The following is a 112,957-nucleotide window of genomic DNA, read 5'->3' as shown; positions in this document are numbered from 1 at the left end:
CGGTGCAGAGCCCGTCAGGGGGTTATCCACTTTGTTGGTCGAGGCCAGTGCGAAGTAGGAGGTGCTGTTGATAGTAGTAAGGGAAGCGGCTGAAATAGTGTAGCCACGCGGCGCATCTGGAGAATATACGCCAGCCCCGCCAGCCGTGCTCCACGGGCCGCTTGGGCCATTAGAACGGGCCACGCGTAGGTTACCAGGCACAGTCACGGCCTCGTCCACCACATCAGTGTTGAAGCTCAACTGTACGGTGGGCTGGGTGATGGTGCCCGACAGCAGATGAATACGGTAGTAGCGGTTGGCTGAGAGGTTCGACAAAGTGCCATCGACCGTGCCAGCTGGCGCACCGTTGATGATTTCGACCAGCACCACTGGGCTCAATGAAGCGCCCTGCGGCTTAATCGTGACAGGGCGGTAGCGGCCACCTGCACCCACTGGGAATACCCGGATGCTGGCGGCTTCGTTGGGCAGCGTCATGGCCAGGCGGCCCGATACGTAAGAACTCAGGGTATTGCCGATAATGGGCTGAGTAGCCGTGTTGGTCAGGCTGATAATATTGGTCGAACCAGCCGGACCCGTGTAGAGGAAGCCATTCTTCAAAGTCAGCAGGTCGACTACCGTAATGTTGGTATTCGTGCCCAATGTGAGAGTATTACTCCCGAACTTCTGCAAATCCCAGAAGGTAGTATTACCGGTGACGGAATGATTAACATCCGTGAGAAACTGCGTCAGGCTGTTGCCTTGGTCGAAGTTGCCAGTATTGGTAAAGTTACCGCGAAACACCATCGTAGAAAAGCCCGCCAAAAAATTCCCGCCTGTGGGAATGGTGAAGTCCGCGTTGGCATGAAGCAGATTGGTCGCGTTGGCAATGTAATAGCCCGCGTTGGTGAAGGTTCCGTTAGCATTCACCTCACCGGTGGCGGCCGAAAAGTTGCCGCCTGCCAAATTGGTGAAGGTGGTGCCCGCGTTTAGGTTACCGGTACCGGCTAGGTAGGTGCCGCTGTTGCTGAAACTGGTGCCTAGCGTGATGGTACCCGCGCCAGTTGAGGCATCGTACGTGCCTCCATTGGTGAGCGAAGTACCCGTAGTGAAGTTGCCACTGCCCAGCGTAAGCGAGCCGTTGTTGGTCAGGGATGTGCCCAGGCTTACCGCGCCGGCCCCCAGCGTCACAATGCCAGTGCTGCTCGTCGTGAGCGAAGCCCCTGTCGTCAGCTGGCCATCGTTCAGGTTGAAGGTGCCGGCCACCGTAGCCCCGCTCGTGGCTGAGGTCAGGGTGATGTTCTGGCTGGTGGGGTTGTTAACGGTCGTGTTGGCAGCCACACTCAGGGTGCCGTTGATGGTCAGGTCGAGGTTGGTCAGCTGCTTGGTATTAGCACCTGAGAACGTCAGATTATTGTACGTGTCGCGGGCCGGCAGTTGCACGGCACCCGTGAAATCCACATTACCTGTGTTGGGCGCTACGAAGTTGCTGTAGTTGCCGGCGGGGAACAGGGCCGAGCCAATGCGCAACGTGCCGGTACCGGTCACGGCGTTGAAATTATTGGCCGCGTTGGCGGCCAGGTCCAGCGTACCCAGCAGCTGCAGGGTCGCTGCTCCACGGCCGGGGCCGTTCGAGTTGATGAGGTGACCAGCGCGAATCACCGCCGGGTTGGCCACGGTGGGGAAGGTGGTAGGCAGCGGGCTGGAGTCCGTACCGTTTGAGTTAAACGTCCAGGACGAAGCCAGATTCCAGGCCGCGCCGGCGGCCAGGCCGGCCGTAGCGTTCCGGCTGTAGTAAGTATCAACTGCGTTGAACTCCGAAACCTCCGCGCCCGTGTAGTCGCCACTGATGTAGTTGACGCCAGTATTGGTGAGGGTATTGGCTGTAGCATCTACCGAACTGCCGCTAATGCCGCCGACGGGCACCCAGGCCCCGTTCAGGAAACGGCCCAGCTTGTAGCTGGCTTTGGTGCCGTTCACGTCGTTGCCCACGCCGTTGTCGATGAAAGTGAACTGCTGCGTAACCGTAGGTGTGGCGCTTAAGCCCGTGCTGCCTACTTGCCAGTAGTAATTCAGCTCCTTGGCAGCAACATCAGTGGTGGAGGGGTGAGCCAGGTCAATGGGCTGCACCGTGATGGTGCCGGCCACCGAGTTGGTGGTCAGGTTCATTTGCACAGGGGTGTATTTGGCCGCCGCACCTATAGGGAAAGTGAAGTTCAGTGCGCTGGCGGGGTAGTTCTTGCGCAGGCCCTGGTCGGCCACGATGCCGTTGGTACGGATGAAGCGCGTGGCATCAAAGCCAGTCACCGCTCCGGCGGCTGTGTTGCTCAGCCACAGCAGGTTCGAGCCGATGGTGAGTACGCCGTTGGTGAGCTTGAGCACTTGGGTGATTTCCTGGTTGGTCGTGCTCGTGGCACCAAGAGCATTGTTCAGTGTCAGGTTGCCGAAGCGGCCCGTGCCGTTGCCGCCAATGGTTTGATTGGTAGTGCCGGCCAGGATGATGCTGCCCGTGCCCGTGCTGGTGTGGGTGGCCGAGTTCAGCACGTCGCCTAGCGCCGTCAGGGTTTTGCCGTTGTCGTCGAGCGTGCCCTTGGTCAGGGTCAGGGTGCCGGCCGTCAGTGCGTTGCCGCCGAGCTGCAGCTTGCCGTTGGTCTGGGGCGTGTTCAGCACCAGGCCGCCAAACACGGTCAGGTTACTGGCCGTGCCCGTGAGCAGCTGCGTGGCAATGCCACCCAGGAAGCTGGTGGTCTGCGTAGTCAAAATCGGCTGGAAACCGCCCGCGTTCAGGGCTGTACTGGCCGAGGTGTTGTTGTTGGTGAGGCTCTGGTAGATGTTCAGATCCAAGCCGTTGGCATTGAAGAACGAGTTGTCGTTGCCGATGGTCAGCGAACCTTTCAGCGCCAGCGCAAGCACGCCCGTGAGTAGGCCGGTGTTGGTGTTCGTGTTGTTGGCACCGGTTGCTACGCGCAGGTCGTAGAGCGGTACCGTCGCGCTCACGCTGATGCTCACGTTGCCCACGCCGGCAGCGGTGTTGCCCAGCACTACTGTCCCGCCCGTCACTACCGTCGAGTCGGGTGCCAGGTACAGGTCGGCCGCGATGGTGGGTCGGCCGTTGGAGCGGTGCAGGTTCAGGGTGCCGCCGCTCATGCGGAAGATACTGCCCTTGCCCTGTACCTCAAACAAACCCCGCTCGTTGTTCTGAGCAGTTGTGGCGCCCTGACCGTCGATGTCGATGGTGCCGCCGCTCTGGTCGAAGCGTAAGGCTCCGTCGAGGTTGGTCACCGTGCGGCGAATCTGGCCGTTTACGTACAGGGTGCCCCCGGTGGCAACTTTCAGCGTCGGGGTTCCGGCGCTGGCATATTCCAGGTCATTGCCGGTGCCGGTGGCGCTGCCCACGCTTAGCGTCCCTTGCAGTACCTGTACCTGGCCGGCCATTTTCAGGTCCGAGGCCGCGCTGGTGTTTGTGGCTACAGTTACTCCTGCATTCGGCGCGTCCACGGTCAGGCCCGCGTTATCGGTGATGAGATAGGGGCTGGCCGCGTTGTGAATGGTCAGGGGCTGCGTGCCCGAATTCTTGGCGTAGCGCAGCGTGCCGTTGGTCAGGGTCAGCCAGTTGCTGGTGGGCGTAGTTAGGGGGGCCCGCCACGTCCAGGTTCAGTGTGGCCGTGCGGCCAGTACCCTTGTTCACGGTGAGCGAGTACAGGGTGGTTGCGCTGGCCGTAGGACCCGTGATGTTAGCCGTCTGGTCGCCAGTGAAAGTAAGGGCGGCCGTCTTGCCGCCGGTATTGAAATTTAGCGTGCCATTGTTGGTGATGGAGCCGTTCACGATAATATTGTTCGTGACGGCTGCGCCCGCGCTATTGGTGTCGAAAGTGGCCCCGCTGTTAACCTGCACATCGGTGTCGACCGTAAGATTACAAACGGTGCCATTGTTAAAGTGCAGGCCGCCGGCTTGCACGAGCATCGAGCCGGTGCGCAAATCTCCGGTTGCGGCTCCACTCAGGTAAGCATCACCCACGAAGCTGGAAGCTGTGCCCGACTTAAACTGCGAGTAAACCTGCAAGTTCAGGCCAGGAAGCGTGATGGTGGTGTTTACAATGGCATTCAGCCACAGGCTGTTGTAAGAATTGAGCGATAGGCCCGTAGAAGAGGTCGTGGGCAGCGTCACATCTTGGTTATAAGCAGGCGTGTCGCTAACGTAGGGAGTCGTCGTCGTGTAGTACTCAACGGTACCGCCGCCAGCCTGTAGGAAAGACCCAAAATCACCGCCTGGGAATACAGTAGTAGTGGTGTACACGTAGGAATTATTGCCATTATTTTTCCCCGAACGGACGGTAGCCGATGCAATACGCAGCACCCCCGACCCGCCCGGCTTCGAGTCCGGCAGGGCCCCAAAATTTAGCCCCGTGAAGGCCTGCGCATCCAGTGTCGAGCCGTTGTCAATCACCAGCGAGCCGGCTTTGGCATTGTCGGCCGTCACGGTCACCGTGTGGTTGGCCCCGTCAGCAGCTGAGCCGATAAACACCGGGTTGCCGGCACCGGGCACCGCAGTTGCCGCCGTGCCGTTGTAGCCGGTGGTGCTCCAGGTAGTGGGTACTTCCCAGTTGCCACTGGTGCGGCTGTAGAAAGCCGTGATGGGGCCAAACGCGGTCGGTTCGCCGGCCGTGAATTCTCCAGCGAAATCATCGATGGCGTTGAAGTTGATAAAGGAAAGGCTAGCGCCAACGCTCATGCCATTGGCAGGGTATTTCATCCAGGTAATGGGCAAGTAGCGGGCAGGTACGTAATTGGCCACCGTGCCGGTACCAACCGCGTTGGTCATGGTGAACTGTTCGTACACCGAAGAAGCCGGAATAGACCCAAAATCAGCACTGCGAACCTTCCAGTAGTAAGCCAGCGAATTGGTAGTACCCGTCACAAAAGGATTGCGGGAACTCACCGGGCTCACGCTTACCCGCCCAAACTTGTCGAGCGGGTCGGAAGAGGCTAGGCGCAACTCAATTTTGGCTGGTGCATAGCGTGCCGTGCCGCCTTGGCCCGTCCCAACCGGGAAAGTGAAGGAGTCGCCCTTGCCATATGTTTTCTGCAGGCCCAAATCGCTCTGATTGCCAGATGTCTGGATAAAGCACGACGTAGAGAAGGTATTACCCGTACCCAAAGCATCTGTTTGCACATTCGTCAAGGCTAAGCGGTTTGAGCCAATGGCGAGAATGTTGTTGCTAAGCAACATGAGTGTGCTGGCGACGCTCATGTTGGCCGTTAGCGTAACCGCCACGGTGCCTGTGGCCCTCGAATTATTGATTGTAAGGTTGCCAAATACCCCGGTGCCATCGCCGCTCACCGTTTGGTTGGCGGTGCCAGCCAGCACAATGCTGCCCGCGCCGCCCGCGCTGGTGTGCGCGGCCGAATTCACCAGATTGCCCAGCACGTTGATGGTCTTCGTACCATCGTTCAGCACGCCCTTGAGTAGCGCCAGCGTGGCTGTGGCCGGCACCCGGTAAGTCGTTACCGTGCCGCCCAACGTAAGCGTACCGGCCGATTTATCCATGGTCCAGTTGTTGAACGTGCCGACGCCCGCTGTGGTCCCGATGGTGCCGTTGTTTGTCAGCAGCTGGTTTTGTGGGCCGCTGAAGATGGTTGTATTATTGCCGGGTAGGTAGGAGCAGTTCGCGCCGATAACGAGCGTGCCCTGGATGTTTACATCCAGTGACTTGGCATCAAACGTGGTAGGGTTAGTGGCGTCGAGCGTGAAATTGTTCAGCACCGTGATGGGCTGGGCATTATTAGTGGCACCCGTGGTGTATTCCGATGTGATGTTGGCCAGCACCGCCTTGCTGGTTGAACCACCCGAGAGCGTTGGCTTTTTGATAAGTAGATTCCACAGGGGAGCCGTCGTGAGAATACTAGCGTCTGTATTAGTGTTTGGCAGCTGTAATTCAATGATACCTCCCGTTACAATGGCATTATTGCTGTTTACTCCGATGTGAAACAGGCCCGTACAGTTTGCCGGGTTCGCGACGCGAATAGTTCCACCCGTCATCCGGAACGCCTGAGATTGGTAAGGAATGGCAAAGCGGGCAAAATTCGTAGTTGCGCCAGTTCCTGCAAAGGTGCCAATTGCTTCAAAAGTGCCTCCTGTAATAATAAAAGAGCCCCGGTGGTCGGAAGAGGTACTAGAAGGACGGAATTTGTCGACGGTTACTCTGCCGCCTTCAATAAGAATCTGACCATCTTCCCGAACAACCATGGCATCGGAGGTAACTGATGTGAGCAGGCCCGCAGAAACACGTAAAGTGCCATAAATAACAAACGCTAGCGCATTCGTATTTACTACGGTACCACCAGCCACCCACAAAGTGGGGCTAGTAGTAGTAGACCCCAGCTCATAATAGCCTGTATTAGCGCCAGTACCAGCAAAGGTGCCATTATGAATTTTGGCCAGATAAACGCCGCTGTTGATTTTAGTGACTCCATTAGCCAGTTCCAGCAGCCGGGCACTACCAAAGTGATTGAGGCGCAAGTTGCCTTGGGCGTTGCCGTATAAGCCAGCGGCAGATGTGATGTTAAGCAGTACCTGGCTGTCGGTGCCCTTATCAACTTTCAGAATATCGAGGTCGGTGTCGCCATTGCAGGCAAAAATGGCGTTGCTAGCGCCCGAAAATACAAGCGTGGCTACTTGATTGTCGTTAGCGGTTCCATTGTGCAGGTTTACCGTTCCGTTATTGATGAAACTACCGTACGCCGTCAGTATATGCGTACTACTGTTGGTGGTGCCAACGCCCAAAAACGTGCCTGCTCCAATCGTAATGTCACCATAAATGCTTAATGCACGGCTGGCCGCCGCGTTTCCGATTCTAAATAAAATGCCGGCGTTGGCGGTAGCTGCTGTCGCGTTGGCATTGGAGTTGCCGGAGGGAAAAGCAGTAGTGTTGGAGCGCGATAGTACCATGTTGCCATTGACCTTCAGGTCCCCATCTAGATAGGCAGTATAAGCGGTACCCGTGGTATTGAGCAGGCGCAGGCTATTGTACATGCCCGAGGCAGGCAGGGGCAAAGCCGAAGTAGTAGTGGTCCAGTCGTAAAACTCGACCGTACCTGTATTAGGGTCATCAAAATCGTTGTTCGTCACGGCTGGGAAGTAAGGGGCCGCAATGCGAAGGGTGCCCTGGCCAGCCAGGCGACCTAGCGTCCCCGTGAAGGCAGGGGCCGCTGGGGTAAAAGTCTTGCTGGTCAGGTCCAGCACCCCACCCCGCTGGATGGTAATGCTGGCGGGGGTTGCACCTGCCAGCAGTTTGCTGCTGAGCGTGACAACAAAGCTGTTAGTCACTACCACGTTATCACTGCTGGTTGGCAGGCGGGGGCTTATGCTCGTTGAGCCCGTAGGGTCAGTCGTCCAGATGCCCGCGTCAGTCCACAGGCCAGTAGTGCCGCCGCCATTGAACGTATACAAGGTCTGACCCATTGCAAGCGTACTCCAGAATATGGATAATAATCCAAGTAAGAATGATTTCATGAAAAGAAGGAATGGTGAATGATTTGGTAAAAGCGCAAATTAGTGGATGAGGAAATGTGGTTATAGTTTTACACTATACGAATTTTGCATAATTAATCCGTTAGAAAAAGCAACTTTGGCTCTCATCAAGTCAAAAGCACAATTATCTTTAATAGACTTGTTGCGAAGTGAGTGAAGTGCGGAATTTTCGACAAACTGTACTTAAATTTAGAACATGAACTTTTCCGTAAAAAACCTCACTACTTCGCGTAAATGGCGTGCTGCCACGGGACTCACGGCGGAGCGTTTTGCGCAGCTTTTGGCGCATTTTAAGCAGGCGTATTTTCGGTTAAATGGAACAGATATGATTGAACGTGGGGCTTTTGCGCCGTATGAAGTAGCCCTTAAAACAGAAGAAGAATTACTGCTTTTCACCCTATTCAGCTTCAAAGCAAACTTGACGTATGATTTGTTGGGATTGGTCAGTGGGATGGACGGTTCCAACGCGAAACGCAACCAGGAATTAGGCATTACGGTGCTCCAAGAAGCGCTGGAGCAAACCGGGCATGCGCCAAAGCGGGAATTTGCGACAGTGGCCGAATTTGAAGCCTATTTTCAGGAACACGAGACGTTATTGGTCGATGGAACAGAGCAACGCAAGCAACGACCAGGAAATAAAGAGATGCAAAAAGACTACTATAGCGGTAAAAAAAAATACACGCCGTAAAAGAGATAGTTATTTCAACGACCATTCGCTGGATTGGTTTTATCAGCCGTTGTTACGGCGGAAGACACCACGACTACAGTGTGCTAAAAAGCATTTTACCAGTTGATAAAGAGTGGTTTAAAAAGTTCAAGGTGCGGTTGGACCTGGGGTTTTTGGGCTTCGCGAAAGACTACGTTTGCCGGAAAGTTTTTATTCCTATCAAAAAGCCGAAAGGGAAAGAACTCACCGATGAACAACGAGAAATAAATACAAAACAAGCAAGTGAACGAATTACCGTAGAGCATAGCATTGGCGGATTGAAACGTTATCGAATTTTGGAAGACCGATTACGTTTGCATAATTTGAACCTGTACAATGACGTGCTGGGAGTGTGTGCGGGCTTGTGGAATTTCAGCTTAAATCTGTGATTAATAGCTCGCAACAAGTCTAATAGAGGTATCTGGAAAAAGGCTAAGTACAATTTCTGGAGTTTTGTCTCCGGAAACTGGAATTGTATTATTTTGATTATGTTTTTAATGCGATTTATCTTGAATATGGTTATTATTGATAATTAATGATTGTTTAGTTGAGCGCTTTTCACCGGTATTAATTGCCGCACAGATTATGTGCAGTATTCGTTTTAGACGTTGGTAAATAGGAGATGCATTCGCAGGGCACACCACGGCGATGGTCATTTATTATGATTTTTTGACTGGTGGTTTTTCGGGTACCTTTGCCGGCCGGCCGGCTGCACGTTGCCCATTTGCCGGCTCTTCCTGTATGGACCCAACTGTTTCCCAAACCATCCCCGAAGTCATTCGGACCGTTCCGCTCCAGTACTACGTCTTTTTCGCCTCGGCCCTGTTTGCCATCGGTGTCACGGGCGTGCTGGTGCGGCGCAATGCCATCATCATCTTCATGTGTGTGGAGCTGATGCTCAATGCCGTGAACATCCTGCTGACGGCCTTTTCGGCCTACCGCTCCGACCCCAACGGCCAGATTTTCGTGTTCTTTATCATGGCCGTGGCTGCTGCCGAAGTCTCGGTCGGCCTGGGCATCATCGTCATGATTTACCGCAACTTCCAGACCACCGACGTCAACCTGCTGAGTAGGCTAAAATGGTAAATGAGCAAGTGAGTAAATGAGTAACGGCTACCGGCCGCTACCTCGATTTGCTCATGTCCGCACTCGTTTACTTACTTACTCAGTTACTTACTTATCAATGGAAACCGTTCTTCCCGGCGCCAACGCCCCTTACCCCACGCTGCTCTACGTTCTCATTCCGCTGTTGCCCTTCCTGGGCTTTCTGCTGAACGGGCTGCTGAACCGGAAGCTGTCCGGCACCGTGGCCGGCCTCATTGGCAGCGCCACGGTGCTGGGCTCGTTCCTGATTTCGCTGGTGCTGTTCCTGAATTTTCAGTACCAGTACACCGTGCAGCTATTCGAATGGATTTCGGTGGGCTCGCTGCAGATTCCGTTTCAGTACCAGATTGACCAGCTCAGCCTGATAATGCTGCTATTGGTGACGGGCGTGGGCTTCCTGATTCACGTCTACAGCATCGGCTACATGCACCACGACGAGAACGTGGGCAAGTTCTTTAGCTTCCTGAACCTGTTCATTTTCAGTATGCTGCTGCTGGTGATGGGGGCTAACTTCGTCATCCTTTTTATCGGCTGGGAAGGCGTGGGCTTGTGCTCTTACCTGCTCATCGGCTTCTGGAACAAGAACACCGCTTACAACAACGCCGCTAAAAAAGCCTTCATCATCAACCGTATTGGTGACCTGGGTTTTCTGCTTGGTATCTTTCTCATTTACCTCACCTTCAACTCGGTGCAATACGCCGAGGTGTTCCAGAAGGCCAGCCTTGGCCAGTTTGGTACGTATGGCGTGGGCATTTGTACGGCCATTACGCTGCTGCTGTTTGTGGGCGCAATGGGCAAATCGGCGCAGCTGCCGCTCTATACCTGGCTGCCCGATGCTATGGCCGGCCCCACGCCGGTTTCGGCCCTTATCCACGCCGCTACCATGGTTACGGCTGGCATCTACATGGTGCTGCGGGCCAATGTGCTGTTCACGCTCTCGCCCGATACGCTGCAGGTAGTGGCCATTGTAGGCGCGGCCACGGCGCTGTTTGCCGCCACCATTGGCCTGGCCCAGAACGATATCAAGAAAGTGCTGGCTTACTCCACCGTTTCGCAGCTGGGCTATATGTTCCTGGCGCTGGGCGTGATGGGCTACTCCACGGCCCTGTTTCATGTGCTCACCCATGCCTTCTTCAAGGCGCTGATGTTCCTCGGGGCCGGCTCGGTTATTCATGCCATGAGCAACGAGCAGGACCTGCGCCGCATGGGCGGCCTGCGCAAGGCATTGCCCATCACCTTCCTCACGTTTCTGATTGGCTGCCTGGCTATTTCGGGCATCCCGCCGTTTTCGGGCTTCTTCTCCAAAGACGAAATCCTGGCGCACGCCTTTGAGCACAACAAAGTGCTGTGGGCCATGGGCTTGCTCACGGCATTCCTCACGGCTTTTTACATGTTCCGCCTGCTGTTTCTGGCTTTCTTCGGCGAGTTCCGGGGTACTGCGGAGCAGAAGCATCACCTGCACGAATCGCCCGCTTCGATGACTTTTCCGCTCATTGTGCTGGCCATTCTGGCGGCTGTGGGTGGTTTCATGGGCGCGCCCATGTTCACGGGCGGTCACCACTATCTGGCCGAGTATCTGGCTCCGATTTTCACCTACTCGCAACGGCTGATGCCCGAGGTTTTCTCGGCCGAGCTGGACAAGGGGACTGAATACATGCTGATGGGCCTCTCGGTAGGGGCAGGTTTGTTGGGCATCATTCTGGCTTATGTGATGTATGTGGCCCGCGCCCAGCGCCCCGCCGAAGACGAGGCCCAGCGTTCGGCCCCCGAGAGCCTGGTGTACCACAAATACTACATCGACGAACTGTATAACAACCTGTTCACGCGGCCCGTTATGGCACTGTCGATGGGGTTGTACAAGTTTGTGGAAAACGGCGTTATTAACCCTGTGGTGGGTGTTTTTGGCCGCGCTGTGAATGGCGGCGGCCAGCTGCTGCGCTACGTGCAGACCGGGGCCGTTGAAACCTATCTGATACTGATGGTTGTGGGTATTGTGCTGATTCTGGGGCTGAATTTTGGCCGGTTCTAAAGCTGGAATTCGCTTGGTATTTTTTGGGAAAGCCGCCTGTGAAAACAGGTGGCTTTTTCTGTAATAACCGGTCGGCTGGCCGGCTAAAAAATGGCCCTATTTAAGTGAATGAAACTTTTGATGGCTGGAGAAAGCCAAATATTTAGTTTGGCAAGTGCCTGATTTATAAAATATTTATGTTTTAATAATTAGGACTTGCAGGGTTAGGATAGCAACTTTTTTAGCTAAAAGTGGTATAGGACAACATCTGAAGCAACGTGGGCCGACTGGCTCGCGGCGAATGATACATCTATCTCCAAACCTAAAACTTATGGCCTCAAAACCTAATCTCCTACGTGGCCTCGCCTTGGGAGCAGTCATGCTCGGCATGGCAGCTCCGGGTGCTCAAGCCCAAACCGCCGACCGCAAAACGGCGCTGAGTGCAAACATCGGTTTGCTGCAGTACAGCGGCAACATGGGTTCCGACTTCTGGAACCGCTCCGGCAACGACCTGTCGGTGGGCGGCGGCGGCACCATCACGCGTTACCTGTCGCCATCGTTCGACGTGGCTGTGCTAGGCTACTACGAAACTTACAAGTACAGCAGTGAGCTGTACACAGGCTCCAACTTTGAGGCCCGTATCGGCATGGTGGACCTGGGTCTGAAGCTCAAGCTCAACAACGGTAAGATTCTGAAAGAAGACGCCTTCATTCAGCCTTACCTGATGGGCGGCGCCGGCATGTTCCTGGCCAACAGCTCGGGCCAGGTTTCCGGTAAAGGCTTTGGGGTTACGCAGATTCGTCGGCCCGAGGTATTTGGCTTGGCCGGCCTGCGCTTTCGTCTGAGCGCTGCTGTGTATCTGGACCTGACTACCAGCCAGCACTACCCCTTCACCGAGCGCGTAGACAACTTGAGTAGCCCCAGCGATAAGCTGTATGACCGGTTCCTGTTGCATCAGGCCGGTATTACGGTGGCACTGGGCAAGATGCAGGACGAGGACAAAGACGGCGTTTCGGACAAGAAGGATAAGTGTCCCGGCACCCCGGCCGGCGTAGCCGTTGACCCCAATGGCTGCCCGCTCGACAAAGACGGCGACGGCATTCCCGACTACCAGGATAAGTGCCCCGACGTGAAAGGCGTGGCCGCCCTGCAGGGCTGCCCCGACCGTGACGGCGACGGCGTGACCGATGCTGACGACGCTTGCCCCGATACCCCCGGCAAAGCTGAGCTGAAAGGCTGCCCCGATTCCGACAACGACGGCGTAATCGACCAGAACGATAAGTGCCCCAACACGCCAGCTGGTGTGAGCGTGGATGCCAATGGCTGCCCGCTTGACCGTGACGGCGACGGTGTACCCGACTACCAGGACCGTTGCCCCGACCGTGCCGGCCCCGCCAGCAACAAAGGCTGCCCCGAGATTAAGGCTGAAGCCAAGAAAATCCTGAACGAAGCCACCAAGTATATCAACTTCGATTTCAACAAGGCTACTCTTAAGGCCTCGTCGTATCCGAAGCTGGAGCAGATGGTGCAGATTATGAACGACTACCCGGACTACAGCCTCAGCATTGCCGGCCATACCGACAGCAAAGGCGCTGATAACTTCAACCTGGGCCTGAGCTACGAGCGTGCCAACGCTGCCCGTGCCTATATGCTGAGCAAAGGCATCCCGGCCGACCGTATTGAGGCTCGTGGCTACGGCGAAACCAAGCCGATTGCCGACAACGCTACGGCTGCTGGCCAGGCGCTGAACCGTCGGGTTGACTTCGACCCCTACCTCACCGGCGAAACCAATGCCGCCGAAGTGAAGTATGGCGCGGCGCCCACCATCACGGAAATTAAGGCTGCCGGCAAGCCCGTACCGACCCGTGCTAACAAAGTAGTGCCCAAGAAAGCACCTGCTAAGAAGGCTCCGATGAAGCGCAAGTAGATTGCCCTCGTGGCAAGCGCTAACTAGAAAGGCCCGCTCGATGAGAGCGGGCCTTTTTTGTGTTTATATCGAATGTTTATATCGAATACGTTGCGGATAGATAATATAATCCGCCCACGCTTGGGCCGCCGAGGTAAGACACATAATACCGGTTGAGCAGGTTGCTGGCACCCAGCTTGAAGCGTAGGTTGGGCGCGGGCACGGAATAGCTGAGCTGAGCGTCGAGGGTGTGGTAGGCCGGCACGGTACCGTTCACCAGAAAAGTCTGGGAGTAGTAGTCCTGCTGCCAGCGGTAGTTGAGGCCGAAACCGAAGTTCTTGTAGGCGTTTTCGTTGCCCAGGCTCAGGTTGCAGGCCCAGCGCGGGGTGTTGAAGCCATCTTCGAGGCCGTCGCCGTTTTCGGTGCGGTCGAGGCGGGTATAGGTGGTGTTGGCCCCCACGAGGTAGCCACCGGGCAACTCGTAGCGCAGGCCCAGCGAGCCGCCATAGTTATACACCTGGCTCTGCGAGTTGGTCCAGAGGCGGTAGCGGGCCTGGGTAGGTGCCGGGCCGGTGAGGTTCGTGTTATTGAGCGCCGTGGCGATGGCGTTAAGGTCAGCATTGGCCGGCAGGGGTGCGCCGCCGCCGGAAGCTACCGGCACGTAGGCCTCTACCTGCGCAATAAAATCGCGGTAGGAATTATAGTAAAAATCGACATCGGCCAGCAGCCGGCCGCCCGGCCCGAAAGTAGCCTTGTAGCCGGCCTCCAGCGAGCGTATGTGCTCGGGTTTGATGTAGGTGTAAGGGTTTTTCACCAGCAAGCCCTGGCTGGCGGCAATGGCCTGGGCGCGCGTCTGGCCCGGCGTGCCGTTGATGCCCGCCGTCACGGCCGCGTTGAAGCGGTCGATACTGCTGCGCAGGTAGCTGTTCTCAAACACGCCATCCGACATCACCCGCAGCCCGCCAATGCGCTTCACCTGCCCGCTGTTCACATTCGAGAAGCCCTCGAACAGGCTCGGGAATCGGTAGCCGCTCTGATAGCTGAGGCGGAAGTTCTGGCGCGGCGTGGGCGAGAGTACGGCCGTGAAGCGCGGGTTGATTTTCAGATTGAAATAGTCGTTTTTATCGGCCCGCAGCGTGGCCGTGAGGCGCAGCTTCTCGGCGAAGAACCGGCCGCCGGCCTGCACAAAACTGCCCGTTTTGGAGTAGGTCAGGTTGTCATTGAGTGGGTCTTTGCCGGGGTTGGGGTTGATGAAATAGTTGCCGTCGGGCACCACGATGTAGGTGCGGTGGTCGGCCCCGGCCAGCAGGTCGAGGGTGGCGGGCAGGTGCGCGCCGCCGCGCCGCAGGGCTTCGGCCAGGTTGGCTTGGGCCTCGGCGTGCAACAGGCTGGCCCGCACGCGCAGGGCCGCGCCCACGTCCCAGTTGTTCACGTCCTGCAGCTGGCTGAGGCGCTGGTTGAATGCCGTAGTACCGGGTTGGAGGCGGCCGGCATCGGCGGCGGCTCGGGCACTGGCCAGGGCCTGGGGCACGGGCTGGCCGCCGGCCGTGGCCGCGTTCCAGGCCGTGGCAAAGTCGCCGTACCAGGCATTGTCCGGCTTGTAGCTGCGGTCGATGTTCTCGCCCATCGAGCGCAGGTTGTAGCTGCGGCCGGTATTTTCCCGGGTGAAGTAGGCGCGGGCCTGCACCACGGGCGTGATCAGGCTCAGAGCGTGCTGCTGCAAGCGGTAGTCCTGCAGCCGGAAGCGGTTGGAGCGCTGGTATACATTGTCGAAACCGGCTACGCGGTAGGTGTAGGCCAGCTCCGTGCCGGGCCGGAAGCGGTAGTGCAGCGCCGCGTCGGCCTTCAGGGTCTGCAGGTTGTAATCGACCAAATCCCGCTCGTCGTAGCCGGTGCGGGCCACCGAGTAGCTCTTGCCCCCCAGTGTGAGGTTGCGGCGGTCCGACGACTCGTTGCCGTAGCGGTTCACTTGGTCCTGGGCCGGGTTGCTGGCCCCAAACAGGCCGGTGGTGGCGTTGCCGTTGGGGTTGATGTCGGTCTGGTCGTGGGCCACCCAGTCGTAGCCGCGCAGAAAAGTGCCGTTCATCTTGAGCGCCAGCTTATCGGCCACCAGCACCCTGGCGTAACGCAGGCTGGTTTCGGAGAAGATTTTGGCCCCGCTATACGGGTCGCCAACGTGGTTGACGCCGGTTTTCTGCTGCACGCTCAGGCCCTCGGAGCTGAAGGGGTTTTTCGTCCGGAAGTTGGCTAGCCCGTTGATAGCGTTCAGCCCATAGAGAGCGGCGGCCGTGCCGGGTACAATCTCCACCGCCATGATATCCAAATCGCTCGGCCCCAGGATATTCCCAATTGGCCCGCCGATGTGCGGGGCCTGGTTGTCCACGCCATCCACGAGCTGGGCAAAGCGCACATTGGTGGTGTTGGTGAAGCCCCGAGCATTTATCACCTTGAAAGCCAGGCTGGGCGTAATCACCTGCACGCCTTTGAGGTGCTCAATGGCATCGAAAAACGACGGTGCGGGCGTGAGCCGCAGCGCCCGCGCGTTGAGCTTTTCCACCGTCACCGGCGACTGCAAAAAGCCCTCCTCGACTTTGGAAGCGGATACCACTATTTCCTCCAAATCAACTTTCTGGTGGGTCGTATCGGCCGGAGCTATCTGCTGGCCCTGCGCGGCAAAAACGGGTAGCCAGGCCGCCGCAAACAGCACCGGGTGGGGGCCAAAGAGTAAACAGGAACGCATAAAAACAAACGTTATATCCGTAAATATATAACGGATTGCTGCCTGCCAACTACTCGTGCAGTCGGTTTGTTTCGCGCGCCATGAATTCCTGAAAACGGGCTTGCAGGGCCTGGAACTCCACAATGGCGGCCTGGCCGGCGGCCGTCACCACTGCCCCGCCGCCTTTGGAGCCGCCGGTTTGGGTGCTCACCAGCGGGGTGGTAGCCTGCGCGTTCATGGAGCTCACCAAATCCCAGGCGCGCTTGTAGGACATGCCCATGGCCTGCGCGGCCTTCGAGATGGAGCCCAGCGCGGCAATGTGCTCCAGCAATTCCAGCCGGCCGATGCCGAGGAACCGGCCGTCGTCGGTTTCGAGCCAGAGGCGGCCGTTGAGGCGATAGGAGTGGGTGGGCCGCAGCAGGGATTTCATCCGGCAATGATACACGCAACGGCCCCTTGCCGGAGCCATGCTACAGCAGTTGCTGCATCTGCCGGGTATTTTCCACCCCCACGGCCCCCGATGCCGTTGCTATCTTTCGGCTATACCCGTTAGCCCCGGCTTATTGCGTATTGTTACCGCCTATGAAAAAAAGCGGCACAATCTGGTTACAGGCCGCTGTGCTGATGGCGTTGGCCCGAACAAGGCAGCATTTTTCGGCTTAATGGTTTCAGATTAACCTTCCTTCTCCCAATGTCAGTAATTGATAAAATAGCCTGGCTGCACCTGCGCGATGGTGCGGTGCTGAGCACCCGCAGCCACGGTAAAGACCGGTATTACTTCCCCGGCGGCAAGCGGGAGCCCGGCGAAACCGATGCCCAAACGCTGCTGCGCGAAATTGAAGAGGAGTTGACCGTGGCCCTCGACCCGGCCAGCCTGGTGCACGCCGGCACGTTTGAGGCCCCCGCCCACGGGCACCCGGCGGGCGTGCTGGTGCGCATGGCCTGCTACTACGCCGGCTACAGCGGTACGCTGCAGCCGGCCGCCGAAATTGCGGAAGTAACGTGGCTGACTTACCGGCACCGCGCCCAGGTATCGGCCGTAGACCAGTTGATTTTTGACTGGCTGCAAGCGCAGGGGTTACTGGCCGAGTGAGGCAGCAGCAAGCTGAGGCGTAACCAATTCGGCATCCGGGAGTAAAAATAGAAGCCCTGCTGCGCCCCCATCCGGCCGCACGGGCTCACTTATTTCTCCGCTATGATGTCAAAAAATGCGCCGCTATTGCTGGCCGGCCTAGGCCTGCTGGCCGCCTGCGCTGGCCCCAGCAAACAGGAAAAGCAGGAAGCTGCCGCCAACACGCCGGCCCAAACCGTGACCACGCCCATGGCCGACTCCGTGTATCTGCCCGCGCCATACGCCACCAAATCCGTTTCCAACCGGGTGAATATTCAGCCCTGGCCGGCCGGTAAAACCCCCGTGGCCCCCGCCGGCTTTACGGTGGCGGAGTATGCCGGCCAGCTGGATGGCCCGCGCTGGCTGTACGTGGCCCCCAACGGCGACGTGCTGGTGGCTGAAGCCAGTACCATTGCCATGAGCGTGCCCCTCAAAATAGTGGCCGCGCTGAAGCTCGACAAGTCCCGCTCACTGCGCGACCACAGCGCCAACCGCATCACCCTGCTGCGCGATACCAACCACGACGGCATTCCCGACTTGCGCACCACCTTCCTGGCCAACCTGAACCAGCCGTTTGGGATGCTGATTATGGGTAACTATTTCTACGTGGCCAACACCGATGGCGTGCTGCGCTTCCCGTACCAGCCGGGCGCTACCAAAATTACGGGCACGGGCCAGCGCATTCTGGGCCTGCCCCAAGGCGGCTACAATAACCACTGGACCCGTAACCTGCTGGCCGCGCCCGACGGCTCCAAAATCTACGTAACGGTGGGTTCGGCCAGTAACGTGCAGGAGCACGGAGCCGAGGAAGAAGTGCGCCGCGCCAACATTCTCCAGATAAATCCCGACGGCACGGGCGAAAAAGTATTTGCCAGCGGCCTGCGCAACCCCATTGGCCTGCAATGGCAGCCCGGCACCGGCAAGCTCTGGGCCGTGGTGAACGAGCGCGACGAGCTGGGCGATGAGCTGGTGCCCGACTACTTCACCAGCATACAGGAGGGCGGCTTCTACGGCTGGCCCTACTCGTATTTCGGCCAGAATGAAGAGCCCCGCCGCAAAAACGAGCGGCCCGACCTGGTGAAAAAAGCCCTGGTGCCCGATGTAGCGCTGGGGGCGCATGTGGCGGCCCTCGGCCTCGCATTCTATGAAAAGGACGCTTTCCCCGCCCGGTACCACAACGGGGCGTTCATTGGCGAGCACGGCTCTTGGAACCGCAAGCAGTATTCGGGCTATAAGGTTGTGTTCGTGCCCTTCGCCAATGGTCGGCCCGGCCAGCCGGAGGATTTTCTGACCGGTTTCCTGGCCGGTGGCGATTCGGGGGATGCCTACGGCCGGCCGGTGGGCGTGGCCACGCTACCCGACGGCTCGTTGCTGGTGGCCGACGACGCCGGGGATAAAATCTGGCGCGTGCGTGTGGCCAAGTAGCCCATTCAAATAGGCGCTAAAAAGCACGTCATGCAGAGCGGAGCAGCTTTACTGCAATAGCATGGTTACTGTTGCAGTAAAGCTGCTTCGTTCCGCTCTGCATGACGTGCTATTCGGATAGGTGCCAAGTAAGCCTCAGTTCGCGGCGGGAAAGGGCTTTTGGTAATACAGCCGGGGCGTTTTGATAATGCCCCAATGGTACATTATTGCGGTGTTTATATCCGAGCTGCGATAGTCGGTAAGCGGTTCCCAGCTCATGAGGGGGCAGTCGGAGGGCAGCAGCACTACCGGCGCGGCCGACTGGGCCAGCGTGGCGAATTGCTGCCGCTCGCAGGTGTTGAAATCGCGGGCCCGGGGCTTGTCGGCCACCGTGAATATGGCTGCGAAAACGGCCATGGCCGCCGCGTAGCGCCGCCGGGCCACGGCTGGCAGGTGCGTAAGCAGGTAGTAGCCCGACAAGGCAAAGCAGCCAATCATGCCCAGAATAATGGGTAGAATGCTGTCGCGCCGGATAACGTTTTCCCGGTAGGCGCGGTAGCCACCCAATGGCAGCAGTAGGATGTATACCAGCGCAAACACGCCCAGCCATTGCAGCGCCCGCTGGGCTTTGGCTCCCAGTGGCGTGCGTACGGAGCGGGCTATCAGCCAGGCATTAACCAGTAGCATGATGAGCAGCAGAGGCAATCCCAGCTTGCCCGTGAGCTCATCGTAGACCCCAAAGGGCAACCGGGCGTAGCGCTCGGGCAGGGGAATAACGGCCCACTCGTTTTCGGAATTATTCCGACCAATGTAGAGCGAATACAGGCTCAGGGCGCTGAACAGGACAAACAAGCTGACCTTGCGCCAGGGCAGCGCCCCCACGGCCACCGTGGCCCGCCGAAACCAGCCCAGGCCACTAGCCAGCGTGGCAAAGTGCCCGCGCCAGGCCAGCAGCAGCGCCGTGGGGCACACCAGCAGCACCACGGCCGGAATAATCGGCCCGTTCAGGGCCAGTACCACCACCAGCCCCAGCAGCCCCGCATATTCCAGCGCCGACAAGCGCAACGGCGTGCCATGCAGCGCCGCCCGCAAAAACGGCAGAAAAAACAGCAACAGCAGGCTCATGGGCAGCGCGTAGAAGGCCGCGTACGTCACCGACCAGTCGATGACGCCCATCTGGCCGCCGTAGCCCTCGGCCTGCAAAAGCGGGGTAATGAGGACTGCCGCCAGTAGAAACCTGCGGCACAGCACGTTGCGGGAATTGCTGATGACCACGGCCAGCACGTACACCAGCAGCGTGTGCACGGCCAGCTTCAGCAGGGCGCCCGCCGCGTACACGCTGTCGAGGGGGCTGAGCGCGCCTTGCAGCAGTAGGGGTACGCGCCGGAAATACTCATGCAGGAGCAGGTGCGCGAAAAACCGGTTGGGGGCCGGGTAGCGCTCATGCCCCAGCAGCGCCCGCAGCCCAAACGGGTCGTGCAGCACCGTGCTGTAGGCCTTGCCCGGTAGCACAATGGCCGCGAGGTCGCCATCGAGGGGAAACTGAAAATATTGCCAGCCGGAGTACGCTAAATCGCCAATCAGAAAAAGGAGCAGGAGATAATGCCAGTTTCGCTTCAGCATACGGCGCAATTGGGGTAGAACGAGCCCGGCCATTGCGGCCGGGCCGGCCAAAATTACACTAAGCCGGGCCGGCAAACCCTGGAATCTAGGCCAGGCTGCGACTGATGCCCATTTCCAGCCCGCGCAGCTCGGCCAGCCCGCGCAGGTGGCCGATGGCCGAGTAGCCGGGATTGGTGTGCTTGTGCAGGTCGTCGAGCATCTGGTGGCCGTAGTCGGGGCGCATGGGCAGGCTCATGTTGCGTCGGCGCATGGCCTGGATGAGCTCGCGCATCACGGCGTACATAATCCACGTCGCCTTCGAGGTGGTTGGCTTCGTAGAAGTTGCCATCGGCATCGCGCTGGGTGCTGCGCAGATGGATGAAGTGGATACGGTCAGCAAACCGGCGTATCATGGCGGGCAGGTCGTTATCGGCCCGCACGCCAAACGAGCCGGTGCAGAAGCACAGGCCGTTGGCCAGCGAAGACGTGGCCGCCAGGGCGGCCACGTCTTCGCCGGTGCTCACCACGCGGGGCAGGTCCAGAATGGGGTAGGGCGGGTCGTCGGGGTGAATGGCGAGGTTGATGCCGGCCCGCTCAGCCACCGGCACAATTTCCTGCAGAAACAGAATCAGATGCTCGCGCAGCCGGGCCGCGTCGACGCCGTCATAAGCATCCAGCGCCTGCTGGAATTGCTCCAGCGTGAAGCTCTCCTCACTGCCCGGCAGGCCGGCGCTTCAGCAGCAGCGTATCGAAGGCCACAAAGGCCGCTTTATCGAAGCGCAGGGTGCGGGAGCCGTCCTCGACTTCGTAGGCCAAATCGGTGCGCGTCCAGTCCAGGACGGGCATGAAATTATACGTCACCGTGTAGATGCCGCAGGCCGCCAGGTTGCGCAGTGACTCTTGGTAATTGATGATATAGTGCTGAAAATGGCCGGTGCGGGTTTTGATGCTTTCGTGCACGGGCACGCTTTCCACCACGCTCCACGTCAGGCCGGCGGCGCGGATAATTGCCTGGCGCTGCTGGATTTCAGCCCGCGTCCATACCTCCCCGTTCGGGATGTGGTGCAGGGCCGAAACAACGTCGGTCGCGCCGGTCTGGCGGATGTTGGCGAGGCTTACGGGGTCGTTCGGGCCGTACCAGCGCCAGCTTTGGATAATGGGCATTGTAGGGGAGGGGTTGGGTTTTTACCAAAACGTCATGCCGAGCGCAGCCGAGGCATCTCGCGTGCCATCACTAATCAATGACGTTGAAACGATTGGATTACTATTGCACGCGAGATGCCTCGGCTACGCTCGGCATGATGTTCTTTTTTCGTTCAAAATAAACGGACTAGACGCCGCTGTAGGCATTAAAGCCGCCATCCACTACTACCGTCTCACCGTTCACAAACCGCGAGGCGTTGCTGAGCAGGTAAATCAGCGTGCCGGTCAGCTCCTCCGGCTCGCCGAAGCGCTGGAAGGGCGTGTGGCTGATAAACTTGGTGGCCCGCTCGGTGTGCGAGCCGTTGGCGGCGATGAGCAGGTCGCGGTTTTGCTCGGTGAGGAACACGCCCGGTGCGATGGCATTCATGCGGCTGCCGCCGCCGTAGCGCAGGCCCAGCTCGGTGGCCATCCAGGGTGTGTAGCCCAGCACGCGGGTGAGGGGCCGCTGTGCGGTGATGGAGGAAATATTAACGATGGAGCCCGTGCCCTGGTCGGCCATCACGTGGCCGAAAACGGTGGTCGGAATCACGGTGCCGAACAGGTTCAAATCAACGGCCCGGCGCGTGTCCTCGATGCCCACGTCGAACAGGTCCTGGCCGGGGCCGACGGTGGCGCCGGGCATATTGCCGCCGGCCGCATTCACCAGCCCATCAATGCGGCCCCAGGTGCTCCTAATGGTGTTGCAGGCGGCGTTCATCTGGCCGGTATCCAGCACGTCGCCGAGGATAACCAGCGCCTCGCCGTCCACGGCCCGGATGGCGGCGGCGCGCGCCTCGGTCCGCTCGGCGTTGCGGCCCAAAATGGCCACTTTAGCACCGGCCTCTGCCACGGCCAGCGACATCGACGCGCCCAGTACGCCGGTGGCCCCGGTGATAACGACGACTTTATCGGCGAGCAAGAATTGGGATAGGAAAGGCATAAGGTGTTGATATGTAGAAGTTGATGCTGGTCTGGTCTGACCGCCCTAGGCGGTCCGACCGGGGCGGCGGCAGTTATGGCAGCAGCTCCAGCGCGCCCTCCAGCCGGATATCATCCGAGGCGCTGCCCACCATGAGGTTGAATTTGCCGGGCTCGGCCTGCCACTCCAGCTTGGCGTTGTAGAAGGCCAGCTTGGCTTTGTCGATGGTGAAGGTCACGGTTTTGCTTTCGCCGGGTTTAAGGCTGATTTTGCGGAAATCCTTCAGCTCCTTGAGCGGGCGTACTACGGAGGCCACGGGGTCGCGGAGGTATAATTGGGCCACTTCTTCGCCAGCTGTTTTTTCGGTGTTGGTGAGGGTGAAGCTGACCCACCCTCGCTCGCCGCGTAGCGCAGCTGATGGCCCGCCGCCACGCGGCAAGCGAGGGCCACTGAAACCGTGTGGTTTGGCCGTAGCTTGCGGCCGGCGTACTGGCAACGCTCCGCCTCCCGCCGGGAAGTTCCATCCAGTAAATTCCCTGCTTCGCTTTGGCACAACATCAATCAAATCCCCCGCTCCGCCCTGGGGCCGTGCCGGCCCCCATCGTGCTGGCCGGGGCCACCGGCGACCTTGGCTTCCGCATTGCCCAAGAGCTGCTGAAGCGTGGTGCATCCGTGCGGGCGCTGGTGCGGGTGGGCAATATCAAGCCGGAAGTCACGGCCCTGCAGGACCTGGGGGCCGATATTGTACCGGTTGATTTCAACAGCGTCACGGCCCTCACCAAGGCCTGCGCGGGCGCGGCCTGCGTGGTGTCAGCCCTGTCGGGGCTGCGCGAGGTGATTGTGGGTACCCAAAAGCGCCTGCTCGACGCGGCCGTGGCGGCCGGCGTGCCCCGCTTCATCCCGTCGGATTACTGCATCGATTACACCAAGCTGCCCGCCGGCTCCAACCGCAACCTCGACCTGCGCCGCGAGTTCAATCAGCGGCTCGACCAGGCCCCCATCCACGCCACGTCCATCCTCAACGGCATGTTCACCGACCTGCTCACCGGGCAGGCCCCCGTGGTGCTCTTCGGTCTGAAGCGGGTGCTTTACTACGGCGATGCCGACCAGCCGCTCGACTTCACCACCACGGCCAATACCGCCGAGTTCACGGCCGCCGCCGCCCTCGACCCCACCACGCCCCGCTACCTGCGCGTGGCCGGCGAGGTAGCCAGCATCCGGGGCCTGCAAAAAGCCGCCACTGCCGCCACCGGCACTCCCTTCAAACTGTTGCGGGTGGGCGGCCTGTGGGTGCTGGGCACGATGATAAAAGTGACCAAAACCCTCATGCCGACCTCCGACGACGTGTTTCCGCCCTGGCAGGGCATGCAGTACCTGCACAACATGTTCACGGGCAGGCCCAAGCTCACCCCGCTCGACAATGCCCGCTACCCCGAAATTCGCTGGACGCCGGTGCGCGAAGTACTGGCTGCCCGCAAATAAAAACCGCCCCCGCTCCATCCGTTTCCGGGCGGGGCGGGGGCGGCCAAAAACCCCGGGCTTCATCAGCCCCGGGCGGCAAACACTATTCTACCACCAGGCGGGTGGTCTGGGTCAGGGTGCCGGTCTCCAGCTTCACCAGGTAGATACCCGAGGCGAGGTTCTGCAGGGGCAGGCTCTGGCTTTGCAGGCCGGCGTTCTGGCGTACGGCCGAGAACTGACGTACCGACTGGCCCATCAGGTTCTGCACCGTGATGGCGGCCGTAGCCGTAGCGGGCAGCTCGTACGATACGCTGGCCGTTCCCGAAGCGGGGTTCGGCGAAACGGCCATTTTCAGGATAGCTGCGCTGGCCGACTGGGTAGCCGTAGCAGTTGCCAGCACAATCGAATAAACACCGGTCGCATCATTAATCCGAGCAGTGTAGTTACCCGAGTTAGTTATTACAATGTCGGCACCACCTTGCGTGCCAGTTCCGGAAAGGCCAGTGCCGCCCCAGTTTACTGCCCAGTCGTCATTCGTCCGGAATTTCACTGCGCCGCTCCCTGTCAGAGGTAGCGTAATTGACCAGTCGTGGCCGTTGCTTGTGGTAAGGTGAGTCATGGACGTCGAGGCGGTCCAGCCGTTGGCCGTGGCCGAACCGATGATGCCCAGGGTCGTAATTGTTTGTGCCATCGAAACGGTGGCCGAGAACAGGAAAGCCAGCAAAAAGCCGAACTTAAGCGTAGATTTTTTCATATGGGTAATGGTTGAAAATGTTGGTTGGGAATTGTGCATCAAAAGTAAGTCGGAATTGTGTTTTATTGTACCTGGCGTGATACAAAAAATTTGGCCTGAATGAGTAATGCTATGCTAAGATATATTCCGTCAAGCTACCTCACGGCCCGAAAGTAGTTGGCTTACATACCTTCTCAGGGCCGTTTGGAGGAGGTACAAACGTTTGCACTTTGGAGGGGCTTTTGCCAATAAAATATTGCTATCCGGCAAAATAAAAAGGCCGTTTTCTGAATTTTTGCTCGAATTGTGTGCGCTGTCAAGCGAAATTGCCTCACGGTGCTGCCGCAAAGAGCCCTCTCCGCCGCCTGCCGCCAGCCTGCCCGGTGGCTGCTGGTAGAAAAAACCAGCAGCTTCACCTGCATTGGCGTAAGCTCACAAACGTGTGCCGGGAATGCCGGGGCAGTGCCTCCCGGTCCCGCGCGCTGCTTGCCAATGCCTTGTGTCCGGGACGCTTGCTGCTGTGCGCCAATGGTGGCACTACTCCGCTATAGTGTCGGGCACGCGCTACAAGCGTGCGTCATTGTGGAGAGGCGTGCGGCCAGCCGGCAACTTCTGCCCCCGCAACGCAGTATCTCTGTGTAAACCGCAAACCAGGCTTTATTGCCTGCCTATTCTCCCGCTTATGAGCAACGTGCACATTTTTTCCGCCGATACGGAAGCCACCCTCTGGCAGGAGGTAGCCGCTAATATTACCCAGGAAGGCAACTTGTTCGACTACACCGCCGAGTTGATTCAGGACGGCTACCACATGCAGCTGGATATCGAGATTGACCTGGGCGGCGGCTTCGAGGGCGGTTTTCAGAGCACCCGAATGGCCGCCCTGGTGCCCAACCATACCCCCCTGCACTTTGCCCTGCACGAGCAGGACTGGCTGCACGAGCTGGGCAAGCTGCTGGGCATGACCGATGTGGAATTGGGCGACCCGGAGCTGGACGCCGCCTTCATCATCACCACCAACGATGTGGCCGCCCTGCGCGAGTTGCTACTGCCCGATGCGGCCCTGCGCCAGACCCTGCTGCGCCACCAGCAATGCCGCCTCACGCTGGCGCCCGCCTCCCACGAGGCCGGTGCCAACGTGTACCTCACCTTCACCAAGGAAACAGCCCTCACCGACCCTGCCGAGCTACGGGAGGTTTACCACGCGCTCTATACCCTGCTGCGGAAAATAGCCCCACTGCCGCATGCTACGACGTAAGGGCTCATCAGAGTAGAATGTGGGAAGCAATAGTGCCGGCCATCCCCGCCGCGCCCGCCGCCTACACCTCCGCCCTACAAGGGCTGTTCCCGCCCCATCCTGCCGCCCCACCCGCCGCCCTCGCCGCTGAGGAAACGGCAGCTTCTGCGTAATTTAGCTTTGGAAGCAGCATCGTTTCTTTTCGTCGTTCAGCATCTGCCACATATGACACCTACACTTGTTTTAGAGCCAACGAATGACGCTGACCTGCACTTGCTACTAAGTCTGGCGCAACGGCTGGGCGTGAAAGCTACTACCACACCTCCGGCTGCTACTATTTCCGAGGATGAGCGGCGGCGGCGCTTTCTGGCGTTTGCGGGTTCCTGGCAGTCCGACGAGAGCGGGGATGAAATCAATAAGATGTTAATGGAATCGCGGCACTTCCGCGACCGCGACGTAGAGCTATGAGCTTCTATTTGCTGGATACTAATATCTGCATTCATTTCACCAAAAACGAATACGGCATTGTCGAAAAGCTGGACAGCATTGGTTTCGACAATTGCTTTATCAGTGAGCTGACCATCGCCGAAATGCTGTACGGCGTGGCCAACAGTGCCCCAACTAAGCAGGCCGCCAACCGACTGGCGCTAAATGGGCTACGCACTGCCTTTGAAGGCCATATTTTACCCATTGCGGACTGCTTTGAGCATTACGCCGCTGAGAAAACCCGCTTGCGCCGCGCTGGCCGTCCCGTCGATGACTTCGACCTGATGATAGGTTGCACGGCCCTCCGCCACGGCCTCATGCTGGTTACGCGCAACACCCGCCACTTCGCCGGCCTCGCTAATCTGCCGCTGGAAAACTGGATTGACAATCCGTAATACCCCGCTGCGCCCGCCGCTGCAGAAACTAGCGCTTCGGCCCCCGCCGCTCCGCCCGCCGCCCGCGCCGCTGAAGAAACAGGAGCTTCTGAGTAGCTTGCTAACCACCATCGTCCCGCGCGCTCGCTGCGGGAGAAACCGAAGCTTATGAAGTAGCTTGCCACGGAAAATTTAACATTTGCTGCCAATATTTATGCCTCTTGACGTTGTACTTGTTCAGTTTTGGTTAGGAATTGTTTTGTTTTTTATCATCAACTGGATAGGGAAACACTCTTATTCGGTTGGTTATATATCAATATCGATGTTTGCGAAGGCAGAAGAAGCTCCTGCTTTCAATTTTGTTTTAAGGGTATTAACCCCATTAGTTTATTCAATTATTGTTGCTACAATACTGTATGCAATTGAATTAGATAAATATGTTGACAAATTTTATTTAGTAAGCCTATACTATATATTGTTCAGGCTTGGATTCAATATCGCAACAGGAAGAGGGCTTTTGCTTAACTGGGGAAGGCAGATTTTGTATTGGGCGAGTATAATAGACTTGTTGCGAGCTATTAATCAAAGATTTAAGCTGAAATTCCACAAGCCCGCACACACTCCCAGCACGTCATTGTACAGGTTCAAATTATGCAAACGTAATCGGTCTTCCAAAATTCGATAACGTTTCAATCCGCCAATGCTATGCTCTACGGTAATTCGTTCACTTGCTTGTTTTGTATTTATTTCTCGTTGCTCATCGGTGAGTTCTTTCCCTTTCGGCTTTTTGATAGGAATAAAAACTTTCCGGCAAACGTAGTCTTTCGCGAAGCCCAAAAACCCCAGGTCCAACCGCACCTTGAACTTTTTAAACCACTCTTTATCAACTGGTAAAATGCTTTTTAGCACACTGTAGTCGTGGTGTCTTCCGCCGTAACAACGGCTGATAAAACCAATCCAGCGAATGGTCGTTGAAATAACTATCTCTTTTACGGCGTGCATTTTTTTTTACCGCTATAGTAGTCTTTTTGCATCTCTTTATTTCCTGGTCGTTGCTTGCGTTGCTCCGTTCCATCGACCAATAACGTCTCGTGTTCCTGAAAATAGGCTTCAAATTCGGCCACTGTCGTAAATTCCCGCTTTGGCGCATGCCCGGTTTGCTCCAGCGCTTCTTGGAGCACCGTAATGCCTAATTCCTGGTTGCGTTTCGCGTTGGAACCGTCCATCCCACTGACCAATCCCAACAAATCATACGTCAAGTTTGCTTTGAAGCTGAATAGGGTGAAAAGCAGTAATTCTTCTTCTGTTTTAAGGACTACTTCATACGGCGCAAAAGCCCCACGTTCAATCATATCTGTTCCATTCAACCGAAAATACGCCTGCTTAAAATGCGCCAAAAGCTGCGCAAAACGCTCCGCCGTGAGTCCCGTGGCAGCACGCCATTTACGCGAAGTAGTGAGGTTTTTTACGGAAAAGTTCATGTTCTAAATTTAAGTACAGTTTGTCGAAAATTCCGCACTTCACTCACTTCGCAACAAGTCTAATGTTATTGACTTACTTCTTTTATGATAAAGTCATAAAAAACAAGCAAAATATTTTGCCTGATTTTACGACTGTAGCAAATGAAATTTGGATAATAATTCTGGTTTTCTTATATCAAGTTGCTAATAAAATCGAATTGCCACAAGATGGTACGATAAAAAGAAAAGAGGGCTATTTGACAAGCAAGTATTTGGGGTTTAAGCAAGAATATGGAAAAGTAATTGATAAAAAATTTGTTCATCCTCACCTAAGAGCTTTGGTTTATGCAATCATAATTTATGAAAATTTCAATCGGCCTTGGCTTGCAAGGATTGTTGAAAATTTACGTTTTAAGCTAACGAAAAAGCCTCATACTCTAGGTGTAATGCAGGTTTACACTCGTGAATATATTAGCGACATTGAGAGCGTCGAAAAAGGAACCGATAAAATACTTAATCTATTTCGGAAGTCTGAAGACCAATATTATAATAGACTTGTTGCGAAGTGAGTGAAGTGCGGAATTTTCGACAAACTGTACTTAAATTTAGAACATGAACTTTTCCGTAAAAAACCTCACTACTTCGCGTAAATGGCGTGCTGCCACGGGACTCACGGCGGAGCGTTTTGCGCAGCTTTTGGCGCATTTTAAGCAGGCGTATTTTCGGTTGAATGGAACAGATATGATTGAACGTGGGGCTTTTGCGCCGTATGAAGTAGTCCTTAAAACAGAAGAAGAATTACTGCTTTTCACCCTATTCAGCTTCAAAGCAAACTTGACGTATGATTTGTTGGGATTGGTCAGTGGGATGGACGGTTCCAACGCGAAACGCAACCAGGAATTAGGCATTACGGTGCTCCAAGAAGCGCTGGAGCAAACCGGGCATGCGCCAAAGCGGGAATTTACGACAGTGGCCGAATTTGAAGCCTATTTTCAGGAACACGAGACGTTATTGGTCGATGGAACGGAGCAACGCAAGCAACGACCAGGAAATAAAGAGATGCAAAAAGACTACTATAGCGGTAAAAAAAAATGCACGCCGTAAAAGAGATAGTTATTTCAACGACCATTCGCTGGATTGGTTTTATCAGCCGTTGTTACGGCGGAAGACACCACGACTACAGTGTGCTAAAAAGCATTTTACCAGTTGATAAAGAGTGGTTTAAAAAGTTCAAGGTGCGGTTGGACCTGGGGTTTTTGGGCTTCGCGAAAGACTACGTTTGCCGGAAAGTTTTTATTCCTATCAAAAAGCCGAAAGGGAAAGAACTCACCGATGAACAACGAGAAATAAATACAAAACAAGCAAGTGAACGAATTACCGTAGAGCATAGCATTGGCGGATTGAAACGTTATCGAATTTTGGAAGACCGATTACGTTTGCATAATTTGAACCTGTACAATGACGTGCTGGGAGTGTGTGCGGGCTTGTGGAATTTCAGCTTAAATCTTTGATTAATAGCTCGCAACAAGTCTAATAATCAGAAAGAGCCATATTATTCTGACCATTGGCTGTTTCTGGAAATTGTTTCAGACTACAACTCAGGTCAGGATTATAGCCAAGGCGTTTTAGAGCTTTTCGACATCATCAAAGACAAATTTTATAAAAATCATAAAGATGATGTCGTGCTTCAGAATTTAGAAAACGATAGCAGTGACACTCAATTAGAGTAGGGTGTAATTTAAAACTACGCGCTGCCCTTTTCATGAGTCATCGGCTCTTGCCTCTGGGCTCCACTAAGGGCACCAGACACCGGTCCGAACTTCTGCTTAGCGGTGGCAGCGCGTAGTTTTGAATTACACCCTTAGAGTAGTTGTAATCAAGATTCAATCTGGCTGCGCTTTATATATTTTGTTATTACATCTACTATCCAAATCTGTGTAATTTTGGCTGAATTATTAGTGCGGCAATAAAATAAAACTGTCAAAAAGTCCGAAAAACCAGCATCACACCCCATTTGCTAGTCCCTTCGTAGCTACTTCCTCACCCGAAGCACCCACCTAGCGACTAACGAAAATGGACTTTAAAAACTTCACTATCAAGGCACAGGAGGCCGTGCAGAAGGCCACCGAAATAGCCGGGGGCAACCAGCAGCAGGCCGTCGAAACGGGCCACTTGCTGAACCTTTTGTAGCATATTCGCGGTATTGGTAAGGTCACCCCCACTTTTAAACCTGCCGAATTATGGGCACTGCTGATAAGAAGAATAGCCGCAACCATCGCACCGAAATCGTCGCTAAGCCAGTGAGCGCAGAGCGACTGGCCAAGGCACGAGCGTATGCCGAACAGTTTAAGTTTGATACGCTGAGCGAAGAGGATTTGAAGAAGATGCGCCGTAATGCTTATGCCTACCTCATTTGAGCCACGGCAGCCCGGCACGGGCTATCCGTTTATGTACCGCAAAGGGCCGTCTCACAAGGACGGTTTTTTAGTTTGTACTCATTACTACACGTTTCGCACCCGCAAAAACCGACGCTATGTGATAGAGGCGGAGCAGTATCAGCATCATGTGTATGTGCTGAAATTCTGTCCGCTGGCTTACAAAAACTCCGCAAACCGCTTCAAATTATTGTTCAACGATGGCGACGCTTTCCGCATCCTAAGCACCTGTATGTGAGTGTTTGCCGATGTTTTTGAGCGCGACCCGTTATCTTCGGCTGGGTTTGTAGGCGAGGCATCGTTGGGCGAAAACCAGGCTTTTACCAAACGGTTTCGGATTTACTTTCAGGCCGTTATCACATTCGTTGAGCCAACGCGCTTTATTCACCATCCCATGTCAGGTATCAGCGCCTATTTTCTGGAACGTCGCGCCAATCCTGACCCCGACTTGAAAGCCAAAGCAGAGCGCATGTTCCGGGATTTATACATCGTTCCGCAAGTGCTTGACGAGGGCAAGCCTAATCCATTAAACAGTGGCAACGGCGGCTGAAATTTTGGCGCAACTAAATCAGCTAAAATTGCAATTCCCCGCCAAAAAGTCCGAAAACTCACTCTCGCACCCCGTTTGCTAGTCCCTTCGTAGCGACTTCCTAACCCGAAGCACCCACCTAGAGACTACGCACCATGGACTTTAAAAACTTCACCATCAAGGCACAGGAGGCCGTGCAGAAGGCCACCGAAATAGCCGGGGGCAACCAGCAGCAGGCCGTCGAAACGGGCCATTTGCTGAAGGGCCTCTTCCAGAGCGACGAAAGCGTCTTCTCGTTTCTGGCCAACAAGCTGGGCGCCAACCTCAACATTCTCACGCCCCGCCTCGATGCCATTGTGGCCGCCTACCCCAAGGTGAGCGGCGGCTCGCCCTACTTCGCCAACGAGGCCGCCGCCGCCGTGCAGCGCGCCAACACGGCCATGAAGGGCATGGGCGACGAGTTCGTGTCCGTCGAGCACCTGCTGCTGGGCATCCTTAGCGGCAAGGATGCCGTGGCCACCCTGCTCAAAGACACCGGCTTCAACGACAAGGACCTCAAGGCCGCTATCCAGGAGCTGCGCGGCGGGCGCAAAGTCACCAGCCAGAGCGCCGAAGACCAGTACCAGAGCCTGAACCGCTACGCCACTAACCTCAACGAACAGGTGCGGCGCGGCAAGATGGACCCCGTGATTGGCCGCGACGAGGAAATCCGCCGCGTGCTGCAAATCCTCTCGCGCCGCACCAAAAACAACCCCGTGCTGCTCGGTGAGCCCGGCGTGGGCAAAACTGCCATCGTGGAGGGCCTGGCCCAGCGCATCGTGGCCGGCGACGTGCCCGAAAACCTGCGCGACAAAGTCATTATGAGCCTCGACATGGGCCTGCTAGTCGCAGGGGCCAAGTACAAGGGCGAGTTTGAGGAGCGCCTCAAGGCCGTCATCAAGGAAGTGACCGATTCCGATGGCCAGATTGTGCTCTTTATCGACGAGATGCACACCCTCATTGGGGCCGGCGGCGGGGGCGAGGGTGCCATGGACGCCGCCAACCTGCTCAAGCCCGCCCTGGCGCGCGGCGAGCTGCACGCCATCGGGGCCACCACGCTCAAGGAATACCAGAAGTATATCGAGAAGGACAAGGCCCTGGAGCGCCGTTTCCAGGCCGTGACCGTGGACGAGCCCAACCAAGAAGACGCCATCAGCATCCTGCGCGGCATCAAGGAGAAGTACGAGCTGCACCATGGCGTGCGCATCACCGACGACGCTGTGATTGCCTGCGTAGAGCTAAGCTCGCGCTACATCACCGACCGTTTCCTGCCCGACAAGGCCATCGACCTCATGGACGAGGCCGCCGCCAAGCTCCGCATCGAGTTGAATTCCATGCCCGTGGAGCTCGACGAAATCCAGCGCCGCATCATGCAGCTCGAAATTGAGCGCGAAGCCATCCGCCGCGAAGACAACCGTGACCGCGAAGCCATTCTCAGTAAGGAATTGGCCGACCTGAACGACAAGCGCGACACCCTAAAGGCCCGCTGGGAAAGCGAAAAAGGTATTCTGACGGGCATTCAAACCCAGAAAGAAGCCATTGAGCAGTTCAAATTAGAGGCTGAACAAGCTGAGCGTCAGGGTGATTATGCTCGGGTAGCGGAGCTGCGCTACGGCAAGATTCAGGAAGCCGAAGCCAAGCTGAAAACCCTGCAGGAAGAAGCCGCCGCCAACAAGGATGGCGGCACCATGCTCCAGGAGGTCGTCACGAGCGAGAGCATCGCCGAAGTGGTGGCCAAGTGGACGGGCATTCCGGTGAGCAAAATGCTGCAATCGGACCGCGAGAAGCTGCTGCAGCTCGAAGCCGAGTTGGGCAAGCGCGTGGCCGGCCAGGCCGAGGCCATTGCGGCTATTTCCGATGCCGTGCGCCGCTCCCGCGCCGGCCTGCAGGACCCCAAGCGGCCGATAGGCTCGTTCATTTTCCTGGGCTCGACGGGCGTGGGCAAAACCGAGCTGGCCAAGGCTCTGGCCGAGTACCTGTTCAACGACGAGAATTCGATGGTGCGCATCGACATGAGCGAGTTTCAGGAGCGCCACGCCGTGTCGCGCCTCATTGGGGCGCCTCCCGGCTACGTGGGCTACGACGAGGGCGGCCAGCTCACGGAGGCCGTGCGCCGCAAGCCCTACTCGGTGGTGCTGCTCGATGAAATCGAAAAAGCGCACCCCGACGTGTTCAACATCCTGCTGCAAGTGCTGGATGATGGCCGCCTCACCGACAACAAAGGCCGGGTGGCCAACTTCAAGAACACCATCATCATCATGACCTCGAACACCGGGGCCGACATCATCCAGAAGAACTTCAAGGAGCTCAACGAGTTCAACCACGACGAAGTAGTCGACCGCACCCGCGACGAAGTCATGGAGCGCCTCAAGCAGCACATGCGCCCCGAGTTCCTGAACCGCATCGACGAAATCGTGATGTTCCAGCCCCTCAAGCGCAAGGAAATCCGCAAGATTGTCGATATCCAGTTCCGCCAAATCCAGCAGCGCCTGGTCGAGGCCGGTATCCAGCTCGAAGCCACCCCCGAAGTGCTCGACTACCTGGGTGAAGCCGGCTTCGACCCGCAGTTCGGCGCGCGCCCCCTCAAGCGCGTACTCCAGCGTGTGATTCTGAACGAGCTGTCGAAAGACATCCTCTCCGGCCGCGTCTCGAAAGATTCGGTGGTAGAAGCCGTGCTGGAAGACGGCGCGGTGAAGTTCGAGAACGTGGAGATGCCGGCGGTGTAATTGCCGGTTGGTTGGTTTAGAATGGGAAAGCCCCGTCAGCGTCTTGCTGGTGGGGCTTTTTATTGTTTATAGGACTTACGCACTTCAAAAGCTATGTAACCTGAAAATCAATGACTTGCATTAAAGACATATATTTATTATATTGCTGTTTTTCAGTTGGTTAGTGCTTCAACTGCGTAAGTCCTAGTTTAGTGATTCTAAGTAATCGCGCAAAAGTAACCGTAGCAAAAAAGGCGGTCATGCTGAGCTTGTCGAAGCATCTCTACCGCTTCGTTGAACGGCCCTTGTGAAGCGGTAGAGATGCTTCGACAAGCTCAGCATGACGTTCTAGAATCAATACGCTTACTTCTGCACGACTACTTAATTGTTGAAATACTCTCGCTTGAGTCTGCGACGAATTGCATTTGGTAATGTCTTGTTCTTTTCAAAATTACTTACAATTTTAGCTTCTTTGCTTACACTAAATCGCACAATCTTTCCAAAACCAATTACGGCCGGTATTCCACCAAAAATAACTACAAAAACACCTGCTGGTACGGTGCCAACCTTGCTAATAGCAATGCGCGTGAAAATCACGGCGCCTCCAGTCAAAATAAAGCCGCCGGTGCGATGGCTTTTAAACAACTGATGAATGGCTTGTACCGTGTCGGATGAGACAGCAGGCGAAGTTGTTACAATTAGACATCTTTCATGCATATATTTATAAAACAAACAAGTTATAACATGTAAATCACTGGTTATGAATGATAAATACAAACTACTTCAGGCTAACCCAACCATTTGCAAACGGCTTTTTGGGGTTGATTTTGTTCAACTGCAACAAGTGCTGGTGAAAGTGCAAAACCGGATTGACCAGTATTTGCGGGAAAATCCGCTCTCCAAACGTGGAATTGAGGCAGAATTGAGCGTTGCGAATCAACTGCTGCTGACATTCGAATACCTGCGGCAATACCCCACTTTTTTGAGCCTGGGGTTTTCGTACGGAATCTCGGAAAGCTATTGCCACAAGATTTTTCACAAGATGCGACCCATTCTAGCCGACGTAATCGGGCTCAAAAATCCGGAGAAATTAAAATATACCCACGTAAAAACAGTTGTCGTTGATGTTACCGTGCAGCCCATCGAACGACCGAAAAAGAATCAGGAAGTCTACTATAATGGCTCTAAAAAAAACATATCATTAAGTCACAATTAATTATTAGTCAAAAGGATAAAACGATTGAGCATTGCCGGGTAGAACTGGAAGGCCGCAAGTCAGATATTCGCATTTTTCAGGAGACGCCCCTGGAAATTCATCGGAAAATCAAGGTGAAAGGCGATTTAGGATACGTTGGCATTCAAAAAGTGCATGCCCGCAGCCAAATCCCGCACAAAAAACCGAAAAACGGGGAATTGACCATCAAGCAAAAGAGGCAAAACAAGGCTTTTAGGAGCAAACGAGTCAAAATTGAACACGTTAACCGGCTGTGCAAGTGCTTTCGAATGGTTAAAGAAACCTACCGGAACCGATTGAATCACGTTGCGCAAATTTGGCTCATCGTATGCGGACTCATAAATCTTAATATTGAAAAAGTTATACGTATTTAGGAAAGAGGTCTATTGGTGTAGAAGTAAGCGGCTGCGTATTCTGAGCCTGCGCAAAAGCGGAAGTAGAAATGCCAAAAATTAGTGCCGAAACGAGTAGGTGTTTATGCATTTCAAGTTTTAATAAAAGGAAGACTAATTCCTGCAAGCTACAGATTGGTAAGGTAGTGCGGCCTAGCCGACTACGCTGCCCGCCGCAGTGCGCACCGCTCCACGCGCTCGCGGTAGCGCCGGGTGCGGTACATTTGGTGCAACACCGCAACGCCAATCTGGCGCGAGTTTAGGCGCAGCCGTAACTCGTGAACAGCCATGATATGGAGGCTGTGCCTCCACTGCCGCAACGCGGCAATGGCCAGCCGCGCCGCCAGGTAGTTTCAGGGCAAGCCGTTCTGTTGCGAGGCACAGCCTCGCCCGGTGTTCAGGCACGAGTTACGCTGCGCTAAACTCGCGCCAGTTGCAGAATAGCTAAGCGGTATAGTGCTGCCACGTTATGTAGCAGATGTAGCCGTTGAGCAGCATGAACAGGAAGGATGGTAGCGATAGCCAAAAACCGTCGCCGATTTTCATTCGCACACCGAAGCCCAGCAGCATGAGTAGCGCTAGCCCTCCCGAAGCGAGCAGCAGAATGAGCGGGGAAACCAGGCCCACGAGCAACCCAATGGCTCCCAGCAACTCCAGTATAGCCGTCAGTGGCCCAAACTTCTGCAGCCCGTAGCGCACAAACTCCTGCTGCAGGTGCGCCGATTTGAAATAACTGATGCCGTAAAAAAGAAAGGAGATACTGGAAATCCAGATGAGAATAGTAATCATTAGGTTCATACAGAAATCACACCTGCGTAAGCCGCGGCCACAAACAACGACAAAACCAGCAGCAGGAGGGAGGGTACATATTTGTACCAGGGGTTGCGCACTTTAATGTGGGCCAATTGCGCGCATAACATCAAAAAAGCCATTATCAGGGCCGGCACCAGCACCAGCTGCGGAAACCAGATGCCGGCCACCAACAGCGTAGCCAACGAGATTTTGGTTGCGCCCACCATGTTGCGTACCAAATCCGGCAGCCCATACTGCTTGAATTCCTTAACGATGTTATCGAAACGGAATACCCACACCACAACAATGGAAATGGCGATGATGATTTGGGCGAGTACAATTATTACACTCATATTCGATATTATTTAAAAAGTACGCATCGTCGCAGGCCATCACGGCAGCCCCCTTCTGGCAGACGCTTCCCGTCTCGCGGTAGAAGTTACACTGAGCTTACATCCTGGTATACACTCTACGGGCTCGGTTTATATTTGGTTGATTGTCAATATTACTTCCTTCTCAATATAGGGCCATTGTACCAAATGCACAGTTAGCGTTGCTATAGTTGAGCTAATATTCATAACGCATTGACCAATAACACGATTTGAACAAGGCGAGTTGTGAGGAGGCTGTTGTAACTATTTGAGCAGCCAGTAAATCATTTCACCGAATCCTGGCGCTGGAAAGGGCCATCCGATTCGGCAATCGACACATGTTTTTTTTAAGCTCACCCAGAAAACGCTAACTACGCATTTGGTGCAATGACCCTGTTTGGTGCGATGGCCCTACCTGGAGAAGGACTACCACTACCTGTCGCACCTGTTCTCTGCGTCCGAAGGCCTCACGATTGAGAAGTTCATCATTCGCCAGAAGGTGGAGCGGGCCAAGGAGTTGATTGGGTACGGCGAGCTGCCCATGGCCGAAGTAGCGCAGCAGCTGGGCTACAGCAGCCCGGCGCACCTCTCGCGGCAGTTCCGGCAACTGACCGGCCTTACCCCCACCGAGTTTCAGCGCCTGGGCCCCGCCAGCCCCGCCCGCCGGAGTCTGGATTCGTTGATTTAGGGCTGGAAATCAGGCTGGAAATCAGGCTGGAAAATAGTAGAAAACCATCGAATCAAAATACCCGGCTTGGGTGTTGTGGGCGTTCACCAGAACTTCATCTTGACTATGTCTTGCTTTCGTTTACCCCTGCTTGCCTTTGCCCTGCTGGGGCTGTTTTTTTCGTCCTGCATGAAAGGTCATGACATGGACCCGGCCCACCAAAGCGTGTACATGACTATTATGATGGACATGATGACGAAAATGGATGCCCAGGCCAAAACCCAGGACCCCGACCACGACTACGCCTCCCAGATGGTGCTGCACCACGAGGCGGCCATCAAAATGGCGCAGGAAGAGCTGAAAAGCGGCTCGAACCAGGAGATGAAAACGACGGCTCAAACCATCGTCAACAAGCAGCAGGCCGAGATTGCCCAGTTTAACGCCTTCCTCGGCGGCCACCAGCCGCAGCAGCCACTGGTGCCGCAGTTCAGCCAGATTCAAAAAGCCAATATGGACAAGATGATGGCCAGCAGCGACAAGCGCACCATTACGGGCCGGGCCGACTACGACTTTGCCCAGCTGATGGTGGACCACCACCAGGCGGCCATCGACAACTCCGAGGCCCTGCTGGTGCACGGCCGCCAGACCACGACCCGCAACCTGGCCCAGGCCATCATTGCCGACCAGCGCCAGGAAATCAAGGAATTGCAGGACTGGCTCGCGCGCAACAAGTAACGCCCCGCCACCGCGTCCGCGTGTCTCGTTCGGCTATATGTTGACAGGAATAAGGCAAGGGCCCTGCTCGGATTTTCCGGCGGGGCTTTTTCCTTGCTGATGGACTTGATTTGGGGTTAAGTAGTTCAGGGACAGGTATGGGCGTTCCTCGTTGTAGAGGTGCACGGCTTGGTCGACGAGCAAACGGACCTGGGCCAGGTCGTCGGGGAGCACGAAGAGGAATTCGTCTTTTAAAATGCCGTTGACCCGCTCGGCTAGCGCATTCTGGTAACAGTCGTAGCCGTCGGTCATCGAGCAGCGCAGTTTCGCCTTCTTCAGCGCCGCCTGGTAGGCGTCGGAGGCGTACTGGCTGCCGCGGTCGGAGTGGTGGATGCAGCCGGTGGCGGCCCGGCCGGCTTCGCGTACGGCCCGGTCCAGGGCGGCCAGGCAGCCGGTGGTCTTGGTGTAGCTGCGTTTTTTTGGCACGAGCAAGCCGCGTTGGCGCAGCAGGGTGAACAAGGCATTGCGCCCGCAGGCCACGCCTTGGACCCGCAACAGGGGCGTGATTTTGTGGAGCACTTTTCGCGTGCCCAGGCGCGGGAGCTTGATGCGTACGGTGTGCACCTGCTCGAGTACCTGCTCGGCGCGCACCGCCTGCCGGGCCTGGCGCTGGCGGCGCTGGTAGAGGCCTTGCCGGCTCACGCCGTAGAGCTGGCAACTGCGCTGGGTGCTCAAGGCTTTGTCGGCCCCCAGGCGGCGAACGGCCGCCGGAAAGACTTTTTTGGCAGGGGGATGCCGTGGTCCTCCTCCACCACCTGCAGCATCGTGCGCAGCAACAAATTCAGGTCCTTGCTATCTTTTAACTGCTTCTCGTACTGCTTTTTATGTTCACGCAAAGCGGTTTCCAACTGCTTGCCGCGCTGTTCCGGAGTCGGGTCCACGGCGGGGACGCCGCCGGGGGAAGTGGGTCCGGCGGCCTTAAAAGTTGCGAAATGGCTGGCATACCGCCGGCACCAGGTCAGCACCGTGCTGCGGCCCTGGATGCCGTAGCGCCGCTGGGCTTGGTTGTAGCTCAGCTCGCCGCGGCCGACTTCGCCCACCACGGCCAATTTAAAGGGCAAACTGTAGTCGCGTTGACTACGCCGCACACGCGGCTCAGAAGGGTTTTCCATGACATCTTCGGAAAAGGTGTCAACAAATACCCGGACGGGACAGCCCACAACTGCGGGTCGCAGAAATGCGTCGAAATACTCATCCCGCAAGCTACTGCCCACCCCCCACAAGACCCCACAAAAAACGCCGGCCTACTGGCCGGCGCTTTTTGGAAGATGTGGGTAAGGACAAGACCAGCATTGGTCAGGGCTTTTTTTGTGGATAAACGGGCGCGGAAGTCGGCGTATTACCGATGGCCCCGGCGCTCCATTTTTTCGCGGTAGGTGCGGCCGGCCTCAATGTGCTTGGGCTTAAGCTGGGCGCGCAGGGCGGGCGGGAGCGGATGGCCGGCCAGGTACTCGTCGTGCAGCAGCTTAAACTTGGCGTCGGAGTAGGGGGCATTGTGCACGAACATGTACGTGACGCCGCCCGTCATCAGCAGCAGGCCTAGGGCTATCTGGCCCGCCGGCGGGGCGGAGCTTCGGCCGCTGGAGTACCAGAAACCGGGGCCGGAACAGCGCCGTCGGCCGCCGGCGCACCAGTAGGGGCAGTACTGTAGGCAAGCAGCGGATTTGGCGCGGAGGCCGTGCCGTGCAGGGGTGCAAAGCTGCCGTGCAGCCGGCGCTGAACGTCGATGGGTAAGTGGCCGGTGGCGGCCAGCTTCCGCAACACCCGGCGCTCACGTCCCCACCCGAACTGGATTAGCTTCTTGGTGCCCAGCACTGCCAGGGCCGAGCCGATGACGACACCGGGTACCCAGACGCCGGCACTGGTGGCCTGCTGGGCGGGAATGATGGAGGCCGCCGTGCCCGCCCCGCCAAACGCCAGCCACCCAAACCCGCCGCCGCGCCGGCTCTGAAACAGCTCGTGCACGGCCCGGGCCGAGTCCTGGCGCGTGAGGTAGAAAGTGCCCGGGGCCGGGTTGGCCGGGGCCTGGGCCCGGGCCGCGCCGAGGGGAAGCAGCAGTAAAAGCAGTTGGTAGCGTTTCAGCATAATATAGAAAAGGAAGTGGAAAAACGGTACAATTTAGGAAGGCGTCCCCCAAATCTGAAGCCGCTAGCTTTGCCGCATGGCTTCCGTTTTCCAGACCTACCTGCAACTCGGCTTTTTGCATATCTGCACGCCGCGCGCGGCCGACCACCTCACGTTTTTGCTGGCCCTGTGCGCGCCCTACGTGCTGGCCGACTGGCGGCGCGTGCTGGCGCTGGTTACCAGCTTCACGGTGGGGCATTCGCTCACGTTGGCGCTGGCCACGCTGGGGCTGGTTGCGTTCAGGCCAGCTCTCATCGAGGCGCTGATTCCGGTCACTATCATGGTTACGGCGCTGTGGAACCTGCGCGGGGCGGGTCAGCTCATCACCCGGCGCACGTCGGTGCTGGCGGTGGCTCCCAATGCGCTGGCGCTGGGGTTTGGGCTGATTCACGGGCTGGGATTTTCCAACTATCTGCGGGCGCTGCTCGGGGCCAACAGCCGCCCGCTGGAGGAGCTGCTGGCCTTCAACGTAGGCGTGGAGCTGGGGCAGGTGCTCATCGTGGCGACCATTCTGCTGGTTGGGGCGGTGCTGCTCGGCAGCCTGCGCGTGGCACGCCGCGACTGGCTGCTGACCACCAGCGGCGCGGCCCTGGGCATTGCTACGGTGCTGCTGCTGCAGCTGCTGTGGCCGTAGGGGCGGGGGCAGGGATTAAAGCGACGAAAAAGAACGTCATGCCGAGCGCAGCCGAGGCATCTTGCGTGCCACTACTAATCAAATACGTCTTCACGATTGGATTACTACCCCACGCGAGATGCCTCGGCTGCGCTCGGCATGACGTTTCGATGGCTCTTCCATTTTCCCTTATTGCCCACTCGCCGCGCCCTTCCGCAACCTTGCCGTAACTTTAAGCGACCTTATTGGTCGCCAGTTTTCAATCTGATTTCTTCACTTCACGCTTTTTCTATGCGTCGTCTTTTATTCGCCGGCTTGGTGCTGGCCGTGGCAGGGCAGGCACCCGCCATTGCCCAAACTACCAACTCCGGCACCGACAAATTTGCGCAGCTCGAAACGATGCTGCCCACGCCCAACAGCTACCGCACCGCCAGCGGTGCGCCCGGCACCGACTACTGGCAGCAGCGGGCCGACTACGACATCAAAGTCACCCTCGATGATGCCAAGCAGGCCCTCACCGGCCGCGAAACCATCACCTACACCAACCTCTCGCCCGACGCGCTGCCCTACCTCTGGGTGCAGCTCGACCAGAATATCTACGAGAAAAACTCGATTGCCAACGCCACGCAAGTCGGCCAGCTGCAGGAAAAGATGACGTTCCAGGCGGTTGATGGCATGATGTCGGGCTTCGATGGCGGCTTCAAGATTGAGAGCGTGACCGGCAAAGACGGTCGCGCCCTGCACACCGTGACGAACAACACGATGATGCGCATCGACCTGCCCAGCCCGCTGCTGCCGCGCCAGGCCGTATCGTTCCAGGTGAAGTGGCACTATAACATCACCGACCAGTACAAGCAGGGCGGGCGCAGCGGTTTCGAGTACTTCGAGGCCGACAAGAACTACCTCTACGAGATGGCTCAGTTCTACCCCCGCATGGCCGTGTACTCCGATAACCAGGGCTGGCAGCACAAGCAGTTTCTGGGCAATGGCGAGTTCACGCTGCCCTTCGGCGACTACAAGGTGAGCATCACCGCGCCGGCCGACCACATCGTGGGCGCTACCGGCACGCTGCAAAATGCCGCCCAGGTCCTCACCGCCACCCAGCAGAAGCGCTGGGAGCAGGCCAAATCGGCCACCAAGCCCGTGCTCATCGTGAGCCAGGACGAGGCCGTGAAGAACGAAAGCAGCCGCGCCACCGGCACCAAAACCTGGACGTTTGCCGCCAAAAACGTGCGCGACTTCGCCTGGGCCAGCTCGCGCAAGTTCATCTGGGATGCCATGCAGATTAAGCAGGATGGCAAGCCCGTGATGTGCATGAGCTACTACCCCAAGGAGGGCAACCCCCTGTGGGGCCAATACTCGACGCAGGTGGTGGCCCACACCATCAAAACCTACTCGAAATACACCATTCCCTACGCGTATCCGGTGGCCATTTCGGTGCACGGTCCGGTGGGCGGTATGGAGTATCCGATGCTGTGCTTCAACGGCGGCCGGCCCGAGAAAGACGGTACCTACTCGCAGCAGGTAAAATACGGAATGATTTCAGTGATTATCCACGAAGTGGGCCACAACTTCTTCCCCATGATTATCAACTCCGACGAGCGGCAGTGGACGTGGATGGACGAGGGCCTGAACTCGTTCGTGCAGTTCCTTACCGAGCAGGAGTGGGAGCGCAACTACCCCAGCCGCCGCGGCGAGCCCCGCAACATCGCGGCCTACATGGCCACCGCCGACAACCTGCAATCGCCGATTATGATTAACTCGGAGTCGGCCCTGCAATTTGGCAACAACGCTTACGGCAAGCCCGCCACGGCCCTCAACATCCTGCGTGAGACTGTGATGGGCCGCGAGCTGTTCGACTACGCCTTCAAAACCTACGCCCAGCGCTGGGCCTACAAGCACCCCACGCCCGCCGACCTGTTCCGCACCATGGAAGACGCTTCGGCCGTGGACCTCGACTGGTTCTGGCGCGGCTGGTTCTACACCACCGAGCACACCGATATTGCCCTGGAATCGGTGAAATCCTACAACGCCAGCACCCGCAACCCGCAGGTCGAAAACGCCCGTTTGCAGCAGCAGAAGGCCGCCGCGGCGCAGTCCATCACAGCCCAGCGCAACGCCACCGACATCCCCAAAACCCTGGTCGATGACAAGCCCGAGCTGAAGGACTTCTACAACAACTACGACCCGCTGGCCGTAACGCCCGCCGACCAGCAGCGCTACACCGCCATGCTCGGCACCCTCACGCCCGAGCAGCAGCAGCGCCTCAACGACTCGCAGAGTAACTTCTACGAGCTGAGCCTGCGCAACGTGGGCGGCCTGGTAATGCCCGTCATCGTGCAGATGACCTTTGCCGACAACACCCAGGAAATCCAGACCATCCCGGCCGAAATCTGGCGCAAAAACAACGCTCAGGTTACCAAGGTCATCGTGACCAAGAAGCCCGTCATTAGCTTCGTTATCGACCCCTTTCAGCAAACGGCCGATACCGATTTGAGCAACAACGCCTTCCCCCGTCAGCCTGCCGCCTCGCGCTTCGAGCTGTTTGAGCAGCCGCTGCCGCAGGTCCAGCCCAACCCCATGCAGCAGCCCAAAGCCGCCGCCAGCCCCATGCAGAAGCTGGAGCAGAAGCCGGTGGGCAGCGGCCAGTAATCACCTCACCCGGTTCCCTCTTCGCAGGAAACGGGGCAAGCTGGAACTACATTGACAAACAAGAAGCCCATTGCTGTTCAGCAATGGGCTTCTTGTTTGTCAGGCTCTCCCTCTCCGCAGGCTTCGCGCATCAAGCTAACGGGTGGGGAGTTACGCCTTGCTGTTCGGAGCCTCGCCGCCCACCATGCGCGAAACCAGGCCGTGGTCCTCCTTGGTTTCGGCCCACACCACGCCCACCACGTGCAGCGCAATGAAGCCCATAATGAGGTACATCGTCACGTTGTGGATTTCTCCGGCGGTGTGGTGCATGGGGCCGAAGAAGGCCGTGTCCTCGTATATCATGATGAGGCCGGTGGCCACCATGATGGTGAGGAAGATATAAAACAGCGCGTAGGTAGTTTTGGCAAATAGAATTTTACCGGCCTTGCTCTTATCGGCGGGCGGGGCGAGGCGGTAGCGGCGCAGAATCTCCATCAGCCGGGCCGAGAAGCGCAGCTCCGACGGCCCCGTGAGCTGCAGGCCCAGCCGCAGCACCCACAGGGCCACCAGCGTCCAGCCAAAATAGATGTGCCAGGTCCAGATGCGCTCGCTGATGATGTGCGCAAAAGCCCCGCCCTGCTTCGCGGTTATCGTGACGTTGGCCTTACTCATGGCCTGCTGAAACTCGGGCACCGCCGATTTGGATTTGACTATCACCTTCTGAAATAGAATGGTAATCAATTGCAGGCTAATCAGTAAGGTATTGGCCCAGTGCCAAAACCGCAACGGGGCGCGGTAGTCTTTAATGGGGGCTTCGACGGCGGGGGCAACGGCTTGGTACATAGCTGCGGTGGAGAATAAATGATTAAGCAGGGAGAGCAATGGCAGCTTCTACGGCCGCGGCGGGCACGGGTTCGATGCGGCCGGGGTAGGCCAGCAGCGCGTGCGCCAGGCAGTTGAGCGCCGCTGCCAAATCGGTCTGGTTGATGACGTAGGCCAGGCGCACTTCCTGCCGGCCCAGGCCCGGGGTGTGGTAGAAACCGTTGGCCGGCGACAGCATCAGCGTCTTATTGTCGAGGGTGAAAGCTTCGAGCAGCCACTGGCCAAACCTCTCGGCATCGTCCACGGGCAGGCGCGCCACCACGTAGAAGGCCCCGCCCGGCACCGGGCACACCACGCCCGGCATGGTACGCAGGGCATTCACGGTGAGGTCGCGCCGGGCCTGGTATTCGGCCCGGGTTTCGTCGAAATAGGTGGCGGGCAGGTCGCAGGCGGCTTCGGCGGCAATCATTTCCAGTACCGGCGGGCAGACGCGCATTTGCCCGAAGTGAAACGCCGCCTGCCAGATGTTGGGGTTGCGCGTGACGAGCGCGCCTACGCGGGCCCCGCAGGCGCTGTAGCGTTTCGAAATCGTGTCGACCATCACTACGTGCTGCTCGCTGCCGGCCAGGCTCAGGGCGCTGGTGGCGTGGGCGCCGTCGTAGCAGTACTCGCGGTAGGCCTCGTCCGAAAGCAGGTACAAGTCGTGCTGCTTGCACAGGCCCAGCAGGGCTTCCAGCTCATCGCGGCGGTACACGTAGCCGGTGGGGTTGCTGGGGTTGCAGATGAGGATGGCCCGGGTTTTGGGAGTAATAACGGCCTCAAAATCAGCCATCGGGGGTAGCGCAAAGCCGTCCTCGATGTGCGCCGTCACGGCCACGATGCTCACGCCGGCCGCGATGGCAAAGGCCGTGTAAGCACCATAAAAGGGCTCGGCCACAATCACCTCATCGCCCGGGTTCAGGCAGCTGAGCATGGCGAAGAGAATGGCTTCGCTGCCCGCCGTGGTCACCATAATATCCTCGAAACGCGCCGGAATGCCGGCGCGCTGGTAGTAGGTTTCCAGCTTGCGGCGGTAGCTGTCGGTGCCCGCGCCGGGGGCGTAGCCCAGCACCGCGATGTCGGCATTGCGCACGGCAGCCAGCATTTCGGGCGGCGTCAGCACATCGGGCTGGCCAATGTTGAGGGGATAAACGATTTTGCCCAGTTGGCGGGCGGCGTCAGCATAAGGCAGCAGCTTGCGAAACGGCGAAACGGGCATGGCCTGCCCGCGCTTGGATATTTCTGGCATAAAATCAAATTAAATCTCCGGCCGGCGCGGCATCGGCCACCAGCTTACTTGGTTGGCTAAATATACGGCTTGCAGTCTCTCACAAGCACTTCTTATACAGATTATACAGAATCCGGTTGTCGGCATCGCTGAGCGGCATACCTACGTTTTGCTGAATAAAATGCAGTTTGAACGCCCGGATGGCCGCTGGCAAATCCCGCGTGTCGTACCCGATAATGCGCAGCGCCTCGCGGGGGCTGAATACCGTAATCGGCCCGTTCAGCCGCGCCAGTTGGGCATCCACTTTGCTGGTGTCCACGGGCAGAATGGTGGCCATCGGCACGTCGTCCGGGGCCGGCAGGGGCGGGGTAAGCAGGCGGCCGGCCAGGGCGGCGGCGCTGTCGGCCACGAAGGGGCTGGGCAGCGGTCCGGCATCGTACCACAGGCCGAAGCCGTTGGCAGACAGTCGCTTCCAGGGAAACAGGGCGCTGGGGTCATTCTTGCGGCTGGGCGCAATATCGGCATGGCCGATGAAGTTGGCCGTGGGAATACCGTAGGCTTTTTTCAGGCCGCCCAGAATGTGCATCAGGCTGGTAACCTGGGCTTCGGCAAATGGCTCAATGCCGTTGTTATCCAACTCAATTCCGATGGACGCGGAGTTGATGTCCGTAGTGTTGCCCCAGCGGGCCACGCCGCCGTGCCAGGCCCGCAGGTAGTCGTTGAGCATGTGGTACACCCGGCCGTCGCGCCCAATCACGTAGTGGGCGCTTACCTGCGTGCTGGGCAGGGTGAACGTCTTGAGTGTCTGGGCGGTGGAGTCCTGCGCCGTGTGGTGAATGACGACGTAGTTGGGCTTGCGCAGGTTGAAATTGGTGGTGCCCACCCAGTACTTACCCAGCAGACTGTCGCCGCCCGGCGTGGTGCCCGGCATGGCGCGCAGGGCCTCGGCATAGGCCTTCACCTGGGCTTTATACGACTTGTTGGTTGCGGCGTAGGGGTTGCGTTGGACGGCGCAGGCAGCCAGAGCGGCAGCGCAGGCCAGGCCCAGGCAGTGGCGAAGGGTCATCGGGGGAAGTGAAGTTTCGAGAGGAAGCGGCTGATTAGCGGTCCAAATTTCCGCAAAAAAGCCGGTGGCTCAACGTCCGCCGTCAATTGGTTTGGGCCTTGCGAAACAGAAAATGCGGAAATACCGTCATGCCGATGGTGGCGTAGCCCCGGTTTTGCTTAAGGTCGCGCACCCCGGGGTCGTAAGTCTGGTTCGGGTCTTTTTCGTTGTAGCCAAATGTGCTCGACGTGCCCCAGCCCGCCTGCAGCTGCACGGGCCGGTTTTCGGCAGGGTCCATACCGAGCCGCACCCGCATAAACACCATCGGCTCGCTGCGGGTCATGCTGCTTAGGTCAAGTGGGCTGCCGAGATTGGTCAGATGCGTGAAATTTACCTGCGTAACGTGGTAGGCGGCTCCAAACGACAAGGCGTCGCTGGCTTGCAAGATGCCGTAGGCTTCACCAAATACTTTGTTGTAGCGCGCATCAAATTCGTACTTAGTAGGATAGCCAAACAGAAAGCCGCCCTTGGAATACGCTGCCGTGCTTTGTGCCTGCCCGATGCCGCCCAATGCGCCCACCAGCCATTGGTCGCCCAGCCGCCAGTAGGTGCCTACGGCCAGGTCGTACTGGTGCCCGCGATAGTAGGTGCTGTCCCGCGAATTATCGCGCAGGTTGCTATAAGCCGCCCGCACCAGCAAGTGCCGCACCGGCGAGTAGCTCGCCGCCACATCGGCCCGGCCATTGAGGTAGGTGCTGATGGTGAATTCGCCTTGATTTTTATCGATAATCTGCGGAGCCGCGCTGCATGGGCATGTACACGACGCAACTCGTCAGGAAGAGGCTGAAGCCCGTACTCAGGAAAAGTAGTAGCCGTTGGCTCATGAGTTCGGTAGAAAATAGGTGGGGTTTCGGGTCAGAGGGAAGGTAGGAAGTTAAGCACAAAAAAGCCCCCGCAACTTTCGTTGCGAGGGCTTCCGTGGTTTCTTTTCGACGCACAAGCTAAAGCTTATGCCACGTTACTTGGCGTAGGCCACGGCGCGCATCTCCCGAATCACGGTGATTTTAATCTGGCCGGGGTACTGCATCTCCTTCTCAATTTTCTGCGAAATCTCGAAGCTCAGCTCAGCGGCGCGCTCGTCGGTCACGTTTTCGGCGTCTACCATCACGCGCAGCTCGCGGCCGGCCTGGATGGCGAAGCACTGGTTTACACCTTTGAAGCCGTTGGCCGTTTCTTCCAGCTGCTTCAGGCGCTTGATGTAGCTCTCCATCATCTCGCGGCGGGCACCGGGGCGCGAGCCCGAAATGGCATCGCAGGCCTGCACCAAAGGCGAAATCATGGCTGTCATCTCAATCTCATCGTGGTGAGCACCAATGGCATTTACCACGTCGGGGTGCTCTTTCCACTTCTTGGCCATCTCCATGCCCAGAATGGCGTGGGGCAGCTCCGGCTCCTCGGTGCTCACCTTGCCGATGTCGTGCAGCAGGCCGGCGCGCTTGGCTTTCTTCACGTCGAGGCCCATCTCGGCGGCCATGGTGGCGCAGAGGTTGGCTACTTCGCGGCTGTGTTGCAGCAGGTTCTGGCCGTACGACGAGCGGAAGCGCATGCGGCCCACCATCTTAATCAGCTCGGGGTGCAGGCCGTGAATGCCCAGGTCGATGATGGTTTTCTCGCCGATTTCGACGATTTCCTCCTCGATGTTCTTGCGGGTTTTGGCCACAATCTCCTCCACGCGGGCCGGGTGAATGCGGCCGTCCTTCACCAGCAAGTGCAGCGAGAGGCGGGCAATTTCGCGGCGCACCGGGTCGAAGCCCGAGATGATAATAGCCTCAGGCGTATCGTCCACAATGATTTCAACGCCCGTAGCTGCTTCCAGCGCCCGAATGTTGCGGCCTTCGCGGCCAATGATTTTGCCCTTCACGTCGTCGCTTTCAATGTTGAAAATCGACACGCAGTTTTCAATGGCGTGCTCCGACGCGGTGCGCTGAATGGTTTCAAGCACAATCTTCTTCGCATCCTTGGTGGCCGTCAGTTTGGCCTGAGCCACGGTATCCTTCACAAAGGAGCTGGCCTGAATCTGGGCTTCGTTCTTGAGGCTCTCTACCAGCTGCTCGCGGGCTTCGGCGGCGGTCAGGTTGGCAATGGTTTCGAGCTGGCGCTGCACCGAGTGCAATTGCTCGTCGGCATCGCGCTGCTTTTCTTCCAGCTCGGCCATCGTTTCCTCGTGGTCGGTGCGGCGCTTTTCGGCCTGGCTTTCCAGCTTATCGCGCAGCTGCTGGGTGTCGGTCTGGTTTTTCTCGCGTTGGCGGTCGAGGTCGCTTTCCTTTTTCTGAAGCTGTTCGAGCTGGCGCTGCGTGGTTTCGGTGAGCATCTTGATGCTCTGTTCCTGCTCCACTACGCCCTGGCGGCGCTGGATCAGCTCGCCTTCCAGCTCGGCTTTGAGGCGACGGCTTTCCTGGTCAAACTCGTTGCGCAGCGTCTTGAACTTGTTCTTCGACTGCTCCAGGCGCTCATCGGCCTGCTTTATTTTCTCGTCGCGAAGACGGTTGCCTTTCTCCTCCGCGTCGCGGAGGATTTGCTGGGCGCGGGCCTGGGCCTCGCCTTCATGGTCCAGCCGGGCTTTGCCGGCCAGCTGCCTGCCCACTACGATGCCCGCCACAAGGGCGACCACTGCGGTCAGCAAACAGTATAATATGATGGATGACATGTAATTATGGTTTTTGGGGTGGGGTAAAAACCATAACCAGGTAGAACAATTTTGCCCGGGCCGGACGGAAGCGGCCGATTGCCGCGCCGCCCTGCCGGGCCAACGAGTTGTGTGCGTGCCGGGCGGGGGTATTACCCCGTCAGCACCACGCCGGATAGTAGCTCGTCGAAACGAGCCAGCCGTTCGGTTAGCGCCGCATCGGTGCCATCCTTTTCCTTGCTCACTTTCAATTGGTCGGCCATTGTAGCCAACGCAACCATGGCCAGCAGGTCCTGTTTGTCCTGAATGCCGTAGCCTTCCCGGAATTCGCGCAGCTTGTCGCCCAACAGGCGGCCAGCCAGGCGCAACCGTTCCTCATCCTGCACGTCAACGCGCATGGGATAGTCCCGGTCAGCAATCCGAATTTTTATGGCTAATTCGCTCATAGGGCGAAAGTTAAGGCAGTGGGGGTGAGGGTCGTTCGGTTTAGTCTCTCAAATAGGCAAGACACTTGTCCAGTTCGCGGATGTATTCGTTGAGGCGCAGTTTAAGTTCGTTGGCGTGGGTGGGTTCCCCAGCTATGGTGTGTACAAGTTTAACGATATTTTCCTGGTTTTGGCGCTCTTTTAGCAGGCGGTCTTTTTCGCGCACGTCGGCGCGGAGCTGCTGCACGGTGGTGTTGGCATCGGCCAGGTCCTCGCGCAATTGCTGATAGGCAGCCACTAAGGTGGTAATCTGCCGCTCCAGGCGGTCGAGTTGCGCAAGCTGTTGGGATGAGGCCACGGGCGAATAAATTTTGGGTGAAGATAAAGCGGCGGGCCGAAAGCTACGCTTTACCCGGCGCTTGCTCGCGGCTTGTGCCTCAGCAAGGTTTGCGTTTGAGCCGGAAAGGAACGCAAAACAGCGCGTCATGCTGCGCTTGCCGAAGCATCGCTACCGCATTAGTAATCCATCGGTTAGGATTAGCTGCATGGTAGCGATGCTTCGGCAAGCGCAGCATGACGTTCAATCAGGCGTTACGACGACCGACCTGCTGGGTTAATTTTTACCCTTCTTGGTTTTGGTTTTGATTTTGCCGCCGTCGTCAAACTGCTTCTTCATCTTTTCATCCGTCGGCGCGGCCATCTGGGTGGGGGCGGGCATGGGCATCTTCATTATTTCGGCAGCCACGGGCTTGCCTTCCATGTCCAGCTGCACTACGGGGTAGCCCAGGGCCTGCAGGGTGGGCAGCTGCTTGTCGTCGCCCACCACCACGATATACATTTTATCGGCGGGCAGATATTGCTTGGCAATGGCCTGCACGTCTTCCTTTTTCAGGTTTTTCAGAATATCGGTCTGCTGGTTGACGTAGGTGGGCTGCAGGTCATATTCTACGAGGCGGGACAGGAAGCCGGCTTTCTGCTGGCCAGTCTCGTACTTGAGGGCATCACTCTGGCCCACTGAGGTTTGCAGGAAAGCCAGCTCCTCATCGGAAATACCGTTCTGGTAGTTCTGAATCTCGCTCATAAACTCCTTTACCGAAGCAGCGGTGGCATCGGCGCGCACGCCGGCCTGGGCCGTGAATGGACCCGCGTAGCGCGTACCACGGAAGCCCGAGTTGGCCCCGTAGGTGTAGCCCTTGTTCTCGCGCAGGTTCAGGTTGATGCGGGAGTTGAAGGCGCCGCCGAGCAGGAAGTTGGCCAGGCCGGCTTTGTAGTAGGCGCCGGTGGCGTCATACTTCATGTCGGTGAGGTAGCCCACCCGGATTTCGGACTGCGCCGCGCCGGGCTTGTTCACGAAATAGATGGTGGTTTTGTCGGGCTGCACACCAGCCATGTCGGCCGGGATGGTCACGTCCTTCTTCGCCCAGTTTTTCAGGAAGCCGAGCTGCTTGTCCAGCGTGGCCTGGTCCACGTCGCCCACGGCCACGAGGTAGCTCACGTTGGGCGCGTAGTAGGTGTTGTAGAAGCTCTTCACATCGTCGAGCGTGATGCTGCCCACCGAGGTCGTAGTGCCCGCCACGGCCGTGCCGGCAATGTTATTGGAGCCGTAAACCAAGCGGTTGTAGGTGAGGTCGGCCACCACGGCGGGCTGGTTGGCGAAGTTGGCAATCAGCTCTATCTGCTGCTTTTTCACGCGGGCAAAGTCGGCCGCGTCGAAGCGCGGGTGCAGCAGGCGCTGTTCCAGCAGGGCCATAGTGGCGGGCAGGTTCTTGGTCAGGCTCTGCACGTACACGGTGGTTTCGTTGTCGCCGGCGTTAACCAGCACTCTGGAGCCCAGCTTGTCGAGTTCCGTGGTGAACTGCTCGCCGGTGTACTTCTCCGAACCTTCGTTCAGCATGCTGGCCGTGAGCTGGGCCAGGCCAGCCTTGGCGGGCATGGCCTGCTCGAGGCGGTGGCCGCCCCGAATGGTGAGGCGCATGGTGATGGCCGGAATCTCGGTGTTCTTGGTACCCACGATTTTCAGGCCATTGGGCAGGGTTTCCTGGTACAGCGCGGGCACCTTCACTACGGGATTGGCCCCGGCGGCGGGCTGCTTGCTGCGGTCGAAGGTGTCGATGGGCTTCACGTATTTCAGGCCGGCGTAGCCGTAGTCGGGAGCTTTGTAGCCCGACTTATCAACGGTGAAGTTGTCGGGCTTGGCGGCGGCCGCGCCGCCGGTTTTGGGCAGCACGCTCAGAATCACGGCGTGCTTGCCGCGTACGTACTTGTCGTACACGCGCTGCACATCGGCCTTGGTAAGGGCCTTCAACTCCTTCATCTCTACGGTGAGGTAGTTGGGGTTGCCGTAGAAGGTTTGGTTGGCGGCCAGCAGGCTCACCTTGCCCTGCACGCTGGCTAGGGCATTAATAACCTGGGCTTCGGTCTGGGCCTTAAAGCGCTGCACGTCGCCGTCGTTTACACCACGCGTTTCAAACTCTTTCAGGGTGTTGCGGATGATGTATTCGGTGCTGTCGAGGGCTTTGCCGGGCAGGGGCAGGGCGGTAATCGTCAGGGCTCCGGCCAGCTCGTAGTTCTGCTGGTAGGCCTGGGCCTGCACGGTTTTCTGGTTTTTCACCAGGTTTTTGTAGAGCAGCGAAGTTTTGCCGCCGCCCAGAATGTCGGCCAGGGCATCGAGCGCCACGGCGTCGGGGTGGCCCTGGGGCACGGTCGGGAACCACATCTGCAGCATCGGGAAGCGGATGTTGTCGGAGTAGCTCACGTATCGGTCCTGCGCCAGCACCGGGGCGGGTAGCTTCTGCACGGGCACGGCCGGCCCGCGCTTGATGGGGCCGAAATACTTCTCCACCATCTTCACTACTTCAGCGGGCTTCACGTCGCCGCCCACCGTCAGGGTGGCGTTGTTGGGGCCGTACCAGCGCAGGAAGAAGTTCTTCAGGTCGTTCACGTCGGAGCGGTCCAGGTCTTCGAGGTAGCCGATGGGCGACCAGGAGTAGGGGTGGCCGTAGGGGAACATCGTGCGAATGAGGTACTCCTGCGACTGGCCGTAAGGCGTATTGTCAACGCGCTGGCCGCGCTCATTCTTCACCGTCGAGCGCTGAATCTCGAATTTCTTCTGGCTCACGGCGTCGAGCAGGAAGCCCATGCGGTCGGCTTCGAGCCAAAGGCCGGTTTCGAGCTGGTTGCTGGGCAGCGTTTCGAAGTAGTTGGTGCGGTCGGTAGTGGTGCTGCCGTTGAGGGTGCCGCCAGCGGCCGTCACCAGCTTGAAGTGCTGCTGGTCGCCCACGTGGTCGGAGCCCTGAAACATCATGTGCTCAAAGAAGTGCGCGAAGCCCGATTTGCCAATCTGCTCCCGCGCCGAGCCCACGTGGTAGGTCACATCGACGTGCACCAACGGGTCGGAGTGGTCTTCGGCCACGATGAGCGTGAGGCCGTTGGGCAGCACATACTTCTCGTAGGGAATGACGAGCTGGCCGGGCTGCTTGGTTACCCTTTCCACCAGGCGGGTGCCGCCGGGCGTGGTCATCAGGGCCGTTTTGGCGCTTGCGGGTGTTTTTTTCTGCTGAGCGTAGCCGACGGTTGTCAGCAGCGCCAGGCCCAGGGTGGACAGGAAACGTAGGTTCATTTTGTAGGAAAAAGGTGATGGATTGGAAGTGTAGGAGGCAATTCAGGCTGCAACTTACTGCCCTGCAGGCTACCAGAGAGCCAGTAGGCCAAGGGTAACGACTACATCGCCGGGGTTGCGTTGGCATTACGGATGGACCTTAATAATTCTAGCCCGCAGAAGGCGCAGAGGCTTGCGCAGAAGTCGCAGAACGTTCTGCGACTTCTGCGCAAGCCTCTGCGCCTTCTGCGGGCTAGAAGTGTCAGAACTCTACTTCCGAATCAACGCGCCGGCCTGCTTCTCGAACTGCTGAATCAGCTTCTGCATCACCTGGTCGATGGCCTGCTCGCTGAGCGTTTGGCTGAAATCCTGCAGGGTGAAGCTCACCGAGTACGACTTTTTGCCCGCGCCCAGGTTTTCGCCAGCGTACACATCGAACACGTTGATGCTTTGCAGCAGCTTCTTCTCGGTGCGCCGGGCAATCTGCTGGAGCTGGTCAAACGTCACCGTCGAATCCACCACGATGCTCAAATCGCGGCGCACTTCCGGGAATTTCGACAGCTCGCGGGCCACCAGCGTGGGCTTGTACTTCTTCGAAAGCGCATCCCAGTCCAGCTCGGCATACCACACCGGCTGCGTCACGTCCAGCCGCTTCAGCACCGAGGCCGACACCGCGCCCAGCTGCGCTACCGGCTGGTTGTGCACCAGCAGCGCGAGGCCGCCGGCCAGGTACTCATGCTGCACCGGCTGCGAAGCTGCGCCACCGAAGCCCAGTGCCGCCAGCACCTGCTGCACCGCCCCGCCCAGGTCGTGGAACGCCGCCTTTTCTGACTTCTGCTGCCAGGTTTCGCCGTCGGCGTTGCCCGTCAGGTAAATCACCAGCTTGTTCTTTTCCATGTGCTTGCCGTTCTCATTCTGCAAGTAGGTTTTGCCGAACTCGTACAGCTTCAAGTCGCGCTGGCGGCGGTTGATGTTGTGCCGGATAACCTCCAGGCCCGAGTGCAGCAGCGTGGGCCGCATCACGTTCAAATCAACGCTGTTGTAGTTCAGAATGCGCACCAGCGCGTTGTTCGGCTCGGCCTCTTTCTCGAAATACAGCGAGTTGGTGAGCGAGTTGGTGAGAATTTCCGAGAAGCCCTGGCCGCTGAGCAGCGAGGCGATTTTCACGCGCGTCACCTCGGGGTCAGGATTTGGGAATTTGGCCAGGAACGAGGCCGAGTTGTTGGGGCGTAGGGCCACGTTGTTGTAGCCGTAGATGCGCAGGATTTCCTCAATCACGTCAGCCTCGCGGGTCACGTCCACTTTGTGGGGCGGCACGGTCAGCGTCCAGGTGTCCTGGTCGCCGGCGTCGGGGTTCTCCTCGCTGATTTCGATGTCGAGGTCCGTCAAAATCTGGCGGATGCGCTCGGGGGCGATGTACTGGCCCACCAGCCGCTCCACGCGGGGCAGGCGCAGGCGCACGGTGGCCGATAGCACGGGCGTGGGGTACTCGTCCACGATAGGGGCGGCAACGGTGGCACCCGCCACTTCCTGCAGCAGCAGCGCGGCCCTTTGCAGGGCTATTATCACCATATTCGGGTCGGTGCCGCGCTCGAAGCGGAACGAGGCGTCGGTTTTCAGCTGGTGCGTCTGCGAGCTGCGGCGCACGGCGGCGGGGCCGAAGTAGGCGCTTTCCAGGAACACGCGGGTAGTGCCCTCGTTCACGCCCGAGGTCTTGCCGCCGAACACGCCGGCCAGCGCCATCGGCGCGCCGTTGGCATCGGCAATCACTAAGTCCTCGGCTTTCAGGCTGCGCTCGGTGCCATCCAGCGTCACGAATTTCTCGCCGGCTTCGGCGCGCTTCACGCGAATCTGGCCGCCGGTAATCTGTTTGGCATCAAAGGCATGCAAAGGCTGGCCCAGCTCGTGCAGCACGAAGTTGGTCACGTCCACCACATTATTAATAGGCGAGAGACCGATGCTGCGCAGGCGGCGCTGCAGCCACTCGGGCGAGGGGCCAACGTGCACGTTCTCCAGCAGCAGGCCGGCGTAGCGGGGGCAGGCTATTTCATCTTCAATGTTGACAGCAATATTATTGGCGGCCGAAACCGGCGCCGCGAAGCCGCTCACATCCGGCAAATGGCAGGGCTGGCGCAGCAGGGCGCGCAGCTCGCGGGCCACGCCGTAGTGCGAGGCGGCATCGGCGCGGTTGGGCGTGAGGCCGATTTCATACACCGTATCGGAGCCCAGGCCGAAGTAGTCGGCGGCGGGCGTGCCGTTGGGCAGCTCGGTGGTCAGCACCATAATGCCGGCGTGCGATTGGCCCAGGCCGATTTCGTCCTCGGCGCAAATCATGCCTTCGGAGGCCGCGCCGCGAATCTTGCTTTTCTTGATTTTGAACGGCTCGCCGCTGCTCGGGTACAGCATGGTACCTTCGAGGGCCACCACTACGCGCTGGCCGGCGGCCACGTTGGGGGCACCGCACACAATCTGGCGGGGCGTGGCGTCGCCCACGTCCACGGTGGTCAGGCTCAGCTTGTCGGCATCGGGGTGGGGCTCGCGGGTGAGCACGGTGCCCAGCACTAGGCCGCGCAGGCCGCCGGGAATGCTTTCCAGCTCCTCGGCGCTCTCCACTTCCAGGCCTGAGCCGGTGAGCAAGGCACTAATCTCGGCGGCGGGTTTGTCGGTCGGAATGAGGGTTTTAAGCCAGTCGAGGGAAATGCGCATCTGTAGTTGTCCGTTGCTAGTTGTTCGTTGTCAGGGAGCAAAGGTACAAAGCGAGGCAAGGCGTCTGGGAGGATGTGCCCGGGAGATTTCCAAAACACAGAAGGCTAAGCGGAGAGTCACCGGCAGCAGATTGGGAGAGCGAGTTGCAGGACAATGCCGAACGGTTTTGTGCCTTCAGAACGGCGACCTTTCCCGCACCTGGCCATGGAGCGATTTCTCACCGGCCGCCGCTGTAGGTTTCGCTGCCGTTGGTGAGGTCAGTGAAAGGAGTGAGGAGGGGAGAGTCGCATCTGCTGTGGCGCGTTATCGATGCTGAATTTGATTATGAGTCCACTTAAAGCCTAAGGAGCTGCTTAAAGGTCAAGCTGAGTGCAGCCGAAGCATGACCGGTTTAACGGTATCAACTCAAACTGCTGATTACATCCATTAGACCCTACATCAGGTAATAGGCTTCGGCGGGTATGGGAGTAGGTACATCTTCTCTCTCCAGCAGCTCCCGCAGGTTTATCTCAATGGTGCGGGCAATGGCCGTGACGGGCGTATCGGTGGGCAGGTTGCTGAAGGGGTCCTGCATGTAGCGGGCGGTACGCTCGACCAGGAAGAAGATAACGGCGAACATAACCAGAATCGGTATTTCCCAAAGGCCGTTGGTTTCAACCAGGCTGAGCGATAAGGTGCCCAGAAACAGATAGATAAGAAAGTGTACCAGCCGCCGATAGTTGGTCGGAAATACCGTGCTTTTGATGCGCTCGGCTCGCCCCATCGAGTCGCAGAGGCGTACCAGCGTATCATCGAGCTGCACTTGCTGATAGGGATTGATGGCCTCCTGCTCATACAGGATTTTGAACTGCTGGGTATGCAGCGACAACAGCGCCAGCGACTTGTTGGCCTGGCGCCCCGCGTAGGCCAGCTCCTGCGCTGGCAGGTAGCGGGCAAGCGTGGCCATGGGGTCCTGGCCCCGTAGCGTTTCGCCCAGGCCGTAGCACCACGCCATCTGCCGGCAGGCCAGGCTGTTCAACAGTCCCTCCGACAGATACTCTGCCTTTACAAAGGTGCGCGCCTGCAGTACCAGCGTGCGCGAATCGTTGACGATGGCACCCCATATTTTGCGCGCCTCCCACCACCGCTCATACGACTGGCTGATGGTGAAGGCCAGTAGCAGCGAGATGGCGCTACCCAGAATGGAGGGCAACGACAGCGGAATGGGTGGTAAATAAGCGGAGAGGTACGTTTTGAGCAGCAGGAATACCGCCGAGATGAGCAGCACCAGTGCCATGTCGGGCCCAATACGTCGTAGAATAAAGCGAACAGGAAGTTTTTTGTCCAGTAGCATAGGCAATCTGAAGATAGTGTAGGCCTATTTCTACGGACTTGGGCAGCGTATAGCTAAAACCCGGCATTGAAGCAGTCAGCCAGTGCAAGCCTACTGTGCTGCTGTTCAATATTCGCCGTCCCGAGAATTTGCCGGCCGGGCTGGCAGCAATGGCTGCCGCCAGCCCGGCCTTCCCGCTGCTGAGCGCCAACGAAGGGCTGCCATTACTCGTGAAACGATTTTTCGCCGGCCGGAATGGCGACCTGCAGCCGGTTTTCGGCGGGCGGTACCGGGCAGCTGTACTCGTTGTTGTAGGCGCAGTAGGGATTGTAGGCGCGGTTGAAATCGAGCTCGATTTCCGGTTCGTTCAGGCTGGGAATGGGGGCGTCGAGGTAGCGGCCGCCGCCGTAGGTTTCGTGGCCGTTGGTGAGGTCGGTGAAGGGGATAAATAGCGTGGAATCGCGGCCATTGGCTTTTAAATACACCCGTAATTGTTGGGGTGAATTATTGATGTTGAATTTCACCACGCCCCAATTCAGGTATTTCTCGGCTTTGTTATCGCTCATTTGAATAAGCGTGGTATCCGGGGTTTCGGTGCGCGAAATATCGGCGTGTGGCACGAAAGCTAAATCGGCTGCATAATATTTCAGGCTGTCAAACTGCGCTTTTTGCGCGGCAGAAATTGGCGATTCTTCCGACTGCCGAAAAGTGCGGTTTTTCTCGCTGCGAAATTTATTTAATTGCGCTAAATAGACGCTGTTATTTGGTTTCGCGTCGTTTAGCGAATAGAAAATAATGCCGATAATAGCGGCAGCGAGGGCAAGTTTTTTAATCATTAATTTTTGTTTTAAAATCGGCTGTCATGCCGAGCGTAGCGAAGCATCCCGTTACCGCTGAATAATGCGTGCAGACGTGAAAAGATGCTTCGCTGCGCTCAGCGTGACAACTTACAGCATGCCTTCGTCGGCGAAGCTGTAATAGCCCTGGTCGGAATAAATGAGGTGGTCGAGAATGGGTAAATCCAGGAAATTACCGGCTTCCTTCAGCTTTTTGGTGAGCTGAATGTCGGCGGCGCTGGGGTTGCGGTTGCCGCTGGGGTGGTTGTGTACCAGAATAATGCTGCTGGCCAGCTGCTCCAGGGCTTCCTTGAAAATCATTTTGGGGTCGGCCACGGTGCCGGCCACGCCGCCCCGGCTGATGGCGGTTTTGCGCATCACCACGTTGGCTCGGTTCAGGAGAATTACCCAGAATTCCTCGTGCGGCAGGTCCATCAAATTCGGTCGAATCAGATTATAAATGTCGCGCGAGCAGGTGATGGTGGTGCGCGGGGTGGCATCGGCCTCCTTGCGGCGGCGGCCCAGCTCCAGCGCGGCCACTATCGTAATGGCCTTGGCCGGGCCGATGCCGGGGTGGCGGCAAAGCTGCTTCACGCTCTCGCGGGCCAGGGCATTGAGGTCGTTGCCCACGCCTTGCAGCATGAGCATGCCCACATCCACCGCCGAGAGCCTGGTGGTGCCCGAGCCCAGCAGAATGGCAATCAGCTCGGCATCGGAGAGGGCGGCGCGGCCTTTGGCCATTAGCTTTTCGCGGGGCCGGTCATCCTCGGCCCAGCTCTTGATGCCGGATGCGGTGGGGGCGGCATAGGGCAGGGGCGTACCCGGCAGGGTAGGAGCGGCGTGGTGCTGCTTGTCAGGCGTGGGCATGGGTGGCAGAAGGTAAAAGCGTATTAGAGCAGTTTGGGGGTAGAGACGCAATATCTGGCGTCTCATCGTTGAACGACCGGAACCACGCCGCCTACGACTCCTGCATTGCGCAGTCATAACAACATCAGCAACGACGAGACGCCAGGTATTGCGTCTCTACCTCATTCACGGACCTCGAATTTTCTTTAAATGTAAAGCAAAAGCGGGCCGGGTGCGTTTAAGCCCCGAAGCTGCCGCTGCATTGGTGCGCGGCGGCGTAATCTGAATAGAAGGTTTGTATGCGTAATCCGTTGGTTTTATGGTTAGTGCTGGCCGTGGTGGTGCTGGCTGAATGGTATGGTTATCAGGCAGTACGCACGGTAGTGCAGCACCTTTCGCCCGGTGTCCGGCGGGCGGCGGCCATCAGCTACTGGCTGCTCACGGTGGGTAGCTGGATGATTGCGGCCTGGGCCGGCTCGACCCGGCAAACGGGCAATATTCAACTCAAAAGCTACCTCATGAGCCTGCCCGTGCTGCTGCTGGGGGCCAAGCTGGTGATGTTTATCCCGCTGCTGCTGGAAGACGTGACGCGGCTGGGCCGCTGGGCCATGAGCTCGGCCAGCCGGCCGGCGGGCACGGACGTGGTGGCCATTCCGCGCAGCGAATTTCTGGCGAAGCTGGCGCTGGGCATCGGGGCTATTCCTTTTTTTTCACTGCTGTGGGGCATGGTGAAGGGCGGCACGGACTACACCGTGCGCCGCGTGACACTGCGCTATCCCAACCTGCCGCCGGCGTTCGACGGCTTTAAAGTGCTGCAAATCTCGGACTTGCACACCGGCAGCTTCAACTCGACGGAGCCGCTGGAGCGGGCCGTGGCCATGATAAATCGCCAGGGTGCCGACTTGATTCTGATGACCGGCGACCTGGTGAACAACCGCGCCACCGAGGTGGAGCCGCATATTCCGGCCCTCGCGGGCATCAAGTCGGAACTGCCCATTTTTTCCAGCCTCGGCAACCACGACTATGGCGATTACGTGGCCTGGAAAACCCCCGCCGACAAGCGCGCCAACCTGGAGCGCCTGATGCAGAACCACGCCAAAATTGGCTGGACGCTGCTCAACGACACCAGCCACACCATCACGCGCGGCACCGATAAAATATCGGTGCTCGGCGTGCAGAACTGGAGCAGCCACGCCAACTTCCCCAAGCACGGCAACCTGGCCCAGGCCCACGCCGCCAGCGGTGACGCGCCCTTCAAAATCCTGCTCTCGCACGACCCCTCGCACTGGGAAGCGCAGGTGCTCAATTACCCCGATATCGACCTCACCCTCAGCGGCCATACTCACGGCATGCAGTTCGGTGTGAACCTGCCCTTTCTAAAATGGAGCCCCGTGAAATACGTGTATAAGCAGTGGGCCGGCCTGTATGAGCAGGGCCGTCAGAAGCTGTACGTGAACGTGGGCCTGGGCTTTTTGGGCTACCCGGGGCGGGTAGGTTTCCTGCCCGAAATCACGGTGTTTGAGTTGCGCCGGGCGTAGAATTGGTGTGGAAAAAAAGAACGTCATGCTTCGGCGGCGCTCCGCATGACGTTCTTTTAACGGTGAATTAAACCTGAAATAACATCCACTACGCCATTACCATAAAGCGCCCCCAAACCACTTTCGGTTTGCTTTTCAACTCCCCTTTTCTCAACACATGAAAAATTCCCTATTGATTCTCGCCGGCGCTGCCGCTCTCTCCCTGGCCTCCTGCTCGCAGGAAAAAACCACCGAAGTGACCACCGTACCCGCCGACGGTACTACCACCACGACGATTACCACAACCACCGGCCCGATGACGGATGCCCAGATTGAGGCCCGCGCCCAAAAAATCGCCGATAAAATGGTGGCTGATATGAAAATCATGGACGAGGCCACGAAAACCAAAATCCGCACCGTGTACGTGAACCGCTACAAGCGCATGAACGAGCTGCGCAGCAAGTACACCACCGACACCACCGGCATGGCCGCCGCCATGCGCGACGCCAACACGGCGCAGGATACCGAGTTCAAGTCGGTTTTCACCGACCCCACCCAGTACCAGGCCTACGAGTCGAGCCGCTCGACCTACGACGACAGCAACTACGCGAACGATAACTCGTCGGTCTCGTCGATGTCGGATACTACCGGCGCGGCTTCGTCGTCGATGACCACCACGGAAAGCTCCACCACCACGACCACTGATAACGGCATGACCAGCGGCATGGACGTATCGAAACTGAAGGCCAAAGCCGAGGACGGCAGCAAAATCAAGATGAAGGAAAACGGCAAGGTGAAAATGAAAGACGCCGACGGTACCAAAGTCAAAAACTAACGGTTTGGTCGATATAATCGGCCAAATTATCGCTGAAAGGCCCGCACCTGCAACGGTGCGGGCTTTTTTTGGCTCGTTGGGTTGCTACTTTGTAGGAGCGTTGCGTTTAAGGATTAATGGTTTTAAAAGTAAAGTATTGTGTGCCGGCCCCTTGGCCAAAGCTGGGCCGGGTGCTGGGCCTGCTGGCGGCGCTGTGGCTGCTGGCTGGCCGGGCCCAGGCCCAGCTGGCCCCCACGGTGCGCCTGAGTGGCAGCGTGTCGGAAGCCCAGACGCGGCTGCCCATTCCGGGGGCTACGGTGCAGGTGCTGCGCACCAGGCGCGGTGTGGTGACCGCCACCACCGGCGATTTCAGCATCGATGCCCTGCCCACGGATACCGTCCAGTTTCGGGCGCTGGGCTATAAGACGCAGCGCATGGCGCTGGGTGGCACGGGCTTGTCGCAGCTGGTGGTGCGCATTCAGCTGGCCCGCGACAGCGTGCGCCTGGGCGAAGTGCAGGTAGTGAGCGACCGGCCCGACCGCGCCATTATCAACCGGGCGCTGCGCAACATCAAGCGGCCTGCGCCGCCGGTGGTGAGCGGGGCCAGGCGCCCGCCCAAGCCCAAGCCGCTCTTTGCCGTCGATTCCACAGCTCCCAAAGCGCCCATTCCCACCATTGCCAGCCCCGTGAGCCTGCTCTACGACCAGTTTTCGCGCGAGGGCAAGCAGCGCCGCAAAATGGAGCAGATTGAAGCCGAGCAGCGCGCCGAAAAATCCCGCAAGGTCCGCGCCGAGTACAACAAGGCCTTTCTGGACAATCGCGGCTACCAGCCGTAAGAGAAGTTAAGAGTTAGGAGTTGAGAGTGAACAGTTTTTAGTGAGCAATTGAATAACAACTGTTCACTCTCAACTCCTAACTCTTATCCCCCCCCGATAACTGCCGGCTGCATTTCCGCGTAAGCCCAATGTATGAAAATTGGGTATCCTTGCGTGAACGAGGCGATGGATTGCAGCTCCGGCAATACTTTCCGGCTGGCATCGTATTCAGAAGAGCGACTGGTTGCGGCCGTAACGGCCAACCTGGCCTGCCTGCGCCGCATGCTGGAATGGAACGTGGCTCAGGGCCTGCTCTTTTTCCGCATCGGCTCCAGCATTGTGTCCTTCGGCTCGCATCCCATCAATACGTTTGACTGGCAAACGCACTTTGCGGCCGATTTCCGGGCTATTGGCGACTACATCAAGGTTCATAACCTGCGGGTGAGCTTCCACCCCGACCAGTTTGTGGTGCTGAACTCGCCCAGCCCCGATATTGTGCAGCGCAGTATTCAGGAGCTGGTGTACCAGGGTTCGATGCTGGACTTGATGGGGCTCGATGGCACGGCCAAGCTCCAGATTCATGTGGGCGGGCTGTATGGCGAGCGGGAGCTGGCCATAAGCCGTTTTGCGGCGGTGCACGCCGCCCTGCCGCCGGCCGTGAAAGCCCGCGTGGTGGTTGAAAACGACGACCGGCTGTTTTCCCTGCGCGACTGCCTGGCGCTGCACCAGCTCACGGGCGTACCCATTCTGTTCGATAATTTCCACCACGAATGCCTCAACCACGGCGAGCCCATGGCCGAGGCCCTGCGCCTGGCCGCCGCCACTTGGCACCCCACCGCCGACGGCGTGCCCCTGATGGACTATAGTTCGCAGGCCCTGGGTGAGCGCAAAGGCAAGCACACCAACGACCTGGTAGATGAGCAGTTTCGCGAATTCCTCACCCACCTGCACGGCCTCGATTTCGACCTGATGCTGGAAATAAAAAACAAGGAAGCCAGCGCCCTGCGCGCCGTGGCCATTTTGCGCGAGCTGGGCCTGAGCGCCGCCGCGCCCGATGCCAGCAGCCCGCCCCTCGCACTGCCCCCCGACCCCAACGCGCCCGCCAAAGCCAGGCGTGCTAAAAAAGAAACTCCCAGTTAGCGCGGTTTCAACTGCGTACGGCATCAACGGGCGTTTGCGCCCTTCCTACCCTCATATCCTCACACCCTTATACCCCAAAAAACCATGCCTTCTGACCACCTTCTCGCTACCGTTAGCGCCTTGCGCAATGGCCTTACCAGCCTGCCCCTGGGCTCGGCCATGGACAATACCGAAACCTGGCAGCAGCAGTTTCTGCAGAGCGGCGAGCCCGGCCTGCAGGACATTGCCCGCGAAATCGGCAAACTCCAGTCGCTGCTCAGCAGCGGCGTACTGAGCAGCACGGCCATCGGCACCTCGCTTTCGATGCTGGGCGACCAGACCGGCGAAATCAGCGCCAGTGCTCCGGCCGACCTGAAAAAGCCGCTCACCGAGCTGGCCGACCTGCTGCGCCGCCACGGCGGCGACCTGCTGGCCCACGCCGCCAAAAAGGCGTAGCAGCCGCGCGCCCATCAACCAAAAAGCCCCGCCGGATATTAGTCCGGCGGGGCTTTTGTGTTCGGTAGCCTGGACTATTTGGGCGTGTTCGGGTTGTAGGTAGGCACGGTGTTCTGCTCGATGTTGCTGCTGCTGCTGCGGCGCGAGCGGGTGGGTACTACGTCCGTAGACTGGCGCGGCTGGTCGGCCCGCCGGATGGGCTGCTCGCGGATATCGGGCACGGCGTTGGGCGACTGTTCCGGGGTGGCGGCGGGCCAGAAGCCCCGGCCATCGAGCTGGCGGGTGGGCTGGGCATCGCGGTTGGTGGGCGTGCGCTGCATGGTGGGCGGCCCCTGAATGGTGCTTTGGTTGAGCGCCGGGTTCACGGGGGGCACGGTGGTCTGGCCCTGGCTGCCGCCGCGCACAGGGGCCGAGGGGTCGAAGGGAACGGTTTGGGCCTGGGCCGTGGTGGCAAATAGCAGGCCGGCTAGTAAGAGGGAATATTTCATAGCGGGGTGGGGGAGTGGGGAATAAAAAAAGCCGGCTGCTTCGGTAAGAACCAGCCGACTGCCAACTCGTTACGGCATTGAGCCGCAAAAAGTTACTGCATTATAGACTGGCCTTTTATCTTGACTTTGCCGTTGGTTATATTGCCCTTGGTTTTGGTGCGGCGGCCCGAGGTGGTGCCCATGATGCCGCCGGTGGTTGTTTGCGCAAAGGCCGCGTTGCTAAGGCCAAAGCTCAATAATGCGGGGAAATACATTTTTATGATTATCAATGGGTTATTTGAAAGCGGGTGTGGTTGGAAGTTCTTATTTGGGAAAGTGCCCGCTTGCAGAGTAGGGCCATTGCACTAAACGAGCAGTTAGCTTATCGAAGTCGTTTCCTCTTGCGGAAGCTGGGCCAGTAACTGAAGCAGGAATTTATCATCGCGGGCGGCTTTTTTGCGTTTGCGTTTCAGGCTCATGACCAGCGGGGAGCGTCGCAGCAGCGTCAAGGCCAGCTTGTGCATGGTCGAGAGGTTGCGTGGCGCGTGGTCGCGTCGGCACTGGCAGGCATCTTCGGCAAAGGGTACGTCCAGGTGCCAATGCTGCTGATTTTCAATACTATAGTATCCACGAATGTACCCCGCTAGCGTGGCCGCACTCGCTCCGGCCAGCGAGCAGAGAAAATAATGCGTGGCCTGTTGCGCCTGCCCTGCCACCCAGCGCGTGGTCTGCTGGCAAACCAGCGTTTGCAAGCCCGGCCAGTCTGCGCCGGCATCCACCAGCCCCCAGTGTTGGCTGACCCAGACCCGGCGCAGCTCCCCGCGCCCATGTCCTTTGTCGCGCTGCTGGTGGGCGGCGGGCTGGGCGAGCAAGGGGGCAAAGGGGGCAGCTACCTGCCGGTGTAACTCACCCTGATTCTGCTTGAGCGCCAGCACGTAATCTGCGCCTTTCGCCACCAGCTCCGCCGCCACCGCCCGCTGGCAGCCCATCGCATCGAGCGTGACCACGCTGCCCTTGACCTCCACCAGGTCGAGCACCTGCGGAATGGCCACCAGCTCATTGCGCTTGGTTTCCACCGCCGTCTGCGCCAGGCACAGGCGCTGCTCGGCGGCCCAGACGCTGACGAGCTGGACCGGGGCCTGCCGTTTGCCTGCGGGCGTGGTGCCGCGCAGCTGCTTCCCGTCGATAATCAGGTGCCGACCGGCCAGCAAGGTCACGATAGCCTGCCCCCACTGGCTCAGGCAACGTTCCAGCTCGGTGGGCACCAGGTGGCGAAAGACGCGGTTGAGCGTGTCGTGGGACGGGATGCCGGCCGGCAAGTCCATGAACTCACGCAACGTGGCCTCTTTGTCACAGGCGTAATCGTAAATATCTTCAAATGTCTCACAATCAGCTAGCAAACCACAGAGCACGAGCAGCAAAATGTCGCTTAATTCGTGCAAACAGCGGCCTTGCACCCGGTAATCCGTTACTTCCTCAAAAAACTCAGCATAGTCCACCCCGCAAAATTCGCTAACTACGCGTTTGGTGCAATGACCCTATTAGCGGTAGCGGCCCGCTTGTCAAACTCGAATCAGTGGGCAACGACGTTTATTTCCGCAAGCGGAAGTAACCAATCCCAACAGCGGGAGTTTCCACGCAAAATGGAGCCATAACGGCTGCCAATCGAATACTTGTTGCCTGATTAAAAATGCTTTACCGCGAAAGCTGACGGGGTGTTAACGGCCCGTCGGCTGCGCCAAAAACCTGATATAATGGAGCTGGGGCACCGCCCAGGCTGGTCTGCAAACCAGCCCGGATGGGAGCGGTATGGCCCGGCCACCTGGTGAGTGTGCGCCGGCTGCACCCCGCCCCGCTCCATTGACTCAGGGTGGCTATCAGGCTGCAAAACCCTTTCCAATAGGTCTTCGAACCACCCTCAACTGTCCTTCGCCATGTTGCACCCTTTCTTTCTGCGCGTCTGTTTTTTGTTTTTGGAATGCTGAGCCTGGCTTTTGTGTCGGCCCTGGCCCAAACCCCGGCGGCTACTGCGGCGGCGGCCGCCGCTACGGCCGCGCCCAAGCGCCAGCTGGCGGCCTTGCGCATCGCCCAGCCCATCAAGCTCGATGGCGTGCTGGACGAGGCCGCGTGGCGTGAGGCCCTGCCGGCCACCGATTTTATCCAGAACCGCCCCAAGCCTGGCCCCCACGAAAAACACCCCACCGAAGTGCGCGTGCTGTATGATGACGCCGCGATTTACGTGGGCGCGGTAATGCACGATGTGGCCGCCGACTCCATCCCCCGCGAGCTGACGGCGCGTGACAACACCGGTAATTCCGACTTCATCGGCATCTTCCTCGATACCTACCACGACCAGCTCAACGGCTACGCATTCATCGTGACCAGCAGCGGCGTGTAGCTCGATTCGCGCTACTCGCCGGCCGGCGGCGAGGACTTCAACTGGAACGCCGTGTGGGAAAGCCGCACCGCCCTGCGCGGCACCGACTGGGTGGCCGAAATGCGCATTCCGTACTCCGCCATCCGTTTCAGCACGGCTGATGTGTAGCAGTGGGGGCTGAATTTTATGCGGCAGCGCAAGCGCGACAACGCGGTGTATTTCTGGAACGAGGTGAAGCCGCAGGTCGACGGCTTCGTGAACCAGTGGGGCGAACTCACGGGCGTGCAGGGCGTGAAACCGCCGTTGCGTCTCTCGCTCACGCCCTACGTGTCGGGCTACGTGAACCACAACCCGCTGAGCGCCGACGGCACCAAGCGCCTGACCACGCGCTTCAACGGCGGGGCCGACGTGAAGTGGGGCATCAACGAAAGCTTCACCCTGGATGCCACGCTGGTGCCCGATTTCGGGCAGGTGCAGAGCGACAACCAGGTGCTCAACCTCTCGCCGTTTGAGGTGCAGTTCAACGTGGACTGGAGCCTGCGCCAGAACCAAATCGACTACGTAAACGGCGGCCTCGACAAGGCCGAACCCCTCGACCAGCCCTTCGCCGGCCAGATTCTGCTGGGCCGCCGCAACGTGGCCACAGTAGCCTACACGTTCACCAACCGCATGTCGTTCACGCTGCGCCTGCGCCACTACACCAGCAACGTGCGCTACCTCGATTTTACCACCCTCGGCAAGAACGCGGAGGAGCAATCCGCCGCCTACCAACTCAACCGCGACAACACCTACAACGCCTTCAACGTGGACGCGGTGTACTCGTGGTGGTTCGCGCCCGGCTCGCAAATCAGCGTGGTCTGGAAAAACGCCGGCTCCACCTATTTGCAGGCCAATGAGGCCACGCCGCAGTTCTTCGATAATTTCAACAACACCATCAACACGCCGCACAATAACTCGCTGTCGGTGAAGGTGCTGTATTATTTGGATTATCTGGCGTTGCGCAAGGGCAGCGGGCGCGTGGCGGCGCGGTAATAAGGTGCCGAACGAACGGTATAGCAACCGGTCATGCAGAGCGCAGCGAAGCATCTTTACCGCAACACTATTCCTGTCGATTGGAATTAGTTATGCGGTAAAGATGCTTCGCTGCGCTCTGCATGACGGTTAGCCATATTCGTGGAAGCCGCCAAAAAGCCCGTCCTTTGCGCAGCAATTCCCTTTTATCGTCCCCTATGCCGGCAAACCTTGCCCCCGAACTCCGCACCGTTGTGCTCACGCGCTACGTGACGCCCCTGCGCGAGGGCGGCTCGCTGCCGGCCCTGATGGAGGCCGACGACAACTTCCTCTACGTGGTGAAATTCCGGGGCGCGGGCCAGGGCGTAAAGGCCCTGATTGCCGAGCTCATTGTGGGCGAAATAGCCCGCGTGCTGGGTCTGCGCATGCCCGAGCTGGTGTTCTGCGAGTTGGATGAGAGCTTCGGCCGCACCGAGCCCGACGAGGAAATCCAGGACCTGCTGCAAGCCAGCACCGGCCAGAACCTGGCCCTGCACTACCTCTCCGGCGCCATCACCTACGATGCGCTGGTGACCACCGTGGAGCCCGGACTGGCCTCGCTCATCGTGTGGCTCGATATGCTGACGTTGAACGTGGACCGCACCGCCCGCAACACCAACCTGCTGATGTGGCACAAGGAGCTGTGGCTCATCGACCACGGCGCGGCCCTGTATGTGCACCACGCCGGCCCCGAGTGGGCCGCGCCGCGCCCCCGCCCGTTCCCCCAGATTAAAACCCACGTCCTGCTGCCCCAGGCCACCGAGCTGGCCGCCGCCGATGCCCTCGGCCACGCCCGCCTCACGCCCGAAGTCATTCGGGCCATTGTGGCGCTGGTGCCCGATGCGTGGCTGGCCCACGCCGCCGGCACGCCCGCCGAAGAGCGGGCTGCCTACGTCGGCTTTCTCGAAAACCGACTGGCGCAATCGGCCGCTTTTATTCAGGAAATTAATGATGCCCGCGATGCACGTATTTGAGTACGCCGTGCTGCGGGTGGTGCCCCGCGTGGAGCGCGAAGAATTTCTGAACGTGGGCGTGGTGCTGTACTGCCGGGGCCTGGGCTTCTTGCAGGTGCGCTGGCTGCTGCCCGAAGCCCGGCTCCACGTCTTCGCTCCGGCCCTCGACCAGGCCGAAGTAGCTGCTCGCCTGCGGGCCTTCGAGCAGATTTGCCAGGGGCAGGCCGCTGGGGGCGTTATCGGGCAGCTGCCGGTGGCCGAGCGGTTCCGCTGGCTCACGGCCACGCGCAGCACGGTGGTGCAGTGCTCGCCCCTGCACCCCGGCCGCACCGCCGACGCAGCCGCCACGCTGGCGCGGCTGTTTGAGGGACTGGTGAGCTAAATGTGTTCTCAGAAAATGTGCGGCATGGAACGCCAAGCGAAGTCAACTACATGGATGGAACAGCATCCCTAAACTGACAATACCGAGGTGGGTATTCCTGCTTGTTCCCGGCTAATTCCGGGGATTGTGGGCGTTTACGAAACTCATCCCCTTTGGGCATTTCGTAAACTTTGATTCGTAGACGAGTTTCGTAAACTTGCTCGGCACTGCAGTAGCTTTCAGGCCACTGGTTTTCGAGCCGCTGCTAGTGTTCTGACAGTTTAATCTCGTCAGTTACTTTGGTCACTTCGGCATACCTGTTTTTCAATTTATCACGGGCCTTTTCGGTCGTGAAGGACCAGTTGACCTTGACGGCCGCCGCGTTTCGTTTGGCTTCCCACGCCCGGGCCTCCGCTTCGAGTCGTTCCTGCGTGCCGATGCGCTGGTCCAGGCACTGGCGGGAAAGGGCGGCGAATTCAATTTCGGCCATGTTGAGCCAGGAGCCGTGCTTGGGGTGTAGTGGAATTCGAGGGTGTGGCGCAGGTTGCGGGCCGTTTCGACGGGCAGGTGTTCATAAAAGGCGCCGTACGTGTGGGTGCTGTAGTTATCCTGCACGAGCTTGATTTTCTGAGCGTCCGGGTAGTGGGATTGCACGAGCCAGTCCATAAAGTGGGCGTAATCGCCCTTGTTTTTGGTGGTCGTGACCCGCAAGTGGCGCTGGCCTGTGTCGATGTCGTAGGCCAGCAGGACGTTGCAGACCCCTTTTCGCACGTATTCCTGGTGTTCTTTTTGGGTGGCTCCCGGCTTGGGCGGAATCGGCGTGAGCACGTGGTCGAGCAGTTGGCAGGGCCGCTCGTCGAAGCAGAGGCGCACCACGCCCGCCTCGGCGGGCTGCGCGTACACGTCGAGCACGTCCTCCCTATTGGCCAGGTACTCGCCCGTGAGGGTGCCGATGCACCACATTTGCTTCAGCCAGGGCTTGAGCTGACTTTTTTTAAAACTTTGCGAATTGTTTCGTTGGAAACGGCGGGTCCGTAGTCGAGCGAGACGAGGGTTTCGTTGAGTAACGAGAGCGTCCAGCGGGCCGCGCCGGTCGGCAAGTCACTGCATGCCAGGCTGGTGATGCGCGCTTCCAGGGCGGGCGTCACCTTCGGCGGTTGCCCGCTGCGCGGGCGCTCTTCCAGGGCCTCGCCCAGCCCCCCAGCCAGATAGCGGCGTTTGAGGCGGTGGTGCTGCGTGGTAGAAATGCCCACCTCGGCGTGCACGGCCGCCGCGCCTTTGCCGCTGCCCATGGCCAGCAGCGCGCGGGCCCGCGTGATTTTGCGGCTCTTATGGGTGCCTTTTTTGACAATGGCCCGCAGCGCGGAGGCGTCGGCGGGCGGTAGGATAACGGGTGTGGCGAGGCGGGGCATAAGCAAGAAATGAAGGTGTCCGCTCGTAACTGTTACAAGCTTAATTAAGTTGTCAGACCACTAGTAGTTCACCGAAAGGAGCGTTAAAAAGGTGCTCTCTCCTAGCTGTTTCAGCTTCGCAGGTCTCGCATGATGTCCTGTTCGTAGTTTTTCTCACCTGCTAAAAACAGCGCTTTCATAAATCCAGCGGAATGGAAGATGTAAAACGTCCTGTCGGCAAAACAGAGCTTGTTGAACAGCAAGGCCGATTTTACCGCTAGGAGTTCGTCTTTCTCATAGATGAACTCTCCTTCAACTGCGTGTTCCACGAGTATACGCCCGCCGTATTTGTACACGTTCGACACATTCAACCCCATGAAGTAGTAGTAGCTTACCACCACCAAAATCATGGGCACGCTGAACCATGTTTTGTAATTGTCCGAATCGAAAATCATCAAGGCGATAAGGCCGCAGAAGGCGCACACAACGCCAAAGGATATCTTTTTGAGTACAAGCGGTTGTTCCACTCCCACCGGCTTCTTTTCTGGGCTATCGGACATGGGCTCGAATCTTCAATACCGCGAGCAGCTCACGCTGTTAGCGCCATAGGGTTACAGTTTAATCCTTTCTTCGGCGCGGTGCAGCAAATCTAAAAGCCTGTTCAAGAAAACGGTCCCAAGGTAAACGTGGCCCGTTCAAAATAAGGAGGGTATTAGGAGAGCTTTAGAATAGCAATCATCACGAACAACGGCCCGAGCATTATCAACGAGACGAGGCCGATATTACGCGCTGTGAGCACATCGTAGTCCTTTGGCCACTGATTGACAATGGCCACGGCCCGCTTGTGCGAGTAGAACCAAATAAACAGGTAGTAATAGGCCAGCACAAGGGGCAGCATCAACAACTTATTGGTGGCGTAGTCCGCGCTCAGGGGCTTGCCTAGGTCGATGAGGCCGTAATGCCGCAAAATGGCGCCCAGGCAAAGCAGTTGAAACAAGACCGTCATGGCCACTGCGGAAGCCGCCGTGGCCCGATACTGGGACGTCTTGCCCTTTTTGTGGTAGCGGTAGATGAAGTTGAAGACGAAATCGTACATGCCTCAAAGTTCAGCCAAAGGGTGATTTAAATAAGTCGATAAGCTATTGCCTCAACTGGTGCTGCCCCCCCGCTACCGCGCCTCCACCACGCTGATGGCGTAGCCGCCGCCCGGCGCGCAATACTGCGCCAGCTTGGTCTTGCGCGTTACGTTCACTTTGCGGATGGTGTAGGCCTGCGGGTTCGTCTCGTAGTGCGCGTCCTTGGCGTCGGCGTAGATGGTGGCCACGTACTTTTTGCCGGGGTCGAGGAAGCTCAGGTTGATGTTGGAGGTGCGGCCGTTTTCATCGCAGGTGCTGCCGATAAACCAGCTGCTCTTGCCCTTGGCCTTGCGGGCGATGGTGATGTAGTCGCCGGGCTCGGCTTCGAGCACGTGGGTATCGTCCCAGTCCACGGCCACGTCCTTGATGAACTGGAAAGCGTCGAGGTGCTTATTGTAGTTCTCGGGCAGGTCGGCGGCCATTTGCAGGGGCGAGTACATGGTCACGTACAGGGCCATTTGGCGTACCAGCGTGCTGTGCACGAAGGATTTATTCTGCGGATTGAGGACGCTGATTTTCGTCTGGAAAATGCCCGGCGTGTAGTCCATCGGCCCGCCGATGAGGCGGGTGAAGGGCAGGATGGTGGTGTGGTCGGCGTTGTTGCCGCCGAAGGATTCGTACTCCGTGCCGCGCGCCGCCTCGTTGCCGATGAGGTTGGGGTAGGTGCGGGCCAGGCCGGTGGGGCGCACGGCCTCGTGGCCGTTCACCATGATGTGGTGCTTGGCGGCGGTTTCCAGCACGTAGTTGTAGTGGTTAATCACCCACTGGTCGTAGTGGTGGTGGCCCAGCGGCACGATGTCGCCCACGTAGCCGGTTTTCACGGCGTCGTAGCCGTACTTGTTCATGAAGGTGAAGGCCGAGTCGAGGTGCCGCTCGTAGTTGCGCACCGAGCCCGAGGTTTCGTGGTGCATTATCATCTTCACCTTCTTGCTGGCGGCGTACTGCTGCAATTCCGTCACGTTGAAATCGGGGTAGGGCGTCACGAAATCGAACACGTAGTCCTTGTGCTTGCCAAACCAGTCTTCCCAGCCGGTATTCCAGCCTTCCACCAGCACCGCGTCGAAGCCGTGCAGGGCGGCGAAGTCGATGTATTCCTTCACGTGGGCCGTATTCGCGCCGTGCGTGCCGTTGGGCTTCAACTTGTTATAGTCGATGGAATCGAGCTTGATGTTGTCCATGTTGGTGTACGACCACGTGCTTTTGCCCGTAATCATCTCCCACCACACGCCCACGTACTTCACCGGCTTAATCCACGAAGTATCCTTGAATTTGGTGGGCTCGTTCAGGTTCAGCACCAGCTTCGATTCCAAAATGTCGCCCGCTTTGTCGCTCACAATCACTGTGCGCCAGGGCGAAAGCGCCGGCGTCTGAATCCGGCCCTTGTCGCCTACCGCGTCGGGCGTGAGGTGCGATTCCAGTACGAAATTCTTGTCGTCGAGCTCCAGGCTCATGCAGGAATAATCAATCAGCGCCGCCTCGTGGATGTTGATGTACAGCCCGTCCTGGCTCTTGAGCATGAGTGGCGTCTGCACCCCGGTGGGGGAGAAGGTGGTCTGCGAGGCGTTGCCCGTTACGGCCGCTTTCATTTTGCCGCGCACTTCCGACAGCTTCGAGGTCACGGTACTGTACTCCTGCGTGTCGTAGTCGCCGGGCAGCCAGAAGGCCTTGTGGTCGCCGGCCAGCGCAAACTGCGTGCGCTCTTCCTTAATGGTGAAATAGTCCAGCTTGGGCTGGCGCGGAAACTCGTAGCGGAAGCCCAAGCCATCATCAAACACCCGAAACCGCACCCGGATGCTCCGGCCGGTGGCGGCCTGCGCCAGGGTCACGGCCAGCTCGTTGAAATGGTTGCGAATGGTTTTCACCTCGCCCCACACCGGCTGCCAGCTCTCGTCAAAAGTGCGCTGTTGGCTGTCGCTCACGGCAAAGCCGCTGATGAGCGAAGGCGTGTCTTTCAGCTCCAGGCCCAGCTTGCTGGTCTTGATAACGTCGCGGCCCTTGTAGGTGAGGTGGTAGGTGGGCACGCCGTCGGTTTGCAGCGCGAATTGCAGCGCCAGCTGCCCGTTGGGCGATTTGATGGTTTGGGCCAGGGCCGTATTCCAAAGCAAAATCAGGCAGCAAAGCGCCAGCAGCCGGCGGGTATAATTCAGCATCACAGCAGGGGAAAAGAGGTGGAAGTAGATTGTGCAAACGGTTGATTCTGGCCCGGTCTGAAAACCGAAAAACCCCGCCTGCACTAGGCAGACGGGGTTTAAAGTGGAGATGCAGGGATTCGAACCCTGGTCCAGACAAGGAAATCAACGTGCTTTCTACGTGCGTATCCAGACTTGGATTTTCATGGTATTCCAGGCGTCAGTCAGGCCTTTGAAATCCCCCTAGCTGCAGTTGGGTTTCGCCCCCGAGTCACAGCTCCTCGAAGGCTATTTTCTACTTACGACGCGCCGAACTCCCAGGTGTAGAAACTTACCCAGGCGGCACGATGGCAATTACCTAATTCTGAACTAGGCAGCCATGGCGTACGAATAGTCGCCAGTTGATTGTTGATAGATTTTTTGACAGGAGAGCTTCCATCAACTCCTGGCACGCTTACCCGCAATTTGCGCAAGCTGTCAATTCCGGTCATCCCCAAATGGTAAAGAACGAGTCCCGTGGTCGCCTCGAAAGGCTAATCGGGTCGCGAAGGTACGTTGTAGAATGGAAACGCAGGGGAAGCAGGGAAGGTTCCCCTTCTAACAGCTGTCATCCGGAGCGCAGCGAAGGACCTTATCACCGCTAAACGATGCGCAGTAACTCCTTTGTTTAGCCAAATCAAGCCGAATGTTCCCGGCAAAATGCGCAGCCGGGATAAGGTCCTTCGCTGCGCTCCGGATGACATATTGCTTCCAAAGCCGCCCTTTTCTGGGTAACTTTGCTACACATAGCTTATGGATAATTTCGTCGTTTCGGCCCGCAAGTACCGTCCTTCCACGTTTCGCAGCGTGGTGGGGCAGCAGCACGTCACCACCACGCTGCAGAACGCCATTCAGAGCCAGCACCTGGCCCAGGCCTTCCTGTTTTGCGGCCCACGCGGGGTGGGCAAAACCACCTGCGCCCGCATCCTGGCCAAAACCATCAACTGCACCAACCTCAGCCCCGAAACCGAGGCCTGCGGGCAGTGCGCCTCTTGCGTGGCCTTCCAGGAAAACGCCTCTTTCAATGTGCACGAGCTGGATGCGGCCTCCAATAACTCCGTCGAGGATATCCGCTCGCTGGTGGAGCAGGTGCGCTATGCTCCGCAGGCCGGCAAGTACAAAATCTACATCATCGACGAGGTGCATATGCTCTCGAACGCGGCCTTCAACGCCTTCCTGAAGACGCTTGAGGAGCCGCCGAGCTACGCCATCTTCATCCTCGCTACCACCGAGCGCCACAAGATTATCCCCACCATCCTGTCGCGCTGTCAGATTTTCGATTTCAGCCGCATCAAGGTGGAGGACATGCGCCAGCACCTGCGTTACGTGGCCACCCAGGAAGGCATCACGGCCGAAGACGATGCCCTGCACCTGCTGGCCCAGAAAGCCGACGGCGGCCTGCGCGATGCCCTGTCGATGTTCGACCAGATGGTGACCTTCGGTGGCAACAACCTTACCTACAAGGAGGTGGTGCAAAATCTACACATCCTCGACTATGACTACTACTTCCGCCTCATCGATAGCCTGCTGACCGAAAACCTCTCGGCTGCCCTGCTGCTGCTCGATGAAGTGATGCAGAACGGCTTCGACCTGCACAACTTCGTGGTGGGCACCGCCGAGCACCTGCGCGGCCTACTGGTTTGCAAAGATGCCGTAACGGTGCAGCTGCTCGAAGTGTCCGATGGCATCAAGCAGCAGTACGTACAGCAGGCCCAGGCCGCGCCGCTGGCCTTCCTGCTCTCCGCGCTCAACCTCATCAGCCAGTGCGACCGCGAGTTCAAGCAGGCTAAAAACCAGCGCCTCCACGTCGAGCTGGCCCTGATGAAGCTGGCTTACCTGAACGGGGCCGTGCAGTTCGTCCGCGAGCTAAGCCCCGCCAACGGCGAGGCTAAAAAAAAAACTAGCAGCCTAAACGGTGAAGGCGAAGCCGCAGCCGTTGCCTCGGCTCCCGGCAGCAACGGCCATGCCCAAGCCGCCCCAATAGCCTCGCCAACGGCCATAACCCCAGCTACTTCCCCTACTCCGGTTTCGGTGGTTTCCTACGCTGCCCCAGCGGCTTATGCTACTGAATCGCCGGCCGCGCCTTACGTAGCTGCGCCGCGCTCGGCGGCCGCACCCGCGCCGCTGCCCATGCCAGCCGGCGCGCCCGTGGCCACCGGCCCCGCGCCCGCCGATGGCCCCGAGCCGCTGCCCGTCGAAAACGGGGTGGAGGAAATGCACGACACGCCCAGCATTGAGGCCGACCCGGACGCCGCCATCACCGAGCGCCACCAGATGCGCGACACGCTGCCGCATGTCGAAATCGGTGTGCCCAGCTTTGAGGGAATTGAGCCCGCGCCGCGCCCCTCACCGGCCGCTGCCTTCGCCAAAATCCCCAGCCTAGCCAGCAAAATCCCGAGCCTGAAAGACCTGAGCAGCCGCTCAGCTGCTGCCGCCAGTAAGTCGGCCCAGGACGCAGCAGCTTTGGTCGAGCCGCAGTCCATCGGCGGCCCGCTGGCTCCCGTCGACCCCGCGCTGCTACAGCGCGTGTGGAAGGAAATTGCCGAGGAGCGCCGCGCCCAGGACCGCATGAGCGAGTTTTGGGTGCTGAACCGCCCGGTAACGGCCAATGCCGAGCACAGCATCGAGCTGGCCGTCGACAATCCCATCCAGATTGACCAGTTCAATGACATGCGGGTGGAGTTCCTGGCTGACCTGCGCCGCCGCACCGGCCATCCGCGCCTCAACGTGCAGCCCGTGCTCACGGAGGCCGCCCCCACGGCCAAACGGCTCTACACCACCTCGGATAAGTTCGAATACCTGGCCGAGCGTTTCCCCGCCCTGCGCGAGGCCAAGCAACGCCTGGGCCTGGAAGCCGACTATTAGAACGAGTAGGGGCGGGGACAAGCCCTACCGGGTACGACCCCGCCCCTACATCGTCAAAATTCCGCAAACGATTGGGGGGAGGCTGCCACTGCTGCGCCAATCATCAGCTGACGCCGGAAAAATCTTGCAAGATAAGACGAAATTTTGTTTTTTATTCCCCTATCAGCCAGCTACCTTTGTTTTTTGAACCCCCCAGCTACCCGCCTGCGACATTCGTGAAAAACAACTTTTTGCTGCTATTTCCTGCCCTGGCGGTACTGGGCCTCACCACGCAATGCCAATCGAGCAAGCCGGCTGTTGCTGCTTCCGCCGCCGCCAGCGCTGCGCCGGCTGCCGCGCCCCTGGCCGCCAAAGAATACCGCTACGAATCGGTGCCCGGCGACCCGCTGGGCGTGCGGATTTACAAGCTGGATAATGGCCTGACGGTCTATCTCTCAGACTACAAGGATGCGCCGCGCATTCAGACCTACCTGGCCGTGCGGGCGGGTTCTAAGAATGACCCCGCTACTGCCACCGGCCTCGCGCACTACCTGGAGCACATGGTGTTCAAGGGTACTTCGAAGCTGGGCACGCAGGATTGGGCCAAAGAAAAAATAGAGCTTGATAAGATTGAGGCGCTCTATGAAGTGTACCGTGGGCAACGCAACGATGCCGCCGCCCGCAAGCGCACCTACCACCAGATTGACTCGATTTCGGGCGTGGCCGCTACTTATGCCGTACCGAATGAGTACGATAAGGTAATGGGTGCCATCGGCGCGAAAGGTTCCAACGCCCACACCTCGAACGAGGAAACGGTGTATCAGGAAGATATTCCCAGCAACCAGCTGGAGAAGTGGGCCGCCATCCAGGCCGAGCGGATGCGCGAGATGGTGCCGCGCCTGTTCCACACCGAGCTGGAGGCCGTGTACGAGGAGAAAAACCGGGGTTTGGATTCCGATTTCAATAAGGAGTTTGAGGCGCTGAATGCCTCGCTCTACCCCACGCACCCCTACGGCACCCAAACGACCATCGGTACGATTGAGCACCTGCAAAACCCGTCGATTACGGAAATTAAGAAGTATTTCGGTGAGTACTATGTGCCGAATAACGTGGCGCTATGCTTGAGCGGGGATTTGGATTACGACCAGACTATTCGCCTGATTGATAAGTATTTCGGCGCGATGCCGAGCAAGCCGGTGCCGGTTTTCAACGCGCCGGTGGAGCAGCCGATTACGGCCCCGATTACCAAGGAAATTCTCGGGCCGCAGTCGGAAAACGTGATGATTGGTTACCGCCTGCCGGGCAAAGCGTCGAAAGATGCAGTGCGCCTGCGCATGCTGGATAAAGTTCTGACCAACGGCCAGGCCGGCCTCATCGACCTCGACCTGAACCAGCAGCAGAAGGTACTGGAAGCGTCGTCGTTTACGGACATGAACGACGACTATTCTACGCACGTCATCTACGGCACGCCGCGCGAGGGGCAGAAGCTGGAGGACGTGAAACGTCTGCTGCTGGGCGAACTGGCCAAGGTGAAAGCCGGCAACTTCCCCGATTGGCTGATTCCGGCCATCATCAACAACGAGAAGCTGACGCGCACCAAGAGCTACGAAAGCAACGAGGCCCGCGCCAGCGCCATGTACGAGGCCTTCATTGAGCGCATCGACTGGAAAGACTACCTCAAACAGCAGGACGATTTCGGCACCATTACCAAGGCCGAAATCGTGAAATTCGCCAACGATAATTACGGCCAGAACTTCGTGACGGTTTTCAAGCGCACTGGCACCGACCCCAACAAGGTGAAGGTGGTGAAGCCCGCCATCACGCCTGTGCCGGCCAACCGCGACGTGGCCTCGGCCTACTACAAGCAGCTCGCCGCGATGCCGAGCACGGACCTGCAGCCTGTGTTTGTCGATTACAAAAAGGACATTCAGGAGACGGAAATCAAGCCCGGCCTGCCGCTGTACTACACGCACAACACCGAAAACGGCCTGTTCAACCTGTACTACGTCTTCGATCTGGGCAATAACCAGGACCCGCGCTGGGGCCTGGCCGCCGACTACCTGCAATACCTCGGCGCGGGCCAGTACAGTGCCGCGCAGCTGCAGCAGGAGTTCTACAAGCTGGGCTGCTCGTTCAGCGTGAGCAGCGGGCCGGACCGCACCTTCGTCACCCTCAACGGCCTCGACGCCAACCTGGAACCCGCGCTGAAACTGTTTGAGCAGCTGCTGCACGCGCCCAAGCCCGATGCCGCCGCCCTGAAAAACATGGTGGCCGGCATCCTCAAGCAGCGCCAGGATGCCAAGCTCGAAAAGCGCGTGATTCTGAATGCGGCGATGGTGAGCTACGTGAAATACGGCCCCAAAAACCCCTTCACGAACATCCTCAGCGAGAAAGAGCTGAAGGCGCTGAAGCCGGCGCAGCTCACGGCGCTGATTCAAAAGCTGCCGACGTATCAGCATCGGGTGCTGTACTATGGGCCGCGTCCGGGCAAGGGTGATACCATGACGATTGGAGATGTGCTCAAAGCAGAGCATAAAACGCCCGCCAAGCTCACGCCCGCCCCGGCGGCTAAGGACTTCGCCGAGCAGCCCCTGAAAGACAAAAAGGTCTATTGGGTCGACTATAACATGGTGCAGGCCGAAATCCTGTTTCTGACCAAGGGCGACCTGTATAGCAAGGAACTGGCCCCCACGCTGGCGCTCTACAACGAGTATTTCGGCGGTGGCATGGGCAGCATCGTGTTTCAGGATTTGCGCGAGAGCAAGGCGCTGGCCTACTCGGCCTACTCCGGCTACAACAGCGCCGACAAGCTGGGCCGTTCTAACTACAACCTGAGCTACATCGGCACCCAGAGCGACAAGCTGCCCGAGGCCATGGCCGGCATGGAAGCGTTGCTAACCGACATGCCCGTGGCCGAAGCCAACCTGGAAATCGCCAAAAATGCTATCCGTAACAGCATCAGCACCGAGCGCATCACCAAGGGCAACATCCTGATGAGCTACGAGCGCGCCAAGCGCCTCGGCCTCGACTACGACCTGCGCCGCGATGTGTACGCGAGCACCCAGAAAATGACGTTTGATGAATTGAAGAAGTTTCAGCTGGCCAAGATTAGCGGACAAAACCAGGTTATTCTGGTTATTGGTTCGAAAGACCGGCTCAACTTCAAGGAGCTGGCCAAGTACGGCCAGGTGCAGCAGCTCACGCTGAAAGAAATTTTCGGGTACTAGGAACGGTACCGTCCCAGGGGGCACCTCACCCCCCTAGCCCCCCTCTCCCAAAGGAGAGGGGGGGACTAGTTTCTAGCCCAGGCTGGAACAGTTCTAAGGCTAGAAATTAAAAGACTAAAAGCTAGTCCCCCTCTCCGCAAGGAGAGGGGCTAGGGGGGAGGTGACCCGCCTGAACATTAACTAAAAACATTACTTTACCCACATGGCAGAGCAAAAAATCACCATTAAAAACGGCAAGCTGACCGTTCCGGACAAACCCACTATTCCCTTCATTGAGGGCGACGGTATCGGGCCGGATATCTGGCGCGCCTCCAAACTGGTGTTCGACGCCGCAGTGGAGAAAGCCTACGGTGGCAAAAAGCAGCTGATGTGGAAGGAAGTGCTGGCCGGCGAAAAAGCCTATAAAGCCACCACCAACTGGCTGCCCACCGAAACCCTCGACGCATTCCGCGAATACCTCGTGGGCATCAAAGGCCCCCTGACTACGCCCGTGGGCGGCGGTATCCGCTCGCTGAACGTGGCCCTGCGCCAGGAGCTGGACCTGTACGCCTGCGTGCGCCCCGTGCGCTACTACGACGGCGTGCCCTCGCCGGTGAAGCACCCGGAGCTGACGGATATGGTCATCTTCCGCGAGAACACGGAGGACATCTACGCCGGCATCGAGTACATGAACGGCACGCCCCAGGCCCAGAAAATGCTCGAATTCCTGCAGGACGAGATGGGTGTGAAGAAAATCCGCTTCCCCGAGTCGTCCTCGTTCGGCATTAAGCCCGTGAGCAAGGAAGGCACCGAGCGCCTCGTGCGCGCCGCCATCAAGTACGCGCTGGAGCACAAGAAACCCTCGGTGACCATCGTGCACAAGGGCAACATCATGAAGTTCACCGAAGGCGCGTTCAAAACCTGGGGCTACGAGCTGGCCGAGAAGGAGTTTGGCGCGAAGGTGTTCACCTGGGCCCAGTACGATAAAATCGTGGCCAAGCAGGGCGTGGCCGTGGCCGACGCGCTGCAAAAGCAGGCCGTGGACCAGGGCAAGCTCATCATCAAGGACAGCATCGCCGATGCTTTCCTGCAACAGATTCTGCTGCGCCCCTCGGAGTACTCGGTGGTGGCCACCCTGAACCTGAACGGCGATTACATCTCCGATGCGCTGGCGGCCATCGTGGGCGGCATCGGCATCGCGCCGGGCGCCAACATCAACTACAGCACCGGCCACGCCATCTTTGAAGCCACCCACGGCACGGCCCCCAAATACGCCAACCTCGACAAGGTGAACCCCGGCTCGGTTATCCTATCCGGCGTGATGATGTTGGAATACATGGGCTGGAAAGAGGCCGCTGCCCTCATCAACAAAGGCCTCGAAGCCGCCATCGCCAGCAAGCGCGTAACCTACGACTTCGAACGTCAGATGGAAGGTGCCACCCTCCTCAAAACGAGCGAATTCGGCCAGGAGATTATCAAGAATATGTAGTAGCTTGGCTGCTGCCTAAGCACCCACAGAAACCCCCGCGTTGGCTTTGGCTGGCGCGGGGGTTTTAGTTGTAATAGACAACTCAATATTAGACTTGTTGCGAAGTGAGTGAAGTGCGGAATTTTCGACAAACTGTACTTAAATTTAGAACATGAACTTTTCCGTAAAAAACCTCACTACTTCGCGTAAATGGCGTGCTGCCACGGGACTCACGGCGGAGCGTTTTGCGCAGCTTTTGGCGCATTTTAAGCAGGCGTATTTTCGGTTAAATGGAACAGATATGATTGAACGTGGGGCTTTTGCGCCGTATGAAGTAGCCCTTAAAACAGAAGAAGAATTACTGCTTTTCACCCTATTCAGCTTCAAAGCAAACTTGACGTATGATTTGTTGGGATTGGTCAGTGGGATGGACGGTTCCAACGCGAAACGCAACCAGGAATTAGGCATTACGGTGCTCCAAGAAGCGCTGGAGCAAACCGGGCATGCGCCAAAGCGGGAATTTGCGACAGTGGCCGAATTTGAAGCCTATTTTCAGGAACACGAGACGTTATTGGTCGATGGAACAGAGCAACGCAAGCAACGACCAGGAAATAAAGAGATGCAAAAAGACTACTATAGCGGTAAAAAAAAATACACGCCGTAAAAGAGATAGTTATTTCAACGACCATTCGCTGGATTGGTTTTATCAGCCGTTGTTACGGCGGAAGACACCACGACTACAGTGTGCTAAAAAGCATTTTACCAGTTGATAAAGAGTGGTTTAAAAAGTTCAAGGTGCGGTTGGACCTGGGGTTTTTGGGCTTCGCGAAAGACTACGTTTGCCGGAAAGTTTTTATTCCTATCAAAAAGCCGAAAGGGAAAGAACTCACCGATGAACAACGAGAAATAAATACAAAACAAGCAAGTGAACGAATTACCGTAGAGCATAGCATTGGCGGATTGAAACGTTATCGAATTTTGGAAGACCGATTACGTTTGCATAATTTGAACCTGTACAATGACGTGCTGGGAGTGTGTGCGGGCTTGTGGAATTTCAGCTTAAATCTGTGATTAATAGCTCGCAACAAGTCTATTGAATAGAATAATAAACTAAATGCTGAATTTTTCAGATTCGCGTAAGCCTAATGTAATAATTGCCTCTACTGGCTCATTTCTGCTATTTATAGGCTCTATTATAGCTGGTGCGTTTTTTATGGATAGTAAATGGAGCGCAAACGCTGCACTTTTAATTACTGCAAAATCAATATTTATTGCGGTTAATATTCTTTCCATAATTATGAGTTTGTATGCGTTATTCACGTCGTACGCAAATGGTTGGCTGTTGACAGACCGACTATCTAGGCCTGTTTTAGGCTCTGCGCCATGGGTATTATGTTTTTGGACATGGAGATTGGTTTTGCTGATAAAACAAGCGCTTTAAAGAACGCATTAATTATAAATGATGGTCATCATCAAGCTACAGCCGCTGCTGGAGTTTCTCAAAGCATACCCCCCAAACTGGCGCGAGTTTAGCGCAGCGTAACTCGTGACCAACCATGCCGGGAGGCTGAGCCTCCCCCGGCCGCGCCGATAGAAGCCGGTAGCACCGTTCTACCGGGCGAGTTGAAAACTCGCATCATAACCGGCACGATAAACTCGCGCCAGCGCCGCCAGCTACTCCCCCAGTTTCAGCCGCTGAAAAGCATTATTCAGCACCTCACCCCACACGGGGTGGGCAATAATCATATTCTCTAATTCCTGGTAGCGCAGCCCGCCCGCCATGGCCAGCTGGAACATGGTCATGATTTCGCCGCCCTGTTCGCAGAACACGGCCGCACCCAGCAGCCGGTCGTCGTCGCCCACCAGCACCTCCACGAAGCCCTCGGTTTCGCCCGTCTGCACGGCCCTTCCGATAGTGCTGGCCGGTAGCCGACTCACGCGGTAGGGGATGCCTTTCTCCTTCGCTTGGTTCTTCGAGATGCCGATGCGGCCCAGCTGCGGCTCCGTAAATACCACATAGGGCATGGGCCGGTCGGCAGTGGTGCGCTGGCTGTTGTGCAGCAGGCCGTCGCGCACAATGCGGTAGTCGTCGTAGCTGATGTGGGTGAATTGCGGGCCGCCCTTCACGTCGCCCAGCGCGTACACGCCGCGCGTGCCGGTTTGCAGGTGCTCGTTTACTTCGATGTAGCCATCTTCGTCGAGGGTGATGCCGGTGTGCTCCAGGCCGAGGTTGCGGGTGTTGGGAGTGCGGCCCACGGCCATCAACAGGTGGCTGCCGCGCAGGCGGCGCTCGCCGTCGGGCGTGTCCACCGTCACGGTGAGGATGCCGTTGGCCCCGCGCGATACGCGGCGGGTGTTAGCATTCAGCACCAGTTCTACGCCGGCTTTGGTCAGCAATTCCTCGAGCGGGTGGCTCACGTCGGGGTCTTCGCGCGACATCAGGCGCGGCTCCTTGTCGATGATGGTGACGCGGGTGCCCAGCCGGCAAAATATCTGGCTGAACTCGACCCCGATGTAGCTACCGCCCAGAATGAGCAGGTGCTCGGGCTGCTCTGTCATGTTCAGTAGCAGCGAGTCGCTGGTGAGGTAGCCGCTGTCGGCCAGGCCCTCAATGTCGGGCACGGCAGCGCAGGTGCCAGTGTTGATGAAGATGAGCGAGGCCGTGAGGTGCTGCTCGCCGCCGCCCACCAGCGCCACTTGCAGCGAGTGCGGGGCCGTGAACTGCGCCCGCCCCCGAATGAGCGTAATGCCGTCGTGAACTTCCGTAATCTTGCGGTGCAGGCTGTCGCGGGACTTTTGGCGTAGTGTGTGCATCCGCTCAATCACGGCCCTGAAGTTCACCACCGGCTCGGGGGCTTCAATGCCCAGCGCGCCCGCCGTGCGCACGAGGTGCGCCCGTTGCGCCGAGGCCAGCAGTGCCTTGGTGGGCGCGCAGCCGTAGTTGATGCAGGAGCCCCCCAGAAAGTCACTCTCGATGAAGGCCACGCGGCGGCCGGCGGCGGCCAGCGCGTAGGAAAGGGGCGTACCGGCTTGGCCGGCCCCAATAATGATGGCATCAAACGAATCAGCAGGCATAACGGGCGTGGCGAAGGAGATTAATTATGCCCTTACATACGGCCCGGTTTACGCGCGCGACTGAGCTCAACTCGGCAGGTTGAACGCATATAAATGGAGTCATGGGCCACCATTGTCTCACAGGGCATTTTAGGTTTTAAAAAAGCGTCAGGTCCAAAATAAAAAAGTACCCTGGTAGACTGGATTCAGTCCTCAAAATTTATATGCGTTCAACCTGTCAACCCGGGAAATGCGGGAGAATGTCGGGCGGAAACACGAAATTGCCGTATCAGGCGTTGCCTGTCCTCATTCCTGCCTCGCCCCGCTGTATGAAGCATTTGTTGCGTCTGATTTTCTTAGCTGTTTCCTCGGGCCTCACGGGCTGCGCATCTTTGTATTTTCCACCCCCGCCCCATGCGCCCATGCTCACGCACCAGGGCGAGTTCTACGGCACTGTAAGCACCAATCAACACACCAACTATGCCCTGCAAGGAGCCTACGGCCTCACCAACCACTTGGCCGTGGCCGGCACGTTCTCGTCCCTGCACCGCAAAAAATCCGATAGAACGGAAAATATCGACTTCGCCGAAGCCAGCCTCGGCTACTTCACCCGCCTGCCCGACAAGCGCGTGCTGGAAGTGTACGTGGGCGGCGGTGGCGGGGCCACCGAGCGCATCGAACGCAACGAAGCCCAAATCGTCAACAAAACCCTTGACGGCAGCCTGTCCAAGGTCTTCGCCCAGGTGAACTACGCCAAGAAGAAGCAAAACAGCCTGCACCTATTCAACCGCGACTTCCCGCTCACCTACGGCGCGGCCCTGCGCCTGAGCTACATGCAGCTCAATAACTTCAAAATTGACGGCCTGGCCGCCCCTGGCGAAAGCAACGTGTTTTTCGAGCCCATCACCTTCACCCGCACTCAGATTGCCGGGCCCGTGCAGCTACAGCTCATCAGCGGCCAGATTTTCGGCTTCCGCAGCAATAAGTACCTGAAAGCGGCCAATTCGGTGTTTCAGGTGGGTATTGTGATTAATCTGGATAAGAACACCACGCTGAGCGAGTAGGGTGCGTGCCCGTACCCCGCTTTTGAAGGCGATGAGCAATTCGTCCTAACGGCGTAGAGGCGCATCCTTACGTCTCATCGTTGAACGATAAAGGCGGATTTCGTTTAAGTGCTGGCGCAGAAGTAACCGTATTCGAGTCGGGCCTGCTGGTCGGACTGCCCTAGGCGGTCCGACCGGTTGAAGCACCAGCGATTTCGGTTTAACGACAACCGGTCGGACCGGAGTATACGCCTACTTCTGCAATAGTACAGTACTTGCCGATAAGACACAAGGATGCGTCTCAACACCAATAGTCAGGCCATTTGACACAAAAAAGCTCCGGCCGAAGCGGGAGCTTTTTTGTGTCAAATACTTTCGGCGCTAAGACGCCAAAAAATTACTTGCCGCCCAGTACGCGCAGCATGGTATCGCCAATCTCAGCGGGCGAATCCACTACGTGGATGCCGCACTCGCGCATGATGGCCATTTTAGCAGCGGCCGTATCGTCGGCGCCGCCTACGATGGCACCGGCGTGGCCCATGCGGCGGCCGGGAGGGGCCGTTTGGCCGGCGATGAAGCCCACGACGGGCTTCTTGTTGCCGGTTGCTTTAATCCAACGAGCAGCTTCGGCTTCCATGCCGCCGCCGATTTCGCCAATCATCACGATGCCTTCGGTTTCGGGGTCGTTCATCAGCATTTCTACCGCCTGCTTGGTGGTGGTGCCGATGATGGGGTCGCCGCCGATGCCAATGGCCGTGGTCTGGCCCAGGCCGGCTTTGGTGAGCTGGTCAACAGCTTCGTAGGTCAGCGTGCCCGACTTCGAAACGATACCGATTTTGCCTTTGGTGAAGATAAAACCGGGCATGATGCCCACTTTGCACTCGCCGGCGGTCATCACACCGGGGCAGTTTGGCCCAATCATCGTCACTGTGGGGCGCTCCGAGAGGTACTGCTTCACGGCAATCATGTCCTTGGTCGGGATGCCTTCGGTGATGGTGATAATCACCTTGATGCCGGCATCAGCGGCTTCCATAATGGCGTCGGCGGCGAAAGCCGGGGGCACGAAAATGATGGTGGTGTCGGCACCGGCCTTTTCCACGGCCTCGGCTACGGTGTTGAACACGGGACGGCCCAGGTGCTCGGAGCCACCTTTGCCGGGCGTCACGCCGCCCACCACGTTGGTGCCGTAGTCCATCATCTGCTGGGCGTGGAACGAGCCCTCGGAGCCGGTGAAGCCCTGTACGATAACCTTGGAATCTTTATTGACCAGAACGCTCATTCGGAGGTGTTTTTGGGATATTGATGGAGTGGAGGAGGGAAGCCCGGACGGGCAACGGTGGTGCAAAAGTAGGGGGTTTTGGGGCTAGGGCAAGGCAGAAGTTATGCAATCGGTTGAAGGTCATGCGGAGCACTGCCGGAACGTTATGCAGAACACCCTTGGACCGTTATGTCGAGCGCAGCCGAGACATCTCGCGTGCAGCAGTAAATCAATCGTGTGAACGACCCGGGCGAAATGTTTCGGCTGCGCTCGACATGACCTTCTATTCAGCCACTACCAGCAACCGCCTCTGCCCCGCCGCCGAAATCCGTACCTTTGCCCCCTGACTCCCCCATCTCCCCACCCATCATTTTTCGATGTATTTCAACCACGTTATCGAGGCTGTTGGCAACACGCCTCTCGTTAAGCTCAATAAAGTAACCGACGGCATTAAAGGCACCGTGCTGGCCAAGGTTGAGTATTTCAACCCCGGCAACTCGGTGAAGGACCGCATGGCCATCCGCATGCTGGAAGACGCCGAGAAGGCCGGCCTTATCCAGCCCGGCGGCACCATCATTGAGGGCACTAGCGGCAATACGGGCATGGGCCTGGCCCTGGCCGCCATCGCCAAAGGCTACAACACCATCTTCGTGATGAGTGACAAGCAGAGCAAGGAAAAGCAGGACATTCTGCGCGCCGTGGGCGCCCAGGTGGTGGTGTGCCCCGTAGACGTGGCCCCCGAAGACCCGCGCAGCTACTACTCCGTAGCCAAGCGCCTGAGCGAGGAAACGCCCAATTCCTTCTACCCCAACCAGTACGACAACCTCTCGAACGCCGCTGCGCACTACGATGCCACCGGCCCCGAAATCTGGGCGCAGACGGAGGGCAAAATCACGCACTGGGCGGCCGGTGTGGGTACGGGCGGCACCATTTCCGGCGTCAGCAAGTACCTCAAGGAACAGAACCCGGCCATCGTGACCATCGGCCTCGATACCTATGGCTCGGTGTTCAAGAAATACAAGGAAACGGGCATCTTCGACGAAAACGAAATCTACCCCTATAAAACGGAGGGCATCGGCGAAGATATTCTGCCGAAGAACGTGGACTTCGATGTTATCGATTTGTTCATTAAAGTAACCGACGAGGACGCCGCCGTGATGACGCGCCGCCTGGCCAAAGAAGAAGGCTTGTTTGTGGGCTGGAGCTGCGGCTCGGCCGTTTTCGGGGCCTTGGAGTACGCCCGCGAGCACCTGAAAGAGGACGACACGATGGTGATTATCCTGCCCGACCACGGCACCCGCTACCTCGGAAAAATCTATAACGACGACTGGATGCGCGCCCAGGGATGGCTCTAAGTGAGCTAGGCCATTGCGGAAGCGCGGTCAGGATGTTATCTTCGTAAAAGCTTGTTTTTTAGCCCTACAATATGTCTGCTAATTTGAATCACATTGTACTCGTTGACGACAACGAAACCACGAGCTTTCTCAACAACCGGCTGCTGGGGCGGCTCGCGGTGGCCGACCACGTCAGCACGTTTTCGCGGGCCGATGAAGCCTTCGAGCAGCTCTGGGGTGACAACACTACCGAGTGCAGCGTGCCCGCGCCCGACCTCGTGTTTGTAGACCTGAAAATGCCCGGCGTGTCCGGCTTCGAGTTCCTGGAGCTCTACAATGCTCTGCCCCAACCCGTGCAGGACCAGACCGTAATGGCCGTGCTCACCACCTCCATGCACGGGGCCGATACCGCCCGCGTGGCTCAGTACCCCAACGTAGAGTACCTGACCAAGCCCCTCACCGAGGAAAAAATGCGCAAGCTGCTGGAAAAGCGCTTTCAATAACCCCTGCTTTCTGCCGGTCCGCCCGGTGGAAACGCGCATAAAAAACCGCTGCTGGTTCGCCGGCAGCGGTTTTTTTATGTGCGCTCAACGCTTGTCGAAAATGCGAAAAATGCCGGTTTTTTTCTGTTTGATAAAGATGTAGCGGATGGAAAACGCCGTGGGAAATCGGTTCCAGTCGGCCGAGCCGTACTCGATGGTGGGCTTGAAATCGAGGGAGATGACGAGGGGGATGAAGGCGATTTTATACTCCGCGCCAATCATGCCATCGAAGCCCCAGAAAGTGCCATCGTCCTTGTGGTTGCCCACGTGCGCCCCGGCCCCGAAATAGTAGTTCAGGCTGGGGCCGAGAATGCCGAAATGGCGCTCGGCCAGCACCGTGGCGCTACGCTCGCGCACCCCAAACATGCCCAGGCCTTCCAGCGTGGTTTTGGGCAGAATAAGCTGCTGAATGGTGAGTCCGTAGTTGTTACCGTCGCTGCGAAGGCCGGCGGCGGTGCGGTATTTTTGTGCGGCCGTGGGCTGGGTGGCCAGCAGCAGGCATGGTACAAGAAGCAGTAGCAGTTTCATAAAGAACAATAGGGTGCGGGGTCGGACCCTACGCAGAAATCGCGCTAAATTTATTCCACCGCATCAACGAACGTGAATTGCTGGCCGTCGAACAGCCCCTTGTCGCTCAGTTTCAGGCTTGGGATAACGAGCAGCGCCATGAACGAGAGCGTCATAAATGGCGCGCCCAGCGGCGAGCCCATTTGCTTGGACAAGGCATCAACAGCGGCATAAGCCTCCGCCACGGCCGTGCCGCTTTGGTCCGACATGAGGCCGGCTACCGGCAGCGGCACCAGAATTTCCTGGCCATCGGCGCCTACGGCGGCCAGGCCGCCTTTGGCCTGAATCACCAGGTTCACGGCGCGGGCCAGGCTTTCGTCGTCGCAGCCCACGGCCGTGATGTTGTGCGAGTCGTGGCCCACGCTGCTGGCCAGCGCGCCGTGCTTCAGCCCAAAGCCCTGAATGAAGGCCACGGCCGGCGTTACGTGCGGCTGGTAGCGGTTGATGACGGCCAGCTTGAGTACGTCGGCAGCCACATCGGGCACCACGAGGCCCTTCTCGATGGTGGCCGGCAAATCGACGCGGGCCGTGATGAGCTGGCCATCGAAGCACTCGATGACGCGGAGCGTGGCCGATTCCTTGGTGGTGGGCAGCTGGAAATCGGCCGCCGTCACGGGCTGGGCGTGGAAGTTATTGACCACGGCAATGGGCGCGGCGGGTAGCAGCGACTGGCCATTTTCGGCCACCAGCTGTCCATCCAGGTAGGTTTGCAGCACTTCGAAATCGCGCAGGTCTTTCACCACGATGAAGTCGGCCGGGTCGCCTTCGCCCAGCAGGCCCACGGGCAGGTGGTAGTGCTTCACGGGGTTGATGCAGGCCACGCGTAGCACATTGAACACGTCGTTGCCGAGGGCCACGGCGCGCTGCACCAGCTGGTTGATGTGGCCCAGCACCAGCGTATCGGGGTGCTTGTCGTCGGAGCAGAACATGAGGTGGTGGTAGTGCTCAGGCATGAGCTCGATGAGGGCATCGAAGTTGCGGGCCGCTGACCCCTCGCGGATGAGGATTTTCATGCCCACGGCCAGCTTGTCGAGCGCCTCGGCGGCGGTGAAGCACTCGTGGTCGGTGCTGATGCCGGCGCTGGCGTAGTGGGCGGCATCATCGCCGCGCAGGCCGGGGGCGTGGCCGTCCACGGGGCGGCCGGCGGCGTGGGCCAGGGCAATTTTGGCCATCACGTCGGCGTCGCGGTGCAGCACGCCGGGCCAGTTCATCATCTCGGCCAGATAGCCGATTTTGGGGTTTTCGAACAGCTTTTTGATGTCGGCCACCGTGATTTCGGCCCCGGCCGTCTCAAACGGCGTGGCTGGCACGCAGCTGGGCGCACCGAAGCAGAATTTAAAGGGCGAGTGCGCCGCGTTTTCGAGCATGAACTCCACCCCAGCCACGCCCAGCACGTTGCCGATTTCGTGCGGGTCGCTCACGGTGGCTACCGTGCCGTGCGCCACGGCCAAGCGGGCAAACTCGGTAGGCACCAGCAGCGAGCTTTCGACGTGCACATGGGCATCGACAAAACCGGGCAGCACGTAGGGCAGGGTAGGGTCGGCCTCAGCCTCGGCAATGGGCGCGATGGCGGCGATGCGGCCGCCTTCAATCTGAATAATGGCGGGCTGGATGGAACGGGCGAAGATGTCGACGACGTTGGCCGTGAGCGAGAAATCTACAGTCATAAGGTGGGGCTGGAGCGAATGGCAAACCGACCTGTTGCCGGTTTTGCGTCGGCAAAGAACCTTATATTTGACAAAAAACCGCTTCCGGTGAAAAAGAATCTTGCCCTTTTGCTGCTCGTGCTGCCGCTGCTGCTGGCCCAGGGCGGCTGTGCCCGCCGCACGGCCCAACAGAAAAAAACCTCCTGGTACAAGCACCACAGCGGTGGTAAATCGGTGCCGTGCCCGTGTGGGCACTAAGAGGCTATCCGAATAGGGCGTCATGCAGAGCGGAGCGAAGCATGACGCCCTATTCGGATAGGCTTTAAGCAACCTTTTACAACTCGCTTGGCTCTACCCATTATGCGAAATACCTTCCTTTCCGGCGGGCTGCTGCTGATTCTTTTACTGTTGAGCTTCATCAGCCCTGCCCAGATACCGTTGCGCAACCCGCGCCCGGCGGCTACTATCGGGCCCACCACACCCTCGGCCACCCGCCCGGCCGACTACCCCCTCGCGTCTGCACCACGCTACGCTGCCAGTGGCTATCCCGGCACCTACCGCCTGCCCGATGGTAGTTGGCATCCGGCCGAAATATTCGGTCCTGACCTGCCCGACCGTGTGCGCCTGCGCCCCGATAACCTGACCGATTATGCAGTATTCTGGCCCGGCGAGGTGAGCGCCTATGTGGTGCGCGGCGACACGTTTGTGACCGTACCGGCCTTCGTACAGCGCAAAGGCCACCGGCTGGTGCCGGCCAGCTTTGCCCAGCGCCAGTACCGCGACGACCGGTACGAGGTGCTGAAGTATCAGGCCTTCACGCCAGAGGACCAGCGCCCGTACCGTCAGCCTGCCCCGTTGAATGGCCCGGCCGTGCCCACGCCCGGGGCCACACCGCCCATCGACTACCTAGCCAGGCAGGATGAGGCCGTTAAGAATTCTTTCTTCGGGATTATAATGGACCTGTTTGTGTATCCGCGCACCAGCCAGACCATCTTGCTGCGCCAGGCCGCCCGGACGTTTGAATTGCCCGCCAAAGCCGGTGCCTACCGCCGCCTGATGCTCGGGCTGCTGGCCGACGACCCCATCCTCTGCGCCCGCCTGCGCGCCGGCGAAATGGATTCACGCTTTGAGGCCCCGCAACTGCTGGCCACTTACGCCGCGAACCGCCGCGAGGCCCTGCTACAGGCCCGCAAATAACCCGGGCGGTGGTTTCTGGTTTACTTTGTTTTATGTCTAAGCCCACGCCAACTCCCCTCGATTCCATAACGGCCGCCGCCGAGCAGGTGCGGCAGCAATTGAAGTTAAAGGCCTTCGATGCCGAAGGCGTGGCCCACCTGGATAATTTTATCCGGGCGCAGCGGGGCATTTTGGGGCCGGCCGAGCGGCCGGGCGTGGTAATGGCGCTGGGCTGCTTCCTGGGGCAGTGCCTGGTAGAGGTCTATCGGGGCGAATGGGGCACCGGCAAGGACCGCACGACCGGCGTGGGGCTGGGCGGTCGATTTTTTTTTAATCCCTTTTATTTAGTCGATGCGCAACTGAATGAGGGAGAAAGCGCCTCCGTAGCGGCCTTTTTTGCCTCCATTCCACAGCGGTTGAAGAGCCCACCTGCTGCTCGTAAGGCTTGGATTTCGTAATCTTGCGGGGCCAATGGCCGCCCGCGTCGTTATGAAACAACTCGTTATCGCCATTGATGGTTACTCCTCCTGTGGCAAAAGCACCACAGCCAAAGCCGTAGCGTCGCTGCTACACTACGCCTACGTCGATACGGGGGCGATGTATCGCGCCGTTACGCTGCACCTGCTGGAGCAGGGCATCAGCTTCGACGACATGGCCCGCATCGAGCAGGTTTTGCGCGAAATCAGCATCACCTTCCGCCGCCACCGCCACACGGGCCGCAACGAGCTGTTCCTAAACGGCGTGAATTGCGAGGACGACATTCGCCAGATGCGGATTTCTAACTCTGTGAGCGAAGTGTCGGTCATCCCGATGGTGCGGCACGCCATGGTGGCCCAGCAGCAGCAAATGGGCCGCAAGCGCGGCGTCGTGATGGACGGCCGCGACATCGGCACTACCGTATTTCCCGATGCGGAAGTGAAAATCTTCATGACTGCCGACGTGGAGCTGCGCGCCCGCCGCCGCCAGGACGAGCTGGCCGCAACAGGCGAACAGGTGCCCCTGGAAGACATCATCGAGAACCTGCGCAAGCGCGACTACCTCGACTCGACCCGCGCCGAAAGCCCGCTGCGCCGCGCCGCCGATGCTGTGCTGCTCGATACCACGCACATCACCATTGCGGAGCAGGTTGATTTTGTGCTCGATAGGGTGTCATCGGCTCTGTTCATGGCGGGCTGGGACTAGGGGAGGCTTAGAGGGAAAGACGGAAAAGGTGGTCATGCAGAGCGCAGCATCTTGCCCGCAATAGTAAATGATATGCTTATCTGCGGGCAAGATGCTGCGCTGCGCTCTGCATGACGGGCCGACTGCTCCCAATGCCATACCCCGCCGCCTTGCCGTACCTTTGTCCCCGGTGAACTCCTCGCCGCCGCAGTGATGTTAAAGGCACAGCATGAAGGTTACGATTGATAAAAATTCCGGCTATTGCTTTGGCGTTGAATTCGCCATTCAGATGGCTGAAGATGAGCTGGCACACGAAAAAACGCTTTATTGCCTCGGCGATATCGTACACAACCGTATGGAAGTGGAGCGCCTGCACCAGCATGGCCTGCGCATCATCGACCGCGAGCAGCTGGCCCAGCTGCACGACTGCAAGGTGCTCATCCGGGCCCACGGCGAGCCGCCCGAAACCTACCAGTTGGCCCTGCAAAACAACCTGGAGCTGATTGACGCCAGCTGCCCGGTGGTGCTCAAGCTGCAAAACCGCGTGAAGCACGCCTTCGACCTGAGCCAGCGCCAGGACGGCCAGATTGTGATATATGGCCAGCCCGGCCACGCCGAAGTGGCCGGCCTCACGGGCCAGACCGGCAACCGCGCTATCATCGTGATGAACGAGGCCGACCTCGACCAGATTGACTTTGCCCGCCCCGTTACCCTCTTCAGCCAGACCACCAAAAGTACGGCCGGCTTCTATAAGATGAAGGCCCTGATGGAAGCCCGCATTCAGGCCGTCGGCGGCACGCTCGATAGCTTCGATGCCAACGACAGCATCTGCCGGCAGGTGAGCAACCGCGAGCCCGCCCTGGCCAAATTTGCGGCCGAATACGACGTGGTGCTTTTCGTGAGCGGCCGCAAAAGCTCCAATGGCAAGGCCCTGTTCTCGGTGGTGAATGTGGTGAACCCGCGCAGCTATTTCATCGAGAACGAAACCGAAATAGACGAGGAATGGCTGGCCGGCGCGCAGTCCGTGGGCATTTGCGGGGCCACCAGCACCCCGCTGTGGCTGATGAAGCAGGTGGCCGAGCGCGTGGAAGGCGTGGGCGAGCCAGCGTAGCTCCCTGAGCGCGCCCGGGCGCTTAACTTCGGTAAAAACCCTTTCCTTTTACCAATGAAAGCATCTTTATTGCGAATTACTATGCTGGGACTGGTCGCTACCGGCCGTGTCTGCTGCGCTCAGCAAGCCCCGCCTGCTATTGCCGTTTCCACTGCCTCGGCCGCGCCAATGGTGACTGCCCCGCTGGTGGCCGACGATTCGCTGGCGGCAGCTGTGGGCACCAGTTACCTCGACAAAACCATTCGGGGCTTTGGCAGGGCCGAAACTCTGGGTCCCGATGGCAAGACGCACTTCGTCTGGATTCCGGTGAACCTGATGGGTTTCAGTAAATACCTGCCCTTTCATCGGCATGAAGAGGACCTGAAACGGTTTGGCCGCGAACCGTTCAGCATTGACGTTGACAAGGTGCAGTCCATTAAAGTCAACGGGCTGTATCAGGAGCACATGGTGTTGAATGGTAAGCGCAAGCACCTCATCGCTACGCGCTTGGTGAATGGTCCGGTTGAGCTCTTCAATTACACTGAAATGTCGCAGCCCCTCTTGGCCCCGGTGGCTGGCGTGGCTGGGGCCACGGTCATGGGCACCGCGGGCTTAAGTGCCCCAGGCTTGAGTGGCTTTCCCGACCGCCAGTGGTTTTTGCGCCGCCCCGGCGAGGAGCTGGTGAAGGTGGGCCGGGGCGATTTCGTGGCCCAGATGACGGCCTATTTTCACGATGACCCTGAGCTGCTATCGGCCCTCAATGCCGGCCAGCTGCACTACCGCGACATGGTGAAAATAGTGCAGGGCTACAACGAATATCGCACCCGACCAGCGGCTAGATAGCGCCCCCCCGCCACCGGCTGGCAGGTAATGCTGCCCTGCACGAGCTGCAGGCGGGCGGAAAGGGGAGAAGCGGGCCTAAAGGGAGTGGGGTGTAATGAAACCCGCACGGCTGCGATAGATACTTTACGCAGCAGCAGCAGCATTTGGTACTGATGCGGGCATCATGGCGCGCGGCCCAACCCTCGCTTTCGACGCTTGGGAAGCCTTTTCCGACCGTTCGGCAACTGCCGCTTGCGGGTGGGAAAGCCAACCGGCTATATTTAATCATCAATTCCAACCAACCTCATCCCCAAGCTCATGGAAACCCTGCAACGCGACCCCTACCTGTGGCAAAAGGCCAAAGTCCGCGCCAAATTCCAATCGCACCTGCTGTCGTTTTTGTTCGTGAACGCGATACTGTGGGTTATCTGGGCCAGCACGAGGCCGACTCACCCATTCCGCCTGCCCCTTTTCACCGCATGAATCGTCCCGTCAAGCGCACCCTCGGCCGCCGCGAGCTGGTTGATTTTCCGGCCTTCGCCCTCGTGGGCGTGGAGGCCAAGGTGGACACCGGCGCGTACACCAGCGCCATTCACTGTACCAATATTCACATTGAAACTCCGGCCGGGCAGCCGCCCGTGCTGGTGGTGAACCTCCTCGACCCCGGCCATGTGGGGGCCGATGGCTGCCCGCTCACCTTCACCGAGTTTGCCCTGCGCGACATTCGCTCCAGTAATGGCGAGGTGCAGGAGCGCTACGTAATTCGGGCGGTGGTGCAGCTCTACGGCAAAGCGTTTGAAGCCGATTTTTCGCTTTCCGACCGCTCCGACATGAAATACCCCGTATTGCTGGGGCGCAGCCTGTTGCGGCAGGGCCGGTTTGTGGTTGACGTAGCCCGGCGCAACCTTTCCTGCAAGTTCCTGGCCCGTGCCACTGCCCGGCGCACCCGCCCCTGACTAGTTTTGTGGCGCGGTACTCCACCCCATTCCATTGCCCCGCTTCTCCACCTCCTTTACAACTCCACGATGAAACTGGCCATTCTCTCGCGTGAGCCCAAATCCTACTCCACCCAGCGGCTGGTGGAGGCTGCCCTTGCGCAGGGCCACGAAGCCGTGGTCATCGACCACCTGCAGTGCAACATTGTGCTGGAAAAGGGGAAGCCCGGCATCCTGTACCAGGGCGTGCTGCTGGAGGGCTTCGATGCCATTATTCCGCGCATTGGGGCCTCGGTCACGTTCTACGGCACGGCCGTAGTGCGGCAGTTTGAGATGATGAAGGTGCGTACGGCCATTGACAGCCAAGCCATTGTGCGCTCGCGCGACAAGCTGCGCTCGATGCAAATCCTGAGCCGCGCCGGCGTGGGCATGCCCAAAACCGCCTTCACCAACTTCTCGGCCGACGTGCCGGCCATGATTGAGCAGGTGGGTGGCGCGCCGGTCATCATCAAGCTCCTCGAAGGCACCCAGGGCCTGGGCGTGGTGCTGGCCGAGTCGGCCAAAGCCGCGCAGTCGGTAATTGAGGCGTTTCACAACCTCAAGGCCCGCATCATCGTGCAGGAGTTTATTGCGGAAAGCAAGGGGGCCGACCTGCGCGCCTTCGTGGTGGATGGCGAAGTGGTGGGAGCCATGAAGCGCCAGGGCAAGGAGGGTGAGTTCCGCTCGAACCTGCACCGTGGTGGCTCGGGTATCCTTGTCAAGCTCACCCGCGCCGAAAAAGCCGCCGCCCTGCTGGCTACCAAAGCCCTCGGCCTGGGCATTGCCGGCGTCGATATGCTGCAAAGCAAGCGCGGCCCGCTGGTACTCGAAGTGAACTCTTCGCCGGGCCTGGAGGGCATTGAAAAAGCCACCGGGCAGGATATCGCCGGCCGCATCATCGAATACACGGCCGACCTCGCCGCCAGAAAAAGAGAGAAGCCCAAACCCAAAAAAGACTCCGTTCGGGCCGTAGATGCGCAGTCGGACGTGCCGGCGGGCAAGTAGGAGCGGGGAGGTTTTATTGCTCTCCTTACCAAGGAGGGGACAATTTCGCGTAGCGAAAATTGGGATGGTGCCACCAGAGGGTGGCCGTTGAACAACTCGCGGCTGGCGGGCGCTGCCTCGGAAATGGGGCGTTCTGGCATCGTTCTGGCTTTGCGGCCAACCCGTTCAACGCCCACCCTCCCGTGGCACCATCCCCGTTTGCGCTGAAGCGCGAACATCCCCTCCTTGGTAAGGAGGGGCGTTTATCGTTCAACCAAGCCTATGCCTGCTACCTCCGCTGCCATTCACCTCAACGGTCTCACCATTCAGCCCGGCGAGCGGGTGCTCACGCGGCTGGTTATTTCGAAGCTGCCCTCGGGCACGGTGATTGACGTGCCGGTGCATGTGCTGCGCGCCCAGGAACCCGGCCCCACGCTGCTGCTCATGGGCGGCATGCACGGCGATGAGGTGAACGGCATTGAGACCATCCGGCGGCTGGTGCGGCGCGAGCTGCTGGCGCCGCTGCGGGGTACGGTCATCGCCATTCCCATTCTCAATATTTACGGCTTTCTTAATTTCAGCCGCGACGTACCCGATGGCAAGGACGTGAACCGCTCGTTTCCCGGGTTTCCGCGGGGGTCGCTGGCCGGGCGGGTGGCCCACCGCTTCATGCGCGAAATCATGCCGCTGATTGACTACGGCATCGATTTTCACACGGGCGGGGCGGCGCGGTCCAACTTCCCGCAGGTGCGCGCCCTGCTGGGTATCGACCCCGAGGTGGATGCCATGGCGGCCGCGTTTGGCGCGCCCTTCACGCTGCATGCGGGGCTGCGGGGCGGGTCATTGCGCGAGGCGGCGCAGGAGCTGGGCAAGCGCATTATCGTGTACGAAACCGGCGAGAGCCTGCGGCTCGATGAGCCCGGCATTGAGGAGGCCGTGGCGGGCACGCTGCGGGTGCTGCACCACCTGGGTATGGGGCCAGAAGCGCCTGCGCCAGCCCGGCCGGGCATTATTTGCCGGCGGCATACGTGGCTGCGGGCCCGGTTTGCGGGCCTATTCCGGGCGCACGTCGAGAACGGGCAGTTTATTGAGAAGGGCCAGATTTATGGCTCCGTGGCCGACCCCTATGGTGCGCAGTCGGTGCGGCTGGAGTCGCCCCTGAGCGGCTACGTGATTGGCCTGAACTACATGCCCGTGGTGAACCAGGGCGATGCCCTGCTGCACCTGGCCGTACCGGCGTAGTGGGGCGGGTGCTGGCCGCAGTTTAGCGCGCAGCGCGTAACTGCAGGCCGATGGTAAGGTGAGTCTGTGACTCACGGCCGCAGAATGGCCATTGTAATTGGGCATTGATGATGGCCGTTGGATTGCCTCTTCGCGGCAGCGAGTTGCAAACTCGCATTACGAAGAGGCCAGTAGTTACGCGCTGCGCACCAAACTGCGGCCAGCATACGGGTGATGCTGCGCGGCGCGCGGCATCACGTTCTGCCTTGCTCTCCACCTTCTCGCGGTCTACCCTTACTTTTGTTCATTCCTCATCATTCGTTTTCAATGAAAAACCCTCTTCAGCTTACCATTAACATTATGCTGGCGCTGGCCGTGGCCGGTTTGTACTTCCTGCATTTCAACCACACGCCCGTTGCACCCGCTCTCGCTACCGACAGCAGCATGGCCGTGATGGCCACCCCCGAGCCCGCCGCCGATACCGCCACCGCCACTTCGCCCGCCGATGCTGCCGCGCCCGCCGTGGCCGCCGCCCCCGTGCAGGACAACACCGGCGATTTCTCGGGCAAGCTGGCCTACGTGGAGTCGGGCAAAATGCTGGACGGCTACCAGGGCATGAAGGATGCGCGCAAAGCCTTCGAGGGCAAGGCCCGTGGCTGGGAAAAGCAGAACCAGACCATGCTGGCCGGCTTCAAAGCCAACGTGGAAGCCTACCAGAAGCAGGCGGCCAGCCTCACCGCCGAGCAGCGCGCCGCTACCGAGCAGAAGCTGCAGGAGCAGCAGCAGCAGGTGGGTCAGCAGCAGCAGATGCTGCAGCAGCAGGCGCAGCAGGAAGAAGCCAAGCTCACCCAAACCGTGCTCGAAAGCGTGAATAAGAAGGTGGAAGCCTACGGCAAAGCCCACGGCTACAAGCTGATTCTCATTGCCGCGCCCAGCGGCACCATCGCCTACGGCGAGAAAAACCTCGACATCACCACGCCCGTGCTGGCTTACCTAAATGCCGGCTATCGGAAAAAGTAAGAGCGCAGTCCTTTGGAATATGAAGACCGTCATGCCGAGCGTATTCGAGGCATGACGGTCTTTTTTGCTCCTGATTTTTTGTAAATACCCGCAGTACCAAAGCAGCTCCTGGCATTGCCGGGAAGTGCACTTCCATTCACGCGCAACAAAATAATCGGTTCATCATCAGCGGTTACGTGCGCCCCGGCTACGGCCTGTTCGGTGGCGCGGTCGATGCGACCTACCGCATCCAACTGCCCTAGCCAACGCATTAAACCTTGTGGCGGCATTTGCGTCTAAAATCCAGTTGTCGTCCTTCCATCATTAATCAGCGCGCTTCGGTGCGAATTCTTATGCGGACTAAATCAGTAGTTTTTGCTTTGGGCCTGTTCCTGCTGCTGCTTGGTAGCCAGGTGGCCAGTGCCCAGGTTTCGGTGCGTATCGGGGGCGGCTATTATGGCCCGCCCCGGGCTTATTATGGTCCCCGGTACTATCCGCCCCGCCCACCCGTAGTATATGCGCCGGCTCCGGTTATCATCGCCCCCGCGCCTTATTACGCGCCGCGCCCGGTGTACTATGCTCCCCGGCCGGTGTACTACGCGCCGCGCCCGAACTATGGCTACCGGGGCCGGGGCCGTCGCTGGTAAGCGGCATTTTGGTCATAAAATCAATTCCTGAAAAGCCCGGCTGCGGAAACGCGGCCGGGCTTTTTGTTTGTCCTTATCCAAACCTGGAGCCGTTGCCCCGTTAAACTGCGCCGAGCGCTGAAAAAGTCGGGGTTCAGCAATTATGCTTAATCTTACAGCCCGAACTGATGTCATCCCGTTACCCATGAAATCCTCGATTCTGACCCTGAGCGCGGCCCTGCTGCTGGCCGGCTGCAACCAGACGGCCCCCGTCACTTCCGCGCCCATGGTCCCGCCCCCCGAAGCCGCCGCCACGCCTGCCGCCGCCGGCAAAGCCGACTCCATCACGGCGGTTGCCGCTGCTCCCGCCGCCGATGGCACGGCCGCCGCGCCCGAAACCGTCATACCCGCCCTCAAGGAAGTTGAAACGCTGAAAGCGTCGTTCCGCTTTCAGCCCGCCCCCGATGCCGACGACCCCGCCCACCCGCGCACCAGCGCCCACCTCGTGGTGCAGGGCAGCGCGCCCATGGATATCGACCTGGGCAAATTTGTGGGCAAGCCCGATGTAGTGGACGCCGCCAAGGCCAAAGCCGCCAACTTCCCGCCCGGCATGCTCATGGGTTTCCGCAGCTACTCGGCGGCCACCGGCACCAGCTCCGATTTGGCCGTGCTGCACGTTGATGGCCGCCGCCTGCGCGTGGTGCAGCGCCGCGTGGAGGAAACTGCCCCCGAAGGCGGCAAATTTGAAACTTCCCGCGAAGTACCGCTGCCGGCCAACACCAAAGTAGTAGCTGCCGCCATGACGAAAAAATAACTGAAAATGCGTAGGTTAGGGCATGGAAACGTCCTCTCTCCTCGGCCCGATGAAGGGCGCTACGCACCGCGAAGTCGGCGGTGTGCACATTGATGTAGTGCCCACCGGCAATGCCCGCGTCAAGCGCATTGTGTACCCGGTGGGCTTCCGGTGGTCAAAAAACCTGAAGGACATCGTGGGCACACCGCTGTGCATGCATGCGCACGTTGGCTTTTTGGCCAGCGGCCAGATAAATATTCAGTATGCCGACGGCGCGATGGAAGTGTTTGTGGCCCCGCAGGCGGTGGCCATTGCGCCGGGCCACGACGGCTGGGTGGTGGGCGACGAGCCGGCCATTCTGATTGAGTTCGACTTCGAAGGCGAAACCGTGGAGCGCATGGGCCTGGCCAGCCGGCACTAGCGGCCCCGCCGCAGTGGGAAGGCGCAAAGAGCAGCCGGCGTAGCTTTGACGGGCGTTTGCACCCACCCTTTATTGCCCCGCCCACATGCCCACCGGCACCATTTTGCTCATCGACGACGAAGCCATGCTGCGCCAGGCCGTGGCCCGCACCCTGGAGCTGGAAGGCTATACCGTGCGCCAGGCCCCCGATGCCATGCGCGGCCTCGAAGCCCTGCGAGAGCTGGCCAATGAGGTACTGGTAGTGCTCAGCGACGTGAAGCTGCCCGACGGCCGCGGCCTCGACCTGCTGCCCCGCTACAAGGCCCTCGCCCCGCTGGCCGAAGTGGTGCTGATGACGGCCTACGGCACCATTCCCGACGGCGTGCGGGCCATGAAGGAAGGCGCGTTCGACTACCTCACCAAGGGCGATTCCGACGACCAGCTCCTCGTGGTAGTCGACCGCGCCGCCGAAAAAGCGCGTCTCCAGCGCCGCGTGGCCGATTTGGAGAAGCAGGTCGGCACTCAGTATAGTTTCGAGTCGATGATTGGGCACTCGGCCGCGCTGGAGCAGGCCAAGCGCCTGGCCCAGCGTGCCGCGCCCACCGACAGCACCGTGCTGCTGGAAGGCCCCACCGGCGCGGGCAAGGAGCTGTTTGCCCAAGCCCTGCACCAGGCCAGCCCGCGCCGCAACAAGCCGTTTGTGGCCGTGAACTGCTCGGCCTTTCCGCGCGATTTGCTCGAATCGGAGCTTTTTGGCTACAAGAAAGGGGCCTTTACGGGGGCGCTGGCCGATAAAAAGGGTTTGCTGGAAGAAGCCAGCGGCGGCACTATTTTTCTGGATGAGATAGGGGAGCTGGAGCTGAATGTGCAGGCCAAGTTTCTGCGGGTGCTGGAAACGCGGCAGTTTACCAAGCTGGGCGACACCCGGCCCACCAGCGTGGACGTGCGCATTGTGGCTGCCACCAACCGCAACCTGCGCGCCGAAGCTGAAGCCGGCCACTTCCGCCCCGACCTCTACTACCGCCTGGCCGTGTTCACGGTGCCTGTGCCCGGCCTGAATGAGCGGCGTGACGACGTGCCCGAGCTGGCCAACTACTTCCTGCAGTTTTTCGCCGCCAAGCTGCGTCGCCGCCTGCGCGGCCTCGAGCCGGAGGTGCTGGCCCAGCTGCGTGCCCACGACTGGCGCGGCAATGTGCGCGAGCTGAAAAACGTGCTCGAACGCGCTGCCATCCTCGCCGATGGCGACACCCTGACCGTGGACGACCTGCCGCCCGAGTTTCACCACTTGCCGCCCGCCCCCGGCCTCGACGAGGCCACCGACCGCACCCTGCGCACCCAGGAAAAACGCCAGATTCGGCAGGTGCTGCTCGACACCGGTGGCAACAAGATGGAAGCCGCCCGCCAACTCGGCATCGGCACCAAAACGCTGTACCGCAAGATTCAGGAGTACGGGTTGTAGGCAAGGATATGGAGACAGTCATGCTGAGCCCTGCCCGCAGCATGACTGTTCTGGGTTTTACTGCTGTTGGCGCGCTCGGAATTTTGCGCCCTTTGCACATACTTTTTGCCGGCAGTCCAACGTTGTGAAAGGCACCGCAGGACTGGTTATATTGGGCCGGTTAAGTTCCTGTAAATCTTTCCACAACCAACTTCCCACTCGTATGCAAAAGTACCTACTCGCCTTGCTGCTGGCCCTGCCGTGCCTGGCCCAGGCCCAAACGCCGTTTGCTTATACCGTCAAAGGCAAGCTCGGCAACCTGAGTGCCCCGGCCAAGCTTTACCTGGTGCGCGGCATGAGCATTGCCGACTCGGCGACGCTGAAAAATGGCGTTTTTGAGTTGAAAGGTACCGCCGATGCACCCACCACGGCCGACCTGGTATTTCGACGCGAAGGGCGGTTGGTCAGTCTGTTTGGGCCAATGGGTGACCGCACGCGCATATTCCTGGAGCCCGGCACCGTAACCGTGACCAGCCCCGACTCGCTGGCCCACGCTACCATTACAGGTGGGCCGGCTATGGCCGATTATCTGCGCCTGGATGCTTCTATGAAACCGATTATCGCCCGTATGCAAGTTGTTGGAGCCGAGGCGCAGAAGGCAACCGAGTCTCAGCGTCAGGCTCCGGAATTTCGAGAGCGGATGCAGGCGCAATTTGATGGCTTCAACAAGGAAATCGTGCAGATAAATTACGTCTTCATCAAGGCCAACCCCGGTTCTTGGGCCAGCTTGGATGCGCTGCTGGGAATGCGTATGCTGGACGTGCCGCAGTATGCAACCGTGGGCCCGGTGTACGCCGCGCTGACTCCGGAACTGAAAAACACTCCCCAGGGCCGCGAATATGGGGCAATGGTGCAGAGCCTGAAGGAAACCGCAATTGGCCAGCCCGCGCCCATCTTCAGCCAGACCACATCCGATGGCAAAACGGTGAGCCTGGCCGACTACCGCGGCAAGTATGTGCTGGTCGATTTCTGGGCCAGTTGGTGCAAGCCCTGCCGCGCCGAAAACCCCGCCGTAACGAAGGTCTACAACGAGTACAAAGGTCGTAACTTCGACATCCTGGGCGTATCGCTAGATGATGAAAATGGACGGGCCAAATGGCTGAAAGCTATTCGGGATGACCAGCTTGCTTGGACACAGGTATCGGACCTGAAGGGCTGGCAGAATGCAGCTGCCCAGCGCTACGGCGTGCGGGCTATTCCGCAGAACTTTCTGGTGGGCCCCGACGGCAAAATCGTGGCCGTAAACCTGCACGGCGCTGAACTAAGCGCTACCCTGGCAAAATTGATAAAGTAGCACCACCTGCGGCAGATACTTAGGCCGCTGCTGAAATGTAGAAACCGGGTTATTCTGACCGCCGCACCGGGTCAGAATGACCCGGTTTTTGGCGTTTGAGAAAATCAATAAATTGCATTGATGGAAGTTTGTTATCTGTATTTCAGATTGTTGCATCAGAATAATCAGCTATAAGGAAATTCGGACCCGGTTTGGTAAAGACTCGGACAGCCCCATCAATCACACCCAGTATAGCTCGCCTTTTCTTCATCGCGATTCTGTACGTCGCCGGCTTCGGCGGCTGCTGGCGCTGTTGCGGCGGAAGCAGCGAGTTTATGGGCCAGGTGGGGTGATGGTACCCTGTATCGGGGGTGGTTGGTGGCACGCGCCGCAGACGCGCGCCACCAACCACCATTTAGCTCCTCAATCATGAAAACCCAGCTCAATTCCGCCTTCCGCCTTCCCATCGCTCTGCTGGTACTGTGCTGCATCCTATGCCCGGCCTTTGTAGCGGCCGTGGCGCAGGCTGCGCCCGGCGCCGGCGTCCAAATCAGCCGCAATAGCCCCGTGGCGGGCTTTGCCAACGGGGGCCAGAAGTTTGATGCGCCCGGGTATTTCAACTCGCGGCCCTCGGCAGCCGACTACCAGGTCGATGCCTCCAGCGGCTCTAATAAAGGCTCTTCGAATCCGGCATGCCTGAAAACGGTGCACAGTCGCCTCACCGCTTTCGCGCAGCAGCGCCCCACGGCGCTCACCGGCCAGGTACCTGCCGCGCTGCTCACAACCAGCGGCGCGGGGCGCGGCCCGCACCTCTTGCCAGCCGGGGCGCTGGTGCAGGTGGCGCGGGTGGCGCGGGTACGCGGGCTGCCCGAGGCCCAGGTGAGGGCGCTGGTGGCGCGCCACGTCGAAAAACCGCTGCTGGCGTTCTTCGGTCCGGCCAAAGTGAACGTATGGCAACTAAATCTGGCGCTGGACTCGCTGGCCGCCCGGTAATTTATTTCTTGTAAAATTTGTTGATGAAGCTTTCTATCTCTCTGTTGCTGGCTGCGCTACCGCTGGCTGCCACCGCCCAAACTACTCCCGAAACGACACCGCCGCCTGCTGTCGCCACTGCCACACCCTCGCCGCTCAGCTACTATGGCTTCGTGGATGGCTACTACGGCTATGATTTTGACTATGCCAATGGCAATAGCCGGCCCTCCTTTATTTTCTCGCACAACCGCCAGAACGAGTTCACGGTGAACCAGGCGTTGGTTGGGGTTCGCTACAACGATGGCACGGTGCGCGGCACGGTGGGCCTGCACACGGGTTCGTATCCGGCGGCCAACTACTCGAAGGAAGACCTGGTGTTCCAGCATATCTACGAGGCGTACGCGGGTTTCCGGCCGTTTGCCAAGGCGTGGCTGGACTTCGGAATTTTCAACTCACACCTGGGTTTCGAATCGGCCCTGTCGAAGGACAATTGGACGCTCACCCGCTCGCTGAACGCCGAAAACTCGCCTTATTTCGAAACCGGTGCCCGCTTCACCTACGAAGTCGGCCCCAAGCTCACCCTCACCGGGCTGGTGCTGAACGGCTGGCAGAACATCCGCGAAACCAACCAGGCCAAGGCCCTCGGCACCCAGCTGCAGTGGAAGCCGTCGGACAAGGTGCTCATCAACAGCAGCACGTTCTACGGCAACGAGCAGCCCACCGGCCTGGGCATCCGCCGCCGCTATTTCCACGATTTTTACATCACCTACGCCGCCACCGAGCGCGTGAACCTGGCGCTGGTGTTCGACGTGGGCAAGCAGCAGAGCGCCAGCCAGGAGAAGTACGATACCTGGCACACAGCCTCGGCTTTCGTGAAGTATAAGCTGGCCGAAAAGTTTTCCACCACGCTGCGCGGCGAGTACTACTACGCCGAGCGCGGCGTCATCATCAACAGCATTTCGCCCACCGCTTTCGATGCCGATTTCCGGGTGGTCGGCGGCTCGCTCAACCTCGACTACGCGCCCGCCAGCAACGTGCTATGCCGCGTCGAAGGCCGATATTTGAACGGGGCGAGCGGCGTATTTTCTCGCGTGGATAACCCCGATAACCGCAGCTATGGCAACGTGACGACGAGCATCGCGCTGTCGTTTTAAGCGGTGATAGGCCAACGGCCAGCCACTCGAACGTGGATGCCATGACGGGATTGGACAGGATTGCCGGTGGCGGCTTATCAGGGCTGCCTCAAACAGCTTTCTGGGGGGCTGATTGGCTATTGAAAGTGCTGCTGGAGCACGGCATCGAGCTTTTCCAGGGTGAGGGGCTTGGTGATGTGGCCGGCGGCGGGCAGAGCTTCAAGGCAGGTGAGGTCGCGCAGGTCCATGGAAGTGGTGAGGACCACCACGGTGGTGTCGCGCCGCTGGGGCAGCGGCAATTGCTGGTAGGCCTGCAAAAACTCAATGCCATTCATAACGGGCATCTGAATATCGAGCAGAATAAGGGCCGGGTAGCTGGGCTGGGACGCGGTGCTGGCCTGCTGGATTACAGCCAGGGCTTCCCGCCCGTTTTCGGCCACTAAAATGTGTTCCGTCACAGCCAGCCGCTTGAGCAGCCGTTCATTCAGAAAATTATTGGTCGGGTCGTCATCGACCAACAGCACACTGCTTAGCTTAGGCATAGCCACCCCTACGTAGCGGCCGGGGGTTAGGTTCAGGCGCGGTCGGGCAGCACTACGGTGAAGGTGGAGCCTACGCCCGGCTCGCTCTGCACCCGGATGCTGCCACCCGCGTTTTCTACCATGCGCTTGACCATGTACAGGCCCACGCCGGTGCCCTCGACGTGGGTGTGCAGGCGCCGGAACATCACAAACAGCTTGGTCTGCTCGGCTTCGGTCAGGCCCAGGCCGTTGTCGTGCACTTCCAGCTGCACCTGGCCCTGGCGGCGCGTGGCGCACAGCAGCACCTGCGGGGCCCGGCCCGGCACCTGGTACTTAATGGCGTTGCTGAGCAGGTTATACAGGATGCTGCGCAGGTTTTTGGGCGAAAAGCGCACGGTGGGGCAGTCGGCCACATCCAGGTTGAGGTGGCCGCCGGCGGCGGCCAGGGCCGGTTCCAGGTCGAGGCGCACGGTTTCGGCCAGGGCGGCCAGGTCCACGGCTTCGGCGGGCTCGGCGTGGGCCTGCTGCAGCTTGCTCACATCGGTGAGGTGGCCGAGGGTGCGCTGAAAACGGGTGACCGAGCCACTCATCATGTCCAGCAGGTGGGTCACGTCGGGGGCGTGGCGCACGGTGGCGGGCAGCTGCTCGGCCAGGGCCAGCAGCAGGCCTTCGATGTTGGCAATGGGGGCTTTGAGGTCGTGCGAGGCGGTGTAAACGAACGTGTCCAGGTCCACGTTGGTGTGGTTGAGCCGGTCGTTGGTGTCGCGCAGCTCCTCGTTGGCGGCCAGCATTTCTTCGTTGATGGCGGCCAGCTCCTCATTCAGCTCCTGCACGTGCTGGCGGGCGTCCACCTGCTCAGTAATGTCGGTGACGAGGGCATAAAAGCCCCGTACTTCGCCGTGGTGCACATCGGGAATGTAGTCGGTGCGGGTGTGCCGCACAAAGCCCTCGCGGTGGGGCATGCGGGCCTCGAACTCCAGGTGCTCGCCGGCCAGCGCCCGCGCAATGTAGTCCTGCACGGGGGCGTAGGCCGCGGGGCCGATTATCTCCAGCACCGACTTGCCCATCATGGTTTCGGGGTCGCGGCCGAACCAGCGGCGATACGACTGATTCACGAACTGATAAAGCTCGTCGCGGTCAACATAGGAGATGAGCACGGGTAGGGCATCGGTGAGCAGGCGCGGGCGCTGGGTGGCGGCTTCGGTGGTCTGGCGGGCCAGCACCTGTTCGGTTACCTCGGTGGCGATGCAGGTAATGCCGGTGGGCTGACCCTGCTCGTTGTGCAGCGGCTGGTACACAAAATTGAAGTATCCCACCTCGTCGGCTTTGTGGTGGGCCAGGCGAATGGGCTGCTCCTGCGCCACAAAGGCTACGCCCGTGCGGCGCACCTCATCGAGTAGGACCCGCAGGCCCTGTGCCTGCATTTCCGGCACCGCCTCAAAAAATGGTAGGCCCACCAGCTGGCTCTGTGCTCGGCCCAGCATGCGGGCCATGGGTGGGTTCACGATTTCCAGCACATAGTCGGGCCCGTGAAACACGCAGATGGCAACCGGTGCCTGCTCGAACACGCGCTGGAACCGAATGCGCTGGCGCTCGGTCTCGTCCCGGGCCGTCTGGCTTTCTTGGGTGCGGGCCACCACGCGGCTTTCCAGCTCCTGGTTGAGGCTGCAAAGGGCCTGCTCCGAGTGGGCCAGGGCCGTATTGGTCGCTATAAACTCGTCGTTGCTGGCCCGCAGCTCCTCGTTGGTAGTGGCCATTTCCTCGTTGATGGCCGCCAGCTCTTCGTTCAGGTTCTGCACTTCCTGGCGGGCCAGCACCTGCGGCGTCACGTCGTAGGCAAACACAAAAATGCCGGTGATGGCCCCCCGCTGGTCGTGCCGGGCCTGGTAGATGAAGTTGTAGTAGCATTTTTCCAGCTCCCGGCGGCCTTCGTTGTCGTGGTCGAGCTGCACCAGCATCTCCGAGGCCCGGAAGGTTTCGCCGGTCTGGTACACACTATCCAGCAGGTCGAAAATGGGCTGGTCCTCCAGCTCGGGCATGGCCACGGCAACGGACAGCCCTACGAGGGGCCGGTTGCCCACCAGCGCCTGGTAGGCCGGGTTCACGAACTGAAAGGTGTGCTGCGGCCCGTCGAACACGCAAATCATGGCCGGGGCGTCGTGCAGCATCTGCTCCAGCTGCTGGCGCTGCTGCTCGGTTTCGGCGCGGGCCTCCAGCTCGCGGGCCTGGCTGATGCGTAGCTCTTCTACGATGGCCGAGCGGGTCTGGTCGTTGGTGTCGGTGAAGTTCACCACCAATACCTCGCCCTGGCGCTGGGCCACCAGCAGGTAGTAGCCATTGAGGCCGTCGTGCTGGTAGTTGTTCTGGCGGCGCGCCTCCTGGCCGCTCAAAAATGCGTCGCGGTAGAAGCCGAATACACCTGCCGCCACCGCCGTCGGAAACAGCGTGAGGAAGGACTCGGTGGGGTGCTCGGGCAGGCTCAGCATTTGCCGGGCGGCGGGGTTGAGGTACGCCCAGGCCAGGTCCACAATGGTGGTGCCGGCGGCATCATACAAGGGGCGCAGCAGCATAATGCCGTTTTGGGAAGTGCTGAGCACCACTTGCAACAGGTCCTGCGAAGAGAGAAGGTCGGCCGGTAGTGGAGGGCGGGAAGAATCAGGCATGAAAACCATACGTAGCTAATTGCCCGAACAAGGTACTGCGATTGGGGCCGAATGGCCCGCCCGGCTCCATTTTACCAGTGCGAGGCGGTTGCGGCCGGGGAGTGGGCGACCGTGATGCTCCGCTGGTGCGCCCGCGCCGCCGAAGCCGTTTTGCCGCTTCGTTCATTCCGGCGGTGGTCTAAAGTCGGGCGGTACGACGACTTTTTGGTCGTCGTACCACTAAACGCTTTCCGGCCGCTGCCATGTGCAATACCAATTAGTGATACGACGAAGCCCGCTGGCCAATTCATCGCACCACCCGGCTTCTGACCACTGCCCTCTATCCGGGGGCGGCTGGTAGTCAACGGTAGCTGAATAGCAATATCCCGGCCGCCAGGGCATTGCCAATGGCCAGCAAACCGGTCAACGCAAATAAGTTGGCCAGGAGCAGGAAAAGAAACAGGCCAACTACGATGCGCAGGTAAAAGGTCATGTGCTGGCCCGTCCGGTAGAGCAAGGCGCGTAGCAGCAGGGTTACGCTCAGCAGCAAAGCGGCCGCTGTTAGGCCGGCGCGGAACCCGTTTGCCGTCAGCAGCCACGCGAGCTCGGGGAGCAGCAGCACGCCGTACAACAGCACCTGTCGGCCATAGGCTCGTCCCCGGCCGTACGGCAGGTTGTGCACGAAGGGAAGGTAAAACAATTCGAATACACCGGCTTGAAAGACCAGGATGACGTGCCCGAACGCACAGCACAGCGCTATCATACCCGCGAGCCGAACATCGGCGCGGGCGTCTGAAAAAGCTAGAAGCAGCAACGCAATACTCGCTGCTGATGCCAGCTTGGTCAGCAGATAAGTTATCCGCTTGGTGGCGATGATTTCGTACAAGAACAGGCTGAATAACGGTTTGGGCTAGTGGTGCGCCTACGTCAGGCCCGCTCGTTTGTCCGGCTTCCCCACCGTGCTGCTGAGCAGGCGCGTGTAGTAGTACAGTAGTACGCGCCGGCCAGGGCGAGCAGCAGCAGTTACGCGGGCAGAAGCGCGGGTACCTGCCAGTGGTGAAAAAAGAACCCGATAACCATGGCGTAGAGGTACAAAACCACCACCGGCAACAGGATAACTCCCTGTACTACGGCCCACGACATGACCTGTTCTCGCCCCGGCAAGGCGTTGCTGCTGTAGGCCATAAATTGCACATCGGGGCTTTTCAAGCGGCCCGCCACGTAATGCCAGCTCTTGAGACTGTAGAGAAAGCCGCCGCCGAGCAGCGCGGCCACGCCAATGGGCTCGCTCACCGAGAGGATGACCAGCCGAAAGCCGTTCGCAAGAATCTGCGCCTCCGTGAGGTGGTTCTGATTGGGCACCTGGGTCCAGAAAAAGTTAACGAACACCCCCAGGAACAGCACAATCAGCCAGCCCGTATGCTCCCGATAAAAGCCACGGGCCACGACGTTGAGCAAGACGCGCGTCAGGGGCCTGTTCATCTGGCGTGACGCAGGGTGGTGTGTTCGATGAGCAGCTGCTGCATGGCTGGCAGCGCCCCCGCCGCAAAGGCTTGGTGGTAGGAGAGCAGGAAGCTGGTGCCCTGCTGGGCGTGCTAGTGGGCCATCCACGCGCACAGCACCGGAATAGCCGCCGCGTCCAGGGTGGTCAGCGGCTCGTCGAGCACGATGCAGGTGGGCTGGCCAAGAAAAGCGAGTACCAGCGACAGCTTCTTGAGCATGCCACTCGAATAGGAGCCGACCGGTTCGTGCACGTAGGCCGTCATGTGCAGGCCTTCCAGGTAGAAGTCCTCCTGGTGGGGTGGGCCGTTCTTGGCCGTTCGGAACAGGTCAATCAGCTTGCGGCCGGTCAGGAATTCGGGAAATACGGGCTCGGCTTCGGCAAAATTGACGAGGCGGCGGTAGGCCACCGCTTGTTTTTTAACGCTCAATTTCCCCGCCAGCAAAATATCGCCCTCAAACGGCGTGATGCCGGCAATGGCGCTGAGCAGGGTACTCTTGCCCGAGCCATTGGCCCCCTGAACCCAGGAGGTGCCGGAGGCGAAGGCAAACGAATTGATGCGCAGTACCGCCCGCCCGCGGTAGGACTTGCTAAAATTCGTGAGTTGCAGCATGCATCAGCGGAAAAAAAAGATAACGGCCGCAAGGCCGCCAGCTACGCCCGCCGCAAACCAGCAGCCAGCCAGCCAGCAGCCAGCCAGCCAGCAGCCAGCCAGCAGCCAGCCAGCCAGCTGGCAAGCTCCGGGACCAGCCTTCTGCCCAACGCCAATCATCGTCGATTATTGGCGCGATAGAGGCGCTTCGGCGGCGCACACGCTGGCTAAGCCTGACGTGGTTTTGGCTTACCGCTCCGCACTACCCCATCTTGGTGCCGCAGCCGGGGCAGAATTTCTGTGCCGGTTTCAGCGCCTCGCCGCAGCTGGTGCAGTGGCGGGGCTGGGTTTGGGCGGTGGCCGGAGTGCCGCAACTGGGGCAGAACTTCTGGCCGGGGGCCAGCTTGGTCTGGCAGCTCTGGCAGCTCTGGCAGCTCTGGCATTGCAGCAGCGGGTCGCGGTTTAGGAAATCGAGGTTTTTGGTGTAATCCTGCTTGCGCGTTTTGGTCCGAATTTGCTCGCTCGTGGCTTGGGCCTGCTGGGCGCGAAGCTCCTCCTGCTCGTCGGGGGCGCAGCTTTCGCAGAGGCCGGCGCTGTGGTTCCAGCAGGCATCGGGGCACACCCAGTGGCCGCAGCGGGTGCACTGCTTGAACTGCTGCGCGCCCTCGGCCACGGCGGTTTGCAGGGCGTCGTCGTGCGCCTTGCCGCCCACGGCCCGCTGAATGTGGTAGGCCGCGTTTTCGGCCCTGCCCAGCCCGCCAAACAGGCTGCTGGCCGCCTGCAGCAAGCTGCCCGCAATGCCAATGGCGTTGGGCTGAAACCGCTACATGTAGCCGTTGCGGCACTTATCGCAATGAAACTTGAACTGGAAGCCCTTATCGGTGGAAAGGTCGTCGTAGTTGGCAACGAATTGTATCAGGGAGCTCATGGGGCGATGGAGAGAAGTGACGGGTAAAAGTAGCGTCAAATACCAATATGATGATACTGAAGGCCCCTTAGAGCGTGAGGACAATAAAAGATTTATTTATTTACCTAAGCCAATCTAGCGTAGCACCAATATACCAAAAGGCGAGGAAGGAAACGGCGGTTTTTTCGTAGCGGGTGGCCAGGCGGCGGTATTGCTTGAGGCGGCCAAAAAAGCGCTCGACTTTATTGCGGTCGCGGTAGGTTTCTTCGTCCATTGCCAAGGGTTCTACCCGGTTGGGATGGCTGGGAATGACGGCTTCGATGCCCCTTTCGGTGCAATAGGCGCGGGTTGCGTCGCTGTCGTAAGCCGTGTCGGCCAGCACTTTGCCCGGCTGCAGGTCCGCCAGCAAGGGCAGCGCCTGCGGGCTGTCGCCCGCCTGGCCTTCGGTCGCAATCAGCCGCACGGCGTTGCCCAGCGACTCAACGCAGGCGTGAATTTTGGTGCCGATGCCCCCGCGGCTGCGTCCGAGGCACTCGGTGGCGGCGTTACTTTTTTTTGGCCCGCTGAATGCTGGTGCGCCCGCACGACGGTCGAATCGAGCATGACCCAGTCCAGTTCGGGGGCTTGCAGGGCCTGGAAGGCCCGCTCCCAAACCCCTTTGGTCGCCATGCGCCGGAAGCGCTTGCACACGGTGTTGAATTTGCCGAAGCGTTCGGGCAGGTCGGCCCACGGGCAACCGGTGCGCATTATCCACACGACCGCGTTGAAAAACAAGCGGTTGTCTTTGCCCGTCACCCCGCAATCCGTGGCTTTACCCGACAAAAGGGGACTCACCGCCAGCCATTGAGCATCGCTGATCTCATGTCTTCTCATAAATAATTTCTTCGTTATAAACGATTGCCAAAGCAAAGGTAATTGTCCTCACGCTCTAGCATGGTGCGGCGGTCCTGGCAGCCGCAGCATAGCCCCACTGCCGGCCGTTGTGCCTGTTCAGAAATGCAAAAAGCCTGTCGGCCAGAGCATCGCTCCGGCCGACAGGCTTTTTGCTTCGGAAAAAAATCGGGCTAGAACGTGAAGCGCAGGCTCACGGCCGCATCGTTGTAGAAGCCGGTGTAGCCGTGGAATACCTCGAAGAAGGGCTTGTAGTCGACGCCTACCACGAAGGGCAGGTCGGGCAGCTTGTATTCGAGGCCCAGAATCAGGTCGGCTCCGATGGCGAGGTACGTGGTTTCGTCGTAGTAATAACCGTCTTTGTTGCCTTTGAGGAAGTACCCGTCGCCGTTGCGGCCGTTGTAGTAAAACCGGTCGTCGGCAAAGTAGT

107 protein-coding genes, 1 other RNA gene and 4 pseudogenes (2 of these 112 only partly in view) are annotated in these 112,957 nt (G+C 58.9%); 59 read left to right on the top strand and 53 right to left on the bottom strand.

Annotated elements, in window-relative coordinates; translation table 11 throughout:
• Window positions 1–3,474: the 5' portion of a T9SS type A sorting domain-containing protein gene (locus KQ661_RS22945; protein WP_216727863.1), read on the bottom strand. Its footprint begins 558 nt before the window's first position; 3,474 of the gene's 4,032 nt are visible here — the first part of the coding sequence; the start codon lies at window positions 3,472–3,474; the stop codon falls past the left edge of the window.
• Window positions 3,475–3,487: 13 nt separating this feature from the next.
• Window positions 3,488–7,438 (bottom strand): beta strand repeat-containing protein, encoded by a 3,951-nt coding sequence (locus tag KQ661_RS20155; RefSeq protein WP_216727862.1) that lies wholly within the window; start codon window positions 7,436–7,438, stop codon window positions 3,488–3,490.
• 265 nt (window positions 7,439–7,703) lie between these two features.
• Here KQ661_RS20155 and KQ661_RS20150 point away from each other — a divergent pair, with 265 nt between their 5' ends.
• The 5 genes from KQ661_RS20150 (at window position 7,704) to KQ661_RS22940 (ending at window position 13,252) form a co-directional block, all read left to right on the top strand.
• Window positions 7,704–8,195 (top strand): transposase family protein, encoded by a 492-nt coding sequence (locus KQ661_RS20150; RefSeq protein ID WP_216686216.1) that lies wholly within the window; start codon window positions 7,704–7,706, stop codon window positions 8,193–8,195.
• The gene (locus tag KQ661_RS20145; protein ID WP_216680677.1) at window positions 8,183–8,602 is read left to right on the top strand and encodes a transposase family protein; all 420 of its coding nucleotides are present in this window, start codon (window positions 8,183–8,185) and stop codon (window positions 8,600–8,602) included. The genes KQ661_RS20150 and KQ661_RS20145 overlap by 13 nt, the downstream gene beginning before the upstream one ends.
• Window positions 8,603–8,954: 352 nt before the next feature.
• Window positions 8,955–9,299 (top strand): NADH-quinone oxidoreductase subunit NuoK, encoded by a 345-nt coding sequence (gene nuoK / locus KQ661_RS20140; protein WP_168673615.1) that lies wholly within the window; start codon window positions 8,955–8,957, stop codon window positions 9,297–9,299.
• 97 nt (window positions 9,300–9,396) lie between these two features.
• Entirely contained in the window at window positions 9,397–11,346 is a 1,950-nt protein-coding gene (nuoL, locus tag KQ661_RS20135) for an NADH-quinone oxidoreductase subunit L (RefSeq protein WP_216690201.1), read from the top strand.
• 310 nt (window positions 11,347–11,656) lie between these two features.
• Window positions 11,657–13,252: an OmpA family protein gene (locus KQ661_RS22940; protein WP_269808171.1), complete on the top strand. Its 1,596-nt coding sequence runs from the start codon at window positions 11,657–11,659 to the stop codon at window positions 13,250–13,252.
• A gap of 76 nt (window positions 13,253–13,328) precedes the next feature.
• Here KQ661_RS22940 and KQ661_RS20125 read toward each other — a convergent pair whose 3' ends face one another.
• Both KQ661_RS20125 and KQ661_RS20120 read right to left on the bottom strand, forming a co-directional pair.
• Window positions 13,329–15,971, bottom strand: coding sequence for a TonB-dependent receptor (locus tag KQ661_RS20125; protein WP_216727861.1), 2,643 nt, complete (start codon window positions 15,969–15,971; stop codon window positions 13,329–13,331).
• Window positions 15,972–16,020: 49 nt separating this feature from the next.
• Window positions 16,021–16,380 (bottom strand): winged helix-turn-helix domain-containing protein, encoded by a 360-nt coding sequence (locus KQ661_RS20120; RefSeq protein ID WP_216690199.1) that lies wholly within the window; start codon window positions 16,378–16,380, stop codon window positions 16,021–16,023.
• A gap of 261 nt (window positions 16,381–16,641) precedes the next feature.
• Between KQ661_RS20120 and KQ661_RS20115 the strand changes: the two genes are divergently transcribed.
• Together KQ661_RS20115 and KQ661_RS20110 are read left to right on the top strand one after the other, a co-directional pair.
• On the top strand, window positions 16,642–17,043 hold the full coding sequence (locus tag KQ661_RS20115) for an NUDIX hydrolase (protein WP_216690198.1): 402 nt from the start codon (window positions 16,642–16,644) through the stop codon (window positions 17,041–17,043).
• A gap of 105 nt (window positions 17,044–17,148) precedes the next feature.
• Window positions 17,149–18,486 carry a PQQ-dependent sugar dehydrogenase gene (locus KQ661_RS20110; protein ID WP_216728019.1) on the top strand — a complete coding sequence of 446 codons (1,338 nt, stop codon included), beginning with the start codon at window positions 17,149–17,151 and terminating at the stop codon, window positions 18,484–18,486.
• Window positions 18,487–18,621: 135 nt separating this feature from the next.
• Here the strand turns inward: KQ661_RS20110 and KQ661_RS20105 are convergent, their stop codons facing one another.
• From KQ661_RS20105 to KQ661_RS22935, 4 genes and pseudogenes are all read right to left on the bottom strand, one after another.
• Window positions 18,622–20,088: a hypothetical protein gene (locus KQ661_RS20105; RefSeq protein ID WP_216727860.1), complete on the bottom strand. Its 1,467-nt coding sequence runs from the start codon at window positions 20,086–20,088 to the stop codon at window positions 18,622–18,624.
• A gap of 85 nt (window positions 20,089–20,173) precedes the next feature.
• A pseudogene (gene uxuA / locus KQ661_RS20100) lies at window positions 20,174–21,231 on the bottom strand (mannonate dehydratase).
• A gap of 166 nt (window positions 21,232–21,397) precedes the next feature.
• On the bottom strand, window positions 21,398–22,189 hold the full coding sequence (locus KQ661_RS20095; protein ID WP_216690196.1) for an SDR family oxidoreductase: 792 nt from the start codon (window positions 22,187–22,189) through the stop codon (window positions 21,398–21,400).
• A 73-nt stretch (window positions 22,190–22,262) separates the two neighbouring features.
• Window positions 22,263–22,511 (bottom strand): fibronectin type III-like domain-contianing protein, encoded by a 249-nt coding sequence (locus KQ661_RS22935; RefSeq protein ID WP_216727859.1) that lies wholly within the window; start codon window positions 22,509–22,511, stop codon window positions 22,263–22,265.
• Window positions 22,512–22,714: 203 nt separating this feature from the next.
• On the opposite strand from KQ661_RS22935, the gene KQ661_RS20085 reads away from it, so the two are divergent.
• Complete coding sequence (locus KQ661_RS20085) at window positions 22,715–23,650, top strand: NmrA family NAD(P)-binding protein (RefSeq protein WP_317196140.1); 936 nt, start codon at window positions 22,715–22,717, stop codon at window positions 23,648–23,650.
• An 82-nt stretch (window positions 23,651–23,732) separates the two neighbouring features.
• Here the strand turns inward: KQ661_RS20085 and KQ661_RS20080 are convergent, their stop codons facing one another.
• Window positions 23,733–24,383 carry a T9SS type A sorting domain-containing protein gene (locus tag KQ661_RS20080; RefSeq protein ID WP_216727858.1) on the bottom strand — a complete coding sequence of 217 codons (651 nt, stop codon included), beginning with the start codon at window positions 24,381–24,383 and terminating at the stop codon, window positions 23,733–23,735.
• A 670-nt stretch (window positions 24,384–25,053) separates the two neighbouring features.
• On the opposite strand from KQ661_RS20080, the gene KQ661_RS20075 reads away from it, so the two are divergent.
• The 4 genes from KQ661_RS20075 to KQ661_RS20065 are packed head-to-tail and all read left to right on the top strand — an operon-like array spanning window position 25,054 to window position 26,477.
• Window positions 25,054–25,617: a hypothetical protein gene (locus KQ661_RS20075; protein WP_216727857.1), complete on the top strand. Its 564-nt coding sequence runs from the start codon at window positions 25,054–25,056 to the stop codon at window positions 25,615–25,617.
• A 17-nt stretch (window positions 25,618–25,634) separates the two neighbouring features.
• Complete coding sequence (locus KQ661_RS22640; RefSeq protein WP_262898308.1) at window positions 25,635–25,769, top strand: hypothetical protein; 135 nt, start codon at window positions 25,635–25,637, stop codon at window positions 25,767–25,769.
• A 52-nt stretch (window positions 25,770–25,821) separates the two neighbouring features.
• Window positions 25,822–26,064, top strand: coding sequence for a hypothetical protein (locus KQ661_RS20070; protein WP_216726822.1), 243 nt, complete (start codon window positions 25,822–25,824; stop codon window positions 26,062–26,064).
• A complete protein-coding gene (locus tag KQ661_RS20065) occupies window positions 26,061–26,477 on the top strand; it encodes a type II toxin-antitoxin system VapC family toxin (protein ID WP_216726821.1) in 417 nt (138 codons plus the stop codon). Before KQ661_RS20070 ends, KQ661_RS20065 begins: the two co-directional genes overlap by 4 nt.
• 561 nt (window positions 26,478–27,038) lie before the next feature.
• Here KQ661_RS20065 and KQ661_RS20060 read toward each other — a convergent pair.
• Window positions 27,039–27,458, bottom strand: coding sequence for a transposase family protein (locus KQ661_RS20060; RefSeq protein WP_216680677.1), 420 nt, complete (start codon window positions 27,456–27,458; stop codon window positions 27,039–27,041).
• The gene (locus KQ661_RS20055; RefSeq protein ID WP_216685710.1) at window positions 27,446–27,937 is read right to left on the bottom strand and encodes a transposase family protein; all 492 of its coding nucleotides are present in this window, start codon (window positions 27,935–27,937) and stop codon (window positions 27,446–27,448) included. The genes KQ661_RS20060 and KQ661_RS20055 overlap by 13 nt, the downstream gene beginning before the upstream one ends.
• Window positions 27,938–28,005: 68 nt before the next feature.
• Here KQ661_RS20055 and KQ661_RS20050 point away from each other — a divergent pair, with 68 nt between their 5' ends.
• The 6 genes from KQ661_RS20050 to clpB all read left to right on the top strand — a co-directional run bounded on the left by KQ661_RS20050 (window position 28,006) and on the right by clpB (window position 33,645).
• A complete protein-coding gene (locus KQ661_RS20050; RefSeq protein ID WP_216727856.1) occupies window positions 28,006–28,485 on the top strand; it encodes a hypothetical protein in 480 nt (159 codons plus the stop codon).
• Window positions 28,486–28,528: 43 nt separating this feature from the next.
• Window positions 28,529–29,020, top strand: coding sequence for a transposase family protein (locus tag KQ661_RS20045; protein ID WP_216685710.1), 492 nt, complete (start codon window positions 28,529–28,531; stop codon window positions 29,018–29,020).
• Window positions 29,008–29,427: a transposase family protein gene (locus tag KQ661_RS20040; RefSeq protein WP_216680677.1), complete on the top strand. Its 420-nt coding sequence runs from the start codon at window positions 29,008–29,010 to the stop codon at window positions 29,425–29,427. The genes KQ661_RS20045 and KQ661_RS20040 overlap by 13 nt, the downstream gene beginning before the upstream one ends.
• 729 nt (window positions 29,428–30,156) lie before the next feature.
• Window positions 30,157–30,333 carry a hypothetical protein gene (locus KQ661_RS20035; RefSeq protein WP_216726819.1) on the top strand — a complete coding sequence of 59 codons (177 nt, stop codon included), beginning with the start codon at window positions 30,157–30,159 and terminating at the stop codon, window positions 30,331–30,333.
• 256 nt (window positions 30,334–30,589) lie between these two features.
• Window positions 30,590–30,901, top strand: a complete 312-nt coding sequence (locus tag KQ661_RS20030; RefSeq protein ID WP_216726818.1) for a hypothetical protein — start codon at window positions 30,590–30,592, stop codon at window positions 30,899–30,901.
• 134 nt (window positions 30,902–31,035) lie between these two features.
• Window positions 31,036–33,645: an ATP-dependent chaperone ClpB gene (clpB, locus tag KQ661_RS20025; RefSeq protein WP_216727855.1), complete on the top strand. Its 2,610-nt coding sequence runs from the start codon at window positions 31,036–31,038 to the stop codon at window positions 33,643–33,645.
• Between the two features lie 360 nt (window positions 33,646–34,005).
• On the opposite strand, the gene KQ661_RS20020 is transcribed toward clpB, so the two are convergent.
• On the bottom strand, window positions 34,006–34,356 hold the full coding sequence (locus tag KQ661_RS20020; protein ID WP_216727854.1) for a hypothetical protein: 351 nt from the start codon (window positions 34,354–34,356) through the stop codon (window positions 34,006–34,008).
• A 28-nt stretch (window positions 34,357–34,384) separates the two neighbouring features.
• Between KQ661_RS20020 and KQ661_RS20015 the strand changes: the two genes are divergently transcribed.
• Together KQ661_RS20015 and KQ661_RS23170 are read left to right on the top strand one after the other, a co-directional pair.
• Complete coding sequence (locus KQ661_RS20015) at window positions 34,385–34,840, top strand: helix-turn-helix domain-containing protein (RefSeq protein WP_216686116.1); 456 nt, start codon at window positions 34,385–34,387, stop codon at window positions 34,838–34,840.
• Entirely contained in the window at window positions 34,822–35,232 is a 411-nt protein-coding gene (locus KQ661_RS23170) for a transposase family protein (protein ID WP_216728017.1), read from the top strand. Before KQ661_RS20015 ends, KQ661_RS23170 begins: the two co-directional genes overlap by 19 nt.
• Window positions 35,233–35,411: 179 nt before the next feature.
• Here the strand turns inward: KQ661_RS23170 and KQ661_RS22635 are convergent, their stop codons facing one another.
• The 3 genes from KQ661_RS22635 to KQ661_RS20000 all read right to left on the bottom strand — a co-directional run bounded on the left by KQ661_RS22635 (window position 35,412) and on the right by KQ661_RS20000 (window position 36,395).
• Window positions 35,412–35,540 carry a hypothetical protein gene (locus KQ661_RS22635; protein WP_262898306.1) on the bottom strand — a complete coding sequence of 43 codons (129 nt, stop codon included), beginning with the start codon at window positions 35,538–35,540 and terminating at the stop codon, window positions 35,412–35,414.
• 154 nt (window positions 35,541–35,694) lie between these two features.
• Window positions 35,695–36,039 carry a DoxX family protein gene (locus KQ661_RS20005; RefSeq protein WP_216726815.1) on the bottom strand — a complete coding sequence of 115 codons (345 nt, stop codon included), beginning with the start codon at window positions 36,037–36,039 and terminating at the stop codon, window positions 35,695–35,697.
• Between the two features lie 5 nt (window positions 36,040–36,044).
• Window positions 36,045–36,395, bottom strand: coding sequence for a DoxX family protein (locus tag KQ661_RS20000; RefSeq protein WP_216690186.1), 351 nt, complete (start codon window positions 36,393–36,395; stop codon window positions 36,045–36,047).
• Between the two features lie 418 nt (window positions 36,396–36,813).
• Between KQ661_RS20000 and KQ661_RS19995 the strand changes: the two genes are divergently transcribed.
• Together KQ661_RS19995 and KQ661_RS19990 are read left to right on the top strand one after the other, a co-directional pair.
• Window positions 36,814–37,101 (top strand): helix-turn-helix domain-containing protein, encoded by a 288-nt coding sequence (locus tag KQ661_RS19995; protein ID WP_226929825.1) that lies wholly within the window; start codon window positions 36,814–36,816, stop codon window positions 37,099–37,101.
• A 168-nt stretch (window positions 37,102–37,269) separates the two neighbouring features.
• Window positions 37,270–37,815, top strand: coding sequence for a DUF305 domain-containing protein (locus KQ661_RS19990; RefSeq protein WP_216727853.1), 546 nt, complete (start codon window positions 37,270–37,272; stop codon window positions 37,813–37,815).
• 33 nt (window positions 37,816–37,848) lie between these two features.
• Here the strand turns inward: KQ661_RS19990 and KQ661_RS19985 are convergent, their stop codons facing one another.
• The 4 genes and pseudogenes from KQ661_RS19985 to KQ661_RS19970 form a co-directional block, all read right to left on the bottom strand.
• Window positions 37,849–38,529, bottom strand: a complete 681-nt coding sequence (locus KQ661_RS19985) for an integrase core domain-containing protein (RefSeq protein ID WP_216727852.1) — start codon at window positions 38,527–38,529, stop codon at window positions 37,849–37,851.
• 271 nt (window positions 38,530–38,800) lie between these two features.
• Window positions 38,801–38,966, bottom strand: a pseudogene (locus KQ661_RS23285) (IS3 family transposase); the annotation flags it as partial.
• A 227-nt stretch (window positions 38,967–39,193) separates the two neighbouring features.
• A complete protein-coding gene (locus KQ661_RS19975) occupies window positions 39,194–39,382 on the bottom strand; it encodes a hypothetical protein (protein WP_216726812.1) in 189 nt (62 codons plus the stop codon).
• Window positions 39,383–39,399: 17 nt separating this feature from the next.
• The gene (locus KQ661_RS19970; RefSeq protein ID WP_216727851.1) at window positions 39,400–39,939 is read right to left on the bottom strand and encodes a hypothetical protein; all 540 of its coding nucleotides are present in this window, start codon (window positions 39,937–39,939) and stop codon (window positions 39,400–39,402) included.
• Between the two features lie 76 nt (window positions 39,940–40,015).
• Here KQ661_RS19970 and KQ661_RS19965 point away from each other — a divergent pair, with 76 nt between their 5' ends.
• Entirely contained in the window at window positions 40,016–40,612 is a 597-nt protein-coding gene (locus KQ661_RS19965) for a HupE/UreJ family protein (RefSeq protein ID WP_216690180.1), read from the top strand.
• Window positions 40,613–40,882: 270 nt separating this feature from the next.
• Window positions 40,883–43,243, top strand: a complete 2,361-nt coding sequence (locus KQ661_RS19960) for a M1 family metallopeptidase (RefSeq protein ID WP_216727850.1) — start codon at window positions 40,883–40,885, stop codon at window positions 43,241–43,243.
• A 150-nt stretch (window positions 43,244–43,393) separates the two neighbouring features.
• Here the strand turns inward: KQ661_RS19960 and KQ661_RS19955 are convergent, their stop codons facing one another.
• From KQ661_RS19955 to radC, 12 genes are all read right to left on the bottom strand, one after another.
• Complete coding sequence (locus tag KQ661_RS19955) at window positions 43,394–44,065, bottom strand: cytochrome b/b6 domain-containing protein (RefSeq protein WP_216690178.1); 672 nt, start codon at window positions 44,063–44,065, stop codon at window positions 43,394–43,396.
• Between the two features lie 22 nt (window positions 44,066–44,087).
• Window positions 44,088–45,332 carry a pyridoxal phosphate-dependent aminotransferase gene (locus KQ661_RS19950; RefSeq protein ID WP_216726808.1) on the bottom strand — a complete coding sequence of 415 codons (1,245 nt, stop codon included), beginning with the start codon at window positions 45,330–45,332 and terminating at the stop codon, window positions 44,088–44,090.
• 79 nt (window positions 45,333–45,411) lie between these two features.
• Window positions 45,412–46,377, bottom strand: a complete 966-nt coding sequence (locus KQ661_RS19945) for an N-acetylmuramoyl-L-alanine amidase (protein ID WP_216727849.1) — start codon at window positions 46,375–46,377, stop codon at window positions 45,412–45,414.
• An 82-nt stretch (window positions 46,378–46,459) separates the two neighbouring features.
• Window positions 46,460–47,086, bottom strand: a complete 627-nt coding sequence (locus tag KQ661_RS19940) for a hypothetical protein (protein WP_216727848.1) — start codon at window positions 47,084–47,086, stop codon at window positions 46,460–46,462.
• Between the two features lie 288 nt (window positions 47,087–47,374).
• Window positions 47,375–49,063 carry a ribonuclease Y gene (gene rny, locus KQ661_RS19935; RefSeq protein WP_216727847.1) on the bottom strand — a complete coding sequence of 563 codons (1,689 nt, stop codon included), beginning with the start codon at window positions 49,061–49,063 and terminating at the stop codon, window positions 47,375–47,377.
• Between the two features lie 131 nt (window positions 49,064–49,194).
• Window positions 49,195–49,488 (bottom strand): cell division protein ZapA, encoded by a 294-nt coding sequence (locus KQ661_RS19930; protein WP_168673662.1) that lies wholly within the window; start codon window positions 49,486–49,488, stop codon window positions 49,195–49,197.
• Window positions 49,489–49,528: 40 nt separating this feature from the next.
• Window positions 49,529–49,825 carry a coiled-coil domain-containing protein 22 gene (locus tag KQ661_RS19925; RefSeq protein WP_168673663.1) on the bottom strand — a complete coding sequence of 99 codons (297 nt, stop codon included), beginning with the start codon at window positions 49,823–49,825 and terminating at the stop codon, window positions 49,529–49,531.
• A 255-nt stretch (window positions 49,826–50,080) separates the two neighbouring features.
• Entirely contained in the window at window positions 50,081–53,086 is a 3,006-nt protein-coding gene (locus KQ661_RS19920) for a M16 family metallopeptidase (protein ID WP_317196139.1), read from the bottom strand.
• A 249-nt stretch (window positions 53,087–53,335) separates the two neighbouring features.
• The gene (gene pheT / locus KQ661_RS19915; RefSeq protein ID WP_216727846.1) at window positions 53,336–55,771 is read right to left on the bottom strand and encodes a phenylalanine--tRNA ligase subunit beta; all 2,436 of its coding nucleotides are present in this window, start codon (window positions 55,769–55,771) and stop codon (window positions 53,336–53,338) included.
• A 433-nt stretch (window positions 55,772–56,204) separates the two neighbouring features.
• Window positions 56,205–57,104, bottom strand: a complete 900-nt coding sequence (locus KQ661_RS19910) for a bestrophin family protein (RefSeq protein WP_216690172.1) — start codon at window positions 57,102–57,104, stop codon at window positions 56,205–56,207.
• 203 nt (window positions 57,105–57,307) lie between these two features.
• Window positions 57,308–57,919 (bottom strand): DUF1684 domain-containing protein, encoded by a 612-nt coding sequence (locus KQ661_RS19905; RefSeq protein WP_216690171.1) that lies wholly within the window; start codon window positions 57,917–57,919, stop codon window positions 57,308–57,310.
• A gap of 111 nt (window positions 57,920–58,030) precedes the next feature.
• On the bottom strand, window positions 58,031–58,786 hold the full coding sequence (gene radC / locus KQ661_RS19900; RefSeq protein WP_216727845.1) for a RadC family protein: 756 nt from the start codon (window positions 58,784–58,786) through the stop codon (window positions 58,031–58,033).
• Window positions 58,787–59,076: 290 nt separating this feature from the next.
• Between radC and KQ661_RS19895 the strand changes: the two genes are divergently transcribed.
• From KQ661_RS19895 to KQ661_RS19875, 5 genes are all read left to right on the top strand, one after another.
• Window positions 59,077–60,303, top strand: coding sequence for a metallophosphoesterase (locus KQ661_RS19895; RefSeq protein ID WP_226915650.1), 1,227 nt, complete (start codon window positions 59,077–59,079; stop codon window positions 60,301–60,303).
• 157 nt (window positions 60,304–60,460) lie between these two features.
• Entirely contained in the window at window positions 60,461–61,117 is a 657-nt protein-coding gene (locus tag KQ661_RS19890; protein WP_216727844.1) for a hypothetical protein, read from the top strand.
• Between the two features lie 140 nt (window positions 61,118–61,257).
• Window positions 61,258–61,932, top strand: a complete 675-nt coding sequence (locus KQ661_RS19885; RefSeq protein WP_216727843.1) for a carboxypeptidase-like regulatory domain-containing protein — start codon at window positions 61,258–61,260, stop codon at window positions 61,930–61,932.
• Window positions 61,933–62,064: 132 nt separating this feature from the next.
• The gene (gene uvsE, locus KQ661_RS19880; RefSeq protein ID WP_216727842.1) at window positions 62,065–63,051 is read left to right on the top strand and encodes a UV DNA damage repair endonuclease UvsE; all 987 of its coding nucleotides are present in this window, start codon (window positions 62,065–62,067) and stop codon (window positions 63,049–63,051) included.
• Window positions 63,052–63,135: 84 nt separating this feature from the next.
• Window positions 63,136–63,486: a hypothetical protein gene (locus KQ661_RS19875; RefSeq protein ID WP_216727841.1), complete on the top strand. Its 351-nt coding sequence runs from the start codon at window positions 63,136–63,138 to the stop codon at window positions 63,484–63,486.
• 74 nt (window positions 63,487–63,560) lie between these two features.
• On the opposite strand, the gene KQ661_RS19870 is transcribed toward KQ661_RS19875, so the two are convergent.
• From KQ661_RS19870 to KQ661_RS19860, 3 genes are all read right to left on the bottom strand, one after another.
• Window positions 63,561–63,974, bottom strand: a complete 414-nt coding sequence (locus KQ661_RS19870) for a hypothetical protein (RefSeq protein WP_216690164.1) — start codon at window positions 63,972–63,974, stop codon at window positions 63,561–63,563.
• A gap of 92 nt (window positions 63,975–64,066) precedes the next feature.
• Window positions 64,067–64,210 (bottom strand): hypothetical protein, encoded by a 144-nt coding sequence (locus KQ661_RS19865; protein WP_216690163.1) that lies wholly within the window; start codon window positions 64,208–64,210, stop codon window positions 64,067–64,069.
• 120 nt (window positions 64,211–64,330) lie between these two features.
• A complete protein-coding gene (locus tag KQ661_RS19860) occupies window positions 64,331–65,452 on the bottom strand; it encodes an ISAs1 family transposase (protein WP_216727840.1) in 1,122 nt (373 codons plus the stop codon).
• 479 nt (window positions 65,453–65,931) lie between these two features.
• On the opposite strand from KQ661_RS19860, the gene KQ661_RS19855 reads away from it, so the two are divergent.
• The 4 genes from KQ661_RS19855 (at window position 65,932) to KQ661_RS19840 (ending at window position 68,715) form a co-directional block, all read left to right on the top strand.
• A complete protein-coding gene (locus KQ661_RS19855) occupies window positions 65,932–66,351 on the top strand; it encodes a carbohydrate binding family 9 domain-containing protein (protein ID WP_216727839.1) in 420 nt (139 codons plus the stop codon).
• A 165-nt stretch (window positions 66,352–66,516) separates the two neighbouring features.
• On the top strand, window positions 66,517–67,362 hold the full coding sequence (locus tag KQ661_RS19850) for a DUF5916 domain-containing protein (protein WP_216727838.1): 846 nt from the start codon (window positions 66,517–66,519) through the stop codon (window positions 67,360–67,362).
• Between the two features lie 197 nt (window positions 67,363–67,559).
• Window positions 67,560–68,354: a HipA family kinase gene (locus KQ661_RS19845; protein WP_216727837.1), complete on the top strand. Its 795-nt coding sequence runs from the start codon at window positions 67,560–67,562 to the stop codon at window positions 68,352–68,354.
• Window positions 68,332–68,715 carry a DUF3037 domain-containing protein gene (locus KQ661_RS19840; RefSeq protein WP_216728015.1) on the top strand — a complete coding sequence of 128 codons (384 nt, stop codon included), beginning with the start codon at window positions 68,332–68,334 and terminating at the stop codon, window positions 68,713–68,715. The genes KQ661_RS19845 and KQ661_RS19840 overlap by 23 nt, the downstream gene beginning before the upstream one ends.
• 303 nt (window positions 68,716–69,018) lie before the next feature.
• Here the strand turns inward: KQ661_RS19840 and KQ661_RS19835 are convergent, their stop codons facing one another.
• From KQ661_RS19835 to ssrA, 6 genes are all read right to left on the bottom strand, one after another.
• On the bottom strand, window positions 69,019–69,657 hold the full coding sequence (locus KQ661_RS19835; protein WP_216727836.1) for a transposase: 639 nt from the start codon (window positions 69,655–69,657) through the stop codon (window positions 69,019–69,021).
• A gap of 5 nt (window positions 69,658–69,662) precedes the next feature.
• Window positions 69,663–70,106, bottom strand: coding sequence for a helix-turn-helix domain-containing protein (locus KQ661_RS19830; protein ID WP_216727835.1), 444 nt, complete (start codon window positions 70,104–70,106; stop codon window positions 69,663–69,665).
• Window positions 70,107–70,216: 110 nt separating this feature from the next.
• A complete protein-coding gene (locus KQ661_RS19825) occupies window positions 70,217–70,645 on the bottom strand; it encodes a hypothetical protein (protein ID WP_216727834.1) in 429 nt (142 codons plus the stop codon).
• 152 nt (window positions 70,646–70,797) lie between these two features.
• The gene (locus KQ661_RS19820) at window positions 70,798–71,181 is read right to left on the bottom strand and encodes a hypothetical protein (protein WP_216727833.1); all 384 of its coding nucleotides are present in this window, start codon (window positions 71,179–71,181) and stop codon (window positions 70,798–70,800) included.
• A 72-nt stretch (window positions 71,182–71,253) separates the two neighbouring features.
• Window positions 71,254–73,371 carry a glycoside hydrolase family 97 protein gene (locus KQ661_RS19815; protein ID WP_216727832.1) on the bottom strand — a complete coding sequence of 706 codons (2,118 nt, stop codon included), beginning with the start codon at window positions 73,369–73,371 and terminating at the stop codon, window positions 71,254–71,256.
• Window positions 73,372–73,472: 101 nt separating this feature from the next.
• Window positions 73,473–73,845: a transfer-messenger RNA gene (gene ssrA, locus KQ661_RS19810) on the bottom strand.
• Between the two features lie 297 nt (window positions 73,846–74,142).
• On the opposite strand from ssrA, the gene KQ661_RS19805 reads away from it, so the two are divergent.
• The 5 genes from KQ661_RS19805 to KQ661_RS19785 all read left to right on the top strand — a co-directional run bounded on the left by KQ661_RS19805 (window position 74,143) and on the right by KQ661_RS19785 (window position 81,978).
• Complete coding sequence (locus tag KQ661_RS19805) at window positions 74,143–76,254, top strand: DNA polymerase III subunit gamma/tau (RefSeq protein ID WP_216727831.1); 2,112 nt, start codon at window positions 74,143–74,145, stop codon at window positions 76,252–76,254.
• Between the two features lie 215 nt (window positions 76,255–76,469).
• Entirely contained in the window at window positions 76,470–79,460 is a 2,991-nt protein-coding gene (locus KQ661_RS19800; RefSeq protein ID WP_317196138.1) for a M16 family metallopeptidase, read from the top strand.
• Between the two features lie 202 nt (window positions 79,461–79,662).
• A complete protein-coding gene (icd, locus tag KQ661_RS19795; RefSeq protein ID WP_168673688.1) occupies window positions 79,663–80,928 on the top strand; it encodes an NADP-dependent isocitrate dehydrogenase in 1,266 nt (421 codons plus the stop codon).
• Window positions 80,929–81,079: 151 nt separating this feature from the next.
• A complete protein-coding gene (locus tag KQ661_RS19790; RefSeq protein WP_216686216.1) occupies window positions 81,080–81,571 on the top strand; it encodes a transposase family protein in 492 nt (163 codons plus the stop codon).
• A complete protein-coding gene (locus KQ661_RS19785; protein WP_216680677.1) occupies window positions 81,559–81,978 on the top strand; it encodes a transposase family protein in 420 nt (139 codons plus the stop codon). Before KQ661_RS19790 ends, KQ661_RS19785 begins: the two co-directional genes overlap by 13 nt.
• Before the next feature lie 39 nt (window positions 81,979–82,017).
• On the opposite strand, the gene KQ661_RS19780 is transcribed toward KQ661_RS19785, so the two are convergent.
• Both KQ661_RS19780 and KQ661_RS19775 read right to left on the bottom strand, forming a co-directional pair.
• Window positions 82,018–82,200: a hypothetical protein gene (locus tag KQ661_RS19780; protein ID WP_216690152.1), complete on the bottom strand. Its 183-nt coding sequence runs from the start codon at window positions 82,198–82,200 to the stop codon at window positions 82,018–82,020.
• Window positions 82,201–82,581: 381 nt separating this feature from the next.
• Window positions 82,582–83,982 carry a mercuric reductase gene (locus KQ661_RS19775; protein WP_216727830.1) on the bottom strand — a complete coding sequence of 467 codons (1,401 nt, stop codon included), beginning with the start codon at window positions 83,980–83,982 and terminating at the stop codon, window positions 82,582–82,584.
• A 371-nt stretch (window positions 83,983–84,353) separates the two neighbouring features.
• On the opposite strand from KQ661_RS19775, the gene KQ661_RS19770 reads away from it, so the two are divergent.
• Window positions 84,354–85,025 carry a hypothetical protein gene (locus tag KQ661_RS19770; protein ID WP_216727829.1) on the top strand — a complete coding sequence of 224 codons (672 nt, stop codon included), beginning with the start codon at window positions 84,354–84,356 and terminating at the stop codon, window positions 85,023–85,025.
• A 376-nt stretch (window positions 85,026–85,401) separates the two neighbouring features.
• Here the strand turns inward: KQ661_RS19770 and sucD are convergent, their stop codons facing one another.
• Window positions 85,402–86,283 (bottom strand): succinate--CoA ligase subunit alpha, encoded by an 882-nt coding sequence (gene sucD, locus KQ661_RS19765; protein WP_168673693.1) that lies wholly within the window; start codon window positions 86,281–86,283, stop codon window positions 85,402–85,404.
• A gap of 356 nt (window positions 86,284–86,639) precedes the next feature.
• On the opposite strand from sucD, the pseudogene KQ661_RS19760 reads away from it, so the two are divergent.
• Window positions 86,640–87,614 (top strand): annotated as a pseudogene (locus KQ661_RS19760) (PLP-dependent cysteine synthase family protein); the annotation flags it as partial.
• A gap of 74 nt (window positions 87,615–87,688) precedes the next feature.
• Window positions 87,689–88,099 carry a response regulator gene (locus KQ661_RS19755; protein WP_216690149.1) on the top strand — a complete coding sequence of 137 codons (411 nt, stop codon included), beginning with the start codon at window positions 87,689–87,691 and terminating at the stop codon, window positions 88,097–88,099.
• Between the two features lie 84 nt (window positions 88,100–88,183).
• On the opposite strand, the gene KQ661_RS19750 is transcribed toward KQ661_RS19755, so the two are convergent.
• Window positions 88,184–88,666: a hypothetical protein gene (locus tag KQ661_RS19750; RefSeq protein ID WP_216690148.1), complete on the bottom strand. Its 483-nt coding sequence runs from the start codon at window positions 88,664–88,666 to the stop codon at window positions 88,184–88,186.
• Between the two features lie 50 nt (window positions 88,667–88,716).
• Window positions 88,717–90,372, bottom strand: coding sequence for an adenine deaminase (gene ade, locus KQ661_RS19745; RefSeq protein WP_216727828.1), 1,656 nt, complete (start codon window positions 90,370–90,372; stop codon window positions 88,717–88,719).
• A gap of 87 nt (window positions 90,373–90,459) precedes the next feature.
• Here ade and KQ661_RS19740 point away from each other — a divergent pair, with 87 nt between their 5' ends.
• The 18 genes from KQ661_RS19740 to KQ661_RS19655 all read left to right on the top strand — a co-directional run bounded on the left by KQ661_RS19740 (window position 90,460) and on the right by KQ661_RS19655 (window position 105,494).
• The gene (locus KQ661_RS19740) at window positions 90,460–90,609 is read left to right on the top strand and encodes a hypothetical protein (RefSeq protein ID WP_168673697.1); all 150 of its coding nucleotides are present in this window, start codon (window positions 90,460–90,462) and stop codon (window positions 90,607–90,609) included.
• Window positions 90,610–90,711: 102 nt separating this feature from the next.
• Window positions 90,712–91,548, top strand: coding sequence for a hypothetical protein (locus tag KQ661_RS19735; protein ID WP_216690146.1), 837 nt, complete (start codon window positions 90,712–90,714; stop codon window positions 91,546–91,548).
• 32 nt (window positions 91,549–91,580) lie between these two features.
• Window positions 91,581–91,985: a hypothetical protein gene (locus tag KQ661_RS19730; protein WP_216690145.1), complete on the top strand. Its 405-nt coding sequence runs from the start codon at window positions 91,581–91,583 to the stop codon at window positions 91,983–91,985.
• Window positions 91,986–92,016: 31 nt separating this feature from the next.
• Entirely contained in the window at window positions 92,017–92,709 is a 693-nt protein-coding gene (cmk, locus tag KQ661_RS19725; RefSeq protein WP_216690144.1) for a (d)CMP kinase, read from the top strand.
• A gap of 208 nt (window positions 92,710–92,917) precedes the next feature.
• Entirely contained in the window at window positions 92,918–93,799 is an 882-nt protein-coding gene (locus KQ661_RS19720) for a 4-hydroxy-3-methylbut-2-enyl diphosphate reductase (RefSeq protein WP_216690143.1), read from the top strand.
• 54 nt (window positions 93,800–93,853) lie between these two features.
• On the top strand, window positions 93,854–94,621 hold the full coding sequence (locus KQ661_RS19715) for a hypothetical protein (RefSeq protein ID WP_216727827.1): 768 nt from the start codon (window positions 93,854–93,856) through the stop codon (window positions 94,619–94,621).
• Between the two features lie 297 nt (window positions 94,622–94,918).
• Complete coding sequence (locus KQ661_RS19710) at window positions 94,919–95,083, top strand: 2TM domain-containing protein (RefSeq protein WP_216690141.1); 165 nt, start codon at window positions 94,919–94,921, stop codon at window positions 95,081–95,083.
• Window positions 95,080–95,556, top strand: coding sequence for an ATP-dependent zinc protease family protein (locus KQ661_RS19705; RefSeq protein WP_216690140.1), 477 nt, complete (start codon window positions 95,080–95,082; stop codon window positions 95,554–95,556). Before KQ661_RS19710 ends, KQ661_RS19705 begins: the two co-directional genes overlap by 4 nt.
• 69 nt (window positions 95,557–95,625) lie before the next feature.
• Window positions 95,626–96,579, top strand: a complete 954-nt coding sequence (gene rimK, locus KQ661_RS19700) for a 30S ribosomal protein S6--L-glutamate ligase (RefSeq protein WP_216690139.1) — start codon at window positions 95,626–95,628, stop codon at window positions 96,577–96,579.
• Between the two features lie 261 nt (window positions 96,580–96,840).
• On the top strand, window positions 96,841–97,800 hold the full coding sequence (locus KQ661_RS19695; protein WP_216690138.1) for a succinylglutamate desuccinylase/aspartoacylase family protein: 960 nt from the start codon (window positions 96,841–96,843) through the stop codon (window positions 97,798–97,800).
• A 306-nt stretch (window positions 97,801–98,106) separates the two neighbouring features.
• Window positions 98,107–98,799, top strand: a complete 693-nt coding sequence (locus KQ661_RS19690) for an OmpH family outer membrane protein (RefSeq protein WP_216690137.1) — start codon at window positions 98,107–98,109, stop codon at window positions 98,797–98,799.
• A gap of 332 nt (window positions 98,800–99,131) precedes the next feature.
• Window positions 99,132–99,425: a hypothetical protein gene (locus KQ661_RS19685; protein WP_216727826.1), complete on the top strand. Its 294-nt coding sequence runs from the start codon at window positions 99,132–99,134 to the stop codon at window positions 99,423–99,425.
• 184 nt (window positions 99,426–99,609) lie between these two features.
• Window positions 99,610–100,218 carry a hypothetical protein gene (locus KQ661_RS19680; protein WP_216727825.1) on the top strand — a complete coding sequence of 203 codons (609 nt, stop codon included), beginning with the start codon at window positions 99,610–99,612 and terminating at the stop codon, window positions 100,216–100,218.
• 22 nt (window positions 100,219–100,240) lie between these two features.
• Complete coding sequence (locus KQ661_RS19675) at window positions 100,241–100,618, top strand: cupin domain-containing protein (protein ID WP_216727824.1); 378 nt, start codon at window positions 100,241–100,243, stop codon at window positions 100,616–100,618.
• An 85-nt stretch (window positions 100,619–100,703) separates the two neighbouring features.
• The gene (locus KQ661_RS19670) at window positions 100,704–102,056 is read left to right on the top strand and encodes a sigma-54-dependent transcriptional regulator (protein WP_216690133.1); all 1,353 of its coding nucleotides are present in this window, start codon (window positions 100,704–100,706) and stop codon (window positions 102,054–102,056) included.
• A 202-nt stretch (window positions 102,057–102,258) separates the two neighbouring features.
• Complete coding sequence (locus KQ661_RS19665; protein ID WP_216727823.1) at window positions 102,259–103,389, top strand: TlpA disulfide reductase family protein; 1,131 nt, start codon at window positions 102,259–102,261, stop codon at window positions 103,387–103,389.
• 408 nt (window positions 103,390–103,797) lie between these two features.
• Window positions 103,798–104,361, top strand: coding sequence for a potassium-transporting ATPase subunit C (locus KQ661_RS19660; RefSeq protein ID WP_216690131.1), 564 nt, complete (start codon window positions 103,798–103,800; stop codon window positions 104,359–104,361).
• 23 nt (window positions 104,362–104,384) lie between these two features.
• Window positions 104,385–105,494: a porin gene (locus KQ661_RS19655; RefSeq protein WP_216690130.1), complete on the top strand. Its 1,110-nt coding sequence runs from the start codon at window positions 104,385–104,387 to the stop codon at window positions 105,492–105,494.
• A gap of 116 nt (window positions 105,495–105,610) precedes the next feature.
• Here KQ661_RS19655 and KQ661_RS19650 read toward each other — a convergent pair whose 3' ends face one another.
• From KQ661_RS19650 to KQ661_RS19615, 8 genes and pseudogenes are all read right to left on the bottom strand, one after another.
• Entirely contained in the window at window positions 105,611–106,015 is a 405-nt protein-coding gene (locus KQ661_RS19650; protein ID WP_216690129.1) for a response regulator, read from the bottom strand.
• Between the two features lie 32 nt (window positions 106,016–106,047).
• Window positions 106,048–108,657 (bottom strand): PAS domain-containing sensor histidine kinase, encoded by a 2,610-nt coding sequence (locus KQ661_RS19645; protein ID WP_216727822.1) that lies wholly within the window; start codon window positions 108,655–108,657, stop codon window positions 106,048–106,050.
• A 340-nt stretch (window positions 108,658–108,997) separates the two neighbouring features.
• A complete protein-coding gene (locus KQ661_RS19640; protein ID WP_216727821.1) occupies window positions 108,998–109,522 on the bottom strand; it encodes a hypothetical protein in 525 nt (174 codons plus the stop codon).
• Between the two features lie 137 nt (window positions 109,523–109,659).
• The gene (locus tag KQ661_RS19635; protein WP_216727820.1) at window positions 109,660–110,118 is read right to left on the bottom strand and encodes a hypothetical protein; all 459 of its coding nucleotides are present in this window, start codon (window positions 110,116–110,118) and stop codon (window positions 109,660–109,662) included.
• A gap of 113 nt (window positions 110,119–110,231) precedes the next feature.
• Window positions 110,232–110,750, bottom strand: coding sequence for an ABC transporter ATP-binding protein (locus tag KQ661_RS19630; protein WP_216727819.1), 519 nt, complete (start codon window positions 110,748–110,750; stop codon window positions 110,232–110,234).
• Between the two features lie 241 nt (window positions 110,751–110,991).
• Window positions 110,992–111,516 (bottom strand): zinc ribbon domain-containing protein, encoded by a 525-nt coding sequence (locus KQ661_RS19625; RefSeq protein ID WP_216727818.1) that lies wholly within the window; start codon window positions 111,514–111,516, stop codon window positions 110,992–110,994.
• Between the two features lie 244 nt (window positions 111,517–111,760).
• Window positions 111,761–112,482 (bottom strand): annotated as a pseudogene (locus KQ661_RS19620) (IS5 family transposase); the annotation flags it as partial.
• A 218-nt stretch (window positions 112,483–112,700) separates the two neighbouring features.
• Window positions 112,701–112,957, bottom strand: the end of a protein-coding gene (locus KQ661_RS19615; RefSeq protein WP_216690123.1) for a hypothetical protein. The gene runs 343 nt beyond the window's last position; the window shows 257 of its 600 coding nt (coding positions 344–600); the start codon falls outside the window, past its right edge; its stop codon occupies window positions 112,701–112,703.

This window comes from Hymenobacter siberiensis, from assembly GCF_018967845.1.
Lineage (GTDB): Bacteria > Bacteroidota > Bacteroidia > Cytophagales > Hymenobacteraceae > Hymenobacter > Hymenobacter siberiensis.
Note: the sequence above shows the minus strand (reverse complement) of the source record. Positions and strands in the feature narration are given on the sequence as shown.

What these genes read in the sequence shown, in the direction of transcription:
- KQ661_RS20155 (WP_216727862.1), bottom strand. Translation starts at nt 7,438, where the DNA reads ATGGGTCAGACCTTGTATACGTTCAATGGCGGCGGCACTACTGGCCTG.
- KQ661_RS20150 (WP_216686216.1), top strand. Translation starts at nt 7,704, where the DNA reads ATGAACTTTTCCGTAAAAAACCTCACTACTTCGCGTAAATGGCGTGCT.
- nuoK (WP_168673615.1), top strand. Translation starts at nt 8,955, where the DNA reads ATGGACCCAACTGTTTCCCAAACCATCCCCGAAGTCATTCGGACCGTT.
- nuoL (WP_216690201.1), top strand. Translation starts at nt 9,397, where the DNA reads ATGGAAACCGTTCTTCCCGGCGCCAACGCCCCTTACCCCACGCTGCTC.
- KQ661_RS22940 (WP_269808171.1), top strand. Translation starts at nt 11,657, where the DNA reads ATGGCCTCAAAACCTAATCTCCTACGTGGCCTCGCCTTGGGAGCAGTC.
- KQ661_RS20125 (WP_216727861.1), bottom strand. Translation starts at nt 15,971, where the DNA reads ATGCGTTCCTGTTTACTCTTTGGCCCCCACCCGGTGCTGTTTGCGGCG.
- KQ661_RS20120 (WP_216690199.1), bottom strand. Translation starts at nt 16,380, where the DNA reads ATGAAATCCCTGCTGCGGCCCACCCACTCCTATCGCCTCAACGGCCGC.
- KQ661_RS20115 (WP_216690198.1), top strand. Translation starts at nt 16,642, where the DNA reads ATGTCAGTAATTGATAAAATAGCCTGGCTGCACCTGCGCGATGGTGCG.
- KQ661_RS20110 (WP_216728019.1), top strand. Translation starts at nt 17,149, where the DNA reads ATGTCAAAAAATGCGCCGCTATTGCTGGCCGGCCTAGGCCTGCTGGCC.
- KQ661_RS20105 (WP_216727860.1), bottom strand. Translation starts at nt 20,088, where the DNA reads ATGCTGAAGCGAAACTGGCATTATCTCCTGCTCCTTTTTCTGATTGGC.
- KQ661_RS20095 (WP_216690196.1), bottom strand. Translation starts at nt 22,189, where the DNA reads ATGCCTTTCCTATCCCAATTCTTGCTCGCCGATAAAGTCGTCGTTATC.
- KQ661_RS20080 (WP_216727858.1), bottom strand. Translation starts at nt 24,383, where the DNA reads ATGAAAAAATCTACGCTTAAGTTCGGCTTTTTGCTGGCTTTCCTGTTC.
- KQ661_RS22640 (WP_262898308.1), top strand. Translation starts at nt 25,635, where the DNA reads ATGTGGGAAGCAATAGTGCCGGCCATCCCCGCCGCGCCCGCCGCCTAC.
- KQ661_RS20070 (WP_216726822.1), top strand. Translation starts at nt 25,822, where the DNA reads ATGACACCTACACTTGTTTTAGAGCCAACGAATGACGCTGACCTGCAC.
- KQ661_RS20065 (WP_216726821.1), top strand. Translation starts at nt 26,061, where the DNA reads ATGAGCTTCTATTTGCTGGATACTAATATCTGCATTCATTTCACCAAA.
- KQ661_RS20060 (WP_216680677.1), bottom strand. Translation starts at nt 27,458, where the DNA reads ATGCACGCCGTAAAAGAGATAGTTATTTCAACGACCATTCGCTGGATT.
- KQ661_RS20055 (WP_216685710.1), bottom strand. Translation starts at nt 27,937, where the DNA reads ATGAACTTTTCCGTAAAAAACCTCACTACTTCGCGTAAATGGCGTGCT.
- KQ661_RS20045 (WP_216685710.1), top strand. Translation starts at nt 28,529, where the DNA reads ATGAACTTTTCCGTAAAAAACCTCACTACTTCGCGTAAATGGCGTGCT.
- KQ661_RS20040 (WP_216680677.1), top strand. Translation starts at nt 29,008, where the DNA reads ATGCACGCCGTAAAAGAGATAGTTATTTCAACGACCATTCGCTGGATT.
- KQ661_RS20035 (WP_216726819.1), top strand. Translation starts at nt 30,157, where the DNA reads ATGGGCACTGCTGATAAGAAGAATAGCCGCAACCATCGCACCGAAATC.
- clpB (WP_216727855.1), top strand. Translation starts at nt 31,036, where the DNA reads ATGGACTTTAAAAACTTCACCATCAAGGCACAGGAGGCCGTGCAGAAG.
- KQ661_RS20015 (WP_216686116.1), top strand. Translation starts at nt 34,385, where the DNA reads ATGAATGATAAATACAAACTACTTCAGGCTAACCCAACCATTTGCAAA.
- KQ661_RS22635 (WP_262898306.1), bottom strand. Translation starts at nt 35,540, where the DNA reads ATGGCTGTTCACGAGTTACGGCTGCGCCTAAACTCGCGCCAGATTGGC.
- KQ661_RS20005 (WP_216726815.1), bottom strand. Translation starts at nt 36,039, where the DNA reads ATGATTACTATTCTCATCTGGATTTCCAGTATCTCCTTTCTTTTTTAC.
- KQ661_RS20000 (WP_216690186.1), bottom strand. Translation starts at nt 36,395, where the DNA reads ATGAGTGTAATAATTGTACTCGCCCAAATCATCATCGCCATTTCCATT.
- KQ661_RS19990 (WP_216727853.1), top strand. Translation starts at nt 37,270, where the DNA reads ATGAAAGGTCATGACATGGACCCGGCCCACCAAAGCGTGTACATGACT.
- KQ661_RS19975 (WP_216726812.1), bottom strand. Translation starts at nt 39,382, where the DNA reads ATGACGGGCGGCGTCACGTACATGTTCGTGCACAATGCCCCCTACTCC.
- KQ661_RS19970 (WP_216727851.1), bottom strand. Translation starts at nt 39,939, where the DNA reads ATGCTGAAACGCTACCAACTGCTTTTACTGCTGCTTCCCCTCGGCGCG.
- KQ661_RS19965 (WP_216690180.1), top strand. Translation starts at nt 40,016, where the DNA reads ATGGCTTCCGTTTTCCAGACCTACCTGCAACTCGGCTTTTTGCATATC.
- KQ661_RS19960 (WP_216727850.1), top strand. Translation starts at nt 40,883, where the DNA reads ATGCGTCGTCTTTTATTCGCCGGCTTGGTGCTGGCCGTGGCAGGGCAG.
- KQ661_RS19955 (WP_216690178.1), bottom strand. Translation starts at nt 44,065, where the DNA reads ATGTACCAAGCCGTTGCCCCCGCCGTCGAAGCCCCCATTAAAGACTAC.
- KQ661_RS19950 (WP_216726808.1), bottom strand. Translation starts at nt 45,332, where the DNA reads ATGCCAGAAATATCCAAGCGCGGGCAGGCCATGCCCGTTTCGCCGTTT.
- KQ661_RS19945 (WP_216727849.1), bottom strand. Translation starts at nt 46,377, where the DNA reads ATGACCCTTCGCCACTGCCTGGGCCTGGCCTGCGCTGCCGCTCTGGCT.
- rny (WP_216727847.1), bottom strand. Translation starts at nt 49,063, where the DNA reads ATGTCATCCATCATATTATACTGTTTGCTGACCGCAGTGGTCGCCCTT.
- KQ661_RS19930 (WP_168673662.1), bottom strand. Translation starts at nt 49,488, where the DNA reads ATGAGCGAATTAGCCATAAAAATTCGGATTGCTGACCGGGACTATCCC.
- KQ661_RS19920 (WP_317196139.1), bottom strand. Translation starts at nt 53,086, where the DNA reads ATGAACCTACGTTTCCTGTCCACCCTGGGCCTGGCGCTGCTGACAACC.
- pheT (WP_216727846.1), bottom strand. Translation starts at nt 55,771, where the DNA reads ATGCGCATTTCCCTCGACTGGCTTAAAACCCTCATTCCGACCGACAAA.
- KQ661_RS19910 (WP_216690172.1), bottom strand. Translation starts at nt 57,104, where the DNA reads ATGCTACTGGACAAAAAACTTCCTGTTCGCTTTATTCTACGACGTATT.
- KQ661_RS19905 (WP_216690171.1), bottom strand. Translation starts at nt 57,919, where the DNA reads ATGATTAAAAAACTTGCCCTCGCTGCCGCTATTATCGGCATTATTTTC.
- radC (WP_216727845.1), bottom strand. Translation starts at nt 58,786, where the DNA reads ATGCCCACGCCTGACAAGCAGCACCACGCCGCTCCTACCCTGCCGGGT.
- KQ661_RS19890 (WP_216727844.1), top strand. Translation starts at nt 60,461, where the DNA reads ATGAAAAATTCCCTATTGATTCTCGCCGGCGCTGCCGCTCTCTCCCTG.
- uvsE (WP_216727842.1), top strand. Translation starts at nt 62,065, where the DNA reads ATGAAAATTGGGTATCCTTGCGTGAACGAGGCGATGGATTGCAGCTCC.
- KQ661_RS19875 (WP_216727841.1), top strand. Translation starts at nt 63,136, where the DNA reads ATGCCTTCTGACCACCTTCTCGCTACCGTTAGCGCCTTGCGCAATGGC.
- KQ661_RS19870 (WP_216690164.1), bottom strand. Translation starts at nt 63,974, where the DNA reads ATGAAATATTCCCTCTTACTAGCCGGCCTGCTATTTGCCACCACGGCC.
- KQ661_RS19855 (WP_216727839.1), top strand. Translation starts at nt 65,932, where the DNA reads ATGCTGAGCCTGGCTTTTGTGTCGGCCCTGGCCCAAACCCCGGCGGCT.
- KQ661_RS19850 (WP_216727838.1), top strand. Translation starts at nt 66,517, where the DNA reads ATGCGGCAGCGCAAGCGCGACAACGCGGTGTATTTCTGGAACGAGGTG.
- KQ661_RS19845 (WP_216727837.1), top strand. Translation starts at nt 67,560, where the DNA reads ATGCCGGCAAACCTTGCCCCCGAACTCCGCACCGTTGTGCTCACGCGC.
- KQ661_RS19840 (WP_216728015.1), top strand. Translation starts at nt 68,332, where the DNA reads ATGCCCGCGATGCACGTATTTGAGTACGCCGTGCTGCGGGTGGTGCCC.
- KQ661_RS19835 (WP_216727836.1), bottom strand. Translation starts at nt 69,657, where the DNA reads ATGTGGTGCATCGGCACCCTCACGGGCGAGTACCTGGCCAATAGGGAG.
- KQ661_RS19830 (WP_216727835.1), bottom strand. Translation starts at nt 70,106, where the DNA reads ATGCCCCGCCTCGCCACACCCGTTATCCTACCGCCCGCCGACGCCTCC.
- KQ661_RS19825 (WP_216727834.1), bottom strand. Translation starts at nt 70,645, where the DNA reads ATGTCCGATAGCCCAGAAAAGAAGCCGGTGGGAGTGGAACAACCGCTT.
- KQ661_RS19820 (WP_216727833.1), bottom strand. Translation starts at nt 71,181, where the DNA reads ATGTACGATTTCGTCTTCAACTTCATCTACCGCTACCACAAAAAGGGC.
- KQ661_RS19815 (WP_216727832.1), bottom strand. Translation starts at nt 73,371, where the DNA reads ATGCTGAATTATACCCGCCGGCTGCTGGCGCTTTGCTGCCTGATTTTG.
- KQ661_RS19805 (WP_216727831.1), top strand. Translation starts at nt 74,143, where the DNA reads ATGGATAATTTCGTCGTTTCGGCCCGCAAGTACCGTCCTTCCACGTTT.
- icd (WP_168673688.1), top strand. Translation starts at nt 79,663, where the DNA reads ATGGCAGAGCAAAAAATCACCATTAAAAACGGCAAGCTGACCGTTCCG.
- KQ661_RS19790 (WP_216686216.1), top strand. Translation starts at nt 81,080, where the DNA reads ATGAACTTTTCCGTAAAAAACCTCACTACTTCGCGTAAATGGCGTGCT.
- KQ661_RS19780 (WP_216690152.1), bottom strand. Translation starts at nt 82,200, where the DNA reads ATGGAAAGAATATTAACCGCAATAAATATTGATTTTGCAGTAATTAAA.
- KQ661_RS19775 (WP_216727830.1), bottom strand. Translation starts at nt 83,982, where the DNA reads ATGCCTGCTGATTCGTTTGATGCCATCATTATTGGGGCCGGCCAAGCC.
- sucD (WP_168673693.1), bottom strand. Translation starts at nt 86,283, where the DNA reads ATGAGCGTTCTGGTCAATAAAGATTCCAAGGTTATCGTACAGGGCTTC.
- KQ661_RS19755 (WP_216690149.1), top strand. Translation starts at nt 87,689, where the DNA reads ATGTCTGCTAATTTGAATCACATTGTACTCGTTGACGACAACGAAACC.
- KQ661_RS19750 (WP_216690148.1), bottom strand. Translation starts at nt 88,666, where the DNA reads ATGAAACTGCTACTGCTTCTTGTACCATGCCTGCTGCTGGCCACCCAG.
- ade (WP_216727828.1), bottom strand. Translation starts at nt 90,372, where the DNA reads ATGACTGTAGATTTCTCGCTCACGGCCAACGTCGTCGACATCTTCGCC.
- KQ661_RS19735 (WP_216690146.1), top strand. Translation starts at nt 90,712, where the DNA reads ATGCGAAATACCTTCCTTTCCGGCGGGCTGCTGCTGATTCTTTTACTG.
- KQ661_RS19730 (WP_216690145.1), top strand. Translation starts at nt 91,581, where the DNA reads ATGTCTAAGCCCACGCCAACTCCCCTCGATTCCATAACGGCCGCCGCC.
- cmk (WP_216690144.1), top strand. Translation starts at nt 92,017, where the DNA reads ATGAAACAACTCGTTATCGCCATTGATGGTTACTCCTCCTGTGGCAAA.
- KQ661_RS19720 (WP_216690143.1), top strand. Translation starts at nt 92,918, where the DNA reads ATGAAGGTTACGATTGATAAAAATTCCGGCTATTGCTTTGGCGTTGAA.
- KQ661_RS19715 (WP_216727827.1), top strand. Translation starts at nt 93,854, where the DNA reads ATGAAAGCATCTTTATTGCGAATTACTATGCTGGGACTGGTCGCTACC.
- KQ661_RS19710 (WP_216690141.1), top strand. Translation starts at nt 94,919, where the DNA reads ATGGAAACCCTGCAACGCGACCCCTACCTGTGGCAAAAGGCCAAAGTC.
- KQ661_RS19705 (WP_216690140.1), top strand. Translation starts at nt 95,080, where the DNA reads ATGAATCGTCCCGTCAAGCGCACCCTCGGCCGCCGCGAGCTGGTTGAT.
- rimK (WP_216690139.1), top strand. Translation starts at nt 95,626, where the DNA reads ATGAAACTGGCCATTCTCTCGCGTGAGCCCAAATCCTACTCCACCCAG.
- KQ661_RS19695 (WP_216690138.1), top strand. Translation starts at nt 96,841, where the DNA reads ATGCCTGCTACCTCCGCTGCCATTCACCTCAACGGTCTCACCATTCAG.
- KQ661_RS19690 (WP_216690137.1), top strand. Translation starts at nt 98,107, where the DNA reads ATGAAAAACCCTCTTCAGCTTACCATTAACATTATGCTGGCGCTGGCC.
- KQ661_RS19685 (WP_216727826.1), top strand. Translation starts at nt 99,132, where the DNA reads ATGCGGACTAAATCAGTAGTTTTTGCTTTGGGCCTGTTCCTGCTGCTG.
- KQ661_RS19680 (WP_216727825.1), top strand. Translation starts at nt 99,610, where the DNA reads ATGAAATCCTCGATTCTGACCCTGAGCGCGGCCCTGCTGCTGGCCGGC.
- KQ661_RS19675 (WP_216727824.1), top strand. Translation starts at nt 100,241, where the DNA reads ATGGAAACGTCCTCTCTCCTCGGCCCGATGAAGGGCGCTACGCACCGC.
- KQ661_RS19670 (WP_216690133.1), top strand. Translation starts at nt 100,704, where the DNA reads ATGCCCACCGGCACCATTTTGCTCATCGACGACGAAGCCATGCTGCGC.
- KQ661_RS19665 (WP_216727823.1), top strand. Translation starts at nt 102,259, where the DNA reads ATGCAAAAGTACCTACTCGCCTTGCTGCTGGCCCTGCCGTGCCTGGCC.
- KQ661_RS19660 (WP_216690131.1), top strand. Translation starts at nt 103,798, where the DNA reads ATGAAAACCCAGCTCAATTCCGCCTTCCGCCTTCCCATCGCTCTGCTG.
- KQ661_RS19655 (WP_216690130.1), top strand. Translation starts at nt 104,385, where the DNA reads ATGAAGCTTTCTATCTCTCTGTTGCTGGCTGCGCTACCGCTGGCTGCC.
- KQ661_RS19650 (WP_216690129.1), bottom strand. Translation starts at nt 106,015, where the DNA reads ATGCCTAAGCTAAGCAGTGTGCTGTTGGTCGATGACGACCCGACCAAT.
- KQ661_RS19645 (WP_216727822.1), bottom strand. Translation starts at nt 108,657, where the DNA reads ATGCCTGATTCTTCCCGCCCTCCACTACCGGCCGACCTTCTCTCTTCG.
- KQ661_RS19635 (WP_216727820.1), bottom strand. Translation starts at nt 110,118, where the DNA reads ATGAACAGGCCCCTGACGCGCGTCTTGCTCAACGTCGTGGCCCGTGGC.
- KQ661_RS19630 (WP_216727819.1), bottom strand. Translation starts at nt 110,750, where the DNA reads ATGCTGCAACTCACGAATTTTAGCAAGTCCTACCGCGGGCGGGCGGTA.